This is a genomic window from Streptomyces pseudovenezuelae, from assembly GCF_001513955.1.
GTDB lineage: Bacteria > Actinomycetota > Actinomycetes > Streptomycetales > Streptomycetaceae > Streptomyces > Streptomyces pseudovenezuelae.
In genome coordinates, this window is the sequence record NZ_KQ948148.1 from 544,073 (window position 1) to 659,415 (window position 115,343).

The 115,343-nt window shown below is 71.1% G+C and carries 93 protein-coding genes, 3 tRNA genes and 1 pseudogene (2 of these 97 running past the window's edge); 34 read left to right on the forward strand and 63 right to left on the reverse strand.

Annotated features, from left to right (window positions below; translation table 11 throughout):
- Positions 1 to 597: the 5' portion of a GntR family transcriptional regulator gene (locus AQI94_RS22840; RefSeq protein ID WP_031037998.1), read on the reverse strand. 54 nt of this gene lie to the left of the window's left edge; the window shows 597 of its 651 coding nt (coding positions 1–597); the start codon lies at positions 595 to 597; its stop codon lies beyond the left edge, outside the window.
- A gap of 208 nt (positions 598 to 805) precedes the next feature.
- On the opposite strand from AQI94_RS22840, the gene AQI94_RS22845 reads away from it, so the two are divergent.
- Positions 806 to 1,705 carry a D-alanyl-D-alanine carboxypeptidase family protein gene (locus AQI94_RS22845; RefSeq protein ID WP_037941117.1) on the forward strand — a complete coding sequence of 300 codons (900 nt, stop codon included), beginning with the start codon at positions 806 to 808 and terminating at the stop codon, positions 1,703 to 1,705.
- Positions 1,706 to 1,871: 166 nt separating this feature from the next.
- Positions 1,872 to 2,849: a BRO-N domain-containing protein gene (locus AQI94_RS22850; RefSeq protein ID WP_031038004.1), complete on the forward strand. Its 978-nt coding sequence runs from the start codon at positions 1,872 to 1,874 to the stop codon at positions 2,847 to 2,849.
- An 88-nt stretch (positions 2,850 to 2,937) separates the two neighbouring features.
- On the opposite strand, the gene AQI94_RS22855 is transcribed toward AQI94_RS22850, so the two are convergent.
- Genes AQI94_RS22855 through pdhA (AQI94_RS22865) form a run of 3 tightly spaced genes read right to left on the reverse strand, consistent with a single transcriptional unit; the run spans position 2,938 to position 6,498 of the window.
- Positions 2,938 to 4,341, reverse strand: a complete 1,404-nt coding sequence (locus tag AQI94_RS22855) for a dihydrolipoamide acetyltransferase family protein (protein ID WP_031038007.1) — start codon at positions 4,339 to 4,341, stop codon at positions 2,938 to 2,940.
- A gap of 10 nt (positions 4,342 to 4,351) precedes the next feature.
- Entirely contained in the window at positions 4,352 to 5,347 is a 996-nt protein-coding gene (locus AQI94_RS22860) for an alpha-ketoacid dehydrogenase subunit beta (RefSeq protein ID WP_031038010.1), read from the reverse strand.
- Between the two features lie 2 nt (positions 5,348 to 5,349).
- Positions 5,350 to 6,498 carry a pyruvate dehydrogenase (acetyl-transferring) E1 component subunit alpha gene (pdhA, locus tag AQI94_RS22865; protein ID WP_031038012.1) on the reverse strand — a complete coding sequence of 383 codons (1,149 nt, stop codon included), beginning with the start codon at positions 6,496 to 6,498 and terminating at the stop codon, positions 5,350 to 5,352.
- Positions 6,499 to 7,065: 567 nt separating this feature from the next.
- Here pdhA (AQI94_RS22865) and AQI94_RS22870 point away from each other — a divergent pair.
- Positions 7,066 to 8,262 carry a phosphotransferase gene (locus AQI94_RS22870; protein ID WP_208611850.1) on the forward strand — a complete coding sequence of 399 codons (1,197 nt, stop codon included), beginning with the start codon at positions 7,066 to 7,068 and terminating at the stop codon, positions 8,260 to 8,262.
- A gap of 76 nt (positions 8,263 to 8,338) precedes the next feature.
- Here AQI94_RS22870 and AQI94_RS22875 read toward each other — a convergent pair whose 3' ends face one another.
- The gene (locus tag AQI94_RS22875) at positions 8,339 to 9,910 is read right to left on the reverse strand and encodes a protein kinase domain-containing protein (protein ID WP_031052957.1); all 1,572 of its coding nucleotides are present in this window, start codon (positions 9,908 to 9,910) and stop codon (positions 8,339 to 8,341) included.
- A gap of 438 nt (positions 9,911 to 10,348) precedes the next feature.
- A complete protein-coding gene (locus tag AQI94_RS22880; RefSeq protein WP_031052960.1) occupies positions 10,349 to 10,891 on the reverse strand; it encodes a bacterial proteasome activator family protein in 543 nt (180 codons plus the stop codon).
- A 136-nt stretch (positions 10,892 to 11,027) separates the two neighbouring features.
- On the opposite strand from AQI94_RS22880, the gene AQI94_RS22885 reads away from it, so the two are divergent.
- Positions 11,028 to 11,729 (forward strand): hypothetical protein, encoded by a 702-nt coding sequence (locus AQI94_RS22885; protein ID WP_062229905.1) that lies wholly within the window; start codon positions 11,028 to 11,030, stop codon positions 11,727 to 11,729.
- Between the two features lie 15 nt (positions 11,730 to 11,744).
- Here the strand turns inward: AQI94_RS22885 and AQI94_RS22890 are convergent, their stop codons facing one another.
- Positions 11,745 to 12,725, reverse strand: a complete 981-nt coding sequence (locus AQI94_RS22890) for an NAD(P)H-quinone oxidoreductase (RefSeq protein ID WP_031051997.1) — start codon at positions 12,723 to 12,725, stop codon at positions 11,745 to 11,747.
- Between the two features lie 162 nt (positions 12,726 to 12,887).
- Here AQI94_RS22890 and AQI94_RS22895 point away from each other — a divergent pair, with 162 nt between their 5' ends.
- Entirely contained in the window at positions 12,888 to 13,880 is a 993-nt protein-coding gene (locus AQI94_RS22895; RefSeq protein ID WP_031051998.1) for an ATP-binding cassette domain-containing protein, read from the forward strand.
- Entirely contained in the window at positions 13,877 to 14,734 is an 858-nt protein-coding gene (locus AQI94_RS22900) for an ABC transporter permease (RefSeq protein ID WP_031052002.1), read from the forward strand. Before AQI94_RS22895 ends, AQI94_RS22900 begins: the two co-directional genes overlap by 4 nt.
- Before the next feature lie 12 nt (positions 14,735 to 14,746).
- Here AQI94_RS22900 and AQI94_RS22905 read toward each other — a convergent pair whose 3' ends face one another.
- From AQI94_RS22905 to pdhA (AQI94_RS22930), 6 genes are all read right to left on the reverse strand, one after another.
- Positions 14,747 to 15,844: a potassium channel family protein gene (locus AQI94_RS22905; protein WP_031052005.1), complete on the reverse strand. Its 1,098-nt coding sequence runs from the start codon at positions 15,842 to 15,844 to the stop codon at positions 14,747 to 14,749.
- The gene (locus tag AQI94_RS22910) at positions 15,841 to 17,232 is read right to left on the reverse strand and encodes a molybdopterin molybdotransferase MoeA (protein ID WP_062229906.1); all 1,392 of its coding nucleotides are present in this window, start codon (positions 17,230 to 17,232) and stop codon (positions 15,841 to 15,843) included. Before AQI94_RS22910 ends, AQI94_RS22905 begins: the two co-directional genes overlap by 4 nt.
- Positions 17,229 to 18,158 (reverse strand): NTP transferase domain-containing protein, encoded by a 930-nt coding sequence (locus AQI94_RS22915; protein WP_062229907.1) that lies wholly within the window; start codon positions 18,156 to 18,158, stop codon positions 17,229 to 17,231. Before AQI94_RS22915 ends, AQI94_RS22910 begins: the two co-directional genes overlap by 4 nt.
- 103 nt (positions 18,159 to 18,261) lie before the next feature.
- Positions 18,262 to 19,572, reverse strand: a complete 1,311-nt coding sequence (locus tag AQI94_RS22920; protein ID WP_031049966.1) for a dihydrolipoamide acetyltransferase family protein — start codon at positions 19,570 to 19,572, stop codon at positions 18,262 to 18,264.
- Positions 19,572 to 20,576 (reverse strand): alpha-ketoacid dehydrogenase subunit beta, encoded by a 1,005-nt coding sequence (locus tag AQI94_RS22925; protein ID WP_031049964.1) that lies wholly within the window; start codon positions 20,574 to 20,576, stop codon positions 19,572 to 19,574. Before AQI94_RS22925 ends, AQI94_RS22920 begins: the two co-directional genes overlap by 1 nt.
- Positions 20,573 to 21,718: a pyruvate dehydrogenase (acetyl-transferring) E1 component subunit alpha gene (gene pdhA, locus AQI94_RS22930; protein ID WP_031049963.1), complete on the reverse strand. Its 1,146-nt coding sequence runs from the start codon at positions 21,716 to 21,718 to the stop codon at positions 20,573 to 20,575. Before pdhA (AQI94_RS22930) ends, AQI94_RS22925 begins: the two co-directional genes overlap by 4 nt.
- Positions 21,719 to 21,907: 189 nt before the next feature.
- Between pdhA (AQI94_RS22930) and AQI94_RS22935 the strand changes: the two genes are divergently transcribed.
- The gene (locus AQI94_RS22935; RefSeq protein ID WP_031049960.1) at positions 21,908 to 22,393 is read left to right on the forward strand and encodes an Lrp/AsnC family transcriptional regulator; all 486 of its coding nucleotides are present in this window, start codon (positions 21,908 to 21,910) and stop codon (positions 22,391 to 22,393) included.
- A gap of 1 nt (position 22,394) precedes the next feature.
- On the opposite strand, the gene AQI94_RS22940 is transcribed toward AQI94_RS22935, so the two are convergent.
- Positions 22,395 to 22,985 carry a TetR/AcrR family transcriptional regulator gene (locus AQI94_RS22940; protein ID WP_031049958.1) on the reverse strand — a complete coding sequence of 197 codons (591 nt, stop codon included), beginning with the start codon at positions 22,983 to 22,985 and terminating at the stop codon, positions 22,395 to 22,397.
- Positions 22,982 to 24,499, reverse strand: coding sequence for a 3-hydroxyacyl-CoA dehydrogenase (locus tag AQI94_RS22945; protein WP_031049953.1), 1,518 nt, complete (start codon positions 24,497 to 24,499; stop codon positions 22,982 to 22,984). The genes AQI94_RS22940 and AQI94_RS22945 overlap by 4 nt, the downstream gene beginning before the upstream one ends.
- Before the next feature lie 160 nt (positions 24,500 to 24,659).
- Here AQI94_RS22945 and paaN point away from each other — a divergent pair, with 160 nt between their 5' ends.
- Positions 24,660 to 26,351, forward strand: coding sequence for a phenylacetic acid degradation protein PaaN (gene paaN, locus AQI94_RS22950; protein WP_031049951.1), 1,692 nt, complete (start codon positions 24,660 to 24,662; stop codon positions 26,349 to 26,351).
- A gap of 206 nt (positions 26,352 to 26,557) precedes the next feature.
- Here paaN and AQI94_RS22955 read toward each other — a convergent pair whose 3' ends face one another.
- Genes AQI94_RS22955 through AQI94_RS22965 form a run of 3 tightly spaced genes read right to left on the reverse strand, consistent with a single transcriptional unit; the run spans position 26,558 to position 29,630 of the window.
- Positions 26,558 to 27,304, reverse strand: coding sequence for a TrmH family RNA methyltransferase (locus AQI94_RS22955; protein ID WP_031054454.1), 747 nt, complete (start codon positions 27,302 to 27,304; stop codon positions 26,558 to 26,560).
- Complete coding sequence (locus tag AQI94_RS22960; protein WP_062229908.1) at positions 27,301 to 28,647, reverse strand: HTTM domain-containing protein; 1,347 nt, start codon at positions 28,645 to 28,647, stop codon at positions 27,301 to 27,303. Before AQI94_RS22960 ends, AQI94_RS22955 begins: the two co-directional genes overlap by 4 nt.
- Entirely contained in the window at positions 28,644 to 29,630 is a 987-nt protein-coding gene (locus tag AQI94_RS22965; protein WP_031051320.1) for a DUF5819 family protein, read from the reverse strand. Before AQI94_RS22965 ends, AQI94_RS22960 begins: the two co-directional genes overlap by 4 nt.
- 389 nt (positions 29,631 to 30,019) lie before the next feature.
- Between AQI94_RS22965 and AQI94_RS22970 the strand changes: the two genes are divergently transcribed.
- Positions 30,020 to 31,162 carry an acyl-CoA dehydrogenase family protein gene (locus AQI94_RS22970; RefSeq protein WP_031051316.1) on the forward strand — a complete coding sequence of 381 codons (1,143 nt, stop codon included), beginning with the start codon at positions 30,020 to 30,022 and terminating at the stop codon, positions 31,160 to 31,162.
- Between the two features lie 279 nt (positions 31,163 to 31,441).
- Here AQI94_RS22970 and AQI94_RS22975 read toward each other — a convergent pair whose 3' ends face one another.
- From AQI94_RS22975 to AQI94_RS22995, 5 genes are all read right to left on the reverse strand, one after another.
- On the reverse strand, positions 31,442 to 31,771 hold the full coding sequence (locus AQI94_RS22975; protein ID WP_031051313.1) for a rhodanese-like domain-containing protein: 330 nt from the start codon (positions 31,769 to 31,771) through the stop codon (positions 31,442 to 31,444).
- 56 nt (positions 31,772 to 31,827) lie between these two features.
- The gene (locus AQI94_RS22980; protein ID WP_062229909.1) at positions 31,828 to 32,643 is read right to left on the reverse strand and encodes a J domain-containing protein; all 816 of its coding nucleotides are present in this window, start codon (positions 32,641 to 32,643) and stop codon (positions 31,828 to 31,830) included.
- Between the two features lie 196 nt (positions 32,644 to 32,839).
- Positions 32,840 to 34,363 carry a DUF2252 domain-containing protein gene (locus AQI94_RS22985; protein WP_079062555.1) on the reverse strand — a complete coding sequence of 508 codons (1,524 nt, stop codon included), beginning with the start codon at positions 34,361 to 34,363 and terminating at the stop codon, positions 32,840 to 32,842.
- Positions 34,364 to 34,447: 84 nt separating this feature from the next.
- On the reverse strand, positions 34,448 to 35,080 hold the full coding sequence (locus AQI94_RS22990; protein ID WP_031054378.1) for a response regulator transcription factor: 633 nt from the start codon (positions 35,078 to 35,080) through the stop codon (positions 34,448 to 34,450).
- 17 nt (positions 35,081 to 35,097) lie between these two features.
- Positions 35,098 to 36,414, reverse strand: coding sequence for a sensor histidine kinase (locus AQI94_RS22995; protein ID WP_208611852.1), 1,317 nt, complete (start codon positions 36,412 to 36,414; stop codon positions 35,098 to 35,100).
- A gap of 164 nt (positions 36,415 to 36,578) precedes the next feature.
- On the opposite strand from AQI94_RS22995, the gene AQI94_RS23000 reads away from it, so the two are divergent.
- Together AQI94_RS23000 and AQI94_RS23005 are read left to right on the forward strand one after the other, a co-directional pair.
- Positions 36,579 to 37,481 carry an ABC transporter ATP-binding protein gene (locus AQI94_RS23000; protein ID WP_031047952.1) on the forward strand — a complete coding sequence of 301 codons (903 nt, stop codon included), beginning with the start codon at positions 36,579 to 36,581 and terminating at the stop codon, positions 37,479 to 37,481.
- On the forward strand, positions 37,475 to 39,970 hold the full coding sequence (locus AQI94_RS23005) for an ABC transporter permease (RefSeq protein WP_031047950.1): 2,496 nt from the start codon (positions 37,475 to 37,477) through the stop codon (positions 39,968 to 39,970). Before AQI94_RS23000 ends, AQI94_RS23005 begins: the two co-directional genes overlap by 7 nt.
- A 58-nt stretch (positions 39,971 to 40,028) precedes the next feature.
- On the opposite strand, the gene AQI94_RS23010 is transcribed toward AQI94_RS23005, so the two are convergent.
- The 13 genes from AQI94_RS23010 to AQI94_RS44650 all read right to left on the reverse strand — a co-directional run bounded on the left by AQI94_RS23010 (position 40,029) and on the right by AQI94_RS44650 (position 63,844).
- Complete coding sequence (locus AQI94_RS23010) at positions 40,029 to 40,589, reverse strand: GNAT family N-acetyltransferase (protein ID WP_031047947.1); 561 nt, start codon at positions 40,587 to 40,589, stop codon at positions 40,029 to 40,031.
- 48 nt (positions 40,590 to 40,637) lie between these two features.
- Complete coding sequence (locus tag AQI94_RS23015) at positions 40,638 to 41,153, reverse strand: cysteine dioxygenase (protein ID WP_031047945.1); 516 nt, start codon at positions 41,151 to 41,153, stop codon at positions 40,638 to 40,640.
- Positions 41,150 to 41,353 carry a hypothetical protein gene (locus tag AQI94_RS44070; RefSeq protein ID WP_031047943.1) on the reverse strand — a complete coding sequence of 68 codons (204 nt, stop codon included), beginning with the start codon at positions 41,351 to 41,353 and terminating at the stop codon, positions 41,150 to 41,152. The genes AQI94_RS23015 and AQI94_RS44070 overlap by 4 nt, the downstream gene beginning before the upstream one ends.
- Positions 41,353 to 42,138 (reverse strand): thioesterase II family protein, encoded by a 786-nt coding sequence (locus tag AQI94_RS23025; protein ID WP_158806275.1) that lies wholly within the window; start codon positions 42,136 to 42,138, stop codon positions 41,353 to 41,355. Before AQI94_RS23025 ends, AQI94_RS44070 begins: the two co-directional genes overlap by 1 nt.
- Before the next feature lie 25 nt (positions 42,139 to 42,163).
- Positions 42,164 to 49,447, reverse strand: a complete 7,284-nt coding sequence (locus tag AQI94_RS43015) for a hybrid non-ribosomal peptide synthetase/type I polyketide synthase (protein WP_051832354.1) — start codon at positions 49,445 to 49,447, stop codon at positions 42,164 to 42,166.
- 62 nt (positions 49,448 to 49,509) lie between these two features.
- Positions 49,510 to 55,200, reverse strand: a complete 5,691-nt coding sequence (locus AQI94_RS23035) for a non-ribosomal peptide synthetase (protein WP_062229910.1) — start codon at positions 55,198 to 55,200, stop codon at positions 49,510 to 49,512.
- A complete protein-coding gene (locus AQI94_RS23040) occupies positions 55,193 to 59,032 on the reverse strand; it encodes a non-ribosomal peptide synthetase (RefSeq protein ID WP_051832362.1) in 3,840 nt (1,279 codons plus the stop codon). The genes AQI94_RS23035 and AQI94_RS23040 overlap by 8 nt, the downstream gene beginning before the upstream one ends.
- A gap of 2 nt (positions 59,033 to 59,034) precedes the next feature.
- A complete protein-coding gene (locus AQI94_RS23045; RefSeq protein ID WP_031048272.1) occupies positions 59,035 to 60,078 on the reverse strand; it encodes a TauD/TfdA family dioxygenase in 1,044 nt (347 codons plus the stop codon).
- A gap of 8 nt (positions 60,079 to 60,086) precedes the next feature.
- Positions 60,087 to 61,400 carry an MFS transporter gene (locus AQI94_RS23050; RefSeq protein WP_031048271.1) on the reverse strand — a complete coding sequence of 438 codons (1,314 nt, stop codon included), beginning with the start codon at positions 61,398 to 61,400 and terminating at the stop codon, positions 60,087 to 60,089.
- Positions 61,391 to 62,743: a condensation domain-containing protein gene (locus AQI94_RS23055; RefSeq protein ID WP_031048267.1), complete on the reverse strand. Its 1,353-nt coding sequence runs from the start codon at positions 62,741 to 62,743 to the stop codon at positions 61,391 to 61,393. Before AQI94_RS23055 ends, AQI94_RS23050 begins: the two co-directional genes overlap by 10 nt.
- Positions 62,744 to 62,886: 143 nt before the next feature.
- Positions 62,887 to 63,126: an MbtH family protein gene (locus tag AQI94_RS23060; RefSeq protein WP_037942834.1), complete on the reverse strand. Its 240-nt coding sequence runs from the start codon at positions 63,124 to 63,126 to the stop codon at positions 62,887 to 62,889.
- 237 nt (positions 63,127 to 63,363) lie between these two features.
- Entirely contained in the window at positions 63,364 to 63,663 is a 300-nt protein-coding gene (locus tag AQI94_RS23065) for a hypothetical protein (RefSeq protein WP_031048262.1), read from the reverse strand.
- A gap of 7 nt (positions 63,664 to 63,670) precedes the next feature.
- On the reverse strand, positions 63,671 to 63,844 hold the full coding sequence (locus AQI94_RS44650; RefSeq protein ID WP_158806285.1) for a hypothetical protein: 174 nt from the start codon (positions 63,842 to 63,844) through the stop codon (positions 63,671 to 63,673).
- A gap of 388 nt (positions 63,845 to 64,232) precedes the next feature.
- Here AQI94_RS44650 and AQI94_RS23070 point away from each other — a divergent pair, with 388 nt between their 5' ends.
- Positions 64,233 to 65,204: a LuxR C-terminal-related transcriptional regulator gene (locus tag AQI94_RS23070; RefSeq protein WP_031048260.1), complete on the forward strand. Its 972-nt coding sequence runs from the start codon at positions 64,233 to 64,235 to the stop codon at positions 65,202 to 65,204.
- Positions 65,205 to 65,399: 195 nt separating this feature from the next.
- Here AQI94_RS23070 and AQI94_RS23075 read toward each other — a convergent pair.
- A tRNA-Leu gene (locus AQI94_RS23075) sits at positions 65,400 to 65,486 on the reverse strand.
- A gap of 465 nt (positions 65,487 to 65,951) precedes the next feature.
- On the opposite strand from AQI94_RS23075, the gene AQI94_RS23080 reads away from it, so the two are divergent.
- The 6 genes from AQI94_RS23080 (at position 65,952) to pknB (ending at position 74,132) form a co-directional block, all read left to right on the forward strand.
- Positions 65,952 to 66,830 (forward strand): FhaA domain-containing protein, encoded by an 879-nt coding sequence (locus AQI94_RS23080; RefSeq protein ID WP_062229911.1) that lies wholly within the window; start codon positions 65,952 to 65,954, stop codon positions 66,828 to 66,830.
- A gap of 10 nt (positions 66,831 to 66,840) precedes the next feature.
- Positions 66,841 to 67,353 carry an FHA domain-containing protein FhaB/FipA gene (locus AQI94_RS23085; protein WP_031036350.1) on the forward strand — a complete coding sequence of 171 codons (513 nt, stop codon included), beginning with the start codon at positions 66,841 to 66,843 and terminating at the stop codon, positions 67,351 to 67,353.
- 98 nt (positions 67,354 to 67,451) lie between these two features.
- A complete protein-coding gene (locus tag AQI94_RS23090) occupies positions 67,452 to 69,017 on the forward strand; it encodes a Stp1/IreP family PP2C-type Ser/Thr phosphatase (RefSeq protein WP_031036348.1) in 1,566 nt (521 codons plus the stop codon).
- A 27-nt stretch (positions 69,018 to 69,044) separates the two neighbouring features.
- On the forward strand, positions 69,045 to 70,499 hold the full coding sequence (locus tag AQI94_RS23095) for an FtsW/RodA/SpoVE family cell cycle protein (protein ID WP_031036347.1): 1,455 nt from the start codon (positions 69,045 to 69,047) through the stop codon (positions 70,497 to 70,499).
- On the forward strand, positions 70,496 to 71,968 hold the full coding sequence (locus AQI94_RS23100; RefSeq protein ID WP_031036344.1) for a peptidoglycan D,D-transpeptidase FtsI family protein: 1,473 nt from the start codon (positions 70,496 to 70,498) through the stop codon (positions 71,966 to 71,968). The genes AQI94_RS23095 and AQI94_RS23100 overlap by 4 nt, the downstream gene beginning before the upstream one ends.
- A 169-nt stretch (positions 71,969 to 72,137) precedes the next feature.
- Complete coding sequence (gene pknB / locus AQI94_RS23105) at positions 72,138 to 74,132, forward strand: Stk1 family PASTA domain-containing Ser/Thr kinase (RefSeq protein ID WP_031036342.1); 1,995 nt, start codon at positions 72,138 to 72,140, stop codon at positions 74,130 to 74,132.
- Positions 74,133 to 74,203: 71 nt separating this feature from the next.
- Here pknB and AQI94_RS23110 read toward each other — a convergent pair whose 3' ends face one another.
- From AQI94_RS23110 to AQI94_RS23130, 6 genes are read right to left on the reverse strand one after another with little or no spacing between them, the layout of a single operon-like run.
- Positions 74,204 to 74,941 (reverse strand): class E sortase, encoded by a 738-nt coding sequence (locus AQI94_RS23110; protein WP_031036339.1) that lies wholly within the window; start codon positions 74,939 to 74,941, stop codon positions 74,204 to 74,206.
- Positions 74,942 to 74,954: 13 nt separating this feature from the next.
- Positions 74,955 to 76,088: a class E sortase gene (locus AQI94_RS23115; RefSeq protein ID WP_031036336.1), complete on the reverse strand. Its 1,134-nt coding sequence runs from the start codon at positions 76,086 to 76,088 to the stop codon at positions 74,955 to 74,957.
- Positions 76,085 to 76,723 carry an aminodeoxychorismate/anthranilate synthase component II gene (locus AQI94_RS23120; protein WP_007383306.1) on the reverse strand — a complete coding sequence of 213 codons (639 nt, stop codon included), beginning with the start codon at positions 76,721 to 76,723 and terminating at the stop codon, positions 76,085 to 76,087. The genes AQI94_RS23115 and AQI94_RS23120 overlap by 4 nt, the downstream gene beginning before the upstream one ends.
- Positions 76,720 to 76,881: a hypothetical protein gene (locus AQI94_RS45080; protein ID WP_031036334.1), complete on the reverse strand. Its 162-nt coding sequence runs from the start codon at positions 76,879 to 76,881 to the stop codon at positions 76,720 to 76,722. The genes AQI94_RS23120 and AQI94_RS45080 overlap by 4 nt, the downstream gene beginning before the upstream one ends.
- Positions 76,882 to 76,934: 53 nt before the next feature.
- On the reverse strand, positions 76,935 to 77,624 hold the full coding sequence (locus AQI94_RS23125) for a class E sortase (RefSeq protein WP_031036331.1): 690 nt from the start codon (positions 77,622 to 77,624) through the stop codon (positions 76,935 to 76,937).
- Between the two features lie 27 nt (positions 77,625 to 77,651).
- Complete coding sequence (locus tag AQI94_RS23130; protein WP_078902554.1) at positions 77,652 to 78,431, reverse strand: DUF881 domain-containing protein; 780 nt, start codon at positions 78,429 to 78,431, stop codon at positions 77,652 to 77,654.
- Positions 78,432 to 78,571: 140 nt separating this feature from the next.
- Between AQI94_RS23130 and crgA the strand changes: the two genes are divergently transcribed.
- Positions 78,572 to 78,826 carry a cell division protein CrgA gene (crgA, locus tag AQI94_RS23135; protein ID WP_020119474.1) on the forward strand — a complete coding sequence of 85 codons (255 nt, stop codon included), beginning with the start codon at positions 78,572 to 78,574 and terminating at the stop codon, positions 78,824 to 78,826.
- Between the two features lie 264 nt (positions 78,827 to 79,090).
- On the opposite strand, the gene AQI94_RS23140 is transcribed toward crgA, so the two are convergent.
- Together AQI94_RS23140 and AQI94_RS23145 are read right to left on the reverse strand one after the other, a co-directional pair.
- Positions 79,091 to 79,975, reverse strand: coding sequence for a rhomboid family intramembrane serine protease (locus AQI94_RS23140; protein WP_031036323.1), 885 nt, complete (start codon positions 79,973 to 79,975; stop codon positions 79,091 to 79,093).
- A 105-nt stretch (positions 79,976 to 80,080) separates the two neighbouring features.
- Complete coding sequence (locus AQI94_RS23145) at positions 80,081 to 80,614, reverse strand: peptidylprolyl isomerase (protein ID WP_031036320.1); 534 nt, start codon at positions 80,612 to 80,614, stop codon at positions 80,081 to 80,083.
- A 242-nt stretch (positions 80,615 to 80,856) separates the two neighbouring features.
- On the opposite strand from AQI94_RS23145, the gene AQI94_RS23150 reads away from it, so the two are divergent.
- Both AQI94_RS23150 and AQI94_RS23155 read left to right on the forward strand, forming a co-directional pair.
- Positions 80,857 to 81,558: a DUF5324 family protein gene (locus AQI94_RS23150; protein ID WP_031036317.1), complete on the forward strand. Its 702-nt coding sequence runs from the start codon at positions 80,857 to 80,859 to the stop codon at positions 81,556 to 81,558.
- A gap of 149 nt (positions 81,559 to 81,707) precedes the next feature.
- Entirely contained in the window at positions 81,708 to 82,658 is a 951-nt protein-coding gene (locus AQI94_RS23155; RefSeq protein ID WP_031036314.1) for a glycoside hydrolase family 26 protein, read from the forward strand.
- Between the two features lie 253 nt (positions 82,659 to 82,911).
- Here the strand turns inward: AQI94_RS23155 and AQI94_RS23160 are convergent.
- Positions 82,912 to 82,984, reverse strand: a tRNA-Ala gene (locus AQI94_RS23160).
- A 185-nt stretch (positions 82,985 to 83,169) separates the two neighbouring features.
- Here AQI94_RS23160 and AQI94_RS23165 point away from each other — a divergent pair.
- Together AQI94_RS23165 and AQI94_RS44075 are read left to right on the forward strand one after the other, a co-directional pair.
- Positions 83,170 to 83,718 (forward strand): helix-turn-helix domain-containing protein, encoded by a 549-nt coding sequence (locus AQI94_RS23165; RefSeq protein ID WP_031036313.1) that lies wholly within the window; start codon positions 83,170 to 83,172, stop codon positions 83,716 to 83,718.
- A gap of 232 nt (positions 83,719 to 83,950) precedes the next feature.
- Positions 83,951 to 84,851 (forward strand): annotated as a pseudogene (locus AQI94_RS44075) (serine/threonine-protein kinase); the annotation flags it as partial.
- Between the two features lie 1,858 nt (positions 84,852 to 86,709).
- Here the strand turns inward: AQI94_RS44075 and AQI94_RS23175 are convergent.
- Together AQI94_RS23175 and AQI94_RS43030 are read right to left on the reverse strand one after the other, a co-directional pair.
- A complete protein-coding gene (locus tag AQI94_RS23175) occupies positions 86,710 to 88,140 on the reverse strand; it encodes a hypothetical protein (RefSeq protein WP_031036306.1) in 1,431 nt (476 codons plus the stop codon).
- A 243-nt stretch (positions 88,141 to 88,383) separates the two neighbouring features.
- On the reverse strand, positions 88,384 to 88,512 hold the full coding sequence (locus AQI94_RS43030; protein ID WP_003999697.1) for a DLW-39 family protein: 129 nt from the start codon (positions 88,510 to 88,512) through the stop codon (positions 88,384 to 88,386).
- A gap of 339 nt (positions 88,513 to 88,851) precedes the next feature.
- Between AQI94_RS43030 and AQI94_RS23180 the strand changes: the two genes are divergently transcribed.
- Positions 88,852 to 89,211, forward strand: a complete 360-nt coding sequence (locus tag AQI94_RS23180; RefSeq protein ID WP_031036303.1) for a DUF6344 domain-containing protein — start codon at positions 88,852 to 88,854, stop codon at positions 89,209 to 89,211.
- 630 nt (positions 89,212 to 89,841) lie between these two features.
- Here the strand turns inward: AQI94_RS23180 and AQI94_RS23185 are convergent.
- The 8 genes from AQI94_RS23185 to dnaN form a co-directional block, all read right to left on the reverse strand.
- Positions 89,842 to 89,918, reverse strand: a tRNA-Ile gene (locus AQI94_RS23185).
- Positions 89,919 to 90,029: 111 nt separating this feature from the next.
- Positions 90,030 to 90,875, reverse strand: coding sequence for a DUF3566 domain-containing protein (locus AQI94_RS23190; protein ID WP_079062557.1), 846 nt, complete (start codon positions 90,873 to 90,875; stop codon positions 90,030 to 90,032).
- Positions 90,876 to 90,893: 18 nt separating this feature from the next.
- Positions 90,894 to 93,491 (reverse strand): DNA gyrase subunit A, encoded by a 2,598-nt coding sequence (gene gyrA / locus AQI94_RS23195; RefSeq protein WP_031036295.1) that lies wholly within the window; start codon positions 93,489 to 93,491, stop codon positions 90,894 to 90,896.
- A 42-nt stretch (positions 93,492 to 93,533) separates the two neighbouring features.
- On the reverse strand, positions 93,534 to 95,579 hold the full coding sequence (gene gyrB, locus AQI94_RS23200) for a DNA topoisomerase (ATP-hydrolyzing) subunit B (RefSeq protein ID WP_199814274.1): 2,046 nt from the start codon (positions 95,577 to 95,579) through the stop codon (positions 93,534 to 93,536).
- Positions 95,580 to 95,975: 396 nt separating this feature from the next.
- Positions 95,976 to 96,527 (reverse strand): DUF721 domain-containing protein, encoded by a 552-nt coding sequence (locus AQI94_RS23205; RefSeq protein ID WP_031036289.1) that lies wholly within the window; start codon positions 96,525 to 96,527, stop codon positions 95,976 to 95,978.
- Positions 96,524 to 97,645, reverse strand: coding sequence for a DNA replication/repair protein RecF (recF, locus tag AQI94_RS23210; RefSeq protein WP_031036286.1), 1,122 nt, complete (start codon positions 97,643 to 97,645; stop codon positions 96,524 to 96,526). The genes AQI94_RS23205 and recF overlap by 4 nt, the downstream gene beginning before the upstream one ends.
- A 65-nt stretch (positions 97,646 to 97,710) precedes the next feature.
- Positions 97,711 to 98,586 (reverse strand): phosphogluconate dehydrogenase (NAD(+)-dependent, decarboxylating), encoded by an 876-nt coding sequence (gnd, locus tag AQI94_RS23215; protein ID WP_031036283.1) that lies wholly within the window; start codon positions 98,584 to 98,586, stop codon positions 97,711 to 97,713.
- 127 nt (positions 98,587 to 98,713) lie between these two features.
- Positions 98,714 to 99,844: a DNA polymerase III subunit beta gene (dnaN, locus tag AQI94_RS23220; RefSeq protein ID WP_031036280.1), complete on the reverse strand. Its 1,131-nt coding sequence runs from the start codon at positions 99,842 to 99,844 to the stop codon at positions 98,714 to 98,716.
- 879 nt (positions 99,845 to 100,723) lie between these two features.
- Here dnaN and AQI94_RS46590 point away from each other — a divergent pair.
- Positions 100,724 to 101,044 carry a histidine kinase gene (locus AQI94_RS46590; protein ID WP_404817926.1) on the forward strand — a complete coding sequence of 107 codons (321 nt, stop codon included), beginning with the start codon at positions 100,724 to 100,726 and terminating at the stop codon, positions 101,042 to 101,044.
- Here AQI94_RS46590 and dnaA read toward each other — a convergent pair.
- On the reverse strand, positions 100,999 to 102,981 hold the full coding sequence (gene dnaA, locus AQI94_RS23225; protein WP_078902552.1) for a chromosomal replication initiator protein DnaA: 1,983 nt from the start codon (positions 102,979 to 102,981) through the stop codon (positions 100,999 to 101,001). The genes AQI94_RS46590 and dnaA overlap by 46 nt on opposite strands.
- 383 nt (positions 102,982 to 103,364) lie before the next feature.
- Here dnaA and rpmH point away from each other — a divergent pair, with 383 nt between their 5' ends.
- From rpmH to AQI94_RS23270, 9 genes are all read left to right on the forward strand, one after another.
- On the forward strand, positions 103,365 to 103,502 hold the full coding sequence (gene rpmH / locus AQI94_RS23230; RefSeq protein WP_005482975.1) for a 50S ribosomal protein L34: 138 nt from the start codon (positions 103,365 to 103,367) through the stop codon (positions 103,500 to 103,502).
- Positions 103,503 to 103,523: 21 nt separating this feature from the next.
- Positions 103,524 to 103,895, forward strand: a complete 372-nt coding sequence (gene rnpA, locus AQI94_RS43050; protein WP_078902551.1) for a ribonuclease P protein component — start codon at positions 103,524 to 103,526, stop codon at positions 103,893 to 103,895.
- Positions 103,892 to 104,242: a membrane protein insertion efficiency factor YidD gene (gene yidD, locus AQI94_RS23240; RefSeq protein WP_031036269.1), complete on the forward strand. Its 351-nt coding sequence runs from the start codon at positions 103,892 to 103,894 to the stop codon at positions 104,240 to 104,242. Before rnpA ends, yidD begins: the two co-directional genes overlap by 4 nt.
- Before the next feature lie 3 nt (positions 104,243 to 104,245).
- Positions 104,246 to 105,532: a membrane protein insertase YidC gene (gene yidC, locus AQI94_RS23245; RefSeq protein WP_031036266.1), complete on the forward strand. Its 1,287-nt coding sequence runs from the start codon at positions 104,246 to 104,248 to the stop codon at positions 105,530 to 105,532.
- A 15-nt stretch (positions 105,533 to 105,547) separates the two neighbouring features.
- Positions 105,548 to 106,060, forward strand: coding sequence for a Jag family protein (locus tag AQI94_RS23250; protein WP_031036263.1), 513 nt, complete (start codon positions 105,548 to 105,550; stop codon positions 106,058 to 106,060).
- 119 nt (positions 106,061 to 106,179) lie between these two features.
- Positions 106,180 to 106,896, forward strand: coding sequence for a 16S rRNA (guanine(527)-N(7))-methyltransferase RsmG (gene rsmG, locus AQI94_RS23255; protein ID WP_007383279.1), 717 nt, complete (start codon positions 106,180 to 106,182; stop codon positions 106,894 to 106,896).
- Positions 106,897 to 107,161: 265 nt separating this feature from the next.
- Positions 107,162 to 108,235, forward strand: coding sequence for a ParA family protein (locus AQI94_RS23260; RefSeq protein WP_078902556.1), 1,074 nt, complete (start codon positions 107,162 to 107,164; stop codon positions 108,233 to 108,235).
- A complete protein-coding gene (locus AQI94_RS23265; protein WP_031036256.1) occupies positions 108,232 to 109,332 on the forward strand; it encodes a ParB/RepB/Spo0J family partition protein in 1,101 nt (366 codons plus the stop codon). The genes AQI94_RS23260 and AQI94_RS23265 overlap by 4 nt, the downstream gene beginning before the upstream one ends.
- Positions 109,333 to 109,651: 319 nt before the next feature.
- Positions 109,652 to 110,269, forward strand: coding sequence for a GNAT family N-acetyltransferase (locus AQI94_RS23270; RefSeq protein WP_031036252.1), 618 nt, complete (start codon positions 109,652 to 109,654; stop codon positions 110,267 to 110,269).
- Positions 110,270 to 110,321: 52 nt separating this feature from the next.
- On the opposite strand, the gene trxA is transcribed toward AQI94_RS23270, so the two are convergent.
- The 6 genes from trxA to murJ form a co-directional block, all read right to left on the reverse strand.
- Positions 110,322 to 110,654 carry a thioredoxin gene (gene trxA, locus AQI94_RS23275; protein ID WP_007383275.1) on the reverse strand — a complete coding sequence of 111 codons (333 nt, stop codon included), beginning with the start codon at positions 110,652 to 110,654 and terminating at the stop codon, positions 110,322 to 110,324.
- A gap of 44 nt (positions 110,655 to 110,698) precedes the next feature.
- Positions 110,699 to 111,667, reverse strand: a complete 969-nt coding sequence (gene trxB / locus AQI94_RS23280) for a thioredoxin-disulfide reductase (RefSeq protein WP_007383274.1) — start codon at positions 111,665 to 111,667, stop codon at positions 110,699 to 110,701.
- A 168-nt stretch (positions 111,668 to 111,835) separates the two neighbouring features.
- Positions 111,836 to 112,732, reverse strand: coding sequence for an anti-sigma factor family protein (locus AQI94_RS23285; protein ID WP_031036248.1), 897 nt, complete (start codon positions 112,730 to 112,732; stop codon positions 111,836 to 111,838).
- Positions 112,729 to 113,454: an RNA polymerase sigma factor SigM gene (sigM, locus tag AQI94_RS23290; protein WP_031036246.1), complete on the reverse strand. Its 726-nt coding sequence runs from the start codon at positions 113,452 to 113,454 to the stop codon at positions 112,729 to 112,731. Before sigM ends, AQI94_RS23285 begins: the two co-directional genes overlap by 4 nt.
- Before the next feature lie 31 nt (positions 113,455 to 113,485).
- Positions 113,486 to 115,201 (reverse strand): protein kinase family protein, encoded by a 1,716-nt coding sequence (locus AQI94_RS23295; RefSeq protein WP_031036243.1) that lies wholly within the window; start codon positions 115,199 to 115,201, stop codon positions 113,486 to 113,488.
- A 119-nt stretch (positions 115,202 to 115,320) separates the two neighbouring features.
- A protein-coding gene (murJ, locus tag AQI94_RS23300) for a murein biosynthesis integral membrane protein MurJ (protein ID WP_031036240.1) crosses the window boundary here: on the reverse strand, positions 115,321 to 115,343 show its end. 2,266 nt of this gene lie beyond the right edge of the window; 23 of the gene's 2,289 nt are visible here — the last part of the coding sequence; the start codon falls outside the window, past its right edge; it ends in the stop codon at positions 115,321 to 115,323.

The window sequence follows — 115,343 nt, forward strand, 5'->3', positions numbered from 1 at the left end:
CAGGCCTACGACCGCCTCCGCGTCGCCGGAGCGCAGGGCCTGGAGGATCTGCTCGTGCTCGGAGAGGGTCTTGGTGATGCGGTCCGGGTGGGCGTGCATGACGGCGACACCCATCCTGAGCTGGCGGTCGCGGAGCTGGTCGTAGAGCCGGTTCAGGATCTCGTTGCCACCGCTGCGCACGATCTCGGCGTGGAAGCAGCGGTCCGTGACGGCGGCGCCGGCCAGATCCCCGGCGGCGGCCTGTTCCTTCTGCCGCGCGAGCAGTTCTTCGAGGCGCGCGATGAGCTGCGGGGAGGCGGGGACGGCCTTGCGGGCGGCGTGGCCCTCGACGAGCTGCCGGGTCTCGACGACGTCGGCGATCTCCTGCGCGGAGACGGGAAGGACCAGCGCTCCCTTTTTCGGGTAAAGCTTGATCAGCCCCTCGACCTCCAGGCGGAGCAGCGCCTCCCGAACGGGTGTGCGGGACACCCCGGCGGCCTCGGCGAGCTCGCCCTCGGTGAGCAGGGTCCCACCCTCGTAACGGCGGTCCAGGACACCCTGCTTGACGTGGGCATAGACACGGTCGGCGGCGGGAGGCTGTTTCACGGCCAGGCTCATGCCCACAGCATAGATACAACACGTACGCATGATCAGCCCCGTCCAGCATGCGGACCCCGGGAGGAACTCCCGCCGACGGAAACCCCACCCGCCTCAGCCGGCGTACAACCTTGTGTGCTACTTACGTGTCACACACGTGCGGCCCTCCTTTCTTCCCCTTCCAACTCGGCCGCATCCAGGGGCATTCGACGTATTCGGGGTATTTCAGTTGATTACCGCCACCAAGGGCCTCCGCGTCCGCAGAGCCGCAGCCGTCGCGATCACGACCGGCGCAGTGCTCGCCACCGGAGCTCTCACCGCGGCACCCGCGCAGGCGCTCACCACGCCGACCATCACCGCCAAGGGCGGGTTCCTGATGAACAGCGCGACCGGCTCGACCCTCTACAGCAAGGCGCCGAACACGAAGCGGCTCACCGCTTCCACGACGAAGATCATGACCGCGAAGGTCGTGCTCTCGCAGTCGAACCTCAACCTGGACGCCAAGGTCACGATCAAGAAGGCGTACAGCGACTACATCGTCTCCAAGGGCGCCTCGTCCGCCCGCCTGATCGTCGGCGACAAGGTGACCGTCCGTCAGCTGCTCTACGGGATGATGCTGCCGTCCGGCTGTGACGCCGCGATGGCCCTCGCCGACAAGTTCGGCACCGGCTCGACGGTCTCCGCGCGCACCAAGTCGTTCATCGCGAAGATGAACACGACGGCCAGGTCCCTCGGCATGACGAACACGAAGTTCGACTCGTTCGACGGAATAAGCAATGGTGCGAACGCCTCGACGCCGAAGGACCTCACGCTGCTCGCCCGCAACGTGATGAAGAGCTCGACCTTCAAGTCCGTCGTGAAGACCAAGTCGTACACGGCCAAGACGATCACGAAGACCGGCAGCACCCGCACCATGGGTGCCTGGACGAACACCAACACCCTGCTCGGCTGGAACGGCACGCTCGGCATCAAGACCGGCTCGGGCACCGACTCCAAGTACTGCCTCGTCTTCGCCGCGACGAAGAACGGCGAGTCCGTCATGGGCGCCGTCATGACCTCCCCGTCGGCGGCCGACCGCACGAACGACGTGAAGAAGCTCATCAACTACGGCTACGCCAAGATCAGCTGACGTCCCAGGACATCCGAAGGGGCCTGCCGCTGTCGCAGCGGCAGGCCCCTTCGTCATGCCGGACACCGGCGGAACCTGGGTTTTTCCCTCGCATGGGTGAATATCGTTACGTCAGTTGGCATATCCGACCTTCTCCGCCCTAGGTTCCGCTGCGGAGGTGGTTCACATGAACGAACCGAGCAAGCGGCCCGAGGCGGGCAAGAGGCATGAGGCGATCGATGTCAGCGACTTCGTCTACGCGGCGACCGGGCACCGGATCCGGAGACTGACCATGCCGGACGGGAGCCATTGGTTTCCGGCGGTGGATGTGTGCAGGCAGCTGGGGCATACGAACTCTCGGCAGGCTCTCGCCGACCACGTACCCGACGACCATCGAGAACTCCTCGAGACCGTAACTGGAGCTTACGGTCTCAGCGTTCCCGCAGGTAGAGAGTGGCGTCGAGACCTGAACGTCATCTCTCTCCAAGGTCTGATCCTGCTCGTGAACGCCTGCACCAAGCCGTCCTGCGCACCTTTCAAGCAGTGGGCCGCCGAAGTGATCGAGACCGTCCAGCGAGAGGGCTCCTACACCCTCGAAGAGGCCGAGGTGCAGCCCTCCGAGCCGGGCGCGCCCATCGCCTACGCCATGCCGGAGCAGGTCGCCGAAGCGATCGTGCGGCTCGAAGAGCGCAATCTCCAGGCCGACGAGCAGTTCGCCGCCGCACAGCACAAGTCGATCGCGCTGCAGGAGGCGATCGTCGAATCGCAGCGAGAGATGCTGGAGACGCAGCGTGCCACTCTCGCGGCCCAGCAGGCCATGGCCCTGGCCATGGAGCGCATCGCGGACCGGCTCGACTCCCTGGCCCTCGAACGCCCGGCGCCCACCGCCGACCTGTCCACTCTGCCGACGACGGAGTCCGTGCTGGCCGACTGGCGGCAGCGGTTGTCCGTGACGGAGGACGTCTGGACCGTGGCCGTGGTCATCGCGCCGGTGCTCGTCGAAGAGGGTCAGCTCCGTCAGCCGCTGGAATCGATCGCGGCCCGCACCGGCCTGACGGTCCATAGGGTCAACGAATGCCTGCGTCTGCTGCGCAAGCACGCCTGCATCCGCTCGCAGGGTGCGTCGGAGGACGGGGCTCCGGTGTACGTGCTCAACCGGTCCTGATCCACCCCGTGCATGACTGAAGGGGCGGCCGCAAACGAAACTTGCGGCCGTCCCTTCAGTGTTGGACAACTTGTCCGCTGCCCGCGGGTCACGCCCAGGTGATGAGTTTCTTGGGCTGTTCGAGGATGGCGGCCACGTCGGCGAGGACCTTGGAGCCCAGTTCGCCGTCGATGAGGCGGTGGTCGAAGCTGAGGGCCAGGGTGGTGACCTGGCGGGGCTTGACCTTGCCCTTGTGGACCCAGGGCTGGAGCTTGATCGCGCCGACGGCGAGGATCGCGGACTCGCCGGGCGGCAGGATGGGGGTGCCGGTGTCGACGCCGAAGACGCCGACGTTGGTGATGGTCACCGTGCCGCCCTGCATCGCGGCCGGCGAGGTACGCCCCTCCTTCGCCGTGGCCACCAACTCGCCCAGTGCTTCGGCGAGCTGCGGGAGGGTCTTGGCGTCGGCGTCCTTGATGTTGGGGACGATCAGGCCGCGCGGGGTGGCGGCGGCGATGCCGAGGTTGACGTAGTGCTTGAGGACGATCTCCTGGTGGGTCTCGTCCCAGGAGGCGTTGATGTCCGGGTTGCGCTTGATGGCGACCAGGAGGGCCTTGGCGATCAGCAGGAGGGGGTTGACGCGCAGGCCCGCGAAGTCCTTGTCCTGCTTGAGGTCCTCGACGAGTTTCAGGGTGCGGGTGACGTCGACCGTCACGAACTCGGTGACGTGAGGGGCGGTGAAGGCGGAGCCGACCATCGCCGCGGCGGTGGCCTTGCGGACGCCCTTGACCGGGATGCGGGTCTCGCGGGCGGCGTCGTAGGAGGCGGCCGGTGCCGCCGGGACCGCGGCGACCGGGGCCGGGGTGACCGGCACCGGTGTCTCGGTCGGGGTGGCTGCCGCGTGGACGTCCTCGCGGGTGATGATGCCGTCCGGGCCGGAGGGGATCACCGTGGTGAGGTCGACGCCCAGGTCCTTGGCCAGCTTGCGGACCGGGGGCTTGGCCAGCGGACGGGACTCCGGCACGGGAGGCGTCCCGTGTCCGTTCAGCTCGGTCTGGACGGCCGCCGATGCCTGCTGGACCGGCACCTCGACCCCCTTGCGGGGGCGCCGCTTGGTGGAGGAGGTCGCCACGCCGTAGCCGACCAGAACCGGCTGGCGTCCCTCCGGCTTCTTCTCGGCGGTGTCAGCGACAGGGGCCGCGGCCGCAGGGGCCTGCGCGGCCTCGGCCGGCGCCGACGCCGGAGCCGACCCGCCGTTCACGTCGATCGCGATGATCGAGGTGCCGACGTCGACGGTGGTGCCCTCGGGGAAGTGCAGGGCGCGGACCACACCGTCGTAGGGGATGGGCAGTTCGACGGCCGCCTTGGCCGTCTCCACCTCACACACCACCTGCCCGTCGGTGACGGTGTCGCCGACCTGGACGTACCACTTGAGGATCTCCGCCTCGGTCAGGCCCTCGCCCACATCGGGCATCTTGAACTCGCGCACGGACGTATCCGTCATCGTCGTCACGGCCCTCTCCTCAGTACGCCAGAGCACGGTCGACGGCATCCAGCACCCGGTCCAGCCCCGGCAGGTACTCGTCCTCCAAGCGGGCCGGCGGATACGGGGCGTGATAGCCGCCCACCCGCAGCACCGGCGCCTCCAGGTGGTAGAAACACCGCTCGGTGATCCGGGCCGCGATCTCCGCACCCGAACCGAAGAACACCGGCGCCTCGTGCACCACCACCAGCCGCCCCGTCTTCTCCACCGAGGCCTGGATCGCGTCGAAGTCCAGCGGCGAGACCGACCGCAGGTCCACCACCTCCAGGTTCCTGCCCTCCTCGGCAGCCGCGTCCGCGACCTCCTGGCAGAGCTTGACCATCGGACCGTAGGCGACCAGCGTCACATCCGTGCCCTCACGCACCACCCGCGCCTTGTGCAGCGGTCCGGGAATGGCCTCGGTGTTGACCTCGCCCTTGTCCCAGTAGCGCCGCTTGGGCTCGAAGAAGATCACCGGGTCGTCGCTCTGGATGGCCTGCTGCATCATCCAGTACGCATCCGAGGCGTTGGAGGGGCTGACCACCTTGAGGCCCGCCACATGCGCGAACAGCGCCTCCGGGGACTCCGAGTGGTGCTCCACCGCGCCGATGCCACCGCCGTAGGGGATCCGCACCACGACCGGCATCTTGACCTTGCCCAGCGAGCGGGCGTGCATCTTCGCCAACTGCGTGACGATCTGGTCGTAGGCCGGGAACACGAACCCGTCGAACTGGATCTCCACCACCGGCCGGTAGCCGCGCAGCGCCAGCCCGATCGCGGTGCCCACGATGCCCGACTCCGCGAGCGGGGTGTCGATGACCCGGTCCTCGCCGAAGTCCTTCTGCAGCCCGTCGGTCACCCGGAAGACGCCGCCGAGCTTGCCGACGTCCTCGCCCATGACGAGGACCTTCGGGTCGGTGTCCAGGGCACGCCGCAGCGACTCGTTGATCGCCTTGGCCAGAGCCATGTTCTTGGATGTCACAGTCTCCGCTGCCATGATCAGGCCCCTTCCCCATCCGCGAACGACGCCTGGTAGGCGGCGAACCCGGCCCGCTCCTCGTCGACCAGCGCGTGCCCGTCCGCATACGCGTGCTCGAACAGCGCGAAACGATCCGGATCCGGCATCGCCCGCACCGCCTCACGCACTCGCCTGCCCAACGCCTCCGACTCGGCCTCCAGTTCCGCGAAGAATCCCTCGTCCGCGTGGTTTGAGGCCTCCAGGTAGCGGCGAAGGCGCAGGATCGGGTCCTTCGCCTCCCACGCCTCGCGCTCCTCGTCGGCCCGGTACTTGCTCGGGTCGTCGGAGGTGGTGTGGGCGCCCATCCGGTAGGTGTACGCCTCGACGAGCGTCGGCCCCTCACCCGCGCGGGCCCGCTCCAGCGCCCACTTGGTGACCGCCAGCGACGCGAGCACGTCGTTGCCGTCGACCCGCACGCCGGGGAAGCCGAAGCCCTGCGCCCGCTGGTAGAGCGGGACGCGCGTCTGCTTCTCGGTGGGCTCGGAGATGGCCCACTGGTTGTTCTGGCAGAAGAACACGACCGGGGCGTTGTAGACCGCGGAGAAGGTGAACGATTCGGCGACGTCGCCCTGGCTGGAGGCGCCGTCGCCGAAGTAGGCGATGACCGCGGAGTCGGCGCCGTCCTTGGTGATGCCCATCGCGTAGCCCGTGGCGTGCAGCGTCTGGGAGCCGATGACGATGGTGTAGAGGTGGAAGTTGTTGCTGTTCGGGTCCCAGCCGCCGTTGTTCACCCCGCGGAACATGCCGAGCAGGTTGGTCGGGTCGACCCCGCGGCACCAGGCCACGCCGTGCTCGCGGTAGGTCGGGAAGACGTAGTCGTCGTCGCGCAGTGCCCGGCCGGAGCCGATCTGGGCGGCCTCCTGGCCGAGCAGCGAGGCCCACAGGCCCAGTTCGCCCTGGCGCTGGAGGGAGGTGGCCTCGGCGTCGAAGCGGCGGGTGAGCACCATGTCGCGGTAGAGGCCGCGGAGCGCTTCGGGGGTGATGTCGGCGACGTACTTGTCGTACTCGGCGTTCTTGACGCGCTTGCCCTCGGGCGTCAGCAGCTGAACCAGTTCGGGCTTGGTGCTCGGGGACTTCCTCGTCCCGGCGCTGCGTCGCGGCTTGCGCGCGGCAGTGCTCTCCACGGTCACGTGTGCTCCTCCGTCGGTCCGGCCCCCGGGGTTGCCGGGTGTACCAGTGCGGCTCACCTGTTTCCGACCCCCGTGCACGGGGTGGGTGCCACTCGGCCGGAACAGGCGTGACAGGTGCCCCGGCGAGCGCCCTGCAAGAATCACGTTACCCAGTGCTCCACATTTCTGTGAAACCCCCTTTGACCTGCGATTTTGCTTGGATTTCCAAGTAAATCGGAAAAGGGCCGAAGGGGTGCTGGTCACAGCCTTGCAGGAGGCCGGAGCAACGGCACGTTATCCCGTCCACCCAGGCCACCGGAAGGGTTTCCGTGTTTGACTTCCCGACCGTGCCCGGGAGGGGAAAACGGGGTATTTCTCCCCGATGGCGACGAGATCGGCCGGCGTGGCGTCGTGGTGGCCCGGCGAGACGGCCGCGGTTCCGCACGCGGGACGAGGGCGTCCATGACCGAAGCAGACCGAGCGCGACCCACTGTGTCGATCTGTGACTTTCTGTGACAACGCCCAGCTCACGGCCCTTCTCCGTGCCCTAGCATCTGGCGCGTGCCGCGCTCTCCTGTACCACCCCTCATGCCTCACGCGCCCCCGCTGGGCGCCCTCCTCCGCCGGTACGCCGCCGGCTCCGCCCTCGCCTGCGATCCCGTCGACCAAGGTCTCCTCAACCGCGGTTACCGGCTCCGTACGACCCGTGGCCGCTACTTCCTCAAGCACCACTTCGACCCCGAGACGGCCGCCCCGGAGGCGATCGCCCGCCAGCACCGCGCCACCCAGCGCCTGGCCGCCCTCGGTGTCCCGGTCGCCCCGCCCCTCCCCGCCCACGACGGCCGCACGGTCGCGGTCGTCGGCGGCCACGCCTACGCCCTCCACCCCTGGATCGAGGGCCGCCACCGCCACGGCGCCCAGCTCACCGGCGCCCAGTGCGGCCGCCTCGGGGCACTGCTGGGCGTGGTGCACGCGAGTCTGGAGCGGGTGATGCCGCTTCAGGGGCAGGAGGGGACGGAGAAGAGTGCGCGGGCAGTCGGGGGCGTACGGACCGACGCAGGCGCCCCGGACACCGCGCCGCACCCGCCGGGCGGACGCACCGCAGTGCTCGGCCCCGCCCCCGCGCGAACCGGCGGCACCCGTGCGGACAGGCCGCGGGCCGGTCACCCGGCCGAGCAGAACGCCAGGACGGCGGACCCGGACGCGGGCTCCGTCGACGCCGGGGCCGACCCCACCACCACCTTCGCCCTCATCGACGACCTCCTGGCCCGCGTACGCCGGCACCGGCCCGCCGACTCCTTCGACGAGCTGGCCCGGCACCGGCTGCTGGAACGGCGGGCACTGCTCGAACAGCACGCCGGACGGCGGCCTCCGCACAGCGGACCGGTGGGCTGGGTGCACGGGGACTTCCACCCCTTCAACCTGCTCTACCGGGGCGACGCCCCCGCCGCGATCGTCGACTGGGACCGGCTCGGCGTGAAACCCCGCGCCGAGGAGGCCGTACGCGCCGCCGCGATCTTCTTCGTACGGCCCGCGGGGACACTCGACCTGCCGAAGGTGCGGGCCTACGCGCGCGCGTACCGGCGTACGGCCGGGGCCACGCCCTCGGAACTCGCGGCGGCCGTGCACCGCGTGTGGTGGGAGCGGCTCAACGACTTCTGGATGCTGCGCTGGCACTACGAGCGCGGCGACACCCGCGCGGACCCACAGTTCCCGGCGGCCTCGGCGCTGGTGGTGTGGTGGACGCGGGAGTACGACGCGGTGTGCGACGCGTTCGCGGGCTGACGCGTGGCCCCGGAAACGCCGCGCGCGCGTGGCGCCCGTTTCCGGGGCCACGCGCGCGTGAGGCGTCGCGGTCGGTCTAGGAGTCGCCTCCGCCGCCGCCGTCCGAGCCCCCGACGAGGGCGCCCCCACCGGTCGGCTCCCCCGTGTCCGTGGGCTCCGCCGTGTCGGTGGGCTCCGGCGTGTCGGACGGCTCCGTCGCCGTCGCGGACGGCTGCGTCGCAGAGGGCGACGGCGTGTAGGAGGGCGTGTACGACGGCGTGTAGGACGGCGTGTAGCCGGAGCCGCCCGAGCTGCCGCTGTCGTCCGTGGACGTGTCGGTCTCCTCGCTCGTCGCGTCGTCGCTCGGCGTCTCGCTGGCCGTCTGGTCGTCGGTGGTCTTCGAGGTGGTCGGCGACACGGAGGTGCCGGTGCCGCCACCGCCCCCGCCTCCGCCGCCGCCGTTGAGCGCGAGGGCGACGCCCGCCGCGACGGCGATCACCGCGAGGACGGCGAGGATCCACAGCTTGCCGCGGCCGCTGCCCCGGTTGCCGTGTCCTTCGAAGCCGCCGTCGTCCCCGCCGCCGTAACCGGAGGGCAGGATCTGCTGCGGGATCTGGGTGGTGCCCGAGGAGACGCCGTTGTGCGGCAGCACGCTGGTGCTCGCGAAGCCCCCGGCGGGCGTGCCGCGGCCGTCGTGCGCCGTCACCGGGCCGGTGTTCCAGGTGCCGGTGTGGCCGCCCTGGTCGTACAGCATCTGCAGGCCGTACTGGACGAGCCCGCGCATCTCCTCGGCCGTCTGGAAGCGGTCGTCCGGCTCCTTGGCCAGCGAGCGCATGACCAGGCCGTCGAGCTCCGGCGGGACGGCGTCGGAGACCTGCGAGGGAGGCGTCGGGATGTCCTGGACGTGCTGGTACACGACGGAGAGCGGGGTCTCGCCGGTGAACGGCGGCCTGAGCGCGAGGAGTTCGTACAGCAGACAACCCGTCGCGTACAGGTCGGAGCGGTGGTCGACGGCCTTGCCGAGGGCCTGCTCCGGGGAGAGGTACTGGGGGGTGCCCATGACCATGCCGGTCTGCGTCATCGTGGTGGACGCGCCGTGCAGGGCGCGGGCGATGCCGAAGTCCATCACCTTGACCGCGCCGTTGTGGGTGATGATCACGTTGGCGGGCTTGATGTCGCGGTGCACGATGCCGTGCTGGTGCGAGTAGGCGAGCGCCTCCAGGACCCCGGAGACGATGATCAGGGCCTGCTCGGGCCCGGGCGCCTCGGCGTTGAGCAGCAGGTCCCGGATCGTCCGTCCCTCGACGATCTCCATGACGATGTACGGCACCGACTGGCCGCCGACGTAGTCCTCGCCGGAGTCGTACACGGCGACGATCGCGTGGTGGTTGAGGCCGGCCACGGACTGGGCCTCACGCGTGAAGCGGGCCTTGGAGGTCGGGTCCTCGGCGAGGTCGGCGCGCAGCAGTTTGACCGCCACGGTGCGCCCGAGCCGTACGTCCTCGGCCGCGAACACCTCGGCCATACCGCCCCGGCCGAGTCTGCGGGTCAGCCGGTACCGGCCGTCCCCCACCAGTCCGCCGTTACCCCACAGCTCCGGCGCATCTGACATTCCGCCGCCAGTCGCCTCGGGGTCGGACGGGCCCTGAGCGCGCTGCTGCTGTGCCATCGGTCCTCGCCGTCGTTTCTGCCCGCGGTGCGCGCGGTGTTGTTACGGTCTCCGTCGGCCACGCTACAGCCTTCACGCAAGCCGCCGGTCCGGGATGAGCCCGGGGGCCGACCCGGGACGGACCGGCCATCAAACCTGTACTGGGTCTCGGCGTGCAAATTCTGTGTACCGGCCGTGGGGCGGCTGTAACGCCCGCACGACCTTTCTTTCGCGTACGGCCACGGAACGGGCACTTCACGAAGGCGTCGCCGCCGTGGGGTGCGGGGGCGCCGGGCCCGGCTCCGTGGCCAAGGTCACGCCCGCCGGCCCCCGGGCCGCCGACCGGGCCCCGGCCTGCCGCGCAAGAAGAACCCGAACGAGCGTTTCCCACCGGGGATTTCCGCCCGGCGACATGAAGGGCCCGGCAGCGTCGGCTGCCGGGCCCTTCCTCGTCGGGGGTTACAGGTACGGTCCGCCCGAGCGGCCGCCCGCGCGCGGGTCGATGCCGTCCTCGTGTCCGCCGACACCGGGCGGAAGGGCGCGGCGCATCTGCTCCAGCTGGGCCCGCGCGGCCATCTGCTGGGCGAACAAGGTGGTCTGGATCCCGTGGAAGAGGCCTTCGAGCCAGCCCACCAGCTGGGCCTGGGCGATGCGCAGTTCCGCGTCGCTCGGGGTCGACTCCTCGTTGAAGGGCAGGGACAGCCGCTCCAGCTCCTCCACCAGCTCGGGGGCCAGACCGTCCTCCAGCTCCTTCACCGAGCTGGAGTGGATCTCCTTGAGCCGGGCCCGGCTGGCCTCGTCGAGAGGAGCCGCGCGCACCTCTTCGAGCAGCTGCTTGATCATGCTGCCGATCCGCATGACCTTCGCGGGCTGCTCGACCATCTCCGTGACCGGGACCTCGCGGGAGTCGTCGTCACCCCCGCCGCCCAGTGCCATCCCGTCCTGGCCCACGACCAGGATCTGGGGGCTTTCCGGCGAACCTTCGTTCCTCGGCATCTCCATGCCGCCATTCTCTCGCACCCGTACACCTCACCACCGGGGTGCCCCCACTGTGTGCTGATCCACCGTTCCCGGCGCGGATCGCCCCCATGGCGTCACCCGAAATGCCGGTCTCTTTCCGCAATGCCAGTCTTGTCCCGTGACTCCCTGGCTACGCGCGACGGTGCTGGCGATCCTGGTGGGCACGAGCGCGACCGCCGTGCCGCAGGCCGACCTCGCGTACGGCGCCGAACTGACACCTCGGGTCCCGCCCGGACAGGCAACGCACCCGGTGTCCCTGCAGGGCACGCGGTCACCGGACTCGGCACCGGCCCACCGGACACCGGGGCGGGCCCCACGGCCGGACGCCACCGGGCTCCCGTCGCACCCCGCCCCCGGCGCGTCGGCCTCCCCCTCCGGCATCCCGTCGGTCCCGACACCGGCTCACGGGCCGCGGCACCCCGCCCCGGGGTACGCCGCCCCCTCGGGTCCCCCGCGCGGCCACGGTCCGGAGCGCGCCTCGCCCTCGCCCTCCCTCGCGCCCTCCCCCTCGGCCGCCGCTCCCTCCCGCGCGGGGAGCCGCGCGGGCGAGGGGCGGGAGCGGCCGGGGCGCCGGGAGGAGCCGGCGGCTCAGGAGGCGCAGGCCGACGGTACGGACCCCGGGGGGACCGACCCCGGGGACGACGACCTCACCGCCGCGTCGGAGCCGCCGCCGCGGACCGCCGTGGCGCGACCGTCCCGCCCCGCGGAGCGGCCCGTGGCAAGCCCCAAGGTGTTCATCCTGCCCCTCGGCACCGGGCTGGTGCTGGTCGGACTGGGGCTCGGGCTGGGCCTCTACGCGCTGCGGGTGCGGCGCGGGTAGGGCCGTACCGCTCACCTACTGCGTGACCAGCAGGACCTTGCCGATGTGGCCGCTGTCCTCGACGACCCGGTGCGCGGCGGCCGCGTCGCTCATCGGGAGCTCGCGGTCGACGACGGGCCGGATGTGCCCGGCGTCCAGCAGGGGCCAGACATGCTCGCGTACGGCCGCCACGATCGCCGTCTTCTCGGCGGGCGGCCTGGCCCGCAGCGAGGTGGCGCTGATCGCGGCGCGCTTGCCCAGCAGCGTGGCGATGTTCAGCTCGCCCTTGATGCCGCCCTGCATGCCGATGATCGCGAGGCGTCCGTTGACGGCGAGGACGTCGACGTTGCGGCCGAGGTACTTCGCGCCCATGTTGTCGAGGACGACGTCGGCGCCCGCCCCGTCGGTGGCCTTCCTGACCTCCTCGACGAAGTCCTGCTCCCGGTAGTTGATCAGGATGTCCGCGCCGAGTGCGGCGCAGCGCTCCAGCTTCTCGGGGGTGCCCGCGGTCACCGCGACCTTGGCGCCCACGGCCTTCGCGAGCTGGATCGCCATCGTGCCGATGCCGCTGGAGCCGCCGTGCACCAGGAGGGTCTCGCCGGGGCGCAGGTGGGCGACCATGAACACGTTCGACCAGACCGTGCAGACCACCTCGGGCAGCGCGGCGGCCCGCTTCACGTCGACGCCCTTGGGCACGGGCAGCAGCTGTCCGGCGGGTACGGCGACCTTCTCGGCGTATCCGCCGCCCGAGAGCAGCGCGCACACCTCGTCGCCGACGGACCAGCCGGAGACACCGGGGCCGATCTCGGCGATCCGCCCCGAGCACTCCAGGCCGGGGTAGGGGGAGGCGCCGGGCGGGGGGTTGTAGAAGCCCTGGCGTTGCAGGATGTCGGCGCGGTTGACGGCACCGGCCACCACCTCGACCAGCACCTCGCCCTCGCCGGCGACGGCATCCGGCACCTCGCTCCAGACCAGCGCCTCGGGACCACCGGGTTCGGGAATCGTGATCGCATGCATGGGCCCGACGCTACTCCCCGGGTCCGTCGCTCCCGGGTTCCCGGTCCCCTGCCGTCCGCCTCGCCGGACCGGTTCCCCGAAAGCCCCGGGCGCCACCGATGAGTTTGCGCGACGGTAAAGGTCTCCCCATGCGTAGCCCAAGCACGCGGAAGGACACCCACCATGAGCCAAGACACGTCAGCCCTGGCCATCGAGACGGCGGGCCTGGTCAAGACGTTCGGCGAGACCAGGGCGGTGGACGGGGTCGACCTCGCGGTGCCGGCCGGCACGGTCTACGGCGTCCTCGGCCCGAACGGCGCCGGTAAGACCACCACCGTGAAGATGCTCGCCACCCTCCTGCGGCCCGACGGCGGCGAGGCCCACGTCTTCGGCCACGACGTCGTCCGCGAGGCCGACGAGGTCCGCGGCCGGGTCAGTCTCACCGGCCAGTACGCCTCCGTCGACGAGGACCTCACCGGCGCCGAGAACCTGGTCCTGCTGGGCCGTCTCCTCGGCCACCACAAGAAGGCCGCACGCGAGCGGGCCGGACAGCTCCTGGAGGCCTTCGGTCTCTCGGAGGCGGCCGGAAAGCAGGTCAAGCACTACTCCGGCGGCATGCGGCGCCGTATCGACATCGCCGCGTCCATCCTCAACACCCCCGAGCTGCTCTTCCTCGACGAGCCCACCACCGGCCTCGATCCGCGCAGCCGCAACCAGGTCTGGGACATCGTGCGCGCGGTCGTCGCCCAGGGCACCACCGTGCTGCTGACCACGCAGTATCTGGACGAGGCCGACCAGCTGGCCGCCCGGATCGCCGTCATCGACCACGGCCGGGTGATCGCCGAGGGCACCAAGGGCGAGCTGAAGGCCTCCGTGGGCGCCGGGACCGTACATCTGCGTCTGCGCGACGGCGGCCGTCGGGGCGAGGCGGCGGAGATCCTGCGGCAGGCCCTGGACGCCCAGGTGCAGCTGGAACCCGACTCGGTCGCGCTGACGGCCCGGCTCGCCACGGCGGCCGGTGACACGGCCGCCGAGCAGGCCTCCCGCGCCCTCGCCGAACTGGCCCGCACCGGCATCACCGTCGACAACTTCTCGCTCGGCCAGCCCAGCCTGGACGAGGTGTTCCTCGCCCTCACCGGACACCCCACCGACGACACCGAGGAGATGGCCGCATGAGCACCCTGACCCAGCCCCCGTCCAAAGCAGCCCAGGACCTCGCCCCCGTCAGCGCCGAGTCGCTGGCCGCGCTGCTGGTCACCAGGGAGCGGCCGCCGCGGCCGAGCGCGCTGTCGGCCTCGCTGACCTTCGGCTGGCGGGCCATCCTCAAGATCAAGCACGTGCCGGAGCAGCTCTTCGACGTCACCGCGTTCCCGATCATGATGGTGCTGATGTACACGTACCTGTTCGGGGGCGCCCTGGCCGGGTCCCCGGAGGAGTACATCCAGTTCCTGCTGCCTGGCATCCTGGTGATGTCGGTCGTGATGATCACGATGTACACCGGTGTCTCGGTCAACACCGACATCGAGAAGGGCGTCTTCGACCGCTTCCGCTCGCTGCCCATCTGGCGGCCGGCGGTGATGGTCGGCTATCTGCTCGGCGACGCCCTGCGCTACACGATCGCCTCCGTCGTGATGCTCACCGTCGGCGTGATCCTGGGCTACCGACCGGACGGCGGGGTCGGCGGTGTGGTCGCCGGGATCGCGCTGCTGGTCGTCTTCTCGTTCGCGTTCTCGTGGATCTGGACGATGTTCGGGCTGCTGCTGCGGACCGAGAAGTCGGTGATGGGCGTCAGCATGATGGTGATCTTCCCGCTGACCTTCCTGTCCAACGTCTTCGTCGACCCGCGGACCATGCCGGGCTGGCTCCAGGCCTTCGTCAACAACAGCCCGATCACCCATCTGTCCTCGGCCGTGCGCGGGTTGATGGCGGGCGACTGGCCCGCCGACGAGATCGCGTGGTCGCTGGGGTGGGCGGCGCTGTTCGTCGCGGTCTTCGGGCCGGTGACCATGCGGCTGTACAACCGCAAGTGACCGGAGCGGCCCTCAGTCCTGCGGAAGCGGGCGGGCGTCGGGTGCCACCTGGGTGCCCGGCGTCGCCCGCACGATCGTGATCAGCCGGTCCGTCAGCGCCAGCGTCCCGATGGCCGGATCGTCGTACCCGAGCACCCGGTGCCCGCGCAGCACGCTCACCACCAGGTCGTCCGTCTCCCGTGGCTTCCTGCCCACCTCGGCCTTTATGACCGGCCGTTCGACGATGTCGAGTCCGCTGCCCTGCTGGATGAGGTCCTCCATCACCATGCCGGCCGCGGGGCTGAGCACCGACAGACCGAGCAGCCGGCCGGCCGCGCTGGCGCTGGTGATGACCGCGTCGGCCCCCGACTGCTTGAGCAGCGGGGCGTTCTCCTCCTCGCGCACCGCGGCCACGATCTTCGCGGCCTTGTTGAGCTGCCGGGCCGTCAGCGTCACCAGGACCGCGGTGTCGTCGCGCTGGGTCGCGATGATGATCTTCCGCGCCCGGTGCACCTCGGCCCGCTTCAGCACCTCGCTGCGGGTGGCGTCCCCGATGACCCCCGCGTATCCCTCGGCCGTCGCGGCGTCGATCACCTTGCTGCTGGGGTCGACCACGACGACCTGCTCCTTCTTCAGACCCGTCGCGCACACGGTCTGGATCGCCGAACGGCCCTTGGTTCCGAAGCCGACGACGACGGTGTGGTCGCGCAAGGTGGACCTCCAGCGGTTGAGTCGCCACTCCTCGCGGGTGCGCTCGGTGAGGACCTCGAGCGTGGTGCCGACCAGGATGATCAGGAACAGCACGCGCAGGGGCGTGATGACGAAGATGTTGGTGAGCCGGGCGGCATCGCTGACCGGGGTGATGTCGCCGTACCCGGTGGTGGAGAGGGTGACGGTCGCGTAGTACCAGGCGTCGAGGAAGTCGACGGACTGGTCGGAGTTGTCGTTGTAGCCGTCATGGTCGGCGTAGACGATCAGCGCGGTCGCCGCGAGGACCAGCAGCGCTATCAGCACCCGCTTGGCGACCTGACGGAAGGGGTGCTCCACGATCTTGCGCGGGAGCTTCACCTTGTGGGTCACGAGATGCTCGTCCGCCTGGCGGGCGATCGCGTCATGGCCCGGAAGTTTCACGTGAAACACACCCCGATCCCGGCGGACGCCCAGGGCAGATCGAGCAGTTCGGCCTCCTGCCCCGGCCGGGCGCCCCCGGGCGGTACGACGGCGAGGGCGTCGGCGGCCGCGATGCCCCGCAGCATGGCCGGGCCGTTGTAGTGCAGCGGGACCGCGCTGTCACCGCGCAGGACGACCGGGACCAGCCGGGTGTCGTACGGGTGACCGTGGGCCTCGTCCCTCAGCGGCAGGGTGTACGGCTCCGGGGCCGGACGGGCGGCCAGGGTGCGCAGCAGCGGTTCGGCGAGCGTGAGCAGGCCGGAGACGGCGGCCAGGGGGTTGCCCGGCAGGCCGACGAGGTGCTGGTTCTCCTTGGTGCGGGCCAGCAGCATGGGGTGGCCGGGACGCACCTTGACGCCGTCGACCAGGAGTTCGGCGCCGATACGGTCGAGGACGGGGTGGACGTGGTCGACAGGTCCGGCCGCGGTGCCGCCGGTCGTGACGATCACGTCGGCCTGCGATGCGGTGATCGCCTTGCGCAGCGCCTCGGCCGCGTCACCGAGCCGGCGTACGGCGGTGACCTCGGCGCCGAGCGCGCGCAGCCAGGGCGGGAGCATCGGCCCGAGCGCGTCCCGGATCAGGCCGTCGCGAGGAGTCCCCTCGGTGAGCAACTCGTCGCCGAGGACGAGGACTTCGACCCGGGGGCGGGGGACGGCGGTGAGGGTGTCGTATCCGGCGGCCGCGGCGAGACCGAGGACGGCCGGGGTGACGAGGGTGCCGGGCGGCAGGAGCTGGTCGCCGCTGCGGCACTCCTGGCCGCGAGGGCGGATGTCCTGGCCGGGCACGACGTCCCGGGTGGCGTGCAGCCGGCCCTTCTCGTCGGTCCGTCCGTGCTCGCTGCGCAGCACGGCGGTGGTGTCCGGGGGGACGCGCGCGCCGGTGGCGATCCGGGCCGCCTCGCCGTCGGTGAGGGGCGCGGACTCGGCGTGCCCGGCCAGCACACCCTCGTCCCGCACGGCCCAGGGGCCGGGACCCGCGACCACCCAGCCGTCCATGGCCGAGGTGTCGAAGGAGGGGAGATCGGTGAGGGCGTCGAGGGGGGCGGCCAGGGTGAGACCGAGGGCGTCGTCGAGCCGTACCGAGACGGGGGCGCGACGGGCGCCGCGGGTGACCGCGCGGGCGGCCCGGGCGGCGGTGGCGCGCGCCTCGGGCCAGGGTGTCGCCCGGTGGTTGGCTTCCGGCCGGGCCGCCGGGCCGGAGCCCTGGGGCGGCGGCCCGGGAGGGCGATGACCCCGGTGCGCGGTGTCGTTGTCTTCTCTCACCAGGGCCAGCGCCTCCTCGACGTCGAGATCGTCGGCGTCTTCGGCGGGGCCGGCGGGGCCGCCGGTGCGCACGGACCGGGCGGTCATCCGGCGTCCGGGCGGGTGTCCGAGGTCCCGCCGGGCGCGCCGGCGGTCTCCTCACCGGCCTTGTCGGCCTCGTCGGCCCAGCGCAGGGCGAGGGCGGCGGCCTTGCGGGAGGCCTCGGCGACGGCCTCGGGGCCGCCGCCCGCCTGTGCGGCCGCGTAGCCGACGAGGAAGGTGGTCAGCGGTGCCGCGGGCCTGGCCACGCCGTGCGCGGCGTCACGGGCGAGGTCGAGCAGCACGCCGGTGTCGACGTCGAGATCGATGCCCAGCTCGTCCTTGACTGCGGAAATCCATTCATCCAACACGTGCCCATGCTCCCTGATGCGTGCCCTGGCGGTGGCGATGTCGTCCCAGGTGTCGCAGTCGAAGGACGCGACGGGGTCGGGGACGCGGGTGAGATCGAGCGCGGCGGTCAGCCGGCGCAGCGGAAGGCCGGTGAGGGCGCCGTGCTCCTTCGTGAGCGCGGCGAGTTCCGTGCGCAACGAGGGCGCCCGGTACGCGGCCACCAGCGGCTGGTCACGGCCGTCGGCGTCGGTGAGCAGCACACCGTCGGCGCCGCCCGTGCGCAGGACGGTCAGCAGCTGTCGTGCGGTGCTCTCCCGGAGAAAGGGCAGGTCGGCCGAGAGCACCAGGACGTACCGGGCCGTGGTGTGCCGCAGGCCGGCGTCCAGGGCGGCCAGCGGGCCGCCGCCGGGCGGGTCCTCGCGGGCCCAGGTCACCGGCCGGGCGGTGGGGCGGGGGTCGGCGACGACCACGGTGGTGCCCGCGTCGGCGCAGGCCGCGAGGACACGGTCGAGCAGGGCGCGGCCGCCCACCCGCACGCCGGGCTTGTCGGCGCCGCCGAGCCGCCGGGCGGCACCCCCGGCGAGCACGACCACGTCGTACCCAGGACCGGCGTCCGGATCGCGCGAGGGCTGGTACGAGGTCACCCCCCGAGTATGCGTGCCGCCGCGATCACAGGGAACGTGCGGCGGCACCGGGATCGCACGCCGCCCGGGCGGCGGCGCGCGATCGTGGTGGCGGGTGCCCGGGTCACAGGGTTCGCAGCAGGACCGCCGGCTGTTCCACGCAGTCCGCCACATACCGCAGGAAGCCGCCCGCGGTGCCGCCGTCGCACACCCGGTGGTCGAAGGTGAGCGAGAGCTGGACGACCTGACGCACCGCCAGCTCGCCCTCGTGCACCCACGGCTTGGGGATGATGCGGCCGACGCCGAGCATGGCCGCCTCGGGGTGGTTGATGATCGGCGTGGAGCCGTCGACACCGAACACGCCGTAGTTGTTCAACGTGAAGGTGCCGCCCGTGAGTTCCGCCGGGGTGAGGGTGCCGGTGCGGGCCGCCTCGGTCAGCCGGGCGAACTCCGCGGACAGCGACTCGGCGTCCCACGCGTGCGCGTCCTTCACGACCGGCACGACCAGTCCGCGTTCGGTCTGCGCGGCGAACCCCAGGTGCACGGCGTCCAGTCGCACGATCTCCCTGGCCGCCGTGTCCACGGTGGAGTTGAGCTCGGGGAAGCGGGCGAGGGCCGCGGTGCAGATCCGGGCGAGCAGCGCGAGCAGGGAGATCTTGGGGCCCCCCGCCCCGTTCATCGCGGCCCGCGCGCGCATGAGTTCCGTCGCGTCGGCGTCCACCCAGCAGGTGGCGTCGGGGATCTCGCTCCGGCTGCGGGACAGCTTGTCGGCGACCGCGCCCCGGACGCCCTTGAGCGGGACACGGGTTCCTGCGGGGGTGGGCGACGCGGTTGCCGGGGACGCCACCGTGGTTTCCGGGGCGAGGGCCGGTGCCGGGCGCCCGGGTGAGGCGGCGGCCCGCAGGGCGTACTCGACGTCGGCCCTGAGGATCAGTCCGTCGGGGCCGGATCCGGTGAGCTCCCTGAGGTCGAGGCCGTTCTCGCGGGCGAGGCGGCGGACCAGCGGGGAGATCACGGGGACGGGCCCCTCGACCACCTCGGGAGCCGCCGACCGGCCGTTCACCGGGACGGGAACCTGCTGCTCGCGCCGCACCCTGCGCCTGCGCGCGGGGGCCTCCGTGGTGCCGTACCCGACAAGGACGTTTCCCGAGCCCTCGGTCCCGGCGTCGGAGTCGGGGTCGGACGCGGGCGCCCCCACCGCGACTGTGATGAGCGGTGACCCCACCGGGAGCTCACTGCCCTCCTCCCCGAAGCGGGCCGTGACGACACCGGCGTAGGGGCAGGGGACGTCCACCATCGCCTTGGCCGTCTCGACCTCGACGACCGGCTGGTCGACCGCGACGACGTCGCCGACCTCCACCAGCCAGCGGACGATCTCCGCCTCGGTCAGGCCCTCGCCGAGATCCGGCAGCCTGAACTCCAGCACCTGCGCCATCAGCTCTCCGCCTCCCACTGCAGACGCCCGACGGCGTCCAGGATCCGGTCCACGCCGGGCAGGTGGTGACGCTCCAGCATCGGCGGCGGATAGGGGATGTCGAACCCGGCCACGCGCAGCACCGGCGCCTCCAGATGGTGGAAGCAGCGCTCCGTGACCCGGGCCGCGATCTCCCCGCCCGGTCCGCCGAACCCGCCCGACTCGTGCACGACGACCGCTCGCCCGGTCCGCCGTACCGAGGCCGAGACCGTCTCGTCGTCGAACGGCACCAGGGAGCGCAGGTCGACGACTTCGAGGTCCCAGCCCTCCTCCCGCGCGGCCTCGGCGGCTTCGAGGCACACGGGTACGGACGGCCCGTACGTGATGAGTGTGGCGCTCCGGCCGGAGCGCCGCACCACCGCGCGGCCCACCGGTTCAACGGTCTGCGGGTCGTCCGGGTTCCAGGAGTCCTTCGACCAGTACAGCCGCTTGGGCTCCAGGACGACGACCGGGTCGTCGGAGGCGATGGCGGCGCGCAGCAGTCCGTAGGCGTCGGCGACGGTCGCCGGTGTCACGACGTGCAGCCCCGGGGTCGCCATGTAGTAGGCCTCGGAGGCGTCGCTGTGGTGCTCGACCCCGCCGATGCCGCCGCCGTAGGGCACCCGGATGGTGATCGGGAGCGGCATCGCCCCGCGCGTGCGGTTGCGCATCTTCGCCACATGGCTGATCAGCTGCTCGAACGCCGGGTACGCGAAGGCGTCGAACTGCATCTCCACGACCGGCCGCAGCCCGTACATGGCCATGCCGACGGCCGTGCCGAGGATGCCCGCCTCGGCGAGGGGGGTGTCGGTGCAGCGGTCCTCGCCGAACTCCTTGGCCAGCCCGTCGGTGACCCGGAAGACACCGCCGAGGGTGCCGACGTCCTCACCCATGACGTGCACGGTGGGGTCGGCCGCCATCGCGTCGCGCAGCGCCCGTGTGAGGGCCTGCGCCATGGTGGCCGGCTTGAGGGCGACGGTGATCATCGGTGCGCACCCCCGTGGGAGTCGTCCTCGGCTTCGAGCTCGGCACGCAACTGGGCCTGCTGCTCGCGCAGTTGCGGGGTGGGCTCGGCGTAGACATGGGCGAACAGGTCCATGGGGTCCAGGACCGGGTCCTGGTTCATGCGCGCGCGCAGCCCGGCGGCGAACTCCTCGGCGTCCTGGCGCACGGCCTCGATGCCGGCCTCGTCGATCAGGCCGCGCTCGGTCAGTTCGTGCTCCAGGAGGGCGATCGGGTCGTGCCCGCGCCAGGTCTCGACCTCGGCGTCACCGCGGTAGCGGGTCGCATCGTCCGCGTTGGTGTGGGCGTCCACGCGGTAGGTGATCGCCTCCACCAGGGTGGGTCCGCCGCCTTCGCGCGCACGCTGTACGGCGGCGGTGAGGACCTCGTGCACGGCGGCCGCGTCGTTGCCGTCGACCAGGCGCCCGGGCATGCCGTAGCCGACGGCCTTGTGGGCCAGCGAGGGGGCCGCGGTCTGCTTGGCGAGCGGGACGGAGATCGCGAAGCCGTTGTTCTGGACCAGGAAGACGACCGGGGCCTGCCAGACGGCGGCGAAGTTCAGCGCCTCGTGGAAGTCGCCCTCGCTGGTGCCGCCGTCGCCGACCATGGCGAGCGCGACCACGTCGTCGCCCTTGAGGCGGGCGGCGTGCGCGAGGCCGACGGCGTGCGGGAGCTGGGTGGCGAGCGGGGTGCACAGGGGGGCGACGCGGTGCTCGCGCGGGTCGTAGCCGGTGTGCCAGTCACCGCGCAGGAGGGTCAGCGCCTGGACGGGGTCGAGACCCCGGGCGACGGCGGCGAGGGTGTCGCGGTAGCTGGGGAAGAGCCAGTCGCGGTCCTGGAGGGCCAGCGCGGCGGCGACCTCGCAGGCCTCTTGGCCGGTGCTGGAGGGGTAGACGGCGAGGCGGCCCTGCTTGGTGAGGGCGGTGGCCTGGGTGTTGTACCGGCGGCCGCGCACCAGCTCGGCGTGGAGCCGGAGCAGCAGGGCCGGGTCGGCCTGCGCGGCCGCCTCGGTGCCGAGGACGCGATGGGGCTGCGCGTCGGGCAGCAGGGGCGCGGGGTCCGTGCGGGGCTGCCAGGCGGGCGGCGGCGATGGCCGATACGCGCCACGCTGCTCCATGACCGTCATGACGGCACCTCCTCGTGGGAGCGGCTGGTGGCGCACCACGGATGTGAGGCGCCTCACCTACCGATTGTTCGGTCGTCGGCACATTTTGGCTACAGGCCCCCTCAGGCTGTGGACAAACGGTTCTCCACAGCCTGAGATGGACGCAGTACGTCCATGGTAGGGAGGCGGGGGGACATGGCACCTGAACAAATGGCCGAAGGCGCGGAGGGTGGCGCCCCTCTTCCGCCCCCGCGTCCGCTCGACGCCATCGATCAGGACATCCTCCAGATGCTCCAGGCGGACGGCCGCGCGTCGATACGGTCGGTCGCCGAACGGGTGCACGTCTCCCGCGCCAACGCCTACGCGCGGATCAACCGCCTCGTCGAGGACGGCGTCATCCGCGGCTTCGGCGCCCGCGTCAACCACGAGCGCGCGGGTCAGGGCACCTCGGCGTACATCACCCTGAAGATCGTCCAGAACTCCTGGCGCACGGTCCGCGAACAGCTCAGACAGCTGCCGGGGGCGTCCCACATCGCGCTGGTCGGCGGGGATTTCGACGTACTGCTGCTCGTCCACACCCCTGACAACAGATCCCTGCGCGAACTGGTCCTCACCCGCCTCCAGGCGATCCCGGAGGTCCTCAGCACCCGCACCCTGCTGGTCTTCGAGGAGGAGGACCTGGAGCCGCAGGGCTGACTCAGGACGCCCTGCGCAGTCCACCGAAGATCAACTGGGCCACGGCGTCGGCCACTTCGCGTTCGTTCATGCCCCGGCCGTCCGGGCGGTACCACTCCACGATGGAGTTGATCATGCCGAAGACCAGGCGGGTCGCGAGGCGCACCTCCACGTCACCGCGCACGTCGCCGTCCGCGGCCGCCGCCTTCAGGAGTTCGGCGACCCGGTGGTCGAAGTCGCGGCGGCGCTCCAGGGCCCACCGCTCGGTGTCCGTGTTGCCGCGCACCCGCAGCAGCAGGGTGACGTAGGGGAGTTCGGCGATCAGCACCTCGACCATGCGCCGCACGACGTACTCCAGGCGGCCGGAGGCGCGACCCACGCGCGCGTGCTCCTCGTCGAGGATGCCGAAGAGACCGTCCAGGGCCCGGCTGACGGCCCGGCGCAGGAGCTCCTCCTTGCCGGACACATGGTGGTAGATCGACGACTTGGAGATGCCCGCCGCCTTGGACAGGTGCTCCATGGAGGTGCCGTCGTAGCCGCGTTCGTTGAAGACCTGGACGGCGACGGACAGCAGCGTCTCCGGCGTGTACGTGTCGCGCTTGGCGGTCGTCATGAGGTGCTGCCCTCCCGCTTGTCGGAGGCGTACGCGTGCCGGTACAGCGCCAGCGAGGGCGCGTACCGGCCGGACGGGTCGCGCAGGTGCAGGTCGTCGAGGAGGGCGTAGGCCCAGTTGCGGCCGAGCCTGCGGCTCCACTCGAAGGGGCCCAGCGGGTAGTTCACCCCGAGCCGCATGGCGGTGTCGATGTCCTCGCGGGTGGCCACGCCCTTGGCGACGGCGTCGTGCGCCAGATCGACGATCCGGGCGACGGTACGGGCGACGATCATGCCGGGTACGTCCCCGATGACGCTGACGTCCTTGCCGAGCGCCTGGAAGAGCCCGGTGGCCTCGGCGAGGGTCTGCTGCGAGGTGTCCTGGGAGGCGGACAGCGCGATGCGCGTGGCCTTGCGGTAGTCGAGCGCGAGGTCGAAGTAGACGACGTCCCGGAACTCCACCGACGTCTGCCCGTCGGCGAGCGCGAGCTGGCCGCCGCTCGGCAGGACCAGACGGCTGCCGTGGTCCTCCTCGTCCTCGCGGACCTGGATGCCCGCCTCGCGGATCAGCGCGAGCAGTTCGGACGCGGGGCCCAGATCACCCTCGGCGACGACGTACGCGGGCGCCTGGGCCGGCTCCGCGGTGTGCGGATCGTCGCGCTCGGCGCCGTCCGTGTAGTCGTACCAGCCCCGCCCGCTCTTGCGGCCGAGCCGGCCCGACTCGACCAGGCGCTGCTGGGCCAGCGAGGGCGTGAAGCGCACGTCCTGGAAGAAGGCGCGCCACACGGAGTGCGTCACGGACTCGTTGACGTCCTGTCCGATCAGGTCGGTCAGTTCGAACGCGCCCATCTTGAAGCCGCCGCACTCGCGCAGGACCGCGTCGATGGTGGCGGGCTCGGCGCCCTGGGTCTCGTGGACCGCGAACGCCTCGGCGTAGAAGGGCCGCGCGATGCGGTTGACGATGAAGCCGGGGGTGTCGGCGCAGGCGACCGGCGTCTTGCCCCACGCGCGCGCCGTCTCGTACGCGCGCGTGGCCGACGAGACCTCGGTGGCGAACCCGGAGACGACCTCGACCAGCGGCAGCAAGGGCGCGGGGTTGAAGAAGTGCAGGCCCACGAAGCGGCCCGGGTGGCGCAGGGCGCCGGCGACGGCCGTCACCGACAGGGAGGAGGTGTTGGTGGCGAGCAGGCAGTCCTCGCCCACGACGTCCTCCAGCTCCCGGAAGAGCTGCTGCTTGACGTCCAGCCGCTCCAGGACGGCCTCGACGACCAGGGTGCAGTCCGCGAGGTCGGTGAGCTGCTCTGCGGCCACGAGACGGGCGAGCGCGGCGTCCCGGTCGGCGGCGGTCAGCCGGTCCTTCTCGACGAGCCGGTCGAGGCGGGCCCCGATCGCGTCGGCCGCCTCCCGGGCGCGGCCGGGGACGGCGTCGTGGAGCCGCACAAGATGCCCGGCGACCAGCGCGACCTGGGCGATGCCCTGGCCCATGGTGCCGGCGCCGACGACGGCCACGGGGCTGCTGAGGTCGAGTCCTGTCATGTGCGCGATCCTCCCGCACGGGGTTTTCCACAGATGCGGCGGACCCCCTTGTCCCGACCGATCGTTCGGTTACTCTATCCCTGACCGGCCGTTCCTGCCCCCATTTCTGCCCAGGTCATGAGCTCGACGAAGAGTTCGACAGACGAGGAGTTGGTCCCGCATGGCCGCCGAACTGACCGCCCACCAGCTGATCGCCGCGCACCGGCCCACCCTCGACCAGGCGCTCGAAGCGATCCGCACCCGCGCGTACTGGTCCCCGCACCCGGAGCACCCCAAGGCCTACGGCGAGCACGGCAGCCTCGACATGGCGGCGGGCAAGGCCGCCTTCGACGCCCTGCTGGGCACCCGCCTCGACCTCGGCCAGCCGGGCACGGACGGCTTCGTGGGCGGCGAGATCTCGCCGTACGGCATCGAGCTGGGCGTCGAGTACCCGCACGCGGACCTGGACGTGCTGCTGCCCGCGATGAAGGCGGGCCAGAAGGCCTGGCGGGACGCGGGCGCCGAGATCCGCGCGGTGGTGTGCCTGGAGATCCTCAAGCGGATCAGCGACCGGACCCACGAGTTCGCGCACGCCGTCATGCACACCAGCGGCCAGGCCTTCATGATGGCGTTCCAGGCGGGCGGCCCGCACGCGCAGGACCGCGGCCTGGAAGCGGTGGCGTACGCGTACGTGGAGCAGGTCCGCACCCCCGACACCGCGGAGTGGACCAAGCCGCAGGGCAAGCGCGACCCGCTCGCGCTCACCAAGCAGTTCACACCGGTCCCGCGCGGGATCGGCCTGGTCATCGGCTGCAACACCTTCCCGACGTGGAACGGCTACCCGGGCCTGTTCGCCTCCCTGGCCACCGGCAACGCGGTCCTGGTGAAGCCGCACCCGCGCGCGGTGCTGCCGCTCGCGCTCACGGTCCAGGTGGCGCGGGACGTCCTGGGCGAGGCCGGCTTCGACCCGAACCTGATGGCCCTCGCCGCCGAGCGCCCCGGCGAGGGGATCGCGAAGACCCTGGCCACGCGCCCCGAGATCCGGATCATCGACTACACCGGCTCGACGGAGTTCGGCGACTGGCTGGAGGCCAACGCCCGCCAGGCGCAGGTCTACACGGAGAAGGCCGGCGTCAACACGGTGCTCGTGGAGTCGGCCGGCGACTACAAGGGGATGCTCTCCAACCTGGCCTTCTCGCTGTCCCTGTACAGCGGCCAGATGTGCACCACCCCGCAGAACCTGCTGATCCCCCGGGACGGCATCCGCACCGACGAGGGGCCCAAGACCTTCGACGAGGTGGTCTCCGACCTCGCCCGCTCGGTCGACGGCCTCCTCGGCGACGACGCCCGCGCGAACGCCCTGCTGGGCGCGATCGTCAACCCGGACGTCAAGGCACGCCTCGAAGCCGCGGGCGGTCTCGGCGAAGTCGCCCTGGCCTCGCGGGAGATCGCCAACCCGGAGTTCCCGGGCGCGGTCGTGCGCACGCCGGTCGTGGTGAAGCTGGACGGGGCCAAGCCGGACGCCGAGGCCGCCTACATGAGCGAGTGCTTCGGGCCCGTCTCCTTCGCCGTCGCGGTCGACTCGGCGGCCGACGCGGTGGAGCTGCTGCGGCGCACGATCCGCGAGAAGGGCGCGATGACGGTCGGCGCGTACACCACCGACGAGGAGTTCGAGCAGGCCGTCCAGGAGGTCTGTCTGGAGGAGGCCGCGCAGTTGTCGCTGAACCTCGTCGGCGGGGTGTACGTCAACCAGACGGCCGCGTTCTCCGACTTCCACGGCTCGGGCGGCAACCCGGCGGCCAACTCCGCGCTGTGCGACGGGGCGTTCGTCGCCAACCGCTTCCGAGTGGTCGAGGTGCGCCGGGAGGCCTAGGCCTGTCCGGCGGGGCCGGCCGGATCCGGGGGTCCGCGCGCTTCTGTGCTCCGGTGCGCGGGGGCCGGCGCGTCGAGGTGCGCGGCGGAGGGGCCGGCAGCGCGGGGCGTCGGCAGCCGACGACAACGCGGCAGGCCGGCGTGCCGGACCCCGCGCCTGAGCCTGCGACTGCGGCCGCGGCCGCGCCATGATCCGCGGCACAGGCCCTAGGAGCCGCCGAGGCTCCAGTGGTACAGGGTCATCGCCACGCTGGTCGCCAGGTTGTAGCTGGAGACCTGGGGGCGCATCGGCAGCGCCACCAGATGACCGGCCCGCGCGCGCAGTTCGGGCGACAGCCCGCTGCGCTCCGAGCCGAAGGCGAGGACGGCGTCGTCCGGGAGCTTCACGCCCCGGATGTCGTCGCCCTCCGGGTCCAGGGCGAAGACCGGCCCGGGCGGCAGCTCGGCGACCGTCAGACGCTCCACCGCGGTCGCGAAGTGCAGGCCCGCCCCACCGCGCACGACGGTCGGGTGCCAGGGGTCGAGCGTGCCCGTGGTGACCACACCGGTCGCCCCGAAGCCCGCGGCCAGCCGGATCACCGCCCCCGCGTTGCCGAGGTTGCGCGGGTTGTCGAGGACCACCACGGGGGCGGTGCGCGGGGTGTGCGCCAGCTTCTCGAGGTGGGCCGCCCGGGACGGCCGTACGGCCAGGGCCGCGACCGCCGTGGGATGCGGGCGCGGCACGAGGGAGGCGTACGCGGGCTCCGGGATCTGGGTCAGCAGCGCGTCCAGGGTGTCCCGTACGTCCGGCGCCAGCTCCTCGGCCAGGGCGAGCGCGGCGCCCCGGTCGACGGCGACCGCCACCGGGACCTCGGCGCCGAAGCGCACGGCGTGCTTGAGGGCGTGGAAGCCGTCGAGCAGCACGCAGGTGTCGGCGAGCCGGTGCCACAGGCTCACAGGATCGGGACCGGTCATGCGGGGAAGCCTACGTGCCGGTGACCGGGGTTCTCGGGGTCGCCGGGGTTGTCGCCGGGACGGTGGGCCGGGCGCGGGGGCCCCGCGGATCCCGGGTCCGTCGGCGGGCCCGGCCGACCGGGAGCCCGGTGTCCCTCAGGGGCGGGTCGTCCCTTCGAGCTCCTCCGTCCGAGCGGCCCCGCTCCCGGGCCGCCCCCGCCCGCCAGGCGCGCCCACAGCCGGCCACGCGCGCGTGCGGCCCCGTCGCCGAGCCGGCGAAGGAACGAGGTCGGCAGGAACACCGAGTCGGCGGCGATCATGGCCAGCGAGAAGAACGGCAGGCCGAGGACGACCGCGATCACCGCGTGCTCGGTGATCATCGCCGCCAGGAGGACGTTCTTGACGCGCCGGTTGAACAGCGTGAACGGGAAGGCGACCTGCACGGCGACCGTGCCGTAGGTCACCAGCATCACCATCACGCCGTTGGCCGACAGCAGGTCGGCGAGGGCGGGCCAGGGCGAGAAGGACTCCAGGTGGAGGGGGTAGTAGACGGCGGTGCCGTCCTGCCAACGGGTGCCCTGGATCTTGTACCAGCCCGCCGTCGCATAGATCAGGCAGGCCTCGGCCATGATCACGAGCAGGGCGCCGTTGTGGACGATGTTGGCGACGACGTCGAGCATGATCCGCGACTGCCCGGACCGGGTGAACCGTCCGACCACCCACCACAGGGCCTGCGCCAGCCACAGGCCCCACAGGATCGCCGGGACGACCCAGTCGCCGCTCAGCCTGTCCAGGAAGGCCGCGGACACCAGCACGAGCCCGAGGACGCCCCACAGGGCCGGCCCGACGCGGTCCACGACGTGCTCTCCACGCGCGCGTGCCTCCCGCGTGCGCCGGGCCCGCCGCTCGTCCAGCGACCAGACCTGGCCGCAGCGCGTGAAGACCAGGTAGATGCACATCAGATGCAGGACGTTGTCGCCGCCGTCACCCATGAAGATGCTGCGGTTCTGGAGCGAGAGCACGCCGACCATGAAGACCACGGACATCGTCCGGGTGCGCCAGCCGAGCAGCAGCAGGACGCTCGACAGGACGGCGAGCACATAGACCGTCTCGAACCAGAACTGTCCGTCCGACCACATCAGGGCCGTGAACGCGCCGTTGAGCGAGATCAGCTGCTCGGCGAGGTTCCAGTTCCACGGACCGTCCGGGCCGTACAGTTCCTGGCGGTGCGGGAACTCGCGCAGCAGGAACAGCAGCCAGGTCGCGCTGAAACCGATCCGGACCATCGCGGCCTGGTAGGGGCCGAGGGCGGCCTCGGTGACGCGGGCGATGCCGGTGGACACCGCCAGGGCGAATCGGTTCACCGGGCGCTCCCCTGGCTGTCGTCCGCCGTCACGGCCCACCAGGGCAGCTCGCGGTAGACCGGCTGCACCGAGACCTTCTCCTCGCTCCACTTCGGCGGGGGCACGTTGGAGGTCCTGGAGCGGACCTGGACGCTCACGAGGACGCCGCCCCGCGCGGTCACGTGGTCGCGCTCCAGACGCAGCACCACGATGTGGCGGAGATACGTCCCGGACAGGGTGCCGCGCAGGCCGACCGGGCGGTTGTCGGCGTCGTGGGTGGCGACGAAGAGGTCCCAGGAGCGGCGCAGCTCGTTCTGCCGGGTGTGGCTGGGCAGCAGATTGCCGTCGATGGCCCGGCCGTCCTGGGCGGACAGGTCGTACCAGCCCGTCGTACGGCTGCCGCCGTCGGCGCTCCGTATCCGGGCCCGGACCTGCACCGCGATGTCCTGCTGGAGGGGGTTCGGCGCGAAGAGCTTCCAGTTCTGCTCGAACTCCGGATAGACCCAGTCGTCGACCGCGCCGCCGTGCCGCTTGGTCACCGTGTTCGAGGGGGCGACGTGCAGGAACACCATCCCGATGTGCACACAGACGGCGATCGCCACGACGGCGAGCGCCAGGGCCACCCCGGTCTGGTAGCGGAGGGAGAGGGCGGCCACGCCGGTACGGGGCTCGGGGTCGGTGGTTCGGTGGGGGGAGGCGTCCGGCGAGGGGGCGGCCGGACGTGTCGCGGAGGGGCGGGGGTCCGTCGGCTCGGAGGGGCGGGGGTGGGCGGGCTCGGCGTACGGATCGCGCGGGGCCGACCGCACCTCGGCGGGCACACGGTCCTGCGCGGGAACCTTCGCCCGCGGCTCGACGGCCGCTTCCGGCTCACCCGGCGTCCGCGGACCGTCGGCCCCGTGAAGCCCGTCCGTCTCCTGCGGCAGCTCCGGCTCAGGGGCATCGCCCGGCTCGCTCGCGGCGCCCGGTCCTCGCCGGGCGTTCGAGCCTCCGTCGTACGCGTCCATTCCGCCCCGTTCCCGATTCCGGTCCGTCCACCGCCGCCCGGCCGCAGACGGCGGCGCCCGGTGGCCGGCGCCCGCACCCGCCTCGCCGCGGTGGCTCGCACCGGCACGGTACTCAGGCCGGACCGCCCCGCACAGCCCCTGTGGACCGGCCCCACCGTGGCCGTTCTCACTCCCGCCCCGGTTTTCCACAGGCCGCCCCCTGGGTTTTCCACAGCGGTTGACACCTTACGGCGCCCGGCAGACGATCGAATCGCATGAACCGAACGATCGGTAGGGAGTACATTCCGGCGGAACCCTGGAGCCCGTTCCCTTCTTCTAGAACCTGTTCTATCTTGACGGACCGTCAGATCAGCTGACCGATCTGCCGACCCGTCGGAAGGACAGGGACCGTGGACTTCACCTTCAGCGAGGAGCAGCAGGCGGCGGCCGAGGCGGCCCGGGGGGTGTTCGCCGATGTCGCGCCGGACGCGGTGCCCTCTCCGGCACTGACCACGGGTGCCGTGGCCGACGAGTTCGACCGCGCGCTGTGGGCAAGGCTCGCCGACGCGGATCTGCTGAGTCTGCTGGCGGCTCCGGAGTACGGCGGGGCGGGCCTGGACGCCGTCGCGCTGTGCCTGGTGCTGCGTGAGTCGGCGAAGGTGCTGGCTCGGGTGCCGCTGCTGGAGAACAGTGCGGCCATGGCGGCCGTACAGGCGTACGGCGGGCCGGAGTCGAGGGGGGAGTTGCTGGAGCGGGCCGGGCGCGGGGAGGTCGTGCTGACGGTCGCCGCGAGCGGCCGCACGGGGCATGATCCCGCCGAACTCGCCGTCACCGCACGACAGGAGGAGGGGGAGGACGCCGACTGGATCCTGGACGGAGTACAGACGGCGGTGCCGTGGGCCCACGACGCGGACTTCGTCGTCGTCCCGGCGCACACGGCCACGGGCCGAACCGTCCTCGCACTGGTGCCCCGGGTTCATGACGGGGTCGCACTCGGCGAGCAGTTCTCCACCAGTGGGGAGCGGCTGGGCGAGCTGCGTCTCGACTCGGTGCGGATCGCCGCGCGGGACGTGATCGACGTCGAGGGCGCGTGGGAGTGGCTGCGGGATCTGCTGACCACCGGGACCTGTGCGCTGGCGCTCGGGCTGGGCGAGCGGGTGCTGCGGATGAGCAGCGAATACACCAGCGAGCGGGAGCAGTTCGGGTTCCCGATCGCGACCTTCCAGGCCGTCGCCGTGCAGGCCGCCGACCGTTACATCGACCTGCGCGCGATGGAGGTCACGCTGTGGCAGGCCGCGTGGCGGATCGCCTCGGGAGCGCGGGGAGCGCTGCCGGTCGCGGGAGATGTCGCCGTGGCGAAGATCTGGGCCTCCGAGGGGGTGCGGAGGGTGGTGCAGACGGCACAGCACCTGCACGGCGGGTTCGGCGCCGATGTCGACTACCCCCTGCACCGGTACCACGCCTGGGCCAAGCATCTGGAGCTGTCGCTCGGTCCGGCGGCGGCACACGAGGAGGCGTTGGGGGATCTGCTGGCGGCGCATCCCCTGGGCTGACACCGAACCGCCGCCGCCCTCGATCACCGAGCTGTCGGCACGTCGACCTCCAGGATCCCGCCGGCCCGTTGCGGGATCCGCGGGGGCCGGGACATGAGCGAAAGGGGCGGCGTCGGGGTCGGGTGTCCCCGACCAGGCCGAACCAGGCGGCCGCGTCAGGCATCCCGCACCAGGCGCGCCAGCCCCGCACCCGGCATTCGCCACCAGGCGCCCGCCCTGCGGAGGGACCGATCAGGAGGGACCGATCAGCAAGCCACGATCAGGAGGGCTACGGAGGGGCTAGAGCACGAAGCCCGGCCGGCCGTCGTCCGTCACCACGGGGCGGCCCGCCTCGGCCCACAGCTGCATCCCGCCGTCCACGTTCGCGGCGTCGATGCCCTGCTGGGCCAGGTACATCGTGACCTGCGCCGAGCGACCGCCGGACCGGCAGATCACGTGGACCCGGCCGTCCTGCGGGGCGGCCTCGGTCAGCTCGCCGTAGCGGGCCACGAACTCACTGATGGGGATGTGCAGCGCACCTTGGGCGTGACCCGCCTGCCACTCGTCGACCTCACGGACGTCCAGCAGGAAATCGTCGTCCTTGAGATCCGTGACCTGGACCGTGGGCACACCAGCACCGAAATTCATGAGGCCGACGCTACCTGACGCCCCGAGGGCGCGGCCGGTCACTCCTGTGCGAGCAGTTCCCCGAGCTCCGCCTCACGCGTGGAAACGTCGGTCAGGAGCTTCTCGGCGATCTCCTCCAGCAGGCGGTCCGGGTCGTCCGGCGCCATCCGGAGCATCGAGCCGATCGCGCTCTCCTCCAGCTCCCGCGCGACCACCGAGAGCAGCTCCTTGCGCCGGGCGAGCCATTCGAGGCGGGCGTAGAGCTCCTCGCTGGGGGTGGGTCCCTGCTCCGGAGGCTTGGGACCGGCGGCCCACTCCTCGGCCAGTTCCCGCAGGAGAGGCTCGTCGCCGCGGGAGTAGGCCGCGTTGACCCGGGTGATGAACTCCTCGCGCCGCGCCCGCTCGGTGTCGTCCTGGGCGAGGTCCGGGTGCGCCTTGCGAGCGAGCTCGCGGTAGAGCTTGCGGGCCTCGTCGCTGGGGCGCACCCGCTGCGGGGGCCGCACCGGCTGCTCGGTGAGCATCGCGGCGGCCTCCGGGAACAGGCCCTCCCCGTCCATCCAGCCGTGGAACAGCTCCTCGACACCGGGCATCGGCATCACCTGGGCGCGGGCCTCCTGGGCCTTGCGCAGATCCTCGGGGTCGCCGCTGCGGGCGGCCCTGATCTCCGCGATCTGCGCGTCCAGCTCGTCGAGACGGCTGTACATCGGGCCGAGCCTCTGGTGGTGCAGGCGGGAGAAGTTCTCCACCTCGATGCGGAAGGTCTCCACCGCGATCTCGTACTCGATGAGCGCCTGCTCCGCGGCCCGCACGGCCCGCTCCAACCGCTCCGTACCTGCGGCGGCTGTGCCGTGGGGGTCAGCTTCCGGGGACGTCATCCGAACAGCGTAACCGTGCCGACCGGGGCCGGACGCCAACCGGGGTGACAGCCCGGGCGCGCCGGACAGGAGAGGTGCCGAGACGCCGGACAGCGTGTCGGGCGTACACAGGTCCCCGTCGGGGCGATGTGTGCCCACCCCGGCCGGAGACCTACCGCCCTCACATCTCACACCCCGGCTGGACCGCGGCTGCTCCTCAGACCCCCGTCTCCGCCGCGACCCTCCCCGCCCGGATCCCCGTCATCAGGTCCGCGTGGTCCGCCTCCGTGCGGTCGGCGTAGGTGACGGCGAAGGTGGCGACGGCCTCGTCGAGTTCGTCGTTCTTGCCGCAGTAGCCGGAGATCAGCCGGGGGTCGGCGCTGTGCGAGTGGGCGCGGGCCAGGAGGGCGCCGGTCATGCGGCCGTAGTCGTCTATCTGGTCGGCGGAGAGGGCGGCCGGGTCGACGCTGCCCTTGCGGTTGCGGAACTGGCGCACCTGGAAGGGGAGGCCGTCGACGGTCGTCCAGCCCAGCAGGATGTCGCTGACGACCTGCATCCGCTTCTGGCCGAGGACCACCCGGCGGCCCTCGTGGTCGACCGGCGGCACGTCGAAGCCCGCGGTGACCAGGTGCGGCAGGAGGGCCGAGGGCCGCGCCTCCTTGACCTGGAGGACCAGCGGTTCGCCGCGGTGGTCCAGCAGCAGGACGACGTAGGAGCGGGTGCCCACGCTGCCCGTGCCGACAACGCGGAACGCCACGTCGTGCACCGCGTGGCGGGCCAGCAGCGGGTGACGGTCCTCGGAGAGCGTGCTCAGGTAGTGCTCCAGGGACGCGGCCACCGCCGCGGCCTCCTCGTCGGGCACCCGGCGCAGCACCGGCGGGGCGTCCACGAAGTGCCGGCCGCCGTCCTCCGTGAGCTCCGTCGACTTCGCCGCGAAGCGCCCGCTGGTGTTGGCCCGCGCCTTCTCCGAGACCCGCTCCAGCGTGCCGACCAGGTCGTGGGCGTCGGTGTGGGAGACGAGTTCCTCGTCCGCGATCGCGTTCCACGCGTCCAGCACCGGGAGCTTGGCGAGCAGCCGCATGGTGCGCCGGTACGCGCCCACCGCCCCGTGCGCCGCCGCGCGGCAGGTGTCCTCGTCGGCGCCGATCTCCCGGCCCGCGAGGACCAGGGAGGCGGCGAGCCGCTTGAGGTCCCACTCCCAGGGGCCGTACACCGTCTCGTCGAAGTCGTTCAGGTCGATGACCAGGTCGCCGCGGGCGTCGCCGTACAGGCCGAAGTTCGCCGCGTGCGCGTCACCGCAGATCTGGGCGCGGATCCGGGTCATCGGGGTCCGGGCCAGGTCGTAGGCCATGAGGCCGGCCGAGCCGCGCAGGAAGGCGAACGGCGTGGCCGCCATCCGGCCCACCCGGATCGGCGTGAGCTCGGGCAGGCGGCCCCGGCTCGACTCCTCGACCGCCTCGACCGCGCCGGGGCGCGAGATGTCCAGGTCCAGCGCCGCGTGGGCACTGCGCGGGACACTCTCCCGCAGCGCCTTGCCTTCCTTCTTGGGCGAGCCCTCGACGGGCCACTGGGCGAAGCCGCGCACCCGGGGACGCCGCCGGGCGGAACCGGGGCCCGCGTCGGCTGCAGCCGCGGCCGGCACCTGCCGCGCCCCGGCCTCCTCGCCGTCCTGTGCCCCGACCTTCGCCTCCACACCGGCATCGGCCACAGCGACCGCCTCCCCCGTGACTCGCAAGAACATCAACTCGTGCCGACCGTACAACCACCAGCCGAAACGCGTCAGACCCTGTGGACAACTCCACGGCTGTGGAAAACGCCCAGCCCCTCACGCCCGCAGGTACGCCAGCACCGCCAGGACCCGCCGGTGCGTCTCCTCCGCCGGCGGCAGGTCCAGCTTCGTCAGGATGCCGCTGATGTGCTTGCCGACCGCGGCATCCGAGACCACCAGTTCCCGGGCGATCGCCCCGTTGGACTTCCCCTCGGCGATCAGCGCGAGGACCTCCCGCTCGCGCGGGGTGAGCCGCTCCAGCGGATCACGGCGCCGGCGCAGCAACTGGCGTACGACTTCGGGGTCCACGACCGTCCCCCCGTCCGCGACCTCGCACAGGGCGTCGACGAACTGCTCGACCTGGCCGACCCGGTCCTTGAGCAGATAGCCGACTCCGGTGCCGTCTCCGGAGTCGAGGAGTTCGGAGGCGTAGGCCCGCTGCACGTACTGGCTGAGGACCAGTACCGGCAGGCCGGGGCGCCGCTCCCGCAGGCGGACCGCCGCGTGCAGCCCCTCGTCCTGGAAGCCGGGCGGCATACGGACGTCCGTCAGGACGATGTCGGGGCTGTGCTCCTCGACCGCGACCAGCAGGGCCTCGGCGTCGCCGACCGCCGCGACGACCTCGTGACCGCAGCGGCCGAGCAGGCCGATGAGCCCCTCGCGCAGCAGCACGCTGTCCTCGGCGAGCACGACCCGGAGCGATCGCGTTACGCCGTCACCCCGTTCGTCCCCCGTGCCTCGGCCGGTTCGGTCACCTCGCAAGGGAACTCCACACGCAACAGGGTCGGACCACCCGGCGGACTGGACAGGGAGAGTGTGCCATCCAGGACCGACACCCGGTCGGCGAGTCCGGTCAGCCCGCTGCCCGCCGAGACGTCCGCGCCGCCGCGGCCGTCGTCGCGCACCTCCAGCAGCAGCCGTCCGCGCGCGTGGCCGCCGCGCACCTCGGCGCGGCCCGCCCCGCTGTGCTTGGCCACGTTGGCCAGGGCCTCGCAGACCACGAAGTAGGCGGCCGCCTCCACCGCCTGGTCGAGCCGCCCCGGTACCGACAGATCGACGTCGACCGGGACGACGGAACGGTCCGCGGCGTCGGCGACGGCGGCCGTCAGACCGTAGTCCGCGAGGACCTTGGGGTGGATGCCCTGGATGAGTTCGCGCAGCTCGGCCAGGGCCCTGCCCGCCTCGTCGTGGGCCTTGGCGAGCTGCTCGGCGAGCGGTCCGGCCGGGGCGTCGAGACGGGCCAGGCCGAGGGCCATCGTCAGGGCCACCAGGCGTTGTTGGGCGCCGTCGTGCAGATCGCGTTCGATACGCCTGCGCTCCGCCTCGAAGGCGTCCACCAACCGCACGCGTGACCGGCTCAGTTCGACCACTCGGGCGTCCAGCTCACGGTCACGCGACGCGATCAACAACCGCGTCAGCCCGGCCCGGGCACCCGCGACAACCCCCAGCACGTACAGCCCCGCCGCCAGGAGCAGCAGCCCGAGTACCGCCACCCCGAAGGCCGTCGGCCAGGTGGTGACCGTCCATTGCTTGAGCACCTTCGCCTCCCGGCCGTCCCCGACCGTGGCCATGAGCAGCGGGACGGCGGCCATGGAGACCGGAACGAGCAGCGCGACGGTGACCGCGAGGGCGTCGACCGGCCAGAGCAGCACGGCGTACAGCAGGGTGTACCCGAGTTCACGCCAGGTCGCCTGTTCCTTCAGCCGTGTCGTCAGCCAGGCCCGCAGCCCCGTGGCGGTGGGCTCCCGGTGCGGATCGGGTACCGGGTCCGCGTCGACCAGGCGCAGCCGCCGCCGTTCCGTGCGCGCGACCACGACACCGGACAGCGCCAGCATGACGAGCAGCGGCAGTCCCACGAGTACGGCGGTGAGCGCCCCGCCGGCCACCGCCAGCGTCCCGATCCCCACCAGCACGACCGGGCCGGCCACCGCACCGCTCAGCAGGTAACCGACCGAGCGCCAGGGCCACGCCGACAGCAGGAAGCCCGGCCGGGAGATCGCCTGCCACACATTCCGAGGATGCATGCGGATCACCGTAGAAGCGCGGTGCGGGACCGGGCCATGGGCCAGGACGGAGGAGCGGGGGTAGGGCCGGCCCTACCCCAGGTCTCGGTCCCGCCGCACTGCGCCCGGGCGTCCTCGAACGGTTTGGTGGGAGCCACCGAAGACACCGGACGAGCGGGGGACCCATGACCACCGACGCCATCAGCCTGCGATCCGTCAGCAGGACATACGGCAACGCATCCGGCGGCGCATCCGGGAGGGCGTCCGGGTGGGCCTTCGGCCGGACGCGCCACCAGGACAGCCGGCGCGCCTCACCCGACGACACCACCGTGACCGCACTCCACGACGTCACCCTCGCCTTCCCCCGCGGCACCTTCACCGCCGTCATGGGCCCTTCCGGCTCCGGCAAGTCGAGCCTGTTGCAGTGCGCCGCGGGCCTGGACCGGCCCACCTCGGGCTCCGTCACCCTGAGCGGCACCGAGCTCACCACGCTCAGCGAGACCAGGCTGACCCTGCTGCGGCGTGAGCGCATCGGGTTCGTCTTCCAGGCGTTCAACCTGCTGCCCTCGCTCACCGCCGAGCAGAACGTCGCCCTGCCGCTCAGGCTGGCCGGCCGGCGCGTTCCGAAGGCCCGCATCCGCGAGGTGCTCCAGCAGGTCGGTCTCGCCGAGCGGGCCCGGCACCGCCCGACGGAGCTGTCCGGCGGCCAGCAGCAGCGCGTCGCCCTGGCCCGTGCCCTGGTCACCCGCCCCGAGGTCCTCTTCGGTGACGAGCCGACCGGCGCCCTGGACTCGCGGACCGGCCGCGAGGTACTCGCCTTGTTGCGCGCCACGGTCGACCGGGAGGGCCAGACCGTCGTCATGGTCACCCACGACCCGGTGGCCGCGTCCTGTGCCGACCGGGTGGTCTTCCTCGTCGACGGCCGGGTCACCGGCGATCTGGCCGGCGCCGGCCCCCATGACATCGCCACCCACATGGCCACCCTGGAGGCCGCGCCACCAGCCCGACCGACCGCACTTGTCTCACCGCGTCCCACGCCTCACCCCGCGCCCGGCACCGGGACCCGCCCGGAAGGCCGGCCGTGCTGACCATCGCCCTCCACACCCTCCGCGCCCGCTGGTCCACCTTCCTGGGCACGTTCGTCGCCCTGTCCCTCGGCGTCGCCCTGCTCGCCGTGATGGGCCTGGCCCTCGCCTCCTCGCTGGACGCGCCGGAGCGGCAGCCCGAGCGGTTCGCTCTCGCACCGGTCGTCGTCCAGGGCCGGAACACCCTGAGCGTGCCGACCTCGACCGGCGCCCATGTTTCACGTGAAACACGCCAACTCGCCCACCCGCACGCGGTGTCCGAGGCTGCCGTGGCCACCCTGAAGAAGCTCGGCACGGTCATCCCGGACCGCTCCTTCCCGGTACACGCCGAGGGCGGCCCCGGTCAGCTCGTCGGCCACCCCTGGTCCACCGCCGCCTTCGCCCCGTACGAGATCACCGGGGGCCGCGCACCCCGCACCGCGGACGAAGTGGTCGTCACCGGAGACTGGACGCGGCCCGGCAACCGGCTGCGCACCGACCACGGCACCGTGCGGGTCGTAGGGACCCTTCGCTCCCGGGGCTTCGAGACCGCCGTCTTCTACACCGACGCCCGCGCCGCCCAGTTGTCCCCGAGGAGCACCCAACTCGTGGTGGAGGCAGCCGCACGAGACGTACGAGAAGCGCTGGAAGGCGAATCCGTCCACGTCCTCACCGGAAGCGCCCGCCGTCTCGCCGACCCCGATCCGGACCGCGACCGGGAGGCGCTCACCGCGATGAACGCCCTGTTCGGCACCGCCGGCGGAGTCACCGCCTTCGTGTCGGTGTTCGTCGTGGCGTCCACCTTCGCCTTCGCGGTCGCCCAGCGGCGCCGGGAGTTCGGCCTGCTGCGCACCGCGGGAGCCACGCCCGGGCAGATCCGCCGGACGGTGTGCGCGGAGGCGCTGCTGGTCGGCGTCCTCGCCTCGGCCACCGGCTGTGCGCTCGGCTCGTACGGCGCCCCGCACCTCGCGGCCCGGGTGGTCGACGCCGGCCTCGCACCGGGCTGGTTCACCCTCGGGGATGCCACGTGGCCGTATCACCTGGCCTTTTGGACGGGTCTGCTCGTCGCGCTGCTCGGGGTCGTCGCCGCGTCCTGGCGGGCGGGCCGCACCGGTGCCGTCCAGGCACTGCGCGAGGCCTCCGTCGATGCCAGGGCGATGACTTGGGGCCGCCTGCTGTCCGGAGCCGGGCTGCTGCTGACCGCCGCGGTGACACTGGCCCTGGCGCTGGTCACCGACCCGGGTGAGTTGCTGCACCGCAAGACGTACGTCAGCCGTCCGATGCTGCTGATCACCGCGATCGCGCTGCTCGCGCCGGTCCTGGTGCGGCCGCTGACCCGGCTGCTCGCCTGGCTGCCCGCCCAGCTCCCGGGCGCGGGAGGGATGCTGGTGCGGGAGAACGCGGCCGCGGGAGTGCGCCGTACGGCAGCCGTGGTGGCCCCCGTCCTGGTCACCGTCGCCCTCACGGGCTCGCTGCTGGGCGCGACGGCCACGCTGAACGCGGCCCAGGTCGCCGAGGCCCGCGCGCGGACCACGGCCGACTTCGTGGTCGTGCCTGCCGGGAGCGACCGCCTCGGCGAGAGCACGGGCACCGCCCCCGCCGAGGGCGCGGGCTTCGACGCGCGCACCCTCCGAAGGCTCCGCACGGTCCCCGGCGCCACGGTCTCCGCTAGTTCGTCGAGCGCCGTCTTCGTCCTGGAGGACGGCGTGGCCCTCATCAGGTCCGAGGCCCGCGCCGCCGAGGCCGCGCCTCTCGCCGCGACCGCGCACCTCCCCCTGGCCGCAGGCACGGTGAGCGACCTCGACGACGGGTCGATCATCGTCAACGAGGAGTGGCAGCGGCACACCGTCGGACAGACCGTGGACGTGTGGCTCGGCGACGGCACCAGGAAGTCGCTGCGGATCGCCGCGGTGATGACGACCGGCACCGGCGACAACGGCGTCTACCTCACCCCGGCCAACGCCCCCGGCGCCCAGGTCGACCGTGTGGACGTCACCCTCGCCGCCGGTGCCGACCCGGCTGTCGTGGCCGGCGCCCTGCGCGAGGCGGGCGGACACGTCCTCACCAGGGACCAGTGGCTGCGCGCGACCCACCCCGGAACCGACCGGACCACCTGGTACGGCTTTGTGCTGGTGCTCGGCATCGCCCTGCTCTACACCGGCATCTCACTGGCCAACACAATGGTCATGGCGACCTCGGACCGGGTGCGCGACCTGGCCGTGCTCCGCCTGGCCGGGGCCACCCGCCGACAGGTGCTGCGGCTGGTCGGCGCCGAGGCGCTGACGGTCGTGGCGGTGGGCGCCGTGCTCGGACTCCTGGCCGCCGGGCTCAACCTGGCCGGGGTGCGGGGAGCGCTCGGCCTGTTGTCGGTGCGCTCCTCCGTGCGGATGCCGTGGCCGGAGCTCGCGGTGGTGGGCGGAGCCTGTGCGGTCCTCGCCGTGACCTTCTCGGTCCTCCCGGCCGCCTGGGCGATGCGCCGCGGGGCCGTGGCACCGGTCGGCACGGGGGAGTGAGCGAGACCTCACAGGGTGTGCCGCACCACCGCGGACGCCCCTCCTCAGCGGGGGACGGTCACCCCGGTCGCCCTGCGGACGGGGATCGCAGTCCCCACGTCTGCAGGGCGTAGGGCCGCCCCTTCTCCTCCCCCTCGATCAGCGGCACGTCCAGCAGGCTGAAGCCCGCCTTGGTGGCCACGGCGACGCTGGCGGCGTTCTCGGCCTCCAGCTCCAGGATCACCTGCTCCACGCCCACCTGCTCGAAGGCATACGCGGCCATCACCCGCACCGCCCGGGCGGCCAGTCCCTGGCCGCGGTGCGCCGGGCCGACCGCGTAGCCGATCTCCGCGCCCTCCGGAGCGCGCCGCAGCATCACCTCGCCGAGCGGCACGCCCCCGTCGACGGTGATGGCGAGCAGGATGGTCGTGCCCTCCGCCCGCATCCGTCGGTCCCGCTCCAGCCGGGCGCGAGCGGCCGCCTCGTCGAAGGGCGAGACGATCGGCGTCCAGTACGCGATGTCGGGATGATCGAACAGATCCGGCATCGCGGCCAGGTCCGCTTCCGTCCAGTCACGCAGGACGAGCCCTTCCCCTGTGAGTTCGATCCGATCGGGAAACGGTGACGTGCTGCTGCTCATGGTGCGGAACCTCCCTGGCTCGTGGGACGAGGCAGCATAACGATGTGCTCATCGGCTCAACGGGCGGGCGGCCCGCGCTGCCGTTGCTCCGGCGAGTTCGGCCGCGCAGGTGTGCATGGGCATCTCGGTGAGGCCCGGGTGGTAGACGTGCAGACTCGCCGCCGGCTCCAGCGTGTCGTTGACCACCTCGTGCACGTAGCCCGGCGCGAACACCCGCTGCGCTCCCTGCGACAAGGCGCGCATGCCGCGTCCCGTCCGCTCGGTCAGCGTGCCCACCAGGACGGTCAGCACCCCGGAGGAACGACCGTGGTCGTGCAGCCCGCTGCCCTGCCCCGGCAGCCAGGACAGCAGCCATGCCTGGTAGCCCGGACCGGTGCGCAGCAGGTGGTTCCAGCGCGTGGTCGCGTCGTACGCCACGAGGTGCTCCCACTGCGCGCGGTCGGCCGCGATGGAGCAGGCCAGGCCGGCGAACTCGGCGACCGTGCCCGGATGCTGCCGCGAAGGCTGCAGGAGGTGCGGGACCGCGAGGATGTCGCCGGCGATCTGGAGGTCGCTGTCGCTCACGCACCGACCGCCGGGATCGCTGTCAGCCGGACCGCGGCGGGCCTGGCGGCTGTCACGGACTCCGGGGCCCGCGCCTCGGCCGGGAGGTCCGCGGTGACGGCGGCCGTGCGGGAGGGGACCGTGAGCGGACCGTCGTCGAAGGTGACGAGGTGGGCACAGCACCGGGCCAGCGTCAGGCCGGCGGCTTCCATGGTGTTCATCACTGTTCCTTTCGTTCGGGGCGGTCCAGCTCGGCGCGGACCGTGTCCACCAGCGCGGTCCGCGCGCTGTGCACGAAGAAGTGGTCGCCGGGCAGGACATGTCGGGTGAAGCCGCCGGTCGTCTGCTCGTGCCAGGGGGCCACCTGGTCGGGCGGCACCTCCCGGTCCTGCGTCCCGGCGAAGGCGACGACGGGGCACCCGAGCGGCGGCTCTGGCCGATGCGTGTACGTCTCGACGACCGAGAAGTCCGCGCGGATCGTCGGCATGAGCAGTTCGAGCAGCTCCGGTTCGGCGTACACGTCCTCCGGGACGGCGCCCAGGTCGCGCAGCCTGGCCACCACCACGTCGTCCGGCTGGTCGTGAATCAGCGGCAGTCGGCGCGGGAGCTGGGGTGCGGGGCCGCCGGAGACGAACAGGACGCGCGGCTCGGCGGCACCGCGGCCGCGCAGCGCCCGGGCCAGTTCGAACGCCAGGAGGGCGCCCATGCTGTGCCCGAAGAGCGCGTAGGGAACGTCGAGTTCGCCCTCCAGCGCGGTGGCGAGCGCCTGGACCAGCGGCTCGGCCTGTGCGAAGGCGTTCTCGCTCCAGCGGGTCAGCCGGCCCGGCAGTTCGACGGGGCAGACGTCGATGTCGTCCGGGAAGAGGGCGGGCCAGGCCGCGTAGGCCGAGGCACCCCCTCCGGCGTACGGGAGGCAGAAGAGACGGACGGACGGTGCGGCCGGGCGCCGCGCGCCCACGATCCAGCCGTGGGCACGCGTCGCGCGGGTGGCTGCGGTTCGGTTCACGTGGAGGTCTCCGTGACAGATCGGCTCAGTCGGCGAGCAGCGCCTGAGCTTCTTCCTCGGTCAGTTCCTCGATCTCGGCGAGGATGTGGTCCTCGACGACGAGCGCGGTGTCCTCCAGCGTCTGGCTGTCGAACAGGACGCGGATCGGCAGTTCGGTGCCGAGTGCCTTGCGCAGGCGGACCACCGCGCGCATGGCCATGAGCGAATCTCCGCCGAGGGCGAAGAAGTTGTCGTGGACACCGACGCGCTCGACCTGGAGCATGTCTGCCCAGACCTCGGCGATGGCCTCCTCGATCGGCGTCCGCGGGGCCTCGTGGGGCGGCATGGCCTCCTCGACCGCCTGCTCGGGCACCACCAGGGCCCGCCGGTCCACCTTGCCGTTCGCCGTGAGCGGCAGGGCGTCGATCTCCACGTAGACGTCCGGCACCATGTAGCGGGGCAGCTTGGTGGCGAGGAAGTCGCGGAGATCCCGCGGAACATCGTGCGTGGTCTGCGGGACGACGAAGGCGACCAGCCGCTTGGCGCCGCGCGGCTCCCCCTGGACCACGGTCACCGCCGCCCGGATGCCCGGGTGCTGCATGATCGCGGTCTCGATCTCGCCGAGTTCGATGCGGTAGCCCTGCACCTTGACCTGGAAGTCCTCGCGGCCGAGGAACTCGATCTCACCGCTCGGCAGGAAGCGTCCGAGGTCTCCGGTGCGGTAGAGGCGCCGGCCGGTCTCCGGGTGGACGACGAAACTGGCCTTCGTCCTGGCCTCGTCGCGCAGATAGCCCTGGGCGAGACCCACGCCGCCGATGTAGAGCTGACCCGGAACCCCGGTCGGCCGCGGCCGGAAGGCCTCGTCAAGGACATGGAACGTCTGGTTCCGCATCGGCCTGCCGTACGGGATGCTCGGCCAGTCGCCGGGCACCTCCCCGATCGGGTAGAGGATGGACCAGATCGACGCCTCCGTCGCGCCGCCGAGGCTGACGACCTCGGGGGTGCCGAGGACCCGCCGGATGCGGTCCGGCAGCGTGACCGGCAGCCAGTCGCCGCTGAGCATCACGAGCCGCAGCGCGGTGCTGGTCGCCTCCTTCACGCTCATGTGCTCGACGAGCAGCTCCATCAGCGCCGGCACGGAGTTCCACAGGGTGACCCGGGCCGTTTCCAGCAGATCGAGCCAGGCCGCCGGGTCGCGGTGCGCGCTCGCGTCCGGCAGGACGACGGCCCCGCCGACCGCCAGCGGGCCGAAGACGTCGTACACCGACAGGTCGAAGCTGAGCGAGGACAGGGCCAGGACCCGGTCCTGCGCCCCGACGCCGAAGCGGTCGTTGATGTCCACGACCGTGTTGAGGGCGCCGCGGTGGTCGATCATCACGCCCTTCGGCAGACCGGTCGAGCCCGAGGTGAAGATCACGTACGCGAGATCGTCCGGCGTGGCGGGACCGTCCAGCCGCAGACCGTCGGCCGCGTCTTCCTCCAGCGGCAGTTCATCGACCCGGAACACGGCCGGTACGCCGTCGAAGCGGTCCTCCCTGCCCTGTGCGACCCGGCCCTGGGTGAGGACCGCGCGGGCCTGTCCGTGTTCGAGCAGGAGCCGGACGCGTTCGTCGGGCAGTTCGGGGTCGATGGGCAGGTACGCGGCGCCCGCGGCGAGGATGCCGAGGACGGCGGCGCACTGCTCCCAGCCCTTCTCCATCACGACGGCGACCAGGTCGTTGGGGCGCACGCCGAGGCCGGTCAGACGCCGGGCGATGCCACCGGCCCGCGCGGCGAGTTCGCCGTAGCTGAGCGTGCGGCCCGGGGTGACGACGGCGGTGCGCTCGGGCGTCCGGGCCGCCGTGCCGAAGAACGGCGCGTGCAGCAGCCCCGCCGGCAGCGGACCCTCGGTCCGGTTGTACGCCTCCCGCTCGGCCAGTTCGGCCCGCGGGACGAGCAGGGGCGCGGGCCGGCTCCAGTTCTCCTCGTCCCCCGCGAGCCACCGCAGCAGTTCCAGGGTGGCCGCGTGGATCGAGCCGACCAGGCCCTCGGGGAAGAGCTGCTCGACCGCGTCGATGTCGAACGCGAGCGCCCCGTCCACCTCGTAGACCTGCGCGTCGATCCAGACCTGCGGGGTCTGCGAGATGCTGTACGCCACCTCACCGATCGGCGTGTCCTGGCCGTGGTCGAGGAAGAGGCTGGTGAACACGACCGGCATGGCCGCGGCCGCGTCGCCGCGCGCCTTCTTCATCTCGCGGATGACGCGGACACCGCTGAACACACGGTGGTCGATGTCGGTGATGAGCCGGTCCCGCACGGCACAGGCACGCGCCTCGAACGAGGCCTCGCCCCCCGCGTCGACCTCCAGCAGCGTCACCGAGGTGAAGTCACCGACGATGGCGTCCACCTCGGGGTGGAGCGGAAGCCGGTTCGCCATGGGGAGGTTGAGCGTGAAGCGGCAGTTCTTCGACCATGTGGCCAGCGCCTCGCTGTAGGCCGCCAGGAGCAGTGCCGTGGGGGTGATGCCACGCTGCGACGCCCATCCCTTGACGCGCTCCCACGTCTCCCGGGGCAGCTTGCCCTCCACCCGCTCGAAGTGCGGGGACTCGACGGTGCGCGGGTCGCAGGCCAGCGGCAGCTCCGGGGCGGTCGCCAGGCCGGGGATCCGCTCCTTCCAGTAGGTCTCCGCGCGGGCGTACAGCTCGGAGGACTCCAGGTCCTTCTCCGCCAGCACGTAGTCGCGGAAGGACAGTTCCAGCGCGGGCAGTTCGACGTCCGGGTGCTCGTAGAGGTGGGCGAGTTCACGCAGCAGGACGTTGGAGGCCCGGGCGTCGGTGAGCAGGCCGTCGATGCTGTAGTGCAGGCGGGTACGGTCGCCGTCCAGGACCGAGGCGCGCAGTTCGAACAGCGGCCAGCGGTCGGCCTCGAAGTTCTGGTGGGACATCGCCGCGCGGGTGCTCCCGAGCGCCGTGGACACCTCGTCGCCGGGCAGCCCGCGCAGGTCCTCCGTCTCGATGACGTAGTCGGGGACATCGGTGAGGATCTGCTGCTCGCCGTGCGGGAGCACGATGGCGCGGAGCATGCCGTGCCGCTGGATGAGCCGGCGGAACGCCTGCTGCATCCGGGGCAGGTCCAGGTCCTGGACGTCGAACTCCTCATAGCCGTGCATGCCGACGTTGCCGATGTCGAAGACGCCGGTACGGCCGATCCAGTACGCCTGCTGAACATCCGTCAGCGGGAAGGGCACGCCCTCGTTCGCGGGGTCCGGCACCACGGTCGGCAGCGCTTCCAAGAGGATGTCCCCGGCCTCGACGCGGGCGGCGCGCACGGCGGCGGCCAGCCCTCGGATCGTCGGCTCGCCGACGAACGCGCGCAACGGGACCTCGACGCCGCACACCGTGCGGACCTGCGCGACGAACTGCGCCGCGAGCAGGGAGTGGCCGCCGAGTTCGAAGAAGTTGACGTCCGGTGCGATGTCCGCCACGCCGAGGAGGTCCGAGAAGATCGAGGCGACCTGGCGCTCGGTGTCGTCGGCGTGGTCCGCGCGGCCCTCGGGGGTCGCGGCCCGCGCCGCAGGCTCGCAGTCCTGCGCGAGGTCGGCCCTCGGCTCCACGACCGCCTGACAGCTGCCGCCGGCCGCGCCCACCACGCGCGCTGCCCACCGCTCGACCGTGGCATGGTCCGCGCGGGACCAGACGAAGCCGGTCCACGGGATCTCGGACTCGCGGCCCGCCAGCGCGACGCGGGTCTCGACGACGGCGGCGAGGGTCGAGCGGGACGGCTCGAAGCCGGCGCCGCCCACGAGGTGGACCTCGCAGGCGGGCACGGTGCCCGCGGGTGCCTGGGCGACCGCCGTGGCGGCGCGCTCCAGTGCGTCCAGCACATGGGCCTGCGGGGCCGTCGCGTCGAGCAGGACGAGGAGGGTGGACGGTGCCGCCGCGGTCGCGGACAGCGGGGCCACCGTGGCACCGGCCTGCGACAGGGCCCGGCCGAACGCCGTCGCGACGCGCTCGTCACCCGTGGACGTGTAGTGCGCCCCGGCGTGCCGGCCGTTGTCCGTGCCCCCCGCGGTGTTCAGGGGCTCCAGCTCCGGCACGAAGCGGTGCCCGCCGCGGAACGCGACCACGGGCTCCCCGGGCGTGCCGTCGAGTTCCGTGAGCAGCGCGGCGGCCAGCCGACGTGCGGCTGTGGCGGTCCCGGGCACGGGCACGTCGAGGAGCGCCCGGGAGCCCGGCCGTCCGGCGCGGGCCCACACGGTCAGCGCGCCCCTTTCGGGCACGAGCGGTTCCTCACCGGTGACGTCGAGCGCGCCGGACACGACGGCGACGAGCCGGGCGCCGTCGTCCCCGCGTGCCGCGAGGGCCCGCTCCAGGGCCTCCAGTTCCTCCGGGGCGCCACCGGCGGCAGCGTCGGTGCCGCCGGTGAGCAGCGCCGTGTGGACGACACCCTCGATCCGCTCGTCCGCGGGGAGCGAGGACGCGAGGAGACGGGCGCAGTCGTCGTGGCCACCGAGGGCGTCGGCAGAGACCTCGATCACCCGGCGGTTCGTGCCGCGCAGGCGCTCGGCGAGGCCGTCGAGGGCGCCCGCCGGGTCGGTGACCACCAGCCAGGCGCCCGGTGCCGCCCCGTTCCGTGCGCCCGCGGGCTTCGCAGGGCCCACCCGGCGGAAGCCCCGTACCGCCAGGCCGTCCGGGTTCGCGCGCGCCGTGCGGGTGCCGCGCGGGGGATCGACCCAGTACCGCTCGCGTTCGAAGGGGTACGTCGGCAGCACGGTGCGCGAGGGCGTCTCCTCGCCGTGCAGCGCCTCCCACACCAGGGGCGCGCCCAGGCGCCACAGCTCGCCGGCGGCGGTCAGCACCTCCGTCTCGGCGTCGGGACCGGCCGAGGGCAGCGAGGCGACCGCCCCGTGCAGCTCGTCCGCGCCGCGCACGAGGCCCGTCAGGACCCGGCCCGGGCCGACCTCCAGAAGCGTCGCCTCGGGGCGGCACACCGTGCGCAGACCGTCGCCGAACCGCACCGTGGAGCGCAGGTGACGGGCCCAGTACGCCGGGCTGGTGGCCTCCTCGTCGGTGATCCACGTGCCGGTCACATCCGACACGAAGGGGATCTCAGGGCTCGCCAGCGCGACGCGTGCGACCTCCGCCTCGAACGCGTCGGCGGCGTCGTCCATCATGCGCGAGTGGAAGGCGTGCGAGGTGCGCAGCCGCTTCGTGGTGACCCCGCGCTCGGCGAGGCGCTGCTCGACGGCGGCGACCGCCTCGAAGGGACCGGACACCACGCACTCGCGCGGCCCGTTCACCGCGGCCAGGGCCACCTCCGCGCCCAGGAGCGGCGTGACGTCGGCCTCCGGCAGCGGGACGGCGGCCATCGCACCGGCGGGCGCGCCCTGCATCAGCCGGCCGCGCACGGCGACCAGGCGCAGCGCGTCCTCGTACGACATGACGCCCGCCAGGCAGGCGGCCACGAACTCGCCGAGGCTGTGTCCCAGCATGGCCGCCGGGTGGATGCCCCAGGAGATCCACAAGCGGGCGAGGGAGTACTCCACGACGAAGAGGGCCGGCTGGGCGTACTCGGTCCGCCGCATCCTCTCTTCGGCGGACTCCCGCTCCGCCTCGCTCGGGTACAGCAGGCGGCGGATGTCCTCGCCGAGGACGCCCAGCAGGATCTCGGCGGCGCGGTCGACCTCCGCCCGGAAGACCGGCTCGCGCTCGTACAGGGCCTGTCCCATGCCGACGCGCTGTGCGCCCTGCCCCGGGAAGGCGAAGACGACCTCGCGGTCCCGGTCCGTCTCGGGCTCGGCGGGGCGCGCCGGGGCGGACCCGCTCAGCGCGTCGGCCGCCTCCTCGGTGCCGGCGGCCACGACGAAGCGCCGGTACGGCAGGGTCCAGCGGCCCCGCTGCAGGGTGTACGCCACGTCGTCGAGGCGCTCCTGCGGATGTGCGCGCAGATGGGCGGCGAGTTCCGCGGCCGCGGTGTCGAGCGCGGTGGGCGTGGCAGCCGAGAGGGGCAGCACGTGCCGTCCGCGCCCCGGTTCGGCGGCGGGGCGCTCCGGCGCCTCCTCCAGGATCACGTGGGCGTTGGTGCCGCCGATACCGAAGGAGCTGACGCCCGCGCGCAGCACGTCGCCCTGCCACGGCGTCAGGGCGGCGTTGACGTAGAACGGGCCCTCGTCCAGGCCGAGTTGCGGGTTCGGGGCGGTGTAGTGGAGGGACGGCGGGAGTTCCCGGGCCTTGAGCGCCAGCACCGTCTTGATCAGGCCGACCACGCCCGCGGCGGTGTCGAGGTGACCGATGTTCGTCTTCACCGAGCCGAGGGCGCAGCGGTGCGCGGCACCCGCGTCGGCGAAGGCGCTCTTGAGGGCGGCGACCTCGATGGGGTCGCCGAGCTGCGTGCCGGTGCCGTGGGCCTCCACGTACGACACGGTGGCCGGGTCGACCTCGGCGACGTCGAGGGCCTCGGCGATCACGTCGGCCTGTCCCTCGACGCTGGGGGCGGTGAAGCCGACCTTGCGGTCGCCGTCGTTGTTGATCGCCGAGCCGCGGATCACGGCGTGGATCACATCGCCGTCCGCGAGGGCGTCCGCGAGGCGCTTGAGGACCACGACGCCGGCGCCGCTGCCCGGCACGGTGCCGGACGCGGCGGAGTCGAAGGCCCGGCAACGGCCGTCGGCGGACAGGACACCGCCCTCCTCGTACCGGTAGCCGCGCCGGTGCGGGACGACGGTGGCCCCGCCGGCGAGCGCGACGTCGCACTCACCGCCGATCAGGGCCTGACACGCGGTGTGCACGGCCACCAGCGAGGTGGAGCAGCCGGTCTGCACGCTGACGCTCGGGCCGCGCAGGTTCAGCTTGTACGAGACCCGGGTCGGCACGAAGTCCTTGTCGTTGCCGATGGAGGTCTGGAAGGCGCCGATGCGCTCGACGAGGCCGTCGTGGGCCAGGAGGTTGTGGCGCAGGTACGCGCTCTCCCCCACACCGGCGTAGACACCGGTGACGGCGTCGGTCGCGTCCGAGGGCCGGCCCGCGTGCTCCAGGGCCTCCCAGGCGCACTCCAGAAAGATCCGGGCCTGCGGGTCGAGCATCTGGGCCTCGCGCGGGGAGAACCCGAAGAACCGCGCGTCGAAGCGCTCCATGCCGTCGAGGACGCCGAGCGCCGCACGGTGGTCCGGGTGCGCGAGGTCCTCGGCGGCGGCGCCGTCGGCGAGGAGTTCCTCGTCCGTGAGGGTCGTGACGCTGTCCACGCCGTCGCGCAGGTTGCGCCAGAAGGCGTCCGGCGTGCGGGCGCCGGGAACCCTGAGGGCCAGGCCGACGACGGCAACGGCGCCGGCGGGCAGGTGGTTTTCGTCGCTCATCGCTTCTGTCTCCAAGTGGTCCGTCATCGGTGGCTGCACATCCGTCCGCGGCGTCTGCGCTCTCATGTCGTCTGTCTCCTGGTCCGCGCGGCCCGAGCGCCCTGCAGCTGCCGGCGGGCGGCGGCGCGGCGGCGCCCCTCGCCGCCGGCGGCCGCCGTGGCCCCCTCGCCGGCGGCGAGGTGCCGGGCCAGGGTGCGCACCGTCGGGTACCGGAACAGGTCGACCACCGGCACCGCCGTGCCGAGCGTCTCGGTCAGCCGGGCCTGCACCCGCACGACGAGGAGCGAGTGGCCGCCCAGTTCGAAGAAGTTGTCGTCCACGCCGACGTGCTCGGCGGCGAGGACCTCGCGCCAGACCGACGCGACCACACGCTCCAGGTCGCCCATGGGCGCGTCCGGCACCGCGTTCGCCCGCTCCGGGCGCACGGGGGCCGGCAGGGCGCGCCGATCGGTCTTGCCGCGCTCGTTGCGGGGCAGCCGGTCGAGCGTGACGATCGCGGTGGGCACCATGTAGCCCGGCAGCCGCCGCTCCAGGTCCGCGCGCAGCTCCGCCTCCGACACGGCACCGGTGAGCGCCACGTATCCCACGAGCTCGGGCCGGCCGGGGGTGTCCTCGCGCAGCACCGCCGCCGCGTCCTGCACCCCCGGGTGCGCGGCGAGGGCGGCCTCGATCTCGCCGAGTTCGATACGGAAGCCGCGCAGCTTGATCTGGTCGTCGGTGCGCCCGAGGAACTCCAGTTCGCCGTCGGCGCGGCGGCGGGCACGGTCCCGGGTGGCGTACATGCGCTCGCCGGGCCGTCCCCAGGGGTCGGGCAGGAAGGACCCGGCGGTGCGCCCGGGGTCGCCGAGGTAGCCGTACGAGACACCGGGGCCCGCGAGGTACAGGTCGCCGGGGACGCCCTGCGGAACCGGGCGCAGCGCGGCGTCCAGCACATAGGCGCGCACCCCGGGCAGCGGCCTGCCGATCGGAACCGTGCCGCCCGGCGCCCGCCCCGGGACCGTCCCGGCGGACGGCTCGTGGACGGTGGCCGTGATGGTCGTCTCGGTCGGACCGTAGGCGTTGAGCAGGCGGATGTGCGCGGGCGCGGTGGCCTGCCATTCGGCGAGCTTGCCGGCGTCGACGCGTTCGCTGCCGACGATCACCAGGCGCAGCGCCCGGCACTCCGCCGGCGGGTGCCGGTCCAGGGCGGACACCCACTCGTGCCAGTACGACCCGGGCAGGTTGAGCACCGACAGACGTTCGCGCCGGGCGAGGGACGTCAGCTCGGCGATGCCGGGCACCGGTCCCGCCGGCGGCAGGACGACGGTCGCGCCGCGGACGAGGCTCGCGAAGAGCTCCTCCGCGGCCACGTCGAAGGTGAGCGACGCGAACTGCAGGACCCGGTCCTGTGTGCCGAGTCCGTACGTGTCCGCGACCGCCTCCAGCGTGTGCACGAGGTTCGCGTGGCTCACGCACACGCCCTTCGGGCGGCCCGTGGTGCCGGAGGTGTACAGGACGTACGCGGTCGCCGCGGGGTGCCCGGCGTGCTCCCCGGCGGGCGGCTCGGCCCCGGCTTCGAAGGCGTCCTCCACGGCGGCGAAGGGCACCGCCACGTCCGGCGGCGCACCGTCCGCGCGTGACCCTAGGACCAGGGCGGGCGCCGCGTCACGCAGCACATGAGCGAGGCGTGCCGGCGGGGTGCCGAGGTCGACGGGGACGTACGCGGCACCCGCCTTGAGCACACCGAGCAGCGCGGCGGGCCACGCCAGGCAGCGGTCCATCCGTACGACGACGGTGTCGCCGTCGCCCACGCCGTGCGCGCGCAGATACGCGCCCACGGCGTCCGAGCGCTCGCGCAGCTGCGCGTAGCCGATCGACCGGTCGCCCTGCACCAGGGCCGGGTGCTCCGGCGTGCGGGCGGCCGCCGCGTCGAAGAGCGCGTGCAGGGTGGTGGCCGGCCGCACGGGCGCCTCGGCCACCGGCCCCACCAGGGAGGCGAGTTCCTCGGCGCCGATCATCCCCAGTTCGGTCAGGCGGGCGCCGGGCGCGGCGAGCGCGGAGTCGAGGAGCGTGACGTAGTGGCGCATCATCCGCTCGACCGTCGCGCGGTCGAAGAGGTCGACGTCGTACTCGACCGAGCCGCACAGCTCGCCGGCGTCCAGCGACGCCTCCTCCCAGGCCACGGTCAGGTCGAACTTGGCGGCCCTGACCGTGCCTTCGCGCACCGACACCGTCAGACCGGGCAGCGCGGTGGTGCCCGCTGGCGCGTTCTGCATCGCCAGCATCACCTGGAACAGCGGCGTCCGGCTCGGGTCGCGTGGCGGCCGTACCGCCTCCACGATCTGCTCGAACGGCACATCCTGGTGCTCGTAGGCACCCAGCGTGGTCTCCCGCACCCGGGCGAGGAACTCCGCGAAGGTGAGTCCGTCCTCCCAGCAGGTGCGCAGCACCAGCGTGTTCACGAAGAAGCCGACGAGGTCCTCGAACTCGGGCCGGGTGCGCCCCGACACCGGTGAGCCGACGACGACGTCCCGCGCCTGCGCGTACCGGCCCAGGACGAGCTGGAACACGGCCAGGAGCGTCATGAAGCGGGTCACGCCGTGCGCCCTGCTCACCGCACCGAGGCGCTCGGTGAGCTCGGGGGTCAGCCGCAGCGGGAACACCTCCCCCGAGTTGCGGGGGACCGGGGGACGCGGACGGTCGGTCGGCAGATCGAGGCCGGCCGGGGCGCCCGCGAGGCGGTCCTTCCAGTACGTGAGCTGCTCGTCCCGCGCGCCGGCGTCGAGGAAGCGTCGCTGCCACTCGGCGTAGTCGGCGTACCGGACCGGGAGAGCCGGCAGCGGTGCCGCCGCGCCGCCCCGGGCCGTCGTGTACAGCGCGCCGAGGTCGCGGATCAGGACGCCCACCGACCAGCCGTCGGAGACGGCGTGGTGCATCGTGAGCAGCAGCAGGTGCCGCTCCTCGGCGAGGCGCAGCAGGCGGACCCGGGCCAACGGCCCCCGGGCCAGATCGAAGGGCTGCTCCGCCTCGCGCCGCGCGCGCTCGTCGGCCTCCCGCTCGCGCACCGCGTCCGGCAGGTGCCGCAGGTCCTCGACCCGGACGGGGAGTTCGGCGTCCGCGTCGACCACCTGGAGCGGCTCGTCGCCGTCCGCCACGAGCCGGGTGCGCAGCGAGGCGTGCCGCCGCACCAGCGCCCGGGCTGCTTCGCCGAGCGCGGCCACGTCGAGCGGTCCGTCGACGGCGAGCACCAGGGGCACGTTGTACAGGGCGCTGCCCGGGGCCAGCCGGTCCAGGAACCACAGGCGCCGCTGGGCGAAGGACAGCGGGTGCGGGCCGTCGCCGGTGACGGCGACGGGCGGATGGGTGTCGCCGCGGCGGGCCGCCGCGGCGCGCGCGGCGAACCCCTCGACCGTCGGCGCCTCGAAGACCGCGCGGACGCCGAGTTCCACGCCGAGCCGTGCCGCGACGCGTGTCACGGCCTGGGTGGCGAGGAGGGAGTGACCGCCGAGCGCGAAGAAGTCGTCGTGGGCGGAGATCCTCGGGACGCCCAGGAGGTCGCCCCAGACCTGCGCGACGAGTTCCTCGGTCGCGCCGCGCGGCGCGACGTACGTCTCGGCCTGGACACCGTCCTCGTCCGTCGGCGCGGGCAGGGCGCGTCGGTCCAGCTTGCCGTTGGGGGTGACGGGCAGTTCGGGCAGCGTGACGTACCGGGCGGGCACCATCGCCTCGGGCAGCCGGGACGCGGCGTACGCGCGCAGCTCGCGCGGCGTGGCCCGCCGCTCGCCCCGCGGGACGACGTACGCCACGAGGCGCTCGGAGCCGTCCGCGCCCTGGACGTCGACCACGGCCGCCCGCACGTCCTCGTGCAGGGCGAGCACGCCGGCGATCTCGTCGGGCTCGATGCGCACGCCCCGGATCTTCACCTGCATGTCGGCGCGGCTCAGGTACTCGAGCACACCGTCCTCGCGCCAGCGCACCACGTCGCCGGTGCGGTACAGGCGCTCGCCCACGCCGAACGGGCTCGGCACGAACCGCTCCGCGGTCAGGTCGGGCCGTCCGACGTACCCGCGCGCGAGGCCCGCGCCGCCGATGTGCAGCTCACCGGGCACACCGATGCCGGACTCCCGGCCGTACCGGTCGAGCACATGCAGGCGGGTGTCGGCGATGGGCCGGCCGATGGGCGCCCGGGCCGCGTCCGGCGCCGGGTCCACGACGTCGTACGTGCTGGCGATGGTGGTGCCCTCGGTGGGACCGTAGGCGTTCACCAGGCGCAGCCCGGGCGCGGCCGAGCGCAGGGCCGCCACCCGCCGCGCGTCCGCCGCCTCGCCGCCGAAGAACAGCGTGCGCAGCGAGGCGAACATGGCCGGCGCGGTGTCCACGCACCGGTGGAAGAGGGCGGTGGTGAGCAGCATCGCGGTGACGCCGTGCTCCTCGACACGGGCCCGGAGCAGGTCGGGGGTGAGTACCTCGTCCTTGCGGATCCCGACCAGCCGGGCGCCGTTCAGCAGGGCGCCCCAGACCTCCCAGGTGGCCGCGTCGAAGGAGGTGTTGGCCACCTGGGCGACGACGTCGGAGGGCCCGAAGCCGAGGTAGTCCGCGTCGCACACCAGGCGCACGATCCCGCGGTGGGTGATCGCGACGCCCTTGGGACGGCCGGTGGACCCGGAGGTGTAGAGCACGCACGCCTGCTGCTCCGGATGCACCGCGGGCGCCTTCTCCGCGCTCCGGGAAAGGCCGGCGCGCGGCGTGGGCAGGGCGTCGGTCCGCAGGACCGGCACCCCGTCGGCGAAGTCGACGTCCCGGTCGGCGAGCACCAGGCAGGCCCCGCTGTCCTCCACCATGAACGCCAGCCGCGCTGAGGGGTGTCCCGGGTCCAGCGGCAGGTACGCGGCGCCCGCGGTGAGGACGCCGAGCATCGCGACCACGAGCGACGCCGACCGCTCCATGGCGAGGCCGACCACGCTCTCCGGCCCGACACCGCGCTCGGTGAGCAGCCGTGCCATGTGCGCGGCGCGCTCCCCGAGCCGGGCGTAGCTGAGGGTCTCGTCGCCGTAGACCAGCGCGAGGGCGTCCGGGGTGGCCTCGGCCCGGGCCCGGAAGGCGGCCACGACGTTCTCGGCGCGGGCCGCGCCTTCTTCGGCTCCCCACGCCGCCAGCAGGGCGCGCTCCGCGGGCGTGGTGTGCGCGAGGTCCGCGATGCGTGCCCCGGGCGAGGCCAGTGCCGATGCGAGCAGGGTCAGGTAGTGCGTGGTCAGCCGTCCGACGGTCGCGCGGTCGAGCAGGTCGCCGTCGTACTCCGCCGTGGCGCGCAGCGCGCCCGGCCCCGAGTCCGCGGCCGGCTCCGCCTCCCACGCCACGGACAGGTCCGCGGTCCGGAACGGTGGCACGGTGCCCGGCCCGTCCGACGACCCGGGGGCCGCCGGTACGGACGCGTCCACCTCGCGCAGGAACTCCGCGAAGCGCTGCCCGTCCTCCCAGCGCGCCCTGACCACCCGAGTGCCGGGGGCCGAGCCGTCGTCCGCCGGCAGCGGTACGTCGATGCCGAAGTCCCGCACGCCCGCGTGCCGGCCCAGGACGAGCTGGAACACGGCGAGGAGCGTGGTGGCGCGGGTGACTCCGTGCGCCCCGCTGACCTCGTCGAGGCGCCGGACCGCGGCCGGGTCCAGGGTGAACGTGAGGGACTGGGTCCCTCGGCGGCGCTCGGCGGAGGGCACCCGGTCGGCCGGCAGCCGGAGCGCGGCCGGCTCGGGGAGCGGCTGCTGACGTTCAGTCACGGCTGCCCCGCCCCTGCGCCGAGGGCTCCTCGATGGCCCGTGTCACCAGCTCGGCGAGTTCGCCGGCCTCGGGCGCGCGCATGATGCCGTGGTGGTCCGCGTCGACGGAGGCGAACGAGAGGCCGGGCCCGACCAGCGCACGCCAGCCCCAGCTCCGGTCCTCGTCCTGCGGCTCGCCCGCGGGCTCGGCGCGGACCAGCAGGACGGGGTGGTCGGGAATCCGGGTGGGGTCGTCCGTGTCCTCGGCGAGCCCTTCCAGCGCGGTCATGTTCGCCGCGTAGACGTCGAACAGCGTGCGCAGCTCCTCCTCGCCGGCGGTCGGCGGCAGATGGCCCTTGCTCTGCATGGCGTCGAGGAGCAGGTCGTACGCCGCGGGTCCCGAGGGCAGTTCGTCGGGCAGCTGAAGCTCGTAGTGCCAGGCGAAGCGGCCGACGAGGACCGACTCGGTCAGCGGCTGCGGCGCCTCACCCGTCTCGTCCTCCTCGCCGTAGCCGGGAGCCGGACAGTCGACGATCACCAGCGTGGCCACCTGGCAGCCCTTGCGGCGCAGGGCCCGGGCCGTCTCCAGGGCCATCAGCCCGCCGTAGCACCAGCCGACCAGGACCGGCGGCTCGTCGCAGGCCGCGGCGATGGTCTCCGCGTAGCTCTCGGCCATCTCGCGGAAGTCCCGGTGCGGCGGCCTGCCGTGCAGCCCCCAGGACTCGACGCCGAGCACGGGCCGGTCGGCCGGGAGCAGACGGGCGAGTTCCCAGTAGCTGAGCGTGCTGCCGCCGCCGGGGTGGATGCAGAAGACGGGGGCGGCACCCTTGGCGTGCCGCAGCGGCACCAGGTTGGTGTCCTGCGCGTCGCTGCCGCGCACCAGCTCGGCCATGGCGGCGACGGTCCGCGCCTTGAAGATCGAGGACATCGGAAGCCGGCAGCCGAAGGCGGCGTTGGTGCGGGAGATCAGCTTGATGGCGCGCAGCGAGTGTCCGCCGAGCTCGAAGAAGTCGTCCTCGGGTGAGATGCCGTCCACGCCCAGGACCTCGGACCACAGCACGAGCAGCCGCTGCTCGACGGCGTCGCGCGGGCGGCCGGCCCGGGTGCGCTGCGCCTCCACCGGCGCCAGGGCCTTCCGGTCGAGTTTGCCGTTGCGGGTCAGCGGCAGCCGTGCCAGGACCTGCCATCCGGTCGGGACCAGGGCCGCGGGAAGCTCGCTCCCCAGCGCGGTCCGCAGGTCAGCGACCGACGGGGCGCTCCCCTCGGCGGCGCCCACGACGTAGGCGTCGAGGTGGGACACCAGGCCGTTCTCGTCGGTACGCGCGACCACGGCGGCGGCGCGTACGCCGGGCTGCCGGTGCAGCAGCGCCTCGACCTCGCCGAGCTGGAGCCGGTAGCCGCGCAGTTTGACCTGGTCGTCGAGGCGTCCGATGACCTCGACACCGAAGCCGGGCACCAGTCGGCCCACGTCGCCGGACCGGTAGCCCGCCCCGTCGCCGGGTCGGCCGAAGCCGGTGCGGCCCTCGTCCAGTTCGGACAGATAGCCGAGGGCGACGCCGGGGCCGCTGATCAGCACCTCGCCCGGGCACCACGGCGGCAGCGGCCGGCCCTCGCCGTCGACGACGGTCAGCGTGTTCCGCCCGAGGCCGGTGCCCACCGGCACCGAGGAGCACCGCTCGTCGACGGCCGCCCCCAGCGGCAGGCACGAGGCGCCGACGGTGGTCTCCGTGGGCCCGTAGTGGTTGAACACGCGCAGCTGCGGGGCGAGTTCGCGCAGCCGGTCGTGCAGCGCGCGCGGCAGCGGCTCGCCGCCGAGCACCAGCACCTCGCGCGGGAGCAGCTCCCGCGGGTCGTCGGCCTCGGCCAGCAGCGCGGACAGGTGCGAGGGGACGAGCTTCATCGCGGCCACCGGGTGGGCCCGCAGCCGCTCGGCGAGCACCCGCGGGCTGGTGGCGGCGTCCGGGTCGAAGAGATGGACGCAGCCGCCGCTCGCGAGCGTGGGGAACACGGCCGTGTAGGAGAGGTCCGCGGCCAGCGTGGACACGGCCGCGAATCCGGCGCCGTCCGGCAGCCCGAATTGGTCCAGGGCCGCGTCGGCGTAGTGGGCCAGCTGGCGGTGGCCGACGACGACGCCCTTCGGCAGCCCCGAGGTGCCCGAGGTGAAGATGACGTACGCGGGGCCCTCGGCCGGGGTGGCCGGGGCCAGGTCCTCGGACAGGCCGTCGGCGTCCGGCACGGGCAGCGCGGGCACGGAGAGCGCGACGTGCGCGGCGGCCCGGGGAACCAGCACCGGTGCGGAGCCGAGCCGGCCGACCACGGCCTCGACGCGGTCCGTGGGCCAGGCCGGATCGACGGGCGCGAACGCGGCCCCGGCCAGCCAGATGCCGAGCATGGCGGCCAGCGTGTCCGCCGACGCCGGGGCCAGCAGAGGTATCCGGTCGCCGGCCCGTACCCCCCGCGTGCGCAGCAGGGCACCGACCGCCTCGGCACGCCGGGCCAGTTCGCGGTACGTCAGCGTCTCGTCCCCGCAACGTACGGCCACCAGATCGGGGGTCCGCCCGGCCTGCTCCAGGAAGCGTCGCAGCACCGTCTCGGGCTCGTCGGCGGGCTGGGCCGGCGGCTCGGACACGGCGGCCGCGACCAGACGCAGCGTGCCCGCGGCCCGACCGGGGTCGGCGAGGGCGTCGGCGAGCAGCTGCTCGTACGCCTCGGCGAGCGGTACCAGGTCACCGGGGGCGATCCGGGCGCCGGTGCCCGCGAACGTCAGGAACAGGCTCTCGGGGCCCTCGACGCACTCCAGGTGGAGCGTGCCGGGGGTCTCGGACCTGTCGAGGAGCCCCGGTTCGGTGACCGCGGCCCAAGGGTCCCGCTGGTGGCGGAAGGAGAGTACGGGGCCGGATCCGTCGCCGACGGCGGTCCGCGGATCGCTGTGGCACTCCTCGGCCGCGGCGTCCCGCAGGGCGCGGGCCGCGGCCCGCGCGGCGCTCGCGTACGCGTCCTGCGGGGCGAGGGGCAGCCGGGTGACCACCGGGCGGTCGAACGGGCCCGGCATCGCGCCGAGTCCGTCCGCGGAGCGCCCGTCCGTGACCACCAGGACCCGGTCGTCGCTGTTGTGGGTGTAGCGCGCGTACAGGGACCGCCATGCGGCGAGCAGCAGCGCCGCCTCGTCCACGTCGAGGTCACGGGCGGCGGTGCGCAGCCGCTGGAGCGCGGGACCCTCGACCGTCACGGTGAGCGTCTCGGGCTCGGCGTCGGGGTCGGACAGGGGGGCGGGCGCGAGGAACGGGAGCGCGGTCCGGGTGCCGGCCGTCTCCTCCGTCCCCTCCGTCTGCTCCGCCTCCTTGGCGGGCTCCGACGCGGCGAGCTCGTCCGCCAGCCAGCCGGCGACGTCGGCGTACTGCAGCCGCTCCTCCGCGGACTGCGCGTCGCCGTTCCGGGGCGCCTCGCCGAGCAGGAACCCGGTGATCAGGCTCCAGGTCGTACGGTCCACGCTCAGCCGCGGCAGACCGAGGCGCAGCAGGGTGCCGTCCGGGCTCTCGGTGTGCTCCACCGTGAGCTCGCCGGCCCGCAGCAGCGTGCTGCCGAGCGGTCCGGGCTCGACGTCGACCGGTCCGGCCGCGTCCACCACCTGGACGGGCTGCCGCAGCCCGGGAAGGGCCACGTACCTGGTCCGCAGGATCTCGTGCTCCTCGACGAGCGCTGCCAGCCGCGCGGCCAGCGGGCCCGGGGCGATCCTCGACGGGCAGCACACGCTGCGCTCGGCCCGGTTGCGCGCGCCCTCCCGCAGGTACACCGCCTGCTGCTGGGGCGAAAGCTGGTAACCCTCGATGCGCTCGGGTTCGACCGCGGTCATTCTCATTCCCCCGTACATTCGTTCTGAGATCCGTTGTGCTCGTCGGTCATCGCCACCAGGACCCGGCGCGGGCCCTCGTACGGGTCCCGCCCGTGCGAGACGAGCATGTTGTCGATCAGCAGGACATCGCCCTCCTGCCAGGGCTCGCGCACCGTCTCGGCGTCGAAGGCCGCGCGGACCTCGTCGAGAACGGCGTCCTCGATGGGCTCGCCGTCCCCGAAGTAGACCTGCCGCGGGATGTCCGCGGGATCGCCGTCCAGCAGCTCGGCGCTCACCTCGGCGGGCAGCGCGGAGGTGTGGAAGAGGTGTGCCTGGTTGAACCAGAGCTCGGCCCCGGTCACCGGGTGGCGGATCACGGCCTGGCAGATCTGCGAGGTGCGCAGTTGCTCGTCGCCGTACCAGGTGAACTCGATGCCCTGGGCCCGGCAGAGCGCCTCGACCTCGGCACGGTCCCCGGTCTCGAACGCCTGCTGCCAGCTCAGGTCGAACCCGGTCCCGTAGTTGCGCACGTAGCGCACCCCCCGCCGGGCGAACTCGTCCAGCAGCGAGCGGTCCAGACGCGCCGCGACCCGGCGGCTGTCCGCGAGCGGTGTCGCGCCGCCCGCGACGGCTGCCCGGTGGCAGTAGAACCACAGGTGCGTCGGCCAGATCCGCGCGTAGGCCATCTCGTTGTGCTGCGGGATGGTCTGGTCGGCGGGATATTCGGTCGACGTGTACACCCCGGCCACGTCCGCGCGGCTGCGCGGCGTCGATCCGTAGGTGTAGTTGAGCAGTTCGGGGGACCACGACTTGACGACGGCGTGGAAGTCCTCGGCATCGGACACCGGGAAGCCCCGGAACAGCACCGCGCCGCGCTCGCCCAGCAGCGCCTCCACGCGGGAGCGGTTCGTGCCCACCCAGTGGACGAGGTCGACCGAGGGCGCCGTGGGCGCGACGACGGAGATGACGGAGTGCCGGCTGTGGCTGACCGACACCAGTTCCTGCGTGCCGGACACGGCGACACGGCGACGGATGCCCCGGACGCCCGTGGGAGACGTTGCGGTCATGATGGTCCTCACTGGTCGAGTTGGAGAGACGGCTGGGGGGACTGCGGCTCGGACGCGGCCTGTGCGGCCTCGTCCAGCCGGCGCACACCGCGAGCCGGGGAGAGAAGCAGGATCAAGGACGGCACGAACAGTCCGATCGCCGACACCAGGACGGCCTGCCTGAGGCCCAGGGCGGTACCGAGCGCGCCACCGAGCAGCGAACCCACCGAGAGGGCGCCCCACGCGAAGGTGCGCACCGTGGCGTTCACCCGCCCGAGCAGATGGTCCGGGGTCACCGCCTGCCGGAAGCTGATGACGGTGACGTCGAAGACCGGGATGCCGAAGAGGGCGACGAAGCTCGCGACCGCCGCGGTCGCGACCGCCGCGACGGAGTTCCCGTGCACGCTCGCGAGGACGAGGTAGCCCAACGCCGGGAAGACCAGGGACAGGACGAGCGTCGGACCGACGCCGAGCCGGAGCGTCAACCGGTCGGCGACCAGCGCGCCGCACAGGGCGCCGGCGCTGCCGATCGCCGTGATCACGCCGATCTCGGCTGCCCCGACCCCGGCCTCCCTGATGAGGAAGAGGAAGTACACGGCCATCACGGCGCTGAAGAAGAGACTGGTGAAGACGGCGGCCACCGTGCACCAGCGGAGCAGGGCGTGCTGCTTGATGACGCTGAAGCCCTCGCGTACCGACGCCCACACCGAGGGCGCCTTGCGGTCGGCGTCCTTCGGGGCGTGCGGAGCCGCGTCCGACGGCAGCTTCATCAGGCTCAGGGCGGAGACGGCGTAGCTCACGGCGTCCAGGAGGATCACCACGGGCGCGCTCAGGGCGCTGATCAGCACACCGGCGGTGCCGGGGCCGACGACCTCCGCCACGGACTCCGACACCTGGAGCTTCCCGTTCGCCTCCATCAGCCGCTCGCGGCCGACCAGGCCGGGCACGTAGGACGGATAGGCGATCTCGAAGAACACGGTCATCGTGCCGACGACGAAGACGACCAGGAACAGCTGGGCCATGGTCAGCATGTCCAGCATGTAGGCGAACGGGATCCAGGCCAGCGCGGCGAACCGGACGGCGTTGGTCCACACGAGGATCGGCCGTCGGGCCCGCCGGTCCACGAACACGCCGACGAAGAGCCCGAACAGCAGGAAGGGCAGCCTTTCGAGCGCCCCGACCAGCCCGGACTCCATGGCCGTCGCGTCCAGGACCAGGACCGCGGTCAGGGGGAGCGCGACATAGGTGATCTGCGTACCGAGGAACGAGACGGACTGGCTGGACCACAGCAGGAAGAAACTTCGGTGCCGGAAGAGGGAGCCCGGCTTGGCGGTTACCGCCACTGGAGAACCTCCAGATCGGATGCGGGGACGGTGATCTCGGAAAGCCGCCGGTCCGGGTCGGCCGCGGCTGCCGTGAGGAAGGCGTTGAACTCCTCGGCCAGGCCGCGCACCGTCTCCTCGTCGAACAGCGAGGTGTCGTACTCGACGCGAAGTTCCAGCCGGTTCCCCGCCGGGAGGAGATGGAAGGTGACGTCGAACTTCGTCGCCTCGATGACGTCGGCGGCTTCCTCGACCTCGAGGCCGGCCATCTCCAGCGGGGCGTCGGGAACGTTCTGCAGGGCCAGCCAGGTCTGGAACAGCGCCTTGCGGCCGTCGGTCCGCTCGCCGACGCGCTCGATGACCTGCTGGAACGGCACGTCCTGGTTCTCGTAGGCGTGGAGCGTGCGCTCCCGCACCCGGGAGAGCAGCTCGGCGACGGTGGGGTCGCCGGACAGGTCCGTCCGCATCGCGAGCGTGTTGATGAAACAGCCGATCAGCGGATCGACCGCGGGGTCGGGCCGGCCCGCCACCGGCGTTCCGACCACCACGTCCCGGCGGCCCGCGCGGCGGCCGAGGACCGCCGAGTAGGCCGCGAGCAGCACCATGAACAGAGTCGTCCCCGTGCCCCGGGTCAGCCGCAGGGCCGGATCCGCCGGGATCGCGGTGGTGATGCAGCGTCCCGGTACCAGGGGCCGGTGCGCCGTCGGCCTGGGCCGGTCGGTGGGCAGCCCCAGGTCACGCGGAGCGCCGTCGAGTGTCTCCTGCCAGTAGGCCAGCTGCCTGGCGAAAGGCTCCGCCTGGGTGCGCTGCCAGCGGGCGTGGTCGCGGTACTGGACGGTGAGCTCGGGAAGCCCGGGCCGCTCGCCGCGCACATGCTCGCTGTACGCGGTCGTCAGCTCCTGGAGCAGGATGTTGGTCGACCAGGCGTCCGTGACGATGTGGTGCAGCGTGACGTGCAGGTAGTGCTCGTCGTCGGAGACCTTCAGCAACACCGTACGGATCGGCGCGTCGACCTCCAGGTCGAACGGCGCGGCAGCGGCACGGTCGAGCAGCTCCCACACGTCCCCCTCCAGGTCCCGGCACGGCAGCTCGACCGGCTCGGCATCACCGACCACCGCGATCGGTTCGCCCTCGGGTCCGATCGGATAGCGCGTGCGCAGGATGCTGTGCCGGACGGTCAGTGTCCGCAGCGCCTCGGTGAGGGCCGGCACGGACAGGGCCCCGCGCAGATGCAGGGTGACGGGGACGTGATAGGCGGACGACTGGTCCTCAAAGGAGTACGCGATCCAGAAACGCTCTTCGGGAAAGCTGAGCGGTCCGCTCCGCTGATCGGCGGAAAGGGGAGCGGATTCCGTCTCGTCCACAGGCCGGCCGACAGCACCGGGCCGCCCGCCGCCGCCCGCCAAACGCTTCGCCAGAAGCGCGCGCTTCGCGGGAGATATCGCGTCCAGGCGTGATCGCGTCATTCTTTCCCCGCCCGACGCACCAGCCATTTGCCGTACGGAGGTCATCGCCGCTCTCCCCGGCCGTCGGCGGAAGCCTGTGCCATGTGTGCCACCAGGCTCAGCGGACGCATGTCGGTCCAGTGCGTGTCGATGTACTCGAGGCAGGAGGACCGGTCTGCCGCGCCGTGGCAGACCGACCATCCGGTCGGGACGTCCGCGGACTCGGGCCAGATCGAGTACTGGCCCTCGCCGTTCACGACGACGTGGAAGCTGCCCTGAGGGTCGTCGAGCTGGTTCGACATCACACCTCGCTAACGGAGACAGCGGCGACCGCAAAGGTGCGGCGGCAGATGGCAGGCATGGCTGATCGCCTCTTTCCAGGGGAAGGCACAGAGGAAGGCAGAACTGGGCGAAAGGAAATCGCTTCGGAATACGGCGCGCTGCGAATCGCAAAGGGCGGACTGCTGTCCCGCAGCAAAAGTGGGAAGAGCGACAAAGATTTGCCGCGGCGGCTTGTCGATAAGCGGTCGGTGGCGCGGCTACACCGATTCGTCGGGCGGCAGATAGCGGCGCTGCATCAGCGGTGAAGCCGCATGGCAGCGGTGCAGCAGGGCGTTGATACGACAGGTCGCGCTGCGGAAACCGGGCGCGGCGGGATCGAGAGTGAGCAGGTACATCAACAGGTCGACCCGGTCTCTCTCGGCACGGCCGGAGGCGTGCTCCAAACCGTCCTCGCGTGTCGAGTGGGCCCACAGGGCGCCCAGCACCTCGGACACCTCGCTCGTCGGGTCGGCAGCGACCCTGCCGCGACGGTTCAGGCTGGTGTAGATGATGTCCATGCGGCGGTCAGCCGCCCCAGGTGCCAGTCTGCGGGGACGCCACCTGGGCAGCAGCGGCCGGGGCGGCTGCCGCCGCCGTGGCAGAGGGAACGGCCGCGACCGCGGCGGGGGTGAGGAGCACGGTCAAGCCGAGCATGAGAGCGGCGACCGCGGTGGCCTTGGCGATACAGGTGCGGATCATGGTGACCGTTCCTTTCGGAATCACATGGCGAGGTGTCCTGTTCCGGTCTCGCGTCCCGCGGTCGACGCTTCGCCCGGCTGCCGTTCGGGCTGTCCCGTGCCGGCGACGAACAGCTTCCCCTCGGACCAATACCGTTGGAAGGCTTTCCCGGAGTCCTGAACAGGGCTTATCCGGATCAGGACATGCGGCCGCGACCATTTTGGGGAAATTTCGGTTTCGCCCTGGTGCCGCGCCCGGGCATTGCACGCATCGGCTACCAGCGGAATGCCCGTCTGCGGGACTCCGACACGTGTGGTTCACATAACCTTGAACGGCGGTGCCACAGGTTGGAATCATGAGGTTCGACGCGCGGCCGGGGGGCGGCGTTCAGGAGGGGGACCACGGGGGCATGCTGCAAGCACTCGGAGTGGGAAACGACGCCGCAGACGTCTACCAGGCGATGCTCGACCACCCTGACCACGGGGTCGACCAGATCGCTGACGTGTGCGGCCTGACGCCCACACAGGTACACGACTGTCTCGACGAACTAGGCCGGCTGATGCTGGTTAGGGCGTCCAGCGAGCACCCGGGACAGATGCGGGCGGTCGACCCCGACATCGGCCTGGCCGACATCGTGGCCCGACAGGAGGCCGAACTCGCGGCCCGGCAGGCTCAGTTGGCCGCGTCCCGGGCAGCGGTCACCCGCATGGTCGCCGATCGCGCCCAGCACCGCTCCACCCACGGCGAGCGCCTGCTCGGCATGGACGCCATCCACCGCCGGCTCGAACGCCTGTGCCGCACCGCCCACACCGAGATCATCGGCGTGCAACCGGGCATCCAGCGCCCCGACGACCTCAGCGCCGGACGGGACCACGACCTCGCCGCCCTCGGCCGCGGCGTGACCTTGCGCGCCCTGTACCAGGAACACGCCCGCCGCCACACCCACATCGCCGCCTACGCGCACACACTGCTCAGCCACGGCGGAGAGGTGCGCACCGCCCCCACCATCCCCCAGCGCATCGTCATCGTCGACCGCGCCCACGCCCTGGTGCCGACCGACCCCGCCGACAACCGCAAAGGCGCTCTGCACGTCACCGAACCGGGCATCGTCACCGCCCTGCTCGAACTCTTCGAGCAGGCCTGGAACACAGCCGTCCCGCTCGGAACCACCCGCCCCGACGACCCGGAAGCCGGCCTCACCGACCACGAGCGCGAACTCCTGCGCCTGCTCGGCACCGGCCTCACCGACGAAGCGGCCGGACAGCGCCTCGGCCTCACCGATCGCACGATCCGGCGACAGGTCGCCTCGATCATGGAACGCCTCAGTGCCTCCAGCCGTTTCGAAGCGGGCATCAAGGCCGCACAACGCGGCTGGCTCTGACGAACCGACGACCGCGGAGCGAGCGCCACGGCTCTGCTCCGCGCCGCCCACCTCTCCGCGCAGTGAGAGAGACCTCACACCGACGGGAAAATCACACCGGCAAGGCGGCGCCAGGACACAGCGGAAGGGCCCTCACCGTGATCCCGGTGAGGGCCCTTCCGTCACTGCTCAGAACACCGACTCGTCGGCGCTCCGTGGTGCGCGAGGGGGGAGTTGAACCCCCACGCCCTTTCGGGCACTGGAACCTGAATCCAGCGCGTCTGCCTATTCCGCCACCCGCGCATTGGGTGTGTCCTCGGGCTCCTCGCCTTGCGGTGCGGCGCCTTCCGACACGCAGAACATTAGCACGCTGGAGGGGGTGGATTCACATCCCATATCCGCGGGCAGCCGCCCACCAGCGGCTTCGGATGCGGTCCGCCGAAACGGGGTGCCGTCGGCCACGTATCAACCTGTGCCGGTTCACGTATCAACCTCGTACCGGTAGCCCCCGTCTCCCTGGGAGCAGGCAGGGGTCCACAGTCAGGTGCGGGACACTTGTCCACGGCCGCCTCTACGATCCTTGACAGAGGAGTTCGACAGCGGAGTTCGAAGTGGGGCTCCACAGGGAACTTCGGAGGCGTCGACACCCGTCGACCGTGCCGACAGGGGGAACCAGCCGATTCACCGGCGCGTGGATACGATCAGTAAGCAGTACCAGGTAAGCAGCAGGCGCAGTACCCAGGGCGGCAAGGACGGAGGAGGTGCCTCATGGGAGTCCTGAAGAAGTTCGAGCAGCGTCTCGAAGGTCTGGTCAACGGCACCTTCGCCAAGGTGTTCAAGTCCGAGGTCCAGCCCGTGGAGATCGCGGGAGCACTCCAGCGCGAGTGCGACAACAACGCGACCATCTGGAACCGCGACCGCACGGTCGTACCCAATGACTTCATCGTGGAGCTGAGCACGCCGGACTTCGAGCGGCTCAGCCCCTACTCGGGCCAGCTCGGCGACGAGCTCGCCGGCATGGTGAGCGACTACGCCAAGCAGCAGCGCTACACCTTCATGGGGCCGATCAAGGTCAACCTGGAGAAGGCGGACGACCTCGACACCGGTCTGTACCGGGTGCGCAGCCGTACGCTCGCCTCCTCCACCAACCAGCAGGCCCCCGGGACCTCGGCCCCGGCCGGCCGCCCCGGCGCACCGGCACCCGGTCCGGGAGGCGGCTACGGCTACCCGCCGGCCGCTCCGGCCGGCGCCCCGCCCATGCCGGCCGCCCCGCCCCCGGGCCGTGGCGGCTACGGCTACCCGCCGGCCGCCCAGGCCCAGCGCCCCGGCGCCGGCGGCCCGGTCGGCGCGCCCGCGCCGGGCTCCCGTACCCGCCACTGGATCGAGATCAACGGCACCCGCCATCAGATCTCCCGCGCCACGCTGGTGCTGGGCCGCAGCACCGAAGCCGACGTGCGGATCGACGACCCCGGCGTCTCGCGCCGGCACTGTGAGATCCGGACCGGAACGCCCTCGACGATCCAGGATCTCGGGTCCACCAACGGCATCGTGGTGGACGGGCAGCACACCACCCGCGCTACGCTCCGCGACGGCTCGCGGATCGTCGTGGGCAGTACCACCATCATTTACCGGCAAGCCGAAGGGTGAAGCGGGGGCAATGTCAGAGCTGACCCTGACGGTCATGCGGCTGGGTTTCCTGGCCGTACTGTGGCTGTTCGTGATCGTGGCCGTGCAGGTCATCCGCAGCGACCTGTTCGGTACGCGCGTCACCCAGCGCGGCGCGCGCCGGGAAGCCGGCCGGGCCCAGCAGGCCCAGCGGCAGGCGCCTCCGCAGCAGCGCCAGCAGCCGGCCGCGGGCGGCCGCCAGCGCCGTAACGCCCCTACCAAGCTCGTCGTGTCCGAGGGCACCCTCACCGGTACCACCGTCGCGCTCCAGGGGCAGACCATCACCCTGGGCCGGGCGCACGACAGCACCATCGTGCTGGACGACGACTACGCCTCCAGCCGGCATGCCAGGATCTATCCGGACCGCGACGGTCAGTGGATCGTCGAGGACCTGGGCTCCACCAACGGCACGTACCTCGACCGAACGCGGCTGACGACCCCCACGCCGATTCCGCTGGGCGCGGCGATCCGCATCGGCAAGACCGTCATCGAGCTGCGGAAGTAGTGCTACATCATGAATAGGCGCGAGCGGAGCGAGCACGCGGTGTGGGCCCCCACCCCGGGCCCCGGCGCGCTCCCGACCGGAGGGTGGGCACCGTGCGGATGTACCCGGAGCCGACGGGCGAGGTGCGCATGAGTCTGTCACTGCGCTTCGCCGCCGGATCGCACAAAGGCATGATCCGGGAGGGCAACGAGGACTCCGGGTACGCCGGGCCCCGCCTGCTCGCCATCGCCGACGGCATGGGCGGCGCCGCCGCCGGCGAGGTCGCCTCCTCCGAGGCCATCTCCACCATCGTCGCCCTCGACGACGACGTGCCCGGCTCCGACGTCCTCACCTCGCTCGGCGTGGCCGTCCAGCGCGCCAACGACCAGCTGCGCTCCATGGTCGAGGAGGACCCCCAGCTCGAAGGCATGGGGACCACGCTGACCGCCCTGCTGTGGACGGGCCAGCGGCTCGGCCTCGTGCACGTCGGCGACTCGCGCGCGTACCTGCTGCGCGACGGCGTCCTCACGCAGATCACGCAGGACCACACCTGGGTGCAGCGCCTGGTCGACGAGGGCCGCATCACCGAGGAAGAGGCCACCACCCACCCCCAACGCTCGCTGCTGATGCGGGCGTTGGGCAGCGGCGAGCACGTCGAGCCCGACCTCTCCATCCGCGAGGTCCGCGCCGGCGACCGCTACCTGATCTGCTCCGACGGCCTCTCCGGCGTGGTCTCCCACCAGACCCTGGAAGACACCCTCGCCAGCTACCAGGGCCCCCAGGAGACCGTGCAGGAGCTCATCCAGCTCGCGCTGCGCGGCGGCGGCCCCGACAACATCACGGTCATCGTGGCCGACGTCCTCGACCTGGACACCGGGGACACCCTCGCCGGGCAGCTCTCCGACACCCCCGTCGTGGTCGGCGCGGTCGCCGAGAACCAGCACCAGCTGCACGACAACGGCATCATGCAGACCCCCGCGGGCCGCGCCTCCGGGCTCGGCCGGCAGGGCCACGGACACGGCGGGGGCGGCGACTTCGGGCCGCCCGGCTCCTCCGACACCACCGGCTACATCCCCGCGGGCAGCTTCGGCGACTACACCGACGACGACTTCGTCAAGCCCCGCAAGGGCCGCAGGTGGCTGAAGAGATCCTTCTACTCGGTCCTCGCGCTCGCCGTCATCGGCGGCGGTCTGTACGGCGGTTACCGCTGGACGCAGACCCAGTACTACGTCGGCACCAACGGCAGGCACGTGGCGCTGTACCGCGGCATCAGCCAGGACCTGGCGTGGGTCTCGCTCTCGAAGGTGTCCAAGGACCACCCCGAGATCGAACTCAAGTACCTGCCGCCGTACCAGCAGAAGTCGGTCGAGGGCACCATCGCCGAGGGCGACCTGAAGACGGCCCAGAAGAAGATCGACGAACTGGGCGTCCAGGCCTCCGCGTGCAAGAAGCAGGCCGAGGCGCAGGCCACGGAGAGCAACAAGAACTCCAAGACGGGCGAGGGCGAGGCCGGCGGCACCACGGGAACCACCCGGTCCTCTCTGACGTCAAAGGCCACACCGACCCCGACGAGCACGACCTCCCCGTCCCCGAGCGCTTCCGCATCCCCGAAGCCCACTCCCACCCCCGGCCCCACCCTCTCGGACGAGGAGAAGCAGGTCGTCGGGAACTGCGGAACGCAGTAGGCAAGCCGTGAGAGGCCCTGGCACACGATGAGCAGCAGTACTTCGAACACGTCGACGCACCACACGTCCACGATCGGCGCGATCGGCGCTCCCAGTCGTCGCAACACCGAGCTGGCGCTGCTGGTGTTCGCCGTCCTCATCCCGGTCTTCGCCTACGCCAACGTGGGCCTGGCGATCGACGACCAGGTCCCGACCGGGCTGCTGAGCTACGGCCTGGGCCTCGGTCTGCTGGCCGGCGTCGCCCATCTCGCCGTACGCAAGTTCGCCCCGTACGCGGACCCGCTGATGCTGCCGCTGGCCACCCTGCTCAACGGCCTCGGGCTCGTCGCGATCTGGCGGCTTGACCAGTCGAAGCTGCTCCAGCAGATCGGCCAGGCCGGCGGCAAGGCGACCAACCAGCTGATCTACACGGCGATGGGCATCGCCCTGTTCGCCGTCGTGCTGGTCTTCCTCAAGGACCACCGGGTCCTGCAGCGCTACACCTACATCTCCATGGTCGGCGCGCTGGTCCTGCTGCTGCTCCCGCTGGTCCCGGGCCTCGGCGCCAACATCACCTACGGCGCCAAGATCTGGATCCAGGTCGGCAGCTTCACCATCCAGCCCGGTGAGTTCGCCAAGATCGTGCTCGCGATCTTCTTCGCCGGCTACCTCATGGTCAAACGGGACGCGCTCGCCCTCGCCAGCCGCCGCTTCATGGGCCTGTACCTGCCGCGCGGCCGCGACCTCGGTCCGATCATCGTCGTCTGGATGATCTCGATCCTCATCCTGGTCTTCGAGACCGACCTCGGTACCTCGCTGCTGTTCTTCGGAATGTTCATCATCATGCTGTACGTCGCCACCGAGCGGACCAGCTGGATCGTCTTCGGTCTGCTGATGTCGGCGGCTGGTGCGGTGGGTGTGGCCTCCTTCGAACCGCACGTCCAGACCCGTGTCCAGGCCTGGCTCGACCCGATGCACGAGTACCTGCTCAGCCGCAACGGCAGCAACGACGGCATCGTCCACTCCGAGCAGGCCATGCAGGCCCTGTGGGCCTTCGGCTCCGGCGGCACCCTCGGCACCGGCTGGGGACAGGGCCACTCCGAGCTGATCCGCTTCGCCGCCAACTCCGACTTCATCCTCGCCACCTTCGGCGAGGAGCTGGGCCTGGCCGGCCTCATGGCGATCCTGCTGATCTACGGCCTGATCGTGGAGCGCGGCGTACGCACCGCCCTCGCCGCCCGCGACCCCTTCGGCAAGCTGCTCGCCATCGGCCTGTCCGGCGCCTTCGCGCTCCAGGTCTTCGTGGTGGCCGGCGGCGTGATGGGCCTGATCCCGCTGACCGGTATGACGATGCCCTTCCTGGCGTACGGCGGTTCCTCCGTCATCGCCAACTGGGCCCTGATCGGCATCCTGATCAGAATCAGCGACACCGCGCGCCGTCCCGCGCCCGCCCCCGCCCCCAGCCCCGACGCCGAGATGACCCAGGTGGTCCGCCCGTCATGAACAAGCCCCTGCGCCGGATCGCGATCTTCTGCGGCCTCCTGGTCCTGGCCCTGCTCATCCGCGACAACTGGCTCCAGTACGTGAAGGCCGACGCCCTCAGGGAGGACCCGGACAACCGCCGGGTGCTCATCGCGCGGTACGCCACGCCCCGCGGCGACATCATCGTCGACGGCAAAGCGATCACCGGGCACGCGGAGACGACGTCGGGCGACTTCAAGTACAAGCGCACCTACAAGGACGGCGCGATGTGGGCGCCGGTCACCGGCTTCGTCTCGCAGGCCTACGGCGCCACCCAGCTGGAGTCCATCGAGGACGGCATCCTCACCGGCACCGACGACCGGCTGTTCTTCCGCAACACCCTCGACATGCTCACCGGCAAGCCGAAGGAGGGCGGCAATGTCGTCACCACCCTCAACGCCGCCGCGCAGAAGGCCGCCTACCAGGGTCTGAAGAAGCAGGGCGGCAAGGGCGCGGTCGCCGCCATCGAGCCCTCGACCGGCAAGATCCTGGCGCTGGCCTCCTACCCGTCGTACGACCCCTCGACGATCGCCGGAGGCAGCGACTCCGACGCCGAGGCGTGGAAGAAGCTCGACAAGAAGAGCAACCCCGACGACCCCTCGCTCAACCGGGCGCTGCGCGAGGTCTACCCGCCCGGCTCCACCTTCAAGGTCGTCACCGCGGCCGCCGCGCTGGAGAACGGCCTGTACAAGTCGGCCGACGAGAAGACCGACTCCCCGCTGCCCTGGACGATGCCCGAGACCACGACCCAGCTGAAGAACGAGGGCAACATCCCCTGCAAGAACGCCACCCTGCGGGTCGCGCTGCAGTACTCGTGCAACACCGTCTTCGGCAAGGTCGGCTCCGACCTCGGCAACGACAAGATGCTCGAAGAGGCCAAGAAGTTCGGCTTCACCGAGGAGCAGTTCACGCCGGTCCGCTCCAGCGCGTCGGTCTTCTCCGACGACATGAACCCCTCGCAGACCGCGCTGTCCTCCATCGGCCAGTACAACACCGCCGCGACCCCGCTCCAGATGGCCATGGTCGCCTCGGCCGTCGCCAACAACGGCACCCTGATGAAGCCGTACATGGTCGACTCCCTCCAGGCCCCGAACGTGGACACCCTGGAGAAGACCGAGCCGGAGAAGATGAGCGAGCCGCTGTCCCCGGAGAACGCCCAGATCCTCCAGACGATGATGGAGACGGTCGTCCAGAAGGGCACCGGCACCACGGCCCAGATCGACGGCGTCACCGTGGGGGGCAAGACCGGTACCGCCCAGCACGGTGAGAACAACAGCAAGAACCCGTACGCCTGGTTCATCTCGTACGCCAAGGTCGGCGACAGCGCTCCGGTCGCCGTGGCCGTGGTCGTCCAGGACGACAACGCGGTCCGCGAGAACATCTCCGGCAGCGGTCTCGCGGCGCCCATCGCCAAGAGCGTCATGGAGGCGGTCATCGACTCCAAGAAGTGACCCCGCTCACGTCGCCCTCACATCGGTGCACGTTGCGATACCGGTCCTGTATCGGGTGACGCACTTGGCCAGGTCACACAAAGCTAGCCGGGTACGGTAGGCCCGGAGTGCAGCCTCCGACGGCACACACGTGTTCGTCGGGACCGACGGAGAGGGCTGGTAGGAAGCTATGGAAGAGCCGCGTCGCCTCGGCGGCCGGTACGAGCTGGGCCAGGTGCTCGGCCGTGGTGGCATGGCGGAGGTCTACCTCGCCATGGACACGCGCCTCGGCCGCACGGTGGCGGTGAAGACGCTGCGCGCGGACCTCGCGCGCGACCCGTCCTTCCAGGCCCGGTTCCGCCGGGAGGCCCAGTCGGCCGCCTCGCTCAACCATCCCGCGATCGTGGCGGTCTACGACACGGGCGAGGACTACATCGACGGGGTCTCGATCCCGTACATCGTCATGGAGTACGTCGACGGCTCCACGCTCCGCGAGCTGCTGCACTCCGGCCGCAAGCTGCTGCCGGAGCGCTCCCTGGAGATGACCATCGGGATCCTCCAGGCGCTGGAGTACTCGCACCGCAGCGGGATCGTCCACCGGGACATCAAGCCGGCCAACGTCATGCTCACGCGCAACGGCCAGGTCAAGGTGATGGACTTCGGCATCGCCCGCGCCATGGGCGACTCCGGCATGACGATGACCCAGACGTCCGCCGTGATCGGCACCGCCCAGTACCTCTCCCCGGAGCAGGCCAAGGGCGAGCAGGTCGACGCGAGGTCGGACCTCTACTCCACCGGCTGTCTGCTCTACGAGCTGCTGACGGTCCGGCCGCCGTTCGTGGGCGACTCCCCGGTGGCCGTCGCGTACCAGCACGTACGGGAAGAGGCGCAGCCCCCGTCGGTGTTCGACCCCGAGATCACGCCCGAGATGGACGCCATCGTCCTTCGGGCCCTGGTCAAGGACCCGAACTACCGCTACCAGTCGGCCGACGAGATGCGCGCCGACATCGAGGCCTGCCTCGACGGCCAGCCGGTCGCGGCCACCGCCGCGATGGGCTCGGTGGGCTACGGCGGCTACCCGGACGACCAGCCGACCACGGCCCTGCGCTCCGACGCGGGCGCCACCACCATGCTGCCGCCGATGAGCCCGGACGACGGCGGCTTCGGCTACGACGACCGCCCCGACCGGCGCCGCCAGAAGAAGTCGAACACCTCGACGATCCTCCTGGTGGTGGCGGGCATCCTGGTGCTCGTCGGCGCGATCCTGATCGGCAAGTGGATCTTCAGCGGCGGCGGTGCGGCCAACGACCAGGTGACCGTGCCGAACCTCGTCAACCAGCCGAAGGACGATGCCACCAGACAGCTGGGCAACGTCGACCTGAAGCTCGGCGAGGTCACGCAGAAGGCGTGCGAGAACACCGCCAAGGGCAACGTCTGCGAGCAGAACCCCACCGGCGGCACCAAGGTCGACAAGAACTCCACCGTCAGCATCGTGGTGTCCACCGGGGCGCCGAAGGTGGCCGTCCCCAGCGTCCTCGGCCAGGACGTCGACAAGGCCACGGAGACGCTGCAGGACGACCAGTACCAGTTCGTCGTCAAGACCAAGCAGCAAGTGTCCACCGAGAAGGCGGGCACCGTCCTGAACCAGGACCCGAAACTCGGCTCGGAGGTGGAGAAGGGGTCCACCGTCACCCTCACCATCGCCAAGGCCGAGGAGAAGTCCACGGTCCCGGACGTCATCGGCCGGTCCTGTGACGACGCCAAGGCACAGATGCAGGCGAACAACCTCGTCGGCAACTGCACCGAGGTGGAGACCGACGACACCAACCAGATCGGCAAGGTCATCTCGACCTCGCCGCAGGCCGGCACCCAGGCCGACAAGAACTCGTCGGTCAACATCCAGATCGGCAAGGCGAAGGACAAGACCGAGGTCCCGAGCGTCGTGGGCCGCACGGTCGGCCAGGCCAGGCAGATCCTCAACAACGCCGGCTTCACGAACATCCAGTTCGCGAACGGCAGCGACCAGAGCGACACCGCACTGGTGGCCCAGCAGGATCCCCAGGGGGGCAGCGAGGTCGACGATCCGGGCGGCACCCAGATCAACCTGACCACGGTGAGCGTCGGGGGCGGCAACAACAACGGCGGCAACAACGGCGGCGGCTTCTTCGGAGGCGGCACCGGATAGCCGTACGGCACCGGCACCACATGGAAGAGCCCCGGCCCCTCAGTGGGGGGCCGGGGCTCTTTCGTCGGTGGTTACCGCAGTTCCTTCGGCAGCGTCCGTTCGCTGTCCACCTTCTCGGTGCGGACCAGTTCGCCCCACACGACGTAGCGGTAGCGGGAGGTGTAGACCGGCGTGCACGTCGTCAGGGTGATGTAGTGGCCGGCCTTCTTCTTGCCGGACTCCTTGGGGACCTGGCCGAGGACCTCGACGTTGTACTTCGAGGTCTCGGGCAGGACGGCGTAGACCTTGTAGACGTACCACGCGTCCTTGGTCTCGAAGACGATCGGGTCGCCCTTCTTGACCTTGTCGATGTTGTGGAACTTCGCCCCGTGACCGTCGCGGTGGGCGGCGAGGGCGAAGTTGCCGGTCTTGCCGGTGGTGGGGAGCGTGGCCTTGACGGGGTCGGTGTAGTAGCCGGCGACGCCGTCGTTGAGGATCTTCGTCGAGGTGCCCTTCTCGACCAGGACCTCGCCGTTCCTCATCGCGGGGACGTGCAGGAAGCCGATGCCGTTCTTGGTGTCCAGCGCGCCGGGACCGCCCGTGGTCCGCTCGGTCCAGGCGTCACGCACCTTGTCGGCCTGCTTGTCCGCCGCACGGTCGGCGACGACGTTCGTCCACCACAGCGAGTAGACGACGAACAGGCCGAGCACCAGGCCTGCCGTGATGAGGAGTTCACCGAAGAAGCTGACCGCCATGGCGATCCGGCCGGGGCCGCGGCGGCGCGGCGCGGGGCTGCCGATGTTCTGCTCTTGCTCTGTGGTCGCTGCCACTGGTCATCTGCCCTTACTGGACGAGCGCATCCGGCTTGCCCTTGCTGCGCGGCCGTTCCTCGACCATCTTGCCCCAGACGATCAAGCGGTACTTGCTGGTGAACTCCGGCGTGCAGGTGGTGAGGGTGATGTAGCGGCCGGCCGTGGTGAACCCGGACCCCTTGGGGACGGGGTCGATCACGCTCGTGTTGCTCGGAGACGTCACCGGCAGCGTCGAGGTCATCTTGTAGACGAAGTACTCGTCCTGCGTCTCCACGACGATCGCGTCACCGGGGCTGAGCTTGTTGATGTAACGGAAGGGCTCGCCGTGCGTGTTGCGGTGCCCGGCGAGGGCGAAGTTGCCGGTCTTGGCGTCGGGCATGGCCGTCTTCAGCGCGCCCTCGCCGTAGTGGCCGACCATGCCCTTGTCGAGGACCTTCTTGTTGCTGACGCCCTCGGCTATCGGCACCACGACGTCCAGCTTCGGGATGTGCAACAGCGCGAAGCCCTGGCCCGGCTCGAAGGTGCCCGGGGCGCCCTTCCCGCTCGCCCAGTCGTTCTGGAGGCTGCTCGCCTCCTTGTCCGCCGCCGCGTGCGCCCGCACGTTGGTCCACCACAACTGGTAGCTGACGAACAGCAGCATCAGCACACCGGTGGTGATGAACACCTCACCGATCGCCCGGCTCGCGAGGACGGCCGCGCCCGGTTTGCGCGCCTTCGCCTGTCTGCGGGCCTCGACGCGGGAGAGCGGCCTGCCGTCCGGCGACTCCTGGTCCGACTGCGCGTCGGGAGCGGCCCCGCCTCCATGGCGCCCGTGACGGCCTTTGGCGGCCTTTCTGCGGGCCGCACGGCCACCCTGTGGGGATCCAGTGGCGGATGTGACGGAAGAGGCCGTGGAGGCGGATATGGAGGGCGGCGGCGGGTCGGGTATCCGCAGCGCCACCGTCTCGTCGTCGGCCGGCGGCACATACGGAGCCGACGCCCCGCCACGCGACGCCCCGCCGGGCGACTCCTGGGCGTACGTCTCCTCGGCATACGGCTTCTCGGCGTAGGGCTCCTCGGCGTGGGCAGCACCGCCGAAGGTCTCCCCGCCGTAAGGATCGCCGCCGTAGGACTCGTACGACGCGTCGCCGTACAAGTCCTCGCGCTCGGGGCGCAGGGCCGTCACGCCGTGGCCCTGCCCACCACCGGGGCGAGCCCCGCCGACCTCGCCACCGCGCCCTGGTCCCCGCACTCCACCAGCCAGTTGGCCAGCATCAGGTGACCGTGTTCCGTCAGCACCGACTCGGGGTGGAACTGCACACCCTCGACCGGGAGTTCACGGTGCCTCAGCCCCATGACGATCCCGTCGTGCGTCCGCGCGGTGACCTCCAGCTCGGCCGGGACCGTCGCCGGCTCGGCGGCCAGCGAGTGGTACCGGGTCGCCGTGAAGGGAGTGGGCAGCCCGGCGAAGACCCCGCGGCCCTCGTGCTCGACCAGCGAGGTCTTGCCGTGCAGCAGCTCGGGGGCGCGGTCCACGACACCGCCGTAGGCCACCTGCATCGACTGCATGCCGAGGCAGACGCCGAAGACGGGCACCCCGGTCGCGGCGCAGTGGCGCACCATCTCGATGCAGACCCCGGCCTCCTCCGGTGTACCGGGGCCCGGCGAGAGCAGGACGCCGTCGAAGCCGTCCTGGGCGTGCGCCGTCGACACCTCGTCGTTGCGCAGCACCTCGCACTCCGCGCCCAGCTGGTACAGGTACTGGACCAGGTTGAAGACAAAGCTGTCGTAGTTGTCGACGACGAGAATGCGCGCGCTCACTGGTTGTCCACCGTCACATCGTTGAAGGGCAGCAGCGGTTCGGCCCACGGGAACACGTACTGGAACAGGACGTAGACCACAGCAACGACCAGCATGAGTGAGAGGAATGCCTTCACCCATGCGTTCCCCGGCAGATGCCGCCAGATCCAGCCGTACATGCCGTCCCTTCCGTCGCACCACGGCACCCACACACACGCCGTACCGCACCAGACTAACGGCGCAGGGCAACAGGCTTGCCGTCCTCCACAGGCTGTGTGGAGTCCAGGTGTGCCCAGACGATCAGCCGGTGACTGTGTCCCCACTCCGGATCGCACGTGGTCAGCGTGAGATAGCGGCCAGGCCGCGTGTACCCGGATTTACGTGGCACAGGATCGATCACCTCAATGTCAGTGGGAACGGTTTTGTAAGGCCCTTTGTCGATCCGATACGTGAACCAGGTCGTTCCGTCGGTCAGGACGACCGCGTCACCGCGCCGCAGCCGGGGGAAGTCCTTGAAGGGATCGCCGTAGGTGCGCCGGTGCCCGGCGACCGAGAAGTTGCCCTGCTGCCCGAGCTGCGTGGTGTTCGCGTAGTGGCCGAGGCCCTTCTTCAGGGTGCTGACCTGGGTGCCTTCGAGCACGGGCTTGTTCCACGTGAAACCGAGCCGGGGGATGTACATGATCGCGAAGGGCTTCCCGCTCAGGTACGGCGCCGGCTGCGCGGGGGCCGCGGACGCCCCGGCCGTCACCTTCGGCTGCCGCACACTCCCCTGCGACCACTGGTTCTGTAACTGGTCGATCTGGTCGTCCATGACGGTGTCGGCCTTCACACCGGTCCAGAACAGCACATAGGCGACGAACAGCACGATCAGGGCGCCGACGGTGACGCACAGCTCGCTGACGGTCCGGACCACGACACGCACCGGCGGCTCCAGGGACTCACCCCGTGCTCACTCCACGGGCTTGGCGTACTGCAGATCCACTGTGCCCGAGTAGCCGGGAAGAGTCACCGTGCCGTCGTCGGCGACATTCCAGCCGAGGCCGTAGACGTTGACGTAGACCATGTAGTTCTGGATCGCCTTGGAGTCCGCGAGCGCCTGCTTCAGCTTGCCGGGGTCCCCGACCGCCTGGATCTTGTACGGCGGTGAGTAGACGCGGCCCTGGAGGATCAGGGTGTTGCCGACGCAGCGCACGGCACTGGTGGAGATCAGTCGCTGGTCCATGACCTTGATGCCCTGGGCGCCGCCCTTCCACAGGGCGTTGACCACGGCCTGGAGGTCCTGCTGGTGGATGACCAGGTAGTCGGGCTGCGGCTCGGGATAGCCGGGGAGCTTGGCGGTGGCGTTCGGCGGGGCGTCGTCGAGCGTGACCGTGACCGCCTTCCCCTTGATCTTCTGGGTGCCCGCCCGGTCCTCCAGGGCGGCGAGCTTGTCGTCCTCGGCCTTGGTGCTGCCGTCGTCGCGCTCGGCGAGCGACTCGACGTCCCGGCGCAGCGAGCCGTTGGACTCGTCGAGCTTTCCGTTGTTGTGGCTGCGCTCCTGGATGAGGTCCGAGAGCTTCAGCAGGGAGGAGTCCGTGCGGATGTCGGTGCCCTTGGCCGTATTGAAACTCGTGAAGAAGATGAGCCCGGCGAGAGCGAAGACGGCCACCGTGAGCACCCGCACCGGCCGGAAACCGCGCCTGCGGACAGGACTGGATCCGGACTGGGGGGAGTGGGCAGAATTACTCAACGTACCCTTATCTCCTTCGGCGCCGCGGAAGCACTACGCTAACGGACGCCCGGGGGAGCGCTAAGAGTCCCCTTGTACGCTGCCCGGAGCCCGACCAGTTACCTGCGCGGCCACGCAGCGCATCGACAGGAGAGACCCTCGTGCCGAAGTCACGTATCCGCAAGAAGGCCGACTACACGCCGCCGCCGGCGAAGCAGGCGACCGCCATCAAGCTGAACAGCCGCGCCTGGGTCGCCCCGGTGATGCTGGCCATGTTCCTCATCGGGCTGGCCTGGATCGTCGTCTTCTATGTGACCGACGGCTCCCTGCCCATCGACGCTCTGGACAACTGGAACATCGTGGTGGGCTTCGGCTTCATCGCCGCCGGATTCGGCGTCTCCACCCAGTGGAAGTAGCTCTCCCCAGGGGTATCCGCTGAGTTATCCACAGCCCGGCCGCATTTCCACAACGGGCTGGGGAAAAGACGACGATCTGTGGATAACCCCTCGGGTGTTGACGCTGGTACGACCATCGCACCAGCTCCCGCAAGCCAGTTCGCCCCCTGCCTGACCTGCATAAACACGGGTCAGCGACAGGGGGCACAGCTGTTCCCGCACGGTATGCACAAGATCGGCCACGCGCTGTGGAAAACAGCCGCTCAGAGGGGTCGCGCGGGCCCGTCAGGTCAGCTGGGCGGTCCTGATCACGATCATGACCACGACGACCAGCAGCACCAGCGCGCAGGTGCCGTACTGCACCAGCGCCCGCCGCTCGCGTGGGGCGTGGACCATGCCGTAACCCGTGACGAGACCGGCGACGAGGCCGCCGATATGGGCCTGCCAGGAGATGCTGCTCCAGCCGAAGGTGAAGATCAGGTTGATCACCAGGAGCGCGATGATCGGCCGCAGGTCGTAGTTGAGCCGCCGCATCAGGACCGCGGTGGCGCCGAAGAGGCCGAAGATGGCACCGGAGGCGCCGAGCGTCTGCGTGACCGGACTGGCCAGCAGGTAGGCCAGGGCGCCACCCGCGAGACCGGAGACGAAGTAGACCGCGAGGTAACGGGCCCGGCCGAGGGCCGCCTCCAGGGGACCGCCGAGCCACCACAGGCTCAGCATGTTGAAGCCGATGTGCCAGATCTCCTGATGCGCGAACATCGAGGTCACCAGGCGGTAGTACTGCCCGTCCGCGACCCCCTCGGTGGGGGTGAACGGCGCGGGCGGCCAGGCGCCGATCAGGCTCAGGTCCGTGGCCAGGGACTCCTTGGCCTGGATGGCGATGAACACCGCGACATTGATCCCGATGAGGATCTTCGTGAACAGCCGGGGATCGGCCGTGACCGTGCCGCCCGCGATGGTGCGGGGCCTCGCCGCGGCCGGAGCCGGTCCGCTGCCGCCGCCGTCGCGCACGCACTCGGGGCAGTGGAAGCCGACAGAGGCGCTGACCATGCACTCGGGGCAGATCGGGCGCTCGCAGCGGGTGCAGCGGATGCCGGTCTCACGATCCGGGTGCCGGTAGCAGCCAGGCAGGTTCTGGGCCTCCGGTGAAGTGCCCGCCTCCTGATTCATGCCATCCCCTAACTCGCCCTGAGCCGTCGTGCCCACATGCACCGCCCCGCTCATCCTTACGGTTGAGCGGGGCGTTTGGTTCCCTTCGCGGCGGCTGCGCGGGGCTCAGCCCTGGCGCGTCTCCACGACGACCTGCTCGATGACGACATCGTTCACCGGTCGGTCGTTGGGACGGGAGGTCTTGACGCCGGCGATGGCGTCGACGACCTTCTGGCTGGCCGGGTCGGTGACCTCGCCGAAGATGGTGTGCTTGCGGTTCAGCCAGGCCGTCGGGGAGACGGTGATGAAGAACTGCGAGCCGTTGGTGCCCGGGCCGGCGTTGGCCATGGCGAGCAGGTACGGCTTGTTGAAGCCGAGGTCGGGGTGGAACTCGTCCTCGAACTCGTAGCCCGGGCCACCGATGCCGGTGCCCAGCGGGTCGCCGCCCTGGATCATGAAGCCGCTGATGACGCGGTGGAAGATCGTGCCGTCGTACAGCTTCTTGGTGGACTTCTCACCGGTGCCCGGGTGCGTCCACTCGCGCTCGCCCTGGGCGAGTTCGACGAAGTTCTTGACCGTCTTCGGGGCGTGGTTCGGCAGGAGCCGGACTTCGATGTCGCCGTGGTTGGTCTTCAGGGTGGCGTAAAGCTGCTCGGCCACGATCTGCCTTCCGTTGTCTTCTTGTGCCCGACCGATCCTCGCACGGATCCGGCCGAGGATCGGTCGGGCAGGGGCGCGGAGCGGCGATCCGTGGCATTGTCGTCGACAAGCTCCTGTTGCCACGTATTCATCCGTTATTGATCCGGATGCCCGCCCTCAGGTGCCGGGCTGCGCTCCGGCAGGCATGATCCGTAAAAGGGTGGAAAGTCGAATTACCGTACGCCACCGAGGAGGAGGATCCCGTGACCCGCATCGACAGCGTGCGCGCCGCGACCGGCTCGGCGAAGGACAGCGTGCTGCACGCCGCGGAAGTGGTGGCGCCCTACGCCGACACGGCCAAGGACAAGGCCTCGCACTACGCGACGGAGGCACGCGTACGGCTCGCCCCCAAGGTCTCCCTGGCGGCCGAGCAGGCGCGTGTCCAGTACGGCGCCCATGTGGCGCCGCGTCTGGAGCAGGCCCGTACGCATGTTCCGCCGAAGGTCGACCAGGCCGCCCACGAGGCCGCCGAGCGCACCCGCAAGGCCGCTCGGCAGGCAGCCGACTATTCCCGCCCGAGGATCGAGCAGGCCGTCGCCGCGGCCGGCCCGGTCCGTGACGAGGCCACCGCCCGCAGCGTGGCCGCACTGGCCGCACTGCGCGGTCAGATCTCGCCCAAGGAGGTCCGCAAGCTGGTCCGCAAGCACGAGCGGCGGGCCCGCGCAGGACGGCTCGCCAAGGCGCTGGCGGTCGCGGGCCTCGTCGCCGGCGGCGCCTACGCCGCCTGGAAGTGGTGGGACAAGCAGGCCAACCCCGACTGGCTGGTCGAGCCGCCCGCCGCGACCGAGGTGCCCGAGACGGGCCGGCTGACGTCCGTGGACGGCACCGGCCAGTCCGTCCTGGACCCGGAGGTCCAGGCGAAGGAGGCCGAGGAGGACGCCGCAAGGCACGACGAAGGGCGCTGACGCCGACATCGGCGTGTACCACTGGTGGGGCGGACATTCTCCGCCCCACCGTCATGTTCACCCGACGGTGTGAGCGAACCGGTGCGGCAGGACTCCCGTGCACCACAGTCGCGGGGACACCACTGCGCACCGGACGGACCGCCGCCCTGATGAACCCCTCGCGCCGCGGGCCGCTCGCCCTGGCCGCCGTACTGCTGCTCCTGGCCTCGGCCTGCACCACCCGCGCCCCCGAGCCCGTCGCTGCTTCCGCGTACGGCGCGTACGTCGGCTACGAGCCCGCCGACGTGGGTCGTCTCGACGCGCTCGGCGCCTGGCTCGGCGGCCCGCCGCCCCGGGTCGGGCACGTGTACCTGCCCGGCGACCGCTGGAGCAACATCGAGGGAGCGCCCGGCTACCTGGAGTCCTGGGCGGCCTGGCGGCGGGCCGACCCGCGGCGCATGTTCGTCCTGAACGTCCCGATGCTGGAGCACACGGAGGCCCACCTCCCCGACAGCGCGGTCCGCGCGGAACTCCGGCGCGGTGCGCACGGCGACCACGACGGCCACTTCCGCACCCTGGCCCGGCGGTTGGCGGCTCTGGGCGTCCCGGACACGATCGTCGTCCTCGGCTGGGAGATGAACGGCACCACCTACACCCACCGCTGCGGCCCGGACCCGGCGGCGTGGAAGGCGTACTGGACGAGGATCGTGCGCGCGATGCGCTCGGTGCCCGGCCAGCGCCTGCGCTTCGAGTTCACCCCCAACCGCGGCCGCGACGCGATCCCGTGGCCGCGCTGCTATCCGGGCGACGAGGTCGTCGACATCATCGGCATGGACGCCTACGACGCCCCGCGCGGCCTGAGCTTCACCGACCAGGTGACCGAGCCGTACGGCCTGGGCGCCCACGTCCGCTTCGCCCGCGCCCACCGCAAACCCTTCTCCTACCAGGAGTGGGGTCTGTACGAGAACGGCGACGACCCGGCGTACATGCGCGGCATGCTGACCTGGTTCGCCCGGGAGCGCCCCCTCTACCAGGCCATCACCGATTACTGCCCGCATGGTGTGTGGGGTTGCCGGGCCCATCCGCGGTCGTCCGCGGTGTATCGCTCGCGGATGAGGTAGGGGCGCTGGGCCTGGGCGCGGGGTCCTGGAGGCGGGGGTTCTGGGGGCGGGGGCCGCACCGCCTGTCCCGTATATACGGTCCACCTGGTCCATCACCGCCTGTCCCGTTCGTGCCGTCCGGGCGGTGACCGCTCATGACCTCGGCAGCCGGGGGCCCGGCCTGCCAGGTCTCCTGGGACCTCCACCCGACGTCGAGGGCCGCACGAAAAACCCCTCCGCCCGCGTATCCGCAGGTCGGAGGGGTTTTCTGAAGTGGAGCCTAGGGGAGTCGAACCCCTGACATCTGCCATGCAAAGACAGCGCTCTACCAACTGAGCTAAGGCCCCGGGAAGAGGAACGTCCGCCGGAAGAACCACGTACCGGTGGGCGCCGCAGACCAGAGTACCGGGTCATCCCCGGTATTCCGCAAAAGGGATTGGGGGTCCCCGCGAACGACCACTCTCCGTAAGATGCTCGGCGTGGTTCGCTGTCGCGAACCACGGTTTTTTGGGGAAGCGATGGGGAGACGCACATGGACGCCGCACAGCAGGAAGCGACCGCAAGAGCGCGGGAACTGCAGCGGAACTGGTACGGGGAGCCGCTGGGGGCGCTCTTCCGTAAGCTCATAGACGACCTGGGCCTCAACCAGGCTCGTCTGGCGGGGGTGCTGGGACTGTCCGCTCCGATGCTGTCACAGCTGATGAGCGGTCAGCGGGCGAAGATCGGCAATCCCGCGGTGGTGCAGCGGGTGCAGCTGCTGCAGGACCTGGCGGGGCAGGTCGCGGACGGCAGCGTGAGCGCCGCCGAGGCGACCGAGCGCATGGACGAGATCAAGAAGTCGCAGGGGGGTTCCGTGCTCAGCAACACCACGACCACGACGAGCAGTTCGGGTGCGCCGACGGTCAAGCGGGTCGTCCGCGAGATCCAGTCGCTGCTGCGCTCGGTCGCCGCCGCCGGAGACATCATCGACGCCGCCGACACTCTCGCCCCGACCCACCCGGAACTGGCAGAGTTCCTCCGGGTCTACGGCGCCGGCCGCACCTCGGACGCGGTCACGCACTACCAGTCCCACCAGAACTGAGCCGTCCGCCCGGTCGCCGAAGGGGGTTCGGCAGCCGGGCCGGGACGGTGCCATGGAGGAGCGCGAGGGGTCGCACTCCTCTGCGGCGGGCGACATACGGGGGTGTGTCGGCCGTCGAGGAGACGAGGAACACGGGGCCGTATCTCTCATCCGGGAGGCCACGAGGGGGTCGTATCGCTCATCGAGGGGGAAGCAAGGGGGGTAACCGCAGGGGGAGGAGCGACGCGCAGTCATGGGTGAGGTGTTCGCCGGCCGGTACGAACTGGCCGATCCGATCGGACGCGGAGGCGTCGGCGCCGTCTGGCGTGCCTGGGACCACCGGCGCCGCCGCTATGTGGCCGCCAAGGTCCTGCTGCAGAGCGACGCCCACTCCCTGCTGCGCTTCGTGCGCGAACAGGCCCTGCGGATCGACCACCCCCATGTCCTCGCGCCCGCCAGCTGGGCCGCCGACGACGACAAGGTCCTGTTCACCATGGACCTGGTCGCCGGCGGCTCGCTGGTCCACCTGGTCGGGGACTACGGGCCCCTGCCGCCCTCGTTCGTCTGCACCCTGCTCGACCAACTCCTCGCGGGGCTGGCCGCGGTGCACGCGGAAGGTGTCGTGCACCGTGACATCAAGCCCGCCAACATCCTGCTCGAAGCCACCGGCACCGCCCGCCCGCGGCTGCGGCTGTCCGACTTCGGCATCGCCATGCGGCTGGGCGAACCCCGCCTGACCGAGACCAACCTCGTCGTGGGCACGCCCGGTTATCTCGCCCCCGAGCAGATGATGGGTGCGGAACCGGACTTCCCCGCCGACCTGTTCGCCGTAGGCCTGGTCGCGCTGTACCTCCTGGAGGGCGCCAAGCCGGACGCCAAGGCACTCATCCAGTACTTCGCCGCCCACGGCACCCCGGGGGCGCCCCAGAGCGTCCCCGAACCGCTCTGGCAGGTCGTGGCGTCCCTCCTCCAGCCGGACCCGCAGGCCCGCTTCCGCACCGCCACGGGGGCCCGCAAAGCCCTCGCCGCCGCCAGAGAACTCCTCCCGGACCCCGGCCCCGACGACGAGACCATCGAGATCTTCGACCAACTCGGCCCCCTGCCGCCAGGGTTCGGCTCGGAAGGCCCGCTCAAACGGGCACCGGGCGTGGACCCGAGCAGGACACGGAACGACGTGTCCCGGACTGGCGAAGAGGCACGCTTCGGAACGGGCGACGGAAGCAGGGGTTCCTTCGAGGGCGGCGACAGGAGCGACGCTCCGTACGGGGACGACAGAGGAAACGCGGGATCTTTCGCCGCCGACGGCGGGGGCAGGGGGGCTTTCCGGCGGGGGCCCGGTGAGGGCGTCGGGGGCGCAGGGGCGGGTGTTGGGGCCGGTGGGGGCTCGGGTTCCGGTGGGGGCTCTGGTGGTGCTGGCGGAGCTGACGGTGGTGCTGGGGCCGATGCCGGAGCTGGTGCCAGTGAGGCCCGCGGTGCTCGTGAGGTCGGCGGAGGGCCTTCGTGGCCCGGGCAGAGCAACGGCGTGGCTTCCCGGCCAGATGAGGTGGCTGGGACGTCCTCCTGGTTCGGTGGAGGACACGGAGTGGGGCCCCGGCCTGGTGAGGCGGGCGAGGCTCCCTTCCGGTCCGGCGAAGGGAATGAGCCGGGCGCCTTCCCGCCCGGGGACGCGAGCCAGGCTCCCTCCTGGTCCGGCGGAGGCAGCGCGGCGGGGCCGACGCCCGGCCAACCGAGCCGCACCCCCTCCCAGCCCGAGGAGGCGAGCGGAGCACCCAACTGGCCCGGTGGAGGAGATTGGCGACCCTCCCACCCGGAGGCGCCAGGCGGGGCGCCCTCCTGGCACAGCGAGGCAAGGGGCATACCCCCTCAGCCCCAGGAGGCCAGCGGGACGCCTTATCCGCCCAGCGGGGCGAATGGGGCCGCCTACGGGCACGGTGAGCCGAACGGACCCGTTTACCGGCCCGGCGACGTGAACGGCCCCGCTCACCGACCTGGTGAGCCGAGCGGGCCCGGTTCCCGGCCCGGTGAGGCGTACGGGGCGGCCTCCTGGCCCGGTGAGGGAAGCCAGTCGTCCTGGCCCGGCCGGGGAAGTGACCCGTCCTGGCCCGGAGAGGGCAGCGGTGTCTCGCGGCGTCCTGGGGAGAGCGGCCCGGTATCTCGGCCTGCTGAAGAAAACCCACCCTCCTGGCCCGCGGAGGCGAACTCGGCTTCCTGGCCCAGGGAATCGCCCCCGGCGCCGTGGCCCGAACAGGCCGACGCGACGTCCTGGCCCCGCGAGGCCGGCCCTCCCCCCTCCCCAGGTACCGCGGGCCACGAGACCCCCTGGCCCGCTCCGGCCGACGGCCCGTCCTCGGCGTCGGACACCGGCAGCTTCCATCTGCCGCCGCCCCGGCCCACGGACTCCCGTTCGCAGCCCCTCACTCCACCGGATCACCAGCCACCACCGCACCAGCGCCACCCCCACCCCCACCCCCAGGCCCAAGCACAACCACACCGACCTGCCGCCCCAACGCGCTCCGCCTACGTCTCCCCCCACGACCCCACACCCTCCACTCACGTCCTGCCCTCACCCCAGCCGCACGCGCCACGCTTCCCCACGCAGGCTCCACCACCGCCCCCGCACCAGCTCCACGCTGATCCCTCTACTGCTTCGTACACCGCTCAGAGCCCGCAGGTTCCACTCCCCGCCCGGTCACTTTCGCGAGCGCGCCGCAGCGGCCCACCGGCGAAGGTGGCGATCCCCCTCCTGCTCCTGGCCCTGGCCTGCTACGCCGTGGGGTTCTGGGCACTCACGCAAATCTGAGGACCGGGAACCCGAGAGACCGGCTCCCCTGAACCAGTTCGTGCCCCAGCGAGAGAGACCTCAGGCAGCCACCCCGACGAGCCTGAAGCCTGCGCACACCGAACGCTCCGAGCACCGGCCCGACTCAACCGATCGGACCCGATCGGACCCCATCGGACCGGACCCAATCCGGCCGCGCCCCGCCCCCGCCCGCCGCCGTACATCCCGCCGCCCTACATCCCGGCAGCCCGCCGCCGCCCCACCACAACCCACACCCCGAGCACCACCAACAGCAAGGTCCCCGCCCCGATCCCCCCGAAGGCCACCAGCTTCATGCCGGCACCGGCACCGCCACCGCCGTCCCCACCACCGTCACTCGAACCCGCGCCCCCTGCCGCGCCCGAGCCCTGCCCCAGAAGCCCCACCTGGAAGATCCCCGAAGGTTCGGACCGTCCCGCGTAGCCGGGCCCGGCCGTCGCCTCCCCTTTCAGCCGCACCCGCAGAGTCAGTCCGAGCGGCCCGTCCCCGAACTCCTCACCCACCCGCGCGGCAAGATGCACGACGAGGTAATACGCCCCGGCGAACCGCATCCCGCCCACCCGGTCGGAGACGGCGTACCGGTTGTCGTACCCGACCGGCGGCAAGGCAGCGAGCGCGCCCGACTTCCGGCTGCCGTTGTAACTGATGCTCGTGTCGTCGACGAGGCCGCGCACGGGGTTGTACAGCGCCAGATTCACGCCCCCCGGCACAAAGCCCCCGCCCACCCCGCCCCCGCTCGCACTGCTCAGATCGACGGTGGCGTACACCTGCTGTCCCCAGCCGACGGGCACCTTGTAGAACAGCGTCTGTCCGGGCCGTACATCGTCGCGCCAGGCTCCCTGCTCCAGTTCGGTCGCCGAGCCGAAACCCCCGCCGCCGTGCCGCCGTGCGGCCTCGCCGCTGGGGGGTGAGGGCGTGGCCGAGTCCCAGGCCTCGGGCGCACTGGTCGCACCGGCCTTCCGCAACCGCGGTTCCAGCACGGGCGCGAGCTCCAGGTCCCAGTCGCCCGGCGAGGACTCGGTGCGCAGCACCCGCTCGACGACGACGTAGTACGTCCCGGCGCCCCGGCACAGCGACCGGCTCGACGGGAGCTGACGGGCGCCCCACACGGTGAGGGGACGCGGGCTGCGGCCGGCGCCGATGCTGGCGGTGTCCGGCGCGGCGCAGGAACGGCCGTCGGCGTCCTGCACGGACACCCTGACGCCTTCCGTAGGGGTGACCTCCGCGTCCGTCGGCGGTACGGCCGTCGCGGCGACGTACACGGTCGACGTGGCGTCGAGGACGAGGCGGTAGTAGACCTTGCCCTCGCTCGGCAGCGAACTCCGGTACGTGGTGCCGGGTTCGAGACGCTCGGCGTCCCCGGTGTCCGTCGCTCCCGTGACCGACGGGGCGCCCTGGGCGAAGGCGTACGAGGAATCCGTGGCCGAGGACGTAGCCGTAGCCGTAGCCGAGGAAGAAGCCGTCGTGGGCGAGGAGGCCGTGGCAGAGGAAGAGGGAGAAGCCGAAGGAGACCTGAAGGGAGAGGCCGACGCGGCGAAACCGGCAGACCCCGGCCCACCACTCACCGCACCCAACACAACCCCCACGACGGCCACCCGCCACCACGCCGTACGCCGCCGCCCCATCCCGCGCCACCCCTCCGTGCCCGCGCCCGAGCTCCTACGACCGTCTCCGATGCGTCCTGTCCGACCGTGCGGCCGGGCGGACGTGGCCCATCCTGCCCCGCCGGACCGCCGCCCACCCGCGCAATCCGTACGACCGTCCGAAACCCCGGCTACCACGGATTCCGGCGCCGCACCTGGCCTCGGACAACACAAAACCCCGACCGCAACAACGGCCGGGGTCTGTTCAGAACCGAATGTCGGTACTCAGGAACCCGTGGGCACGGAGTCAGTCGCCTCCGTCCACAGATCCTGCTCGGCGCGATCCGCCTGGATCTGGCGGTACACGAGGAGCCCGCCGATGGCGGCCAGTGCGACCAGGAGAAGCTTCTTCACCGCGCGACCTCGTCTTTCCTTGACGTAGGGGACCTCTGGCGCCCGACTATACACACCGACCGATACCGATCGGTGACCTGCATCCGGGCCCTCAACTCCCTTCGGGAAGAGCCCAGTAGAAGCGGAGCAGAGACCTCCGATCAGCGGGTGATCACACCCCTTCGGACGGTCACTTCAGCCTCTGTCGCCCCGCTTCTCCACTTTTTCGCCCTTCATGCACCCATCCGTGTGGTGTTCATCTGAAGATCGACGCGCCACATGCTCAGGTCCGTGATTTCGCGGCGCCCATACACATCATGAGGAAAGTACGCAAATCGCCCAACCCGAAAGTGAGGGACCATGGCCCGGAACAAGGTCATGAAGCTGTGGACCGTCGTCGTCACCGCCGTCCTCGCGCTGTTCACGGCGCTCGGACTCATCACGACGACCGCCGCCGCTGCCGTACCGCAGACCCAGTCGGCCCGCAACAGCACCGCCGCACACCCGGAGTCCCCGGCGATCCCCCAGGGCCTCTGGTCCTACGCCAGGTCACTGCCCCCCACGATGAAGCAGCGCATCCGGGCGGAGGCCCACGGAAAGACTCCCAGCTGCCGCCCCCGCTCCCTCGGCGACACGGACACGGCCGCGGACCCGGACACCGCGGCGGACCCGGGCACGGAAGCGGACACGGCCGGACCGGCCGGCACGGACTGCACCTGACACCCGCCGCCCCGCCCGAGAACCAGCCAGGGTGCACCGAGGCCATACCGAAGAAGCGCCCGAGAAGCACCGCTGAAGCAGCAGAGACACAGCAGCACAGACGCAGCCGCACGAACACAGCGGCAGAGACACAGCAGCAAGACGCAGCAAAGACGCCTCGAAGAAGCACCGAAGAAGTGACGACGTCGCACACAGCACCGCACGCAAACACCCGCCCGAACACCGGAGCTCTCCCGGAGACCAGAAGACCGGAAGACCGGAAGACCTCTCACCGGAAACCGGCTGACGGCCCTCGCATCCGGCGGAGCCAAGAAGACGCGCTCCGCAGGACACCGCACATGACGAACACGTCATCCGCGTGCGCCGGCCCCCACGCCCGTCCACCGGCCCCCGCACACGCACCCGCTCAGGGCTTCGCACCGACACCACTGGCCCGGGACACAGAGCCCGCCGCCCACTGGGTCGGCCATGACCACCCACGCCTGGTCACCCTGACCGACTCGACACGCTTGGCATCGCCGACCAGCCAGGAGCCCCGGCTCACCACGGCCGACCGATACGGCACCGAAGACCGCTGCCGGCCGTGGATGACAAAAACCCCCAACCGTAAACGGTTGAGGGTCTTCGTGCTGGTGGGGCTAACAGGATTTGAACCTGTGGCCTCATCCTTATCAGGGATGCGCTCTAACCAACTGAGCTATAGCCCCGCCGCGCTTTGCGGAGTGTGTCCCGCGCGCTGACTCCTGAAGATTAGCGCACGACGTGGGCAGTCCCAAAATCGGTTCTCCGAGGACCGCCCCCGCAGGTTTGAGGCAGCGTTACTCGTCCTCGGCCAGCGTCAGCTCGACGCCGCCGACGAAGCCCGCGGAGAGGTTGTAGATGAACGCGCCGAGGGTCGCGAGCGCCGTCGCGAGGACGACGTCGATGACCGCGATGATCGACGTGAACATCAGGACGTTCGGCAGGGAGAGGAAGGCCTGGAGGTCGAAGCCGTTCGACTCGTTCGAGCCGGTCGCCTCCGAGATCGTCCCGCCGACCGTCGAGAAGACGCCCATCGCGTCCATGACCATCCACAGCACGGCCGCCGCGACGATCGTGCAGATGCCGAGCGCGATGGAGAGCAGGAAGCTGACCTTCATCACGGACCACGGGTCGGCCTTGGCCACCCGCAGACGTGCCTTGCGGGTGCGGGGCATGGTGCGCGCGCCGGTACGGGGGCGGCGTACGGCACCGGTCGCCTGGGCGGCCTGGGTCGGGTAGGCCTGCGGCGGGTGGTACGGACCGGCCTGCTGCTGCGGCTGCCGTTCCCCGGGCAGCGGAGAGGGCGCGGGCTGCGGCTGGGCCGAAGCCCGCGGTGGTGCGGCGGGCGCCGTCGGCTGAGCCGGCGGCTGGGTGTCCGTCACAGGTCCCCCCTGGGATCCACGAGTCTCGGGCGAGCGCGACTCCGTCGCGGGCGGCTTGATCGCCTTGAGCTGAGTCGTGTGCGTATCCGTCGTGTTCGGTTCTGTCGGACCCGCGGCTGTCCCCCGCGTGTCCGTCCCCCGCGTGTCCGTCCCCCGCGCGTCTGTCGCACGCGCGGCAGAGCCACGGCCGCCGCCGTCCTCCGTGCCGGGGGTGGACCCCCTAGAGGTTCCGGTCGATCCGGCGCCCGTGGCTCCGCTCACGATGACTCACTCCTCGTGCTACTCGGCCGAGGGTGCCTCACCCTCGTCCGTGCCGATGGTCTCGGCGGCACCCTCGGCGGTCTCGTCGTCGGCCACATCGCCGTCGACCTCCTCCGCCTCACGTCCCGCCTCGGCGTTACGTGCGATGCCGACCACGGCATCGCGCTTGCCCAGGTTGATCAGTTGGACGCCCATGGTGTCACGGCCCGTCTCCCTGACTCCGCTGACTCGCGTACGAATCACACCGCCGGACAGCGTGATGGCGAGGATCTCGTCGGTCTCCTCGACCACCAACGCTCCGACGAGCGATCCGCGGTCCTCCACGATCTTGGCGGCCTTGATGCCGAGGCCGCCGCGACCCTGGACGCGGTACTCGTCGACAGGGGTGCGCTTCGCGTACCCGCCGTCCGTAGCAGTGAACACGAACGTACCGGGTCGAACAACATTCATCGAGAGCAGCTCGTCGCCCTCGCGGAAGCTCATGCCCTTGACACCCGAGGTGGCGCGGCCCATGGGTCGCAGGGTGTCGTCCGAAGCGGTGAACCTGATCGACTGCGCCTTCTTGCTGATCAGAAGCAGATCACTGTCTGCCGATACGAGTTCGGCACCGATCAGTTCGTCGTCCGAACCGTCCTCGCGCTCCCGCAGATTGATGGCGATGACGCCACCGGAACGCGGAGAGTCGTAATCCTTCAGTGATGTCTTCTTGACCAGACCCGCCTTGGTGGCGAGCACCAGGTACGGCGCCGCGTCGTAGTCGCGGATCGCGAGGATCTCGGCGATCGCCTCGTCCGGCTGGAAGGCCAGCAGGTTGGCGACGTGCTGGCCACGGGCGTCACGGCCGGCGTCCGGCAACTCGTAGGCCTTGGCGCGGTAGACGCGGCCCTTGTTGGTGAAGAACAGCAGCCAGTGGTGCGTGGTGGACACGAAGAAGTGGTCGACGATGTCGTCTTCCTTGAGCTTCGTGCCACGTACGCCCTTGCCGCCGCGCTTCTGGGCGCGGTAGTCGACGGTCTTGGTGCGCTTGACGTAACCGCCGCGCGAGACCGTGACGACGATGTCCTCCTCGGCGATGAGGTCCTCGATGGACATGTCACCGTCGTAGGGCACCAGCATGGTCTTGCGGTCGTCGCCGTACTTCTCGACGATCGCGGCGAGTTCGGCGCTCACGATGCCGCGCTGGCGGACCGGCGAGGCCAGGATCTCGTTGTACTCGGTGATCTTCGCCTGGAGTTCGTCGTGCTCCTGGACGATCTTCTGGCGCTCCAGGGCGGCCAGTCGGCGCAGCTGCATCTCGAGGATGGCGTTCGCCTGGATCTCGTCGATCTCCAGGAGCTCCATCAGGCCCGTGCGCGCGATGTCGACGGTGTCGCTGCGCCGGATCAGCGCGATGACCTCGTCGATGGCGTCCAGGGCCTTCAGCAGGCCGCGCAGGATGTGCGCGCGCTCCTCGGCCTTGCGCAGCCGGAACTTCGTACGGCGGACGATGACCTCGATCTGGTGCGCCACCCAGTGCCGGATGAACGCGTCCAGGGACAGCGTGCGCGGGACCCCGTCGACGAGCGCCAGCATGTTGGCGCCGAAGTTCGACTGCAGGTCCGTGTGCTTGTAGAGGTTGTTCAGGACGACCTTGGCGACCGCGTCCCGCTTCAGGACGATCACGAGCCGCTGGCCCGTGCGCGACGACGTCTCGTCCCGGACGTCCGCGATGCCGCCGACCTTGCCGTCCTTCACCAGGTCGGCGATCTTCTGTGCGAGGTTGTCGGGGTTGGTCTGGTACGGCAGTTCCGTGACCACCAGGCACTGGCGGTTCTGGATCTCCTCGACCTCGACGACCGCACGCATGGTGATCGAGCCACGGCCGGTGCGGTACGCCTCCTCGATGCCCTTGCGGCCGACGACGAGCGCGCCGGTCGGGAAGTCGGGGCCCTTGATGCGCTCCATGAGGGCGTCCAGGAGCTCCTCGTGCGAGGCCTCCGGGTTCTCCAGGTACCACTGGGCGCCGGCCGCGACCTCGCGCAGGTTGTGCGGCGGGATGTTGGTGGCCATGCCGACCGCGATACCGGCCGAGCCGTTGATCAGCAGGTTCGGGAAGCGGGCCGGCAGGACGGTCGGCTCCTGGGAGCGGCCGTCGTAGTTGTCCGTGAAGTCGACGGTCTCCTCGTCGATGTCACGGACCATCTCCATCGACAGCGGCGCCATCTTGCACTCGGTGTAGCGCATGGCCGCCGCCGGGTCGTTGCCCGGGGAGCCGAAGTTGCCGTTGGAGTCCACCAGCGGCATCCGCATCGACCACGGCTGGGCGAGGCGCACCAGGGCGTCGTAGATCGAGGAGTCGCCGTGCGGGTGGTAGTTGCCCATGACGTCGCCGACCACGCGCGCGCACTTGTAGAAGCCGCGCTCGGGGCGGTAGCCGCCGTCGTACATGGCGTACAGGACGCGGCGGTGGACGGGCTTGAGACCGTCCCGGACGTCCGGCAGCGCACGGGACACGATGACGGACATCGCGTAGTCGAGGTACGAACGCTGCATCTCCGTCTCGAGCCCGACGGGCTCGACACGCTGGGCGATGACGCCGCCCTCTTCAGAGGTGACGGGCGTGTTCTCGTCGGTCATTGCGGGTGAGGATCCTTCCTGGTGCGGTCAGCTGAGACCGACTCAGATGTCGAGGAAGCGGACGTCCTTGGCGTTGCGCTGGATGAACTGGCGCCGAGCCTCGACGTCCTCGCCCATCAGGACCGAGAACAGGTCGTCGGCCTGGGCGGCGTCGTCGAGGGTGACCTGGCCGAGGACGCGGTGCTCCTGGTCCATGGTGGTCACGCGCAGTTCCTCGGCGTTCATCTCGCCGAGACCCTTGAAGCGCTGGATGGAGTCCTCGCGGATGCGCTTGCCGCGCTGGCGGCCCATCTCGATCAGCGCGTCGCGCTCGCGGTCGGAGTACGCGTACTCGACGTCGTCCCGGCCCCACTTGATCTTGTACAGGGGGGGACGGGAGAGGTACACGTGTCCGGCCTCGACCAGCGGCCGCATGAAGCGGAACAGGAAGGTCAGCAGCAGGGTGGAGATGTGCTGGCCGTCGACGTCGGCGTCCGCCATCAGGATGATCTTGTGATAGCGCAGCTTCTCGATGTCGAAGTCCTCGTGGACTCCGGTGCCGAAGGCGGAGATCAGTGCCTGGATCTCCTGGTTCTGCAGGATCTTGTCGATCCGCGCCTTCTCGACGTTCAGGATCTTGCCGCGGATCGGGAGGATGGCCTGGTACTCCGGGTTACGGCCGGACTTGGCCGAGCCGCCGGCGGAGTCACCCTCGACGATGAAGATCTCGCACTTGGTGGGGTCGTTCGACTGGCAGTCGGAGAGCTTGCCCGGCAGGGACGCGGTCTCCAGCAGCCCCTTGCGGCGGGTCAGGTCGCGGGCCTTGCGGGCCGCCACGCGCGCGGTCGCCGCCTGGATGGACTTGCGGATGATGTCCGCGGCCTCGACGGGGTTGCGGTCCAGCCAGTCGGTGAGGTGCTCGTAGACGACCTTCTGGACGAAGGTCTTCACCTCGGTGTTGCCCAGCTTGGTCTTGGTCTGGCCCTCGAACTGCGGCTCGCTCAGCTTCACCGAGATGATCGCGGTCAGACCCTCGCGGATGTCGTCACCCGTGAGGTTGTCGTCCTTCTCGCGCAGCAGCTTCTTGTCGCGCGCGTACTTGTTGATCAGCGAGGTCAGCGCCGCCCGGAAGCCCTCCTCGTGCGTGCCGCCCTCGTGCGTGTGGATGATGTTGGCGAAGGAGTACACACCCTCGCTGTAACCGCCGTTCCACTGCATCGCGAGTTCGAGGGACAGGCTCTTGTCCTTGTCCTCGGCCTCAAGGTCGATCACGGTGGGGTGGACGACCTCCCCCTTGCGGGAGTTGAGGTACTTCACGAAGTCGACGATGCCGCCCTCGTAGTGGTACGAGACGGTCTTGACCTCGTGCTTCTCGTCCTCGCCCGCCTCGTCCGCGCCGGCGGTGGCCTTCGCCGACTCACGCTCGTCGGTGAGGTTGATCCGCAGGCCCTTGTTGAGGAACGCCATCTCCTGGAAGCGCCGCGAGAGCGTCTCGAAGGAGTACTCGGTGGTCTCGAAGATGTCCGGGTCGGCCCAGAAGGTGACCGTGGTGCCGTGCTCGTCCGTGGCCTCGTGCTGGGCCAGGGGGGCCGTCGGCACGCCCAGCTTGTAGTCCTGTGTCCAGCGGTAGCCGTCGGTCTTGATCTCGACGGCCACCTTGGTCGACAGGGCGTTCACGACGGAGACACCCACGCCGTGCAGACCGCCGGAGACCGCGTAGCCGCCGCCACCGAACTTGCCGCCCGCGTGCAGCACGGTCAGCACGACCTCGACGGCCGGTTTGCCCTCGGACGGCACGATGCCGACCGGGATGCCGCGGCCGTTGTCGATGACCCGGACACCGCCGTCGGGGAGGATCGTGACGTCGATGGTGTCCGCGTGGCCCGCCAGTGCCTCGTCGACGGAGTTGTCGACGACCTCCTGCACCAGGTGGTGCAGGCCGCGCTCGCCGGTCGAGCCGATGTACATACCGGGTCGCTTGCGGACCGCGTCCAGACCCTCGAGGACGGTGATGGCGCTGGCGTCGTACGCCGTGGTCGAGGCCTCGGCGATTCCGGCCGGAGCCTCGGTGGACGGGATGTTCTCGTTGGGGTTGCCGGAATCGGCCACGAAGCGCCCTTTCTGGCACAGCACGAGCCGGGCTCGTCGGCGGGTTGCCGGAGCGGCTGCGGCATGTTGCGTTGGTAAGCCTTGATCAGCGTTGCTCAGCTTCTCCCGGGCGGTCCCCACGTTCGGGGCGGGATTGGCTTCCAGTCTACCGGTAGCGCCGACAGTGATGGGGGTTTGCCGGTACCTGAGTCCGCATGTGCCGCCCTGAACCGGCGTCTTCCGGGTCCCCATATACGGAGCGGGGCTCCAAGAGGCTCACAGCGGCACTCAGCGCTTTCGGCCGTCAACCCTTGGCTACTTGGGAGTCAGGTCGGAATTCGCATCCGCGTGCAGTGCTACGACAAAGGCGTCGGCGGCGCCTCGAAGGCACCGCCGACGCCCCTGATGTGATGTCCGTCACCCGTAGGTGTCACCGGGTCCCGTGCTGCCCGGGGCCCGCAGCGGACCGTAGCGACGAGGGGGCCCGCCGGGGCCGTTGACCTTGATCAACTTCACGGCGCCGTGCCCGAGATCCTCGTTGAGGCGGGCCACGAGCTGCGGCGCGAGCAGCCGCAGGTTCGTCGCCCAGGCCGTCGAGTCGCAGCGCACCACCAGGACCCGCTCGTCCTCGTCGTACCTCTCCGGCTCGCAGTGCTTGGCCACGTCCTCGCCCACGATCTGCGGCCAGCGCCCCATCACCCCGCCGACCGCGGCCGGGGTCTCCCAGCCGCGCTCGGTGATCAGGCGGTTGATGGCGGCGCCGAACGCCATGGGGTCGCGTCCGTCGGCGCGCGCGCCGGAGCGCAGTCCGCCACCGCGCCTGGCCTGGCGCTTCTGCTGCGCCGCGTCCCCACGCGCGCGGGCCTGTTCCTTCGCGGCCCGGAGCGCCACGCGCGCGAGGTCGACGCCGGCGGGCTCGGCGGGCCCGGGGTTCTCGGCGGGGGGTCCGGGGGGTCGTTCCTCGGTCATACGCGCTCCACCGTCCCCTCGGACACGGCGTACCGCGTCCCCGCCAGCACGTGCGGCACGTCGTCGTCGACCGCCGCCGTCACCAGGACCTGCTCACCGGGCGCGACCAGTTCGGCCAGCCGCTCCCGGCGACGGGTGTCCAGCTCGGCGAAGACGTCGTCGAGGATCAGCACGGGCTCGTTGCCCTCGGCCCGCAGCAGGTCGTACGACGCGAGGCGCAGCGCCAGCGCGTACGACCAGGACTCGCCGTGCGAGGCGTACCCCTTGGCGGGCAGCTGACCGAGTTTGAGATTCACATCGTCCCGATGAGGTCCTACGAGGGTCACGCCCCGCTCGATCTCCTGCTTGCGCACCTCGGTGAGCGCCGCCAGCAGCTGCTCGTGGAGATCCTCACGCGTGTGTGCCTCGCCGGGCGCGGACGGCTTGTACTCCAGGGCGACCGGCCCGCCGCCCGGGGCCAGTTGTTCGTACGCCTTGTCGGTCAGGGGCTGGAGCGCGGCGATCAGGTCGAGCCGCTGGGCGAGCAGTTCGGCGCCCACGCGCGCGAGGTGCTGGTCCCACACGTCGAGGGTGGACAGGTCCATCGAACGGCCGCCGTGCCGCCTCGCGAGGGCGGCCGACTTCAGCAGGGTATTGCGCTGCTTGAGGACCCGTTCGTAGTCGGAGCGGACGCCGGCCATGCGCGGGGAGCGCGCGGTGATCAGCTCGTCCAGGAAGCGGCGCCGCTCACCCGGGTCGCCCTTCACCAGTGCGAGGTCCTCCGGCGCGAACAGCACCGTGCGCACGATCCCGAGCACATCACGCGGCCTGACCTGCGAGGACCTGTTGATGCGGGCGCGGTTCGCCTTGCCGGGGTTCAGCTCCAGCTCGACCAGCTGCTGCCGCTCGCCCTGTCTGACCTGCGCCCGGACGATCGCGCGGTCGGCGCCCATGCGGACCAGGGGGGCGTCGGAGGCGACCCGGTGGCTGCCGAGGGTGGCCAGGTAGCCGATCGCCTCGACCAGGTTCGTCTTGCCCTGTCCGTTGGGGCCCACGAACGCGGTGACGCCCGGGTCGAGCGGGACCTCGACCCGGGCGTACGAGCGGAAGTCGGCCAGCGACAGGTGCGTGACGTGCATGGTCGGTCGCCGACCTCCCCCAGGTTGTGGACCGCGGTGTGTGGATGACTCCGCGGTCCTGTGGATTACTTCGTCTCGACCGCGTGGCCGCCGAACTGGTTGCGCAGCGCCGCGATCATCTTCATCTGCGGCGAGTCGTCCTGCCGGGACGCGAACCGCGCGAACAGGGACGCGGTGATCGCCGGCAGCGGCACCGCGTGGTCGATGGCGGCCTCCACGGTCCACCGGCCCTCGCCGGAGTCCTGTGCGTAACCGCGCAGCTTGTCCAGGTGCTCGTCCTCGTCGAGGGCGTTGACCGCGAGGTCGAGCAGCCAGGAACGGATGACCGTGCCCTCCTGCCAGGAGCGGAAGACCTCCCGGACGTCGGTCACGGAGTCGACCTTCTCCAGGAGCTCCCAGCCCTCGGCATAGGCCTGCATCATCGCGTACTCGATGCCGTTGTGGACCATCTTCGCGAAGTGGCCCGCGCCGACCTTGCCGGCGTGCACCGAGCCGGCGTCGCCCTCGGGCTTGAGGGCGTCGAAGACGGGCCGCACCTTGGCGACGTTCTCCGCGTCGCCGCCGTACATCAGCGCGTAGCCGTTCTCCAGGCCCCACACGCCGCCGGAGACGCCGCAGTCGACGAAGCCGATGCCCTTGGCGGCCAGCTCCCCGGCGTGCTTCTCGTCGTCCGTCCAGCGGGAGTTCCCGCCGTCCACGACGACGTCGCCCGGCTCCAGGAGCTCGGCCAGTTCGTCGATGGTGGCCTGGGTCGGCGCACCGGCCGGGACCATCACCCACACGACCCGCGGACCCTGCAACGCGTCCACAAGCTCCTTGAGGCTGTGGACATCGGCGAGGTCCGGGTTGCGGTCGTATCCGATCACGGTGTGGCCTGCGCGGCGGATCCGCTCGCGCATGTTGCCGCCCATCTTGCCGAGGCCGACGAGACCGAGCTCCATCAGTGGTTCCTTAGGTTGCTGTGGCGTGTGAGGCACTTTCGTACCCACGTACGAGCCTAAACCCGGACGCTCACGCACACCTGTGGGCATACGCGCTCAAACGTATGCCCTCACCTGGGGCTTTGGCTCAGCCGCTGAGGCGCACCGGCATGATCAGGTACTTGTAGGCCTCGTCCGCCTCGGCATCCAGGGCCGGCTTGCCGCTGAGCAGCGCGGGCTTGGTGGACGTGGTGAAGGAGAGCTGGGCCACCGGGGAGTCGATGGCGCTCAGGCCGTCCAGCAGGAAGGTCGGGTTGAAGGCGATCGAGACGTCGTCGCCCTCCAGCTGGGCGTCGACCCTTTCCACAGCCTGTGCGTCGTCGCTGGAACCGGCCTCCAGGATCAGCACGCCCTGCTCGAAGCTCAGCCGCACCGGGGTGTTGCGCTCGGCCACCAGGGCCACGCGCTTGACGGCCTCCACGAAGGGGGCGGTCTCGATCACGGCGATGGAGTTGAACTCCGTCGGGAACAGCGAGCGGTACTTCGGCAGGTCGCCCTCGAGCAGACGCGTGGTCGTGCGGCGGCCCGCGCCCTCGAAGCCGATCAGGCCCTCGCCCGCGCCCGAGCCGGACAGCGCCAGGATGACGCTGTCGCCGCTCGTGAGGGCCTTGGCGGTGTCCAGGAGCGTCTTGGCGGGCACCAGGGCGACCGCGGACGCCTCCGGGTTCTCCGGCTTCCACAGGAACTCACGGACCGCGAAGCGGTAGCGGTCGGTGGACGCCAGCGTGACGGTGTCGCCCTCGATCTCGATGCGCACACCGGTCAGGACGGGGAGCGTGTCGTCGCGGCCCGCGGCGATGGCCACCTGGGCGGCGGCGGAGGCGAAGACCTCACCGGGGACGGTGCCCGTGGCGCTCGGCATCTGCGGCAGCGCCGGGTACTCCTCCACCGGCAGGGTGTGGAGGGTGAAGCGCGAGGAGCCGCAGACCACCGTCGCCCGTACACCGTCTGTGGAAATCTCCACCGGGCGGTTGGGCAGGGCGCGGCAGATGTCGGCGAGCAGGCGGCCGGAGACGAGCACCGTGCCCTCCTCCTCGACCTCGGCCTCCACGGAGACCCGCGCGGAGACCTCGTAGTCGAAGCTGGACAGGCTCAGCTGGCCTTCCTCGGCCTTCAGGAGAAGGCCGGCGAGGACCGGCGCCGGCGGACGGGCCGGGAGGCTGCGCGCCGCCCAGGCCACTGCCTCCGCGAGTACGTCGCGTTCCACCCGGATCTTCACTGTTGCCGCCTCCTGCTGTTGCCGGCGCTGCTCGGCCTGCCTGGCTTCGTCGTCTGTCTCGGTGTCGTCGGTCCCTGTGCCGGGAAGGACACCGGGGAACAGTCTGACGCACCCCACTGACAGTAGGTGCCTCTCGGGGTCAAGTCGTGACGAGGGGCAGCCGGGAGCCGGACAGCGAGTTGTGCACAGGCCCCACTTCGAAACGGATTCCCAGCTCTCTCTAGTTGGGAGTAGTAGTAGGGGCTGTGGATACGGTGGATAACCTCGTTTTCCCAGCTCAGAGCGGGAATTTTGTCCACTGGTCCTGTGGGCGACGGCGGTGGACAACCGGGTGTATCTGTGGAGAACAAAAAGTTCTGCACACTCCGTGCACAGCCTGAGGCGACTTCTCCCCAGCGCCGTCCCCAGCTTTACCCGTCTTTCCCACAGCCCAACCCGGCACCTTCGTGTGACGCCTTTCACTCGACCCGGTGATCAGGCGCGTCGCGTTGCCGAACAGTGGACAGGCATGTGGAGAAGCTGGTGATCGCTGGGGACAACCGGCCCCAGCCTGTGGGTTGCCGGTGGACAACTCGGTGCACAGCCTGTGGATCTTCTCGCTGTCCACAGTCTGTGGAGATCCTTCGTCCACGAATCCACAGCCACCTGACCTGGCCTGATGGTCTTTCACCAGGCAGCCTGTGGACCGCGATCTGGACAACTTCGCAGTCCCCAGGATGTGGACGGGAAAAAGTCACCGGATCTGTGGAGGGAGGCCGTAACCCGGCGGGGAATCGAACACCGGGCTACGGCGCCGTGACCTGAGGAACGGCGAAGGGCGCCCCGGGACCTCGTCCCCGGGCGCCCTGGACGCCGTAAACCTGTCGCCGAGCCTTGGAGGTGGAGCGCCGGCGTATCGAAGGCGATCTGCACGATGGCGCCCGGCAGCGCCTGGTCGCGTTGACGATGACCTTGGGCCTGCCCCTCTCGACGCCCGCCGAGGCCCCTCGCCGATCAGTTGGCCAAGTCCCACGACGCGGAGGGCGAGGTCCTCGCGGAGCCGTGCGAACTTTTCCACGGCTCCGCCCGAAGGTCCTGGCGGGCCGCGGACTCGGGCCGCGGACTCGGGCCGCGGACTCGGGCCGCCGTGTCCGACGCCGCCGACGCCGCCGACCTCAGCCGTTCTTGATGCGGTTCGTCAGCTCGGTGACCTGGTTGTAGATGGAGCGTCGCTCGGCCATCAGATTGCGGATCTTGCGGTCCGCGTGCATCACGGTCGTGTGGTCGCGGCCGCCGAACAGGGCGCCGATCTTCGGCAGCGAGAGGTCCGTCAGCTCGCGGCACAGGTACATGGCGATCTGGCGGGCCGTGACGAGGGCGCGGCCGCGCGAGGTGCCGCACAGGTCCTCGACGGTCAGGCCGAAGTAGTCCGCTGTGGCGCTCATGATGGCCGTCGAGGTGATCTCGGGTGCCGAGTCCTCGCCGCCGGGGATCAGGTCCTTCAGCACGATCTCCGTCAGGCCCAGGTCCACCGGCTGCCGGTTGAGCGACGCGAACGCCGTCACCCGGATCAGCGCGCCCTCCAGCTCGCGGATGTTGCGCGAGATCCGGGAGGCGATGAACTCCAGCACCTCCGGCGGGGCGTTGAGCTGCTCCTGCACCGCCTTCTTGCGCAGGATCGCGATCCGCGTCTCCAGCTCGGGCGGCTGGACATCGGTGATCAGACCCCACTCGAAACGGTTCCGCAGCCGGTCCTCCAGCGTGACCAGCTGCTTGGGCGGCCGGTCGCTGGACAGCACGATCTGTTTGTTGGCGTTGTGGAGCGTGTTGAAGGTGTGGAAGAACTCCTCCTGCGTCGACTCCTTGTCCGCGAGGAACTGGATGTCGTCGACGAGCAGGATGTCCATCTCGCGGTAGCGCTTGCGGAAGCTGTCGCCCTTGCCGTCGCGGATGGAGTTGATGAACTCGTTGGTGAACTCCTCCGAGCTCACGTACCGCACGCGCGTGCCGGGATACAGGCTGCGCGCGTAGTGCCCGATCGCGTGCAGCAGGTGGGTCTTGCCGAGCCCCGACTCCCCGTAGATGAAAAGGGGGTTGTAGGCCTTGGCCGGAGCCTCGGCGACCGCCACCGCGGCCGCGTGGGCGAAGCGGTTGGAGGCGCCGATGACGAACGTGTCGAAGAGGTACTTCGGGTTCAGCCGCGCGGTGGGCTCACCCGGTCCGGTCGCCGGCGCGGGCTGCGCGGCCAGCGGGCCGGGGGCGCCGGTGGTGGGCAGGTTGGAGCCGACAGGTCCGCCGCGGTGCACCCTGCCCGAGCCGGACGGCGGTTCGGGCAGGTCCCGGCGGTTGTCGCGCTGGTCGTAGTCGGGCCGGGGCTTGTCGTAGTCGGGACGCGGCTTGTCGTAGTCCGGCCGCTGGTCGTAGTCGGAGCGCGGGCCGTCGTAGGGCGAGCGGTCCATCGGCTGCGGGCGGTAGTCCTGCGAAGGGGCGCCGTACGACTCCTGCGGGTACTGCTCCGGCGCGTACGGCTCCTGCGGGTACTGCTCCTGCGACGGCGACGCGTACGGGTCGCGCTCCGGGAAGCCGAGCCGCTGCTGCTGCCAGCTGTACTCGTCCTGGGGCGGCCGCGGCCAAGCGCCGGGCTCGGGGCGCTGGTACTCCGAGGGGTAGGCCGGGCGGGCGGTCGGCAGCTGGTCCGGGCGGGGCGCCCGGTCGCCCTGGTGCCCGGGGCGCTGTTCGCCGCGTCCCTGGTGGGAGTCGTCGGCGCGGTGACGGCCGTAGCCCTCGTACTGGTTGTCGTACTGGCCGGAAGGGAGCTCGGGCTCTTCGTAGCGCGACTGGGGCCGGGGGGCCGGCGGCGCGGGCGCTGCCGAGGGCTCGCCCGCGGAGTCGTCCACGGTGATCGCGATGCGGATCGGGCGTCCGCACTCCCGGCTCAGCGTCTCGCTGACGGCTGGGGCCAGCCGGCCCTCCAGTACGCCTTTCGCAAATTCGTTCGGTACGGCGAGCAGGGCGGTGTCGGCGACCAGCGCGAGGGGCTGGCAGCGTCGGATCCAGTGCTCGTCCTTCGCCTCCACACCCTGGACCCGGCCCTCACCGAGAAGCTGCTCGAGTACGCGTGGCCACACTGCGGCAAGATCGGCAGGTACGTCAGCCACAGGGCACGCTCTCTCACGGGTCCCACGAACGTGTGGTTGTGGGACGAGTTGGGATTCAGATGGGGTGGAGCCGAAACAGAGGGGTCAGGGGAACGACTCGGAGTTCAGCCACGGTAGTCAGGGCGACGGGTGCGGTTCAAGTTGTTGTCCCCAGCCTGTGGATAGTGTCTCCCGGTGACCACTGGTTTGACCGGATGGCGTAGCCGCGCGTACCGTAACCAGGTCGAGTTGTCGATGGCTGCTGCCGCCTGCCTCCGATGGGCACAGATCGCGTCAGGTGATCGGTAAGCGGTGCACACGGGCGTAACTGCGAGCTACTCGTGGGCGCACGGTGACAGCCAGGACGGCACCCGCCACCACCGATTGATTTCTGGAGCCCCCGAGTGAGCAAGCGCACCTTCCAGCCGAACAACCGTCGTCGCGCCAAGACCCACGGCTTCCGTCTTCGGATGCGTACCCGTGCCGGCCGCGCGATTCTGGCGAACCGCCGCAGCAAGGGTCGCGCCAGCCTGTCCGCCTGATCCCGGTCAGGTCATGCCGTCGTGCTGCCCACCGAGAACCGGCTGAGGCGGCGCGAGGACTTCGCGACCGCAGTACGACGAGGGCGCCGGGCCGGTCGCCCGTCCCTCGTCGTCCATTTTCGTAGCGGTGCCACGGACCCGCACGCGCCTGGGGAGAGCGCTCCCCCGACGCGTGCGGGTTTCGTCGTGAGCAAGGCCGTGGGCGGTGCCGTGGTGCGCAACAAGGTGAAGCGCAGGCTTCGCCATCTGATGCGCGACCGGGTCGTCCTGTTTCCCCCCGGTAGCCTGGTAGTCGTACGAGCGTTGCCCGAGGCGGGCGACGCCGATCACGAACAGCTGGCCCGAGACCTGGATGCCGCCGTTCAGCGGCTCCTGGGAGGGGGCGCACGATGAAGTACCCGCTGCTGGCGCTGATCAAGCTGTACCAGTGGACCATCAGCCCGCTGCTGGGGCCGGTGTGCAAGTACTACCCGTCGTGCTCCCACTACGGCTACCAGGCCATCGACCGGCACGGTGCGATCAAGGGAACGGCACTCACCGCCTGGCGCATCCTGCGGTGCAATCCGTGGTCGCTGGGCGGTGTGGACCATGTCCCGCCGCGCAAGCGTCCGCGGTGGCACGAAATGCTGCGTAACGCCTGGCGTGCACGTAGGGGCGGGCCCTCCGCCGCCTCGGCCACCGAGGGGCAGAATCCTTCGAGCCCGGCCGCAGAGACTCCGTCCCATGCCCAAGGAGCATGATTAGTGGACACGATTGCCAGTCTTTTCAGCTTCATCACGACACCCGTCTCCTGGGTCATCGTCCAGTTCCACACGGTGTACGGCAAGATCTTCGGCCCTGACACCGGCTGGGCCTGGGGCCTGTCGATCGTGTCCCTCGTGATCCTGATCCGTATCTGCCTGATCCCGCTCTTCGTGAAGCAGATCAAGTCGACGCGCGCCATGCAGACGCTCCAGCCCGAGATGAAGAAGATCCAGGAGCGCTACAAGAACGACAAGCAGCGTCAGTCCGAAGAGATGATGAAGCTGTACAAGGAGACGGGCACCAACCCGCTCTCCTCGTGCCTTCCCATCCTGGCGCAGTCCCCGTTCTTCTTCGCCCTGTACCACGTGCTCAACGGCATCGCGACGGGCGACACCATCGGTGTCATCAACGAGTCGCTGCTCGCCAGCGCCCGTAAGGCGCACATCTTCGGTGCCCCGCTCGCCGCCAAGTTCAAGGATGGTTCCGCCACCGTCCAGGCTCTGGGCGCCACGGTCACCGATGTGCGGGTCGTCACCGCGATCATGATCATCATGATGTCGGCGTCGCAGTTCTACACACAGCGCCAGCTGATGACGAAGAACGTCGACACCACCGTGAAGACGCCGTTCATGCAGCAGCAGAAGATGCTGATGTACGTCTTCCCGGTCATGTTCGCCGTCTTCGGCATCAACTTCCCGGTCGGTGTCCTCGTCTACTGGCTGACCACCAACGTGTGGACCATGGGCCAGCAGATGTACGTCATCCACAACAACCCGACCCCGGGTTCCAAGGCCCAGGCCGCCTACCTGGAGCGACTCACCAAGCACGTCACGAACCACGGCAAGGCCCGCAAGCGCAGCGAGCGCACCATCATCAAGGCGATCGTCGCCAAGGGCCGGGACCGCAACGAGTTCGAGCGCAAGTTCATCAACGGTCTGAACAAGGCGGGCCTCGCGGCCCAGGCCGACGGCTCGGTCGTCCAGAGCGAGTCCCAGACCGACGTCCTGACCGAGGACGGTTCGACGGCGAGCGCGGCGGCTCCCAAGCGTCAGCAGCCCAAGCGGCAGAGCAAGTCCCAGCGTCAGGCGGGTACGGCTGCCGCCGGCGCGAAGGCGGCCGGTGACGCCCCGTCGTCGGAGCCGACCTCGCTGACCAAGTCCGACGAGCCCGAGGACGCCAAGCCCGCCGCTCCCGCCAAGAAGCAGTCCGGCGGCGGTACCCGCAGCAAGGCCCAGTCCGGACAGCGCAAGGGCCCGCAGCGGCCCAAGTCCCCGTCCAAGAAGTAAGAAGGAGTCCATCCCGTGACGGAAGGCACCACCTCCGCCGCTGCCGAGGGTGCAGACACCCTGACCCGCCTGGAGCAGGAAGGCGAGATCGCGGCGGACTACCTCGAGGGTCTGCTCGACATCGCCGATCTCGACGGCGACATCGACATGGACGTCGAGGCCGACCGCGCCGCTGTCTCGATCATCAGCGACGCCGGCGGCCGTGACCTGCAGAAGCTGGTCGGTCGGGACGGCGAGGTGCTGGAAGCCCTGCAGGAGCTCACCCGCCTGGCCGTGCACCGGGAGACCGGGGACCGCAGCCGCCTGATGCTGGACATCGGCGGTTACCGGGCCAAGAAGCGTGCCGAGCTCTCCGAGCTGGGCGCCAAGGCCGCCGCCGAGGTGAAGAGCACGGGCGAGTCCGTGAAGCTCACTCCGATGACGCCGTTCGAGCGCAAGGTCGTGCACGACGCGATCAAGGCCGCCGGGCTGCGCAGTGAGTCCGAGGGCGAGGAGCCACAGCGCTTCGTCGTCGTGCTTCCCGCCTGATCGGTCCGTACGTTCCTCCGGCCCCGTCTGTAGAGCAGGCGGGGCCGAACTTTGTCAGCCTGATAGTTCTGATGATCGGCGCCCGGTGCGCTGTATGCGGTACGGAAGGACGGTTCCCCGTGACGGAGGCAGCGGAGCTTCCCCCCGCGCCCGAGCAGGCGCGTGAGGTGTTCGGCGATCGCTACGAGGACGCGGTGCGGTACGCCGAGCTGCTCGCCGAGGCCGGTGTGCAGCGCGGTCTCATCGGTCCCCGTGAAGTGCCCCGGCTGTGGGAGCGGCACCTGCTCAACTGCGCGGTGCTCTCGGAGGTCGTTCCCGAGGGCGTGACGGTGTGCGATGTCGGCTCCGGTGCCGGTCTGCCCGGCATCCCTCTGGCCCTCGTCCGCGAGGACCTGAAGATCACGCTGCTGGAGCCGCTGCTGAGGCGGACGACCTTCCTGACGGAGGTCGTGGAGCTGCTGGGGCTGGACCATGTGACGGTCGTCCGCGGCCGTGCCGAGGAGGTCATGGGCAAGCTGACTCCCGTCCATGTGGTGACGGCGCGGGCGGTGGCCCCGCTGGACCGGCTGGCGACGTGGGGTGTCCCGCTGCTGCGCCCCTACGGGGAGATGCTGGCGCTCAAGGGCGACACCGCGGAGGAGGAGCTCAAGGCGGCAGGTACGGCCCTGAGTAAGCTCGGTGCCGTGGGGACCTCCATCCTGCATGTGGGTGAGGGTGTGGTCGATCCGTTGTCCACCGTGGTGAGGGTCGAGGTCGGGGAGAGCCCCGGCGGTGTGCGTTTCGCGGCCAAGCGTGCCAAGGCGGCCCGCACCGGCCGTACGCGCCGGCGTCGCTGATCCGTCCTGACGACGAGACGTACTCCACACAAGCTGTCAAACCTATGCATGCCGGAGTGTCGCGGCAGAACGGGCACGGCTGCCCTGCATCGTGTTTCACGTGAAACGTCGCTCACTGCTGCACGGCATCATCAGCCGGGGCCGCGCCGCGGCCGAACCCCGCGACCGGAAGCCTCTCGGGTCACTCGGAGAGGTAACGGAGTTGTCCACAGAGGTGGATTTCTCCACAGAACAACAGGCCTCACTGGTTCACGACCCCGAAGACATGGGAGGCTCTGTTCATTGCGAGCCTGAAGTCGAGGAGAGTGAATCCTTGCGGTCCGACGCCAACATCGCGGGACCGATGACCGATCCGGTCCCCGGTCCCCGAACCGAGTCGATGGGGGACGATGTTTCACGTGAAACACCGCCCCCGATGGACGACACTCCGATCGGTCGTGCTGCCCAACTGGCGGTAGAGGCTCTTGGTCGCGCCGGCGAGGGCCTGCCACGGCCCGAGCAGACCCGGATCATGGTCGTTGCCAACCAGAAGGGTGGGGTGGGCAAGACGACGACGACCGTCAATCTTGCTGCCTCGCTGGCTCTGCACGGCGGCCGCGTCCTGGTGGTCGACCTCGACCCCCAGGGCAACGCGTCCACCGCGCTGGGTATCGACCACCACGCGGAAGTGCCGTCCATCTATGACGTCCTGGTCGACAGCAGGCCGCTGTCCGAGGTCGTCCAGCCGGTCCCAGATGTCGAAGGCCTCTTCTGCGCCCCCGCCACCATCGATCTCGCCGGTGCGGAGATCGAGCTGGTGTCACTGGTGGCACGTGAGAGCCGACTGCAGCGCGCCATCCAGGCGTACGAGCAGCCCCTGGACTACATCCTCATCGACTGTCCGCCCTCGCTCGGCCTGCTGACGGTCAACGCACTCGTGGCCGGTGCGGAGGTCCTCATCCCGATCCAGTGCGAGTACTACGCGCTGGAGGGCCTGGGGCAGCTGCTGCGCAACGTCGATCTGGTGCGGGGCCACCTCAACCCCACCTTGCACGTATCGACCATCCTGCTCACCATGTACGACGGCCGGACGCGCCTCGCGTCCCAGGTCGCGGACGAGGTGCGCACCCACTTCGGCGACGAGGTGCTGAGGACGAGCATTCCGCGCTCGGTCCGCATCTCCGAGGCGCCGAGTTACGGACAGACGGTGCTGACCTACGATCCAGGATCGAGTGGCGCCCTGTCCTACCTTGAGGCGGCGCGAGAGATCGCGCTGAAAGGTGTCGGAGTCAGCTACGACCCGACGCAGGCGCACATCGGCGCACAGAGCAACCCGAGCATGGTGGAGGGGATCCAGTGAGCGAGCGACGGAGGGGTTTGGGTCGTGGTCTCGGCGCACTGATCCCCGCTGCCCCGACGGAGAAGACGCCGACCCCGGCGGCGATGGGGGGCGCTGGTTCCGCGTCTCCGGCGTCCGTTCCGGTGCTGACGACCGACCGTGGAGTGGCCGCGGCGAAGGTGGCCACGCTGCCGCCTGTTTCACATGAAACCGAGACGCCCTCGGTCAACAGTTACGCGGAGACCCCCGCGCCTCCCATGGGCGCCCACTTCGCGGAACTCCCCCTCGACTCGATCACGCCCAACCCGCGCCAGCCGCGTGAGGTGTTCGACGAGGACGCGCTGCAGGAACTGGTCACCTCCATCCAGGAGGTCGGCCTCCTCCAGCCGGTCGTCGTACGGCAGGTCGGTCCTGCCCGTTACGAACTCATCATGGGTGAGCGGCGCTGGCGGGCCAGCCGTGAAGCCGGCCTGGACGCGATCCCCGCGATCGTGCGAGCCACGGATGACGACAAGCTCCTCCTGGACGCCCTCCTGGAGAACCTCCACCGTGCTCAGCTGAACCCGCTGGAAGAGGCAGCCGCCTACGACCAGTTGCTGAAGGACTTCAACTGCACGCACGACCAGCTGGCGGACCGCATCGGCCGGTCCCGTCCGCAGGTCTCCAACACCTTGCGTCTGCTGAAGCTGTCGCCGTCGGTGCAGCGCCGAGTGGCCGCCGGAGTGCTCTCCGCCGGACATGCCCGTGCTCTCCTCTCCGTCGAGGACTCGGAGGAGCAGGACCGGCTGGCCCATCGGATCGTGGCCGAGGGACTCTCGGTGCGTGCGGTCGAGGAGATCGTCACCCTCATGGGGTCGCGGCCGCAGACCGCCCAGCGCTCCAAGGGGCCGCGCGCCGGCGCCCGGGTCTCTCCGGCGCTGAGTGACCTCGCGACGCGTCTCTCGGACCGTTTCGAGACGCGGGTGAAGGTCGATCTGGGACAGAAGAAGGGCAAGATCACCGTCGAGTTCGCCTCGATGGAGGACCTTGAGCGCATCCTCAGCTCCCTTGCCCCCGGTGAGGGACCGGTTCTGCAGAAGAGCCTGCTGGACGGCGAGGACGAAGAGGCCGAGGGCTGAGCCAGGGGCGCCAGGTGACAGCGTCGAGGACGGAGAGCGGGTCGTGTCCGGTGTATCCCGGAACACGGCCCGCTCTTTGCTTTCAGGCGGTATCGATGGAATCGCTGTGTGGATACGATGCGACTGGGTGCAGCACATCCACCCGGCAGTACCTCTGAGGGGAGGCAGGGGCCATGCGAACGATGAGCCGAAGCGGACTGGTGAGCGCGGGCCTGGGACTGGGGGCGGTCGGCGGATTTGTCGGCAGCCTGCTCAGGGAACGGAGCGCTCTGACGGCCGCCCGCGATGCGGCGGGCGAAGGAAGCGAGGAACAGCCTTCATGGGGCGTCGGCTCGTACCGCTCACGCTGGACAACCTCCCGGACCTACCCCAGCGGTGCCGCTCGTGCGTCTTCTGGGAGTTGGACCCCGTCAGCGGAGAAGCCGCGGTAAAAGCGGGAACAGCCGCTCTGGAGAAGGAAGCCTGGATCTCGGCCGTCCTGCTGGACTGGGGATCGTGCGGCCGGATCGTGTACGTCGACGACATACCGGTCGGCTTCGTGCTCTACGCCCCACCCGCGTATGTTCCTCGCTCGACGGCGTTTCCCACGAGCCCTGTCTCTCCGGACGCCGTCCAGTTGATGACCTCGTTCATCATGCCGGGCTATCAGGGCCAGGGGCTCGGCCGTGTGATGGTGCAGACGGTAGCCAAGGACCTGCTGAGGCGAGGCTTCAAGGCTATCGAGGCCTTCGGCGACGCCCGCTGGAAAGAGCCCGCCTGCCTGCTTCCCGCCGACCATCTCCTCGCCGTGGGCTTCAAGACGGTCAGACCCCACCCCAGGTATCCCAGACTGAGGCTGGAGCTGCGCAGCACGCTCTCCTGGAAGGAAGACGTGGAGATGGCGCTGGACCGGCTTCTGGGAGCGGTACAGAAGGAACCGGCGTTGCGCCCTCTGTAACGCGATGGGGCCGGTCCTTTCGGACCGGCCCCATCGTGTTTCACGTGAAACATCACTCGGCGATGAAGTCCTCGAGGTCGCGGACGATCGCGGCCTTCGGCTTGGCGCCGACGATGGTCTTGGCGACCTCGCCACCCTGGTACACGTTCAGCGTCGGGATGGACATGACGCCGTACTTGGCGGCCGTACCCGGGTTCTCGTCGATGTTCAGCTTGACGATCTCGATCTTGTCGCCGTACTCGGCGGCGATCGCCTCAAGGGACGGCGCGATCTGACGGCACGGCCCGCACCAGGCGGCCCAGAAGTCCACCAGGACGGGCTTGTCGCTCTTCAGGACGTCCTGCTCGAAGGAATCGTCGGTCACGTTCTTCAGGGTGCCGGCCACGGCGGGCTCCTTAACTGGGTTGGTGCGGTGGGGCGGGATGGGGGTCAGACAGCGGTCTTCTCGGGCTCGGCCTTCTCCTCGTCCGCCAGGGCGGCGAGGAAACGCTCGGCGTCGAGAGCAGCGGAGCAGCCGGTGCCGGCCGCGGTGATCGCCTGGCGGTAGGTGTGGTCGACCACGTCACCGGCGCCGAAGACACCGGTCAGGTTGGTGCGGGTCGAAGGTGCTTCCACCTTCAGATAGCCCTCACCGTCCAGTTCGAGCTGACCCTTGAAGAGCTCGGTGCGCGGGTCGTGGCCGATCGCGATGAACAGCCCGGTGACCGCCAGGTCCGAGAGCTCGCCGGTCTTGAGGTTGCGCAGCTTCAGGCCCGAGAGCTTCGGGTCACCCTGGATCTCGGCGACCTCGCTGTCCCACACGAACTTGATCTTCGGGTCGGCGAAGGCACGCTCCTGCATCGCCTTGGAGGCGCGCAGAGTGTCACGGCGGTGGACGATCGTCACGGACTTGGCGAAGCGGGAGAGGAAGGTCGCCTCCTCCATCGCGGTGTCACCGCCGCCGATCACGGCGATGTCCTGGTCCTTGAAGAAGAAGCCGTCACACGTGGCGCACCACGAGACACCGCGTCCGGAGAGGGCGTCCTCGTTCGGCAGGCCGAGCTTGCGGTGCTGCGAACCGGTGGTGACGATCACGGCCTTCGCCCGGTGCACTGTGCCCGAGGTGTCGGTGACGGTCTTGATCTCGCCGGTCAGGTCGACGCTGACGATGTCGTCCGGGATGAGCTCGGCACCGAAGCGCTCCGCCTGGGCGCGCATGTTGTCCATGAGCTCGGGGCCCATGATGCCGTCCTGGAAGCCAGGGAAGTTCTCCACCTCGGTGGTGTTCATCAGCGCGCCACCGGCGGTGACGGCGCCCTCGAACACCAGCGGCTTCAGCGACGCGCGCGCGGTGTAGAGCGCCGCCGTGTAGCCGGCGGGCCCGGAGCCGATGATGATCACGTTACGGACGTCGCTCACGGCTAGGTTCCTCGTCTCTGGACTGCGTCGTCGGACCGGTGGAGCCCCTCGCAGAACTCTCACCCCACCCAACGGATCCTAAGGGGCGCGCATTCCCGGTGTGTCCGGGCACACGGAGAGGCCACACCGTACGCATTGCCGCGCAGGACGGAGATGAAGCGTGACCGCTCAGGAGTGCGCGTAGGACCGCTTCAGCAGAACCTTCGCGGTGCCCGTCGGCGCGTTCTTCACGCACGAGGCATCCACGATGTAGGCGGTGATCCGGGTGCTGTCGGAGGGATCACGCAGCACGACCAGGACCGCGTCCATGCCTTTGTAGACGCCGTTCTTGGTGGCGAGCGGCGGGGCACTTGAGTGGATGCCGTTCTGGATGCATGGCGGAACCTCGGGCGTCACCAGGATGCGGGGATCCTCGGAGCCCGGGATGCTCGCCGCGCCCATGCTGGTGTGCGGAGCCTCAGACCCGCCGCTCGCACTCTTCTTATGGGTGAGCAAGTTAGAGACCTGCTCCTCCAGTCCGCTCGCGGAGAAGGTGTCGACGGAGGCGCTCGCCTGTCCGCGTGCCGAGTCGGTCGGCTTGCCGTCGTCCAGCGCCGAGAGCAGGACGGAGCCGAATCCCAGTGCGGCGACGGTGATGACGGCTCCGAGGACGGCGACCTTGCGGCGTCCGTTCCTGCTGCGGTCCTTGCGACCGGGGCCGGTGCTGGAGGTCCGGGCGTGCCCCGCCGGACGGTCGGCAGTCGGCGATGTTTCACGTGAAACATGCCCGCTCTCGATCGGCGCCGGTGCGTTCACGGCCTCAGGAGCAGTTGCCTGGAGGAGGGCCTCCGCGGCGAGAGCGGCGTCGATCCTGCCGGCGACGTCGGCGGGCATACGAGGCGGACCCGGTAGCGTGCCGAGCAGGCCACGGATCTCCGCCAGCGACGCGTGAACGTCCGCGCAGAGTTCGCACTCGTCCAGATGCCTTCGTACGTCCGCAGTCCGGGAGGGGGACAGGACGCCTTCGGTGAGGTCGGAGATCTCCGCGACATCCGGGTGCCCGGCTGTGTCTGTCGTGGAAGTCACGCTCGCCCACCTCCGCCCTTCACTGCAGCTGAATCGCTTGATCCCGAATCCGGCGGGGCCTGTGACGGAGGTCCCGCTGCGGGTGGGACGGATGTCCCCTGAGTCCGGTTCCGTCCAATGCCCCCTTCTCTGTCGTCTCCGGCGTTTTCCGGCCGCAGATGGGTGAGAAGGGGGAGCAGTCTGGCTCTTCCCCGGGCGCAGCGGCTCTTCACCGTGCCGGTCGGCACGTCGAGCATGCGGGCGGCTTCGGCGACGGGATAGCCCTGCATGTCCACGAGGACGAGGGCGGCGCGCTGGTCGTGCGGGAGCGTGCCGAGGGCCTCCAGGAGCTGGCGGTGGAGGTCGTTGCGCTCCGCGGGCGCCGAGGCGGACTCGTGCGGCTCCAGGAGCTGTTCCAGGCGTTCGGTGTCGTCCACGGGCGACGTCTTGCGGGAGGCTGCCTTTCTGGCCCGGTCCAGGCAGGCGTTCACCGTGATCCGGTGCAGCCAGGTCGTGACCGCCGACTGGCCCCTGAAGGTGTGGGCGGCCCGGTAGGCGGACACCAGGGCGTCCTGGACGGCGTCAGCGGCTTCCTCGCGGTCCCCGAGCGTGCGGAGGGCTACGGCCCAGAGCCGGTCCCGGTGCCGCCGCACGAGCTCACCGAAGGCGTCCGGGTCGCCCTCCACATGACGGGCCAGGAGGTCCTGATCGCTGGTGTCGCCGTACGCGGTGTCATCTGCCATCGGACCTCCTCCCCTTGTCAGCGGTGGGTTCTCAGCCGGTGAACTTCACGTTGGTGATCGCCTGCTTGTAGCCGGCATAGCTGTAGTTCGCGGAGTCGGCCCCGGAGTAGGGCAGCGCCGTGAGCCACACCAGGACGTACCGCGACTTCACCGGCTTGCCGGCCTTCACCGTGGCCGTGGTGGTGTTCGTGGTCGCCGAACCGATCTTCTTCAGTGAGTCCAGCGAGGACGGCGTGAGAGAGTCGGCCGCGTACAGCTCGGCCGTGGTGTGGTTGCCGCCGTACCGGAGGGACAGCGTCGCGGCCGACACCTCCTGGGCGGAACCGAGGTCATAGACGATCCCGACGCCGGGCTTGATCACTATCTTCGGACCGTCCTTGTAGCTGCTGGTCCGCCAACCCGTCGTCATGCTGCTGTCGTACGTCAGCTTCACATCACCCGGGTGCTGAGCGTCGCCCTCGGCCACGTACTCCGCGGCGTCCTCGATGCTGAGCGTCTTCGTCGGCTTCGGCGCGGTGCTGTTCTTGTCGCCGTCGTCGTTCGTCTGGTCCTGGTTCTCATCCGACTTGCCGCCGCGGTCCATCAGCGCGTCCGCGAGCTGCCAACTGCCGAGGCCCAGCGCGGCGATGAGGAGGGCGGAGACCGCCCACTTCAGGGCCCGGCCCGTGCGGCTCTGCAGCGGAGGTGGCGGGGGCGGTACGGGCTGCGTGACACCGGGGTGGGGTGCCGGGCGGCCGTAGGTGCCCTGCTGGTACGTCGTGCGCTGGTAGTCGGGCGGGGCCGTGAACGCCGGCTCCGGCGGGCGGATGCGGGGCATCTCACCGATCGCCTTGACCAGTTCCTCGGGCGTGGTGCACGCGGACTCGTGGCGAGAGGCGGTCGCACCGTCGTTGGCGAGCGCGCGCATGGCCAGCTCGGACAGCCCACGGTGGACACCCGCCCGCACCTGGTCGGGTGCGATGAGACCGACGTCCTTGGGCAGCCCGGCCAGACCGTAGGCGTCGCTCTCGTACGGCCACCGCTGGGTGAGCGCCGCGTACAGGAGCGCACCGATCGCCTCGGTGTCCGTGCGCTGCGGAGACTCCGAACTGACGCCTCGCAGAGCGGCGTTCACGGCGAGGCCGCGGATGCGCCACTGCCCGCTCGACGTGCGCAGGACCGCGTTCGGGTTCAGCCGCAGATGCGCGAGCCCCTCGCGGTGGGCCGCGGCCATGGCGGACGCCACCTGACTGACCATCTGGTAGGCGTCGTACACCTCCAGCGGGCCGGGAGCGAGGAGGGCGGTCAGCTCGGTGGCGTCGGGCAGCCACTCGTGGACGACGTAGACGAGGTCGTTCTCCTCGACGGCGTCCAGGACCTGGACGAAGCGCGGGTCGCCCAGCAGCGCGGAGGAGCGGGCCGCGGCCAGGACGGAGCGCGCCCGCGCATGGTCCGCGGGCAGGATGTGCACGCCGACGGCCCGACGGAGTTTCTCGTCGACGGCACGCCAACTGCTGAACCCGTCCAGACGGGTGACGCACTCCTCGAGACGGTAGCGTCTGGCGAGTTTGTGGCCGCTGTGCAACTCCGGCGGTGACGCCTTGCCAGGACTTTCCGTCCCGCCACTCCCCTGTGCCTCGACGTCTTCCGTGTCCCGCTCCCGGTTCTTGGCCACGCCGTCGGCCGTGGACTGGTCCGCCTTGGCGGTCAGCGGCTTGTCACCGCTGTTGTCTGCCACGTCGACGGCAGCCGTGCTCCGTTCCGCCACCGTCGTTCCCTGCCTCCCCATTCATTGCGCGCCGTGCGACGCAGAATCCAATTGTGCCCACAGTCCGACGCTATGCACGACACACAGTGGCGGACGATGGTTGTGCGCGTACCCCTGCCTCAGCGCCCCAGACGCCCTCGGA

What these genes read in the sequence shown, in the direction of transcription:
- AQI94_RS22945 (WP_031049953.1), bottom strand. Translation starts at nt 24,499, where the DNA reads ATGACAGGACTCGACCTCAGCAGCCCCGTGGCCGTCGTCGGCGCCGGC.
- paaN (WP_031049951.1), top strand. Translation starts at nt 24,660, where the DNA reads ATGGCCGCCGAACTGACCGCCCACCAGCTGATCGCCGCGCACCGGCCC.
- AQI94_RS23000 (WP_031047952.1), top strand. Translation starts at nt 36,579, where the DNA reads ATGACCACCGACGCCATCAGCCTGCGATCCGTCAGCAGGACATACGGC.
- AQI94_RS45080 (WP_031036334.1), bottom strand. Translation starts at nt 76,881, where the DNA reads ATGTACGGCTGGATCTGGCGGCATCTGCCGGGGAACGCATGGGTGAAG.
- AQI94_RS22910 (WP_062229906.1), bottom strand. Translation starts at nt 17,232, where the DNA reads ATGACCGCCCGGTCCGTGCGCACCGGCGGCCCCGCCGGCCCCGCCGAA.
- AQI94_RS23040 (WP_051832362.1), bottom strand. Translation starts at nt 59,032, where the DNA reads ATGACCGCGGTCGAACCCGAGCGCATCGAGGGTTACCAGCTTTCGCCC.
- AQI94_RS22965 (WP_031051320.1), bottom strand. Translation starts at nt 29,630, where the DNA reads ATGGACGCGTACGACGGAGGCTCGAACGCCCGGCGAGGACCGGGCGCC.
- AQI94_RS22860 (WP_031038010.1), bottom strand. Translation starts at nt 5,347, where the DNA reads ATGGCAGCGGAGACTGTGACATCCAAGAACATGGCTCTGGCCAAGGCG.
- AQI94_RS22995 (WP_208611852.1), bottom strand. Translation starts at nt 36,414, where the DNA reads ATGCATCCTCGGAATGTGTGGCAGGCGATCTCCCGGCCGGGCTTCCTG.
- AQI94_RS22925 (WP_031049964.1), bottom strand. Translation starts at nt 20,576, where the DNA reads ATGATCACCGTCGCCCTCAAGCCGGCCACCATGGCGCAGGCCCTCACA.
- AQI94_RS22900 (WP_031052002.1), top strand. Translation starts at nt 13,877, where the DNA reads ATGAGCACCCTGACCCAGCCCCCGTCCAAAGCAGCCCAGGACCTCGCC.
- AQI94_RS22890 (WP_031051997.1), bottom strand. Translation starts at nt 12,725, where the DNA reads ATGCATGCGATCACGATTCCCGAACCCGGTGGTCCCGAGGCGCTGGTC.
- AQI94_RS23100 (WP_031036344.1), top strand. Translation starts at nt 70,496, where the DNA reads ATGAACAAGCCCCTGCGCCGGATCGCGATCTTCTGCGGCCTCCTGGTC.
- AQI94_RS22875 (WP_031052957.1), bottom strand. Translation starts at nt 9,910, where the DNA reads ATGGCACAGCAGCAGCGCGCTCAGGGCCCGTCCGACCCCGAGGCGACT.
- AQI94_RS22920 (WP_031049966.1), bottom strand. Translation starts at nt 19,572, where the DNA reads ATGGCGCAGGTGCTGGAGTTCAGGCTGCCGGATCTCGGCGAGGGCCTG.
- gnd (WP_031036283.1), bottom strand. Translation starts at nt 98,586, where the DNA reads ATGGAGCTCGGTCTCGTCGGCCTCGGCAAGATGGGCGGCAACATGCGC.
- AQI94_RS23095 (WP_031036347.1), top strand. Translation starts at nt 69,045, where the DNA reads ATGAGCAGCAGTACTTCGAACACGTCGACGCACCACACGTCCACGATC.
- AQI94_RS23045 (WP_031048272.1), bottom strand. Translation starts at nt 60,078, where the DNA reads ATGACCGCAACGTCTCCCACGGGCGTCCGGGGCATCCGTCGCCGTGTC.
- AQI94_RS22935 (WP_031049960.1), top strand. Translation starts at nt 21,908, where the DNA reads ATGGCCGAAGGCGCGGAGGGTGGCGCCCCTCTTCCGCCCCCGCGTCCG.
- AQI94_RS23175 (WP_031036306.1), bottom strand. Translation starts at nt 88,140, where the DNA reads ATGGGGCGGCGGCGTACGGCGTGGTGGCGGGTGGCCGTCGTGGGGGTT.
- AQI94_RS22985 (WP_079062555.1), bottom strand. Translation starts at nt 34,363, where the DNA reads ATGTTCTTGCGAGTCACGGGGGAGGCGGTCGCTGTGGCCGATGCCGGT.
- AQI94_RS22870 (WP_208611850.1), top strand. Translation starts at nt 7,066, where the DNA reads ATGCCTCACGCGCCCCCGCTGGGCGCCCTCCTCCGCCGGTACGCCGCC.
- AQI94_RS23270 (WP_031036252.1), top strand. Translation starts at nt 109,652, where the DNA reads ATGGGGCGTCGGCTCGTACCGCTCACGCTGGACAACCTCCCGGACCTA.
- gyrA (WP_031036295.1), bottom strand. Translation starts at nt 93,491, where the DNA reads ATGACCGACGAGAACACGCCCGTCACCTCTGAAGAGGGCGGCGTCATC.
- AQI94_RS23080 (WP_062229911.1), top strand. Translation starts at nt 65,952, where the DNA reads ATGGGAGTCCTGAAGAAGTTCGAGCAGCGTCTCGAAGGTCTGGTCAAC.
- pdhA (WP_031049963.1), bottom strand. Translation starts at nt 21,718, where the DNA reads ATGACGGTCATGGAGCAGCGTGGCGCGTATCGGCCATCGCCGCCGCCC.
- AQI94_RS23260 (WP_078902556.1), top strand. Translation starts at nt 107,162, where the DNA reads ATGGGAGGCTCTGTTCATTGCGAGCCTGAAGTCGAGGAGAGTGAATCC.
- AQI94_RS22980 (WP_062229909.1), bottom strand. Translation starts at nt 32,643, where the DNA reads ATGACGTCCCCGGAAGCTGACCCCCACGGCACAGCCGCCGCAGGTACG.
- yidD (WP_031036269.1), top strand. Translation starts at nt 103,892, where the DNA reads ATGAAGTACCCGCTGCTGGCGCTGATCAAGCTGTACCAGTGGACCATC.
- AQI94_RS23070 (WP_031048260.1), top strand. Translation starts at nt 64,233, where the DNA reads ATGCTGCAAGCACTCGGAGTGGGAAACGACGCCGCAGACGTCTACCAG.
- AQI94_RS23065 (WP_031048262.1), bottom strand. Translation starts at nt 63,663, where the DNA reads ATGGACATCATCTACACCAGCCTGAACCGTCGCGGCAGGGTCGCTGCC.
- AQI94_RS23165 (WP_031036313.1), top strand. Translation starts at nt 83,170, where the DNA reads ATGGACGCCGCACAGCAGGAAGCGACCGCAAGAGCGCGGGAACTGCAG.
- AQI94_RS23205 (WP_031036289.1), bottom strand. Translation starts at nt 96,527, where the DNA reads ATGACCGAGGAACGACCCCCCGGACCCCCCGCCGAGAACCCCGGGCCC.
- AQI94_RS23060 (WP_037942834.1), bottom strand. Translation starts at nt 63,126, where the DNA reads ATGTCGAACCAGCTCGACGACCCTCAGGGCAGCTTCCACGTCGTCGTG.
- AQI94_RS44070 (WP_031047943.1), bottom strand. Translation starts at nt 41,353, where the DNA reads ATGAACACCATGGAAGCCGCCGGCCTGACGCTGGCCCGGTGCTGTGCC.
- AQI94_RS23090 (WP_031036348.1), top strand. Translation starts at nt 67,452, where the DNA reads ATGTACCCGGAGCCGACGGGCGAGGTGCGCATGAGTCTGTCACTGCGC.
- AQI94_RS23140 (WP_031036323.1), bottom strand. Translation starts at nt 79,975, where the DNA reads ATGAATCAGGAGGCGGGCACTTCACCGGAGGCCCAGAACCTGCCTGGC.
- AQI94_RS22850 (WP_031038004.1), top strand. Translation starts at nt 1,872, where the DNA reads ATGAACGAACCGAGCAAGCGGCCCGAGGCGGGCAAGAGGCATGAGGCG.
- AQI94_RS43015 (WP_051832354.1), bottom strand. Translation starts at nt 49,447, where the DNA reads ATGAGCGACGAAAACCACCTGCCCGCCGGCGCCGTTGCCGTCGTCGGC.
- AQI94_RS44650 (WP_158806285.1), bottom strand. Translation starts at nt 63,844, where the DNA reads ATGATCCGCACCTGTATCGCCAAGGCCACCGCGGTCGCCGCTCTCATG.
- AQI94_RS23085 (WP_031036350.1), top strand. Translation starts at nt 66,841, where the DNA reads ATGTCAGAGCTGACCCTGACGGTCATGCGGCTGGGTTTCCTGGCCGTA.
- AQI94_RS22955 (WP_031054454.1), bottom strand. Translation starts at nt 27,304, where the DNA reads ATGACCGGTCCCGATCCTGTGAGCCTGTGGCACCGGCTCGCCGACACC.
- AQI94_RS23180 (WP_031036303.1), top strand. Translation starts at nt 88,852, where the DNA reads ATGGCCCGGAACAAGGTCATGAAGCTGTGGACCGTCGTCGTCACCGCC.
- AQI94_RS22940 (WP_031049958.1), bottom strand. Translation starts at nt 22,985, where the DNA reads ATGACGACCGCCAAGCGCGACACGTACACGCCGGAGACGCTGCTGTCC.
- AQI94_RS23010 (WP_031047947.1), bottom strand. Translation starts at nt 40,589, where the DNA reads ATGAGCAGCAGCACGTCACCGTTTCCCGATCGGATCGAACTCACAGGG.
- recF (WP_031036286.1), bottom strand. Translation starts at nt 97,645, where the DNA reads ATGCACGTCACGCACCTGTCGCTGGCCGACTTCCGCTCGTACGCCCGG.
- pknB (WP_031036342.1), top strand. Translation starts at nt 72,138, where the DNA reads ATGGAAGAGCCGCGTCGCCTCGGCGGCCGGTACGAGCTGGGCCAGGTG.
- AQI94_RS22880 (WP_031052960.1), bottom strand. Translation starts at nt 10,891, where the DNA reads ATGGAGATGCCGAGGAACGAAGGTTCGCCGGAAAGCCCCCAGATCCTG.
- sigM (WP_031036246.1), bottom strand. Translation starts at nt 113,454, where the DNA reads ATGGCAGATGACACCGCGTACGGCGACACCAGCGATCAGGACCTCCTG.
- AQI94_RS23155 (WP_031036314.1), top strand. Translation starts at nt 81,708, where the DNA reads ATGAACCCCTCGCGCCGCGGGCCGCTCGCCCTGGCCGCCGTACTGCTG.
- AQI94_RS22895 (WP_031051998.1), top strand. Translation starts at nt 12,888, where the DNA reads ATGAGCCAAGACACGTCAGCCCTGGCCATCGAGACGGCGGGCCTGGTC.